The following is a 102,282-nucleotide window of genomic DNA, read 5'->3' on the forward strand; positions in this document are numbered from 1 at the left end:
GAGATGGCGGAGCACAACGAACACCGCGCCGAGCTGCTTAAAAAATTGCCAGCAGCGGTGCGCAAGCGGTACCAGATGTTGCTTGACCGGCGGGCTGGTTTGGCGGTCGTCGCCGCCAGTGCCGGGGCCTGTCTCGGGTGTAACATGAAGTTGCCCCCCCAGTTGTTCAACAGCCTTTTTTTGCTTCAGTCGATTGAGTCGTGCCCACACTGCAACCGGCTTATTTACGTCAATCAGGATAGCTGAGATCACGCGTGGTCGGAGAAGAACGGATGGTCGCCGCCCGCCGTCGCCTTGGCGCAGGCGGGGGGAGGAAAGTCCGGGCTCCACAGGACAGGATGGTCCCTAACGGGGACCGGGGGTGACCCCAGGGAAAGTGCCACAGAGAGAAGACCGCCCGCCGTCGCCTTGGCGTCGGCAGGTAAGGGTGAAAGGGTGAGGTAAGAGCTCACCGGTTCCGGCGGTGACGACGGAAGCCAGGTAAACCCCATCCGGAGCAAGGCCAAATAGGGGAGCGTTTGAGGACGGTCCGTCCAAGGCTCCCGGGTCAGGCCGCTTGAGGTCGTCGGCAACGGCGATCCTAGATGAATGACCATCACTTCGTCGCAGGTGACTGCGGCGGGGGACAGAACCCGGCTTACGGGCTTCTTCGACCACTTATACTTGATGCGCAACGCCGACGGCGCGACCCTGGTCGCGCCGTCGGCGTTGCGCCGCTAGTACCCTCGCCCCGTTTATTATGAAGGATAAATCGATGGAGCTTCATTTTGATCGTCATAACGCGGTTGTCGATGAGTTGATCGATCAACTGATGAAAAGCGCTGAAGTGCATCAACCCCGGATCATCCGTGAGATGATTCTGAGTGCGCTGAAGGCCGGTCAGGAAAGCGATTACCTGGCTGATCTCAAACTGATGCGCACCACCATGAAGGAGATGCGCTACACCAACAAGATCTTCGGCCCTTACCGCAATCGGCGCAAGGTGACGATCTTCGGTTCGGCGCGCACCGCTCCGGACGAGGCGATCTATCAAAAATGTGTGACTTTTGCCCGCTTGATGGCGGAGCGCAACTGGATGACGATCACCGGCGGCGGTGGCGGCATCATGCAGGCGGGGAACGAAGGAGCCGGTGCTGACAACTCCTTTGCGGTCAATATTCATCTGCCGTTCGAACAGGAAACCAATCCTTTTATGTCGGCGAGCGACAAGGTTATCGTCTACCGCTATTTTTTCAATCGCAAGGTGGCGTTTCTCAAGGAAGCCCAGGCGGTGGCACTCTTCCCAGGTGGATTCGGTACCCTCGACGAAGCGATGGAGACGATGACGCTGATGCAGACCGGGAAAAATCCGCCGCTGCCGTTGGTCATGATCGATGACGAAACTGGCGACTACTGGGAAGAATGGTTTGAGTTTATCAAAAAGACCCTGTTGCGGCGCGGCCTGATTTCCGGCGAGGATTTTGGTCTCTTCTCGATGACCCGCGATCCCGTCGAAGCGGTGCAGATCATCGACGATTTTTATCGGGTCTTCCATTCGAGTCGTTTTGTCGGCGACACGCTGGTGATCCGCCTCAACAAATGGCTCGACAACGAACAGGTCGCCATTCTGGAAAGTGAATTCAGCGAAATTCTCAAGCCCGGCACCCGGTTGCGCATGACCAGTGCTTTCGAACGGGAAAAAGATCAGCCCGACCTGATCCATCTGCCGCGCCTGGCGCTGGAATTCAATCAGCGCAGCAACGGTCTGCTGCAAGCATTTATCCGCCAGTTGAACCAGCTGTAACACCACCCTGCGTTTTTTGCCACCTGCGTGCCGACAGAAACGGTGACTTATCGATGAGTCCTTCGATCCCCGATCGCAAACATTTTTACCGCTGGCTACGGCGCCGCGGTACCGCCGTCCTGAGTCGCTTCCGGATCAGTGAAGTAACCTTCATGACGGTGCTGGCTGCGGCGATCGGTGCGCTTGCCGGACTCGGCAACTTCAGTTTTCGCAAGGCGATCGATTTTTTTCATTGGCTGGTCGTTGAACAGGGGATGGCGCGGTTCGACATTTCCATGACGGAGTGGAGTTTTTCACGGCTGGTGACGATCTTTTTCCCCGCTGTCGGCGGGATTTTGTTGCTGCCGTTGGGGCTCTGGTTTGCCCGTGATCTCCATTTCGGGTTTCCTTCCTTTCTGGAGACCGTCAATCTGCGCGGCGCGAAGTTGCCGCTCAGGACGATCTTTACCCGTGGCATGGCCAGTGCCATTACCCTCGGTACCGGGGGCTCGGCGGGGCAGGAGGGGCCGATTGCGCAGATCGGCGGGGCGATCGGCAGTCAGTTCGGTCAGGCGTTCAAGATGGGGGGGGATCGACTCAAGGTGCTGGTCGCCTGCGGCGTTGCCGGCGGGGTTGCCGCGACCTTCAATGCCCCGATTGCGGGAGTTTTTTTCGCACAGGAGATTGTTCTGCTGGCGTCTTTTGAATTTTCCAGTTTTACGCCGATCGTCATCGCCAGCGGGATGGGGACCGTCGTGTCACGCGCCCTGCTTGGCAATCAGCCGGAATTTGTGCTGCCGCCGTACGTCATGAACAGCCCCTTCGAGCTGTTGTTCTACATTATCCTCGGCTGTCTGGTTGGTGTCTTCGCTGCCGGATTTATCGATCTCCACTTCCGCATCAAAGACCGACTGAGCCGTTGGGCGTTGCACCCGCTGGTCAAACCGATCGTCGGTGGTTTGCTCGTTGGCCTCATCGGCCTGTTCTTTCCGCAAATTCTCGGCAACGGTTACGCTTTTATTGACGGCATGTTGCATGGCAATGAGGGGTGGTATCTCCTCGCCGCACTGGTGGTCATCAAAGCGATTGCCACCTCGGTCACCCTTGGTTCCGGCTTGCAGGGGGGGCTCTTCGCTCCAGCCCTCTACCTCGGTGCTGCCACCGGTGGTGCTTTCGGCAAGCTGTTGCAGATCTTTTTCCCGCAGCTGACCATTTCTCCCGGCGCGTATGCCCTGGTCGGGATGGGCGCGTTTCTTTCCGCCGCCACCCATGCCCCGATGACCGCAATTTTTCTGCTCTTTGAAATGACCGCCTCCTATCAGGTTATCATTCCGATCATGCTCAGCTGCGTGATCGGTACCGCCATCAGCCGCTGGTTGCGCCAGGACAGTCTCGACACGGTTGAGCTGACCCGCGTCGGAATCGATCTGGAGGCCGGCAAAGAGCGCAATATTATGAAATCGTTGTGGGTGGCTGACGTAATGACGCGCGACCTGGAAACGATTCCCGAAAATATGACCCTGCGCCAGTTTCGTGATTTCATCGCCAGCACCCGTCATACCAACTTTCCGCTGCTCGATGCTCAGGGCGCGATGACCGGCATTATTTCGGTGCAGGATTTCATGGGGGTCGTTTTTGAGCGGGAACTGATGGATCTGGTGGTGGTCAAGGAACTGGCGACTGTCGAGGTGATCACGGTGATGGCGGAGGAAAATCTGGATACCGCCATGCGCCGCATCGGTTATCGGAATATCGAACAACTGCCGGTTGTCGAGAGTGCCGGGAGCAATCGCCTGGTCGGCATCATCTCCCGCCGCGACATGGTGTCTGCGTATAATCGGGCGTTGATGAAACGGACTCTGAAAGATGACACTGATGGTTGATTTACTGGCACAACTGAACCCGCCGCAACGTGCTGCGGTGCAATATGGTGACGGCCCGTTGTTAATTCTTGCCGGTGCCGGATCGGGGAAAACACGCACCTTGATCCACCGCATTGCCTGGCTGATTCATCACCGGCAGGTTGCTCCGCATGAGATCCTCGCGGTCACCTTTACCAACAAGGCCGCCAACGAGATGCGCGAGCGCTTGTCCCGCCTGCTCGGGACGATTGACGGTCTGTGGGTAGCGACCTTCCACGCCGCCTGTGTGCGTATCCTGCGGCGTGACATCAGCGCCCTCGGCTACTCCGCCGACTTTACCATCTACGACGATCAGGATCAGGAACGGCTGCTCAAGGAGGTCTGCAAAGATTTTCAGATCAGCGACAAGGACCTGAAACCGCGTGCCGCAGCGGCCGCCATCGACGCGGCCAAAAACCGCGGGACGTTGCCCGCCGACTTCGCAGCAGACGATTATCGGCAGCAGATCATTGCACGGATTTACAGCGAATATCAGCTGCGCTTGAAACGCAACAATGCCCTCGATTTCGGCGATCTGCTGCTGCTGACCGCCCAGCTCCTTACGCAGCACCCCGCTGTTCTGGCACGCTATCGGGCGCGGTTTCGCCATCTGCTGATCGACGAATTTCAGGACACCAACGCGATTCAGTATCAGCTGGTGCGGTTGTTGACCCCGGCGCACAACAATCTCTGTGTGGTCGGGGACGACGATCAGTCGATCTATGCCTGGCGGGGAGCGGAAATCAGTAATATCCTCGGCTTTGAACGGGATTTCCCCGCGGTCCGGGTGATTCGGCTGGAGCAGAACTACCGCTCGTCGGCGACCATCCTTGCTGCTGCCGGAGCGGTGGTGGCGCAGAACGCCGCACGTAAAGGGAAAACGCTCTGGACCGAAAATCCGGGGGGAGAAGCAGTGACGGTGGCGACTCTCGACGATGATCGAGCCGAGGCGCTTTACGTCGCCGAACAGATTGAGGCGCAACGGCATGGCGGTCGCCATCTGCGCGATATGGCCGTTTTCTATCGCACCAACGCCCAGTCGCGACAGCTTGAAGAGGCGTTACGGAGCAGTAACCTGCCCTATGTGATGTTCGGCGGACTCAAGTTTTATTCGCGCATGGAGGTCAAGGATATCCTTGCCTATTTGCGAGCCCTGGCGAATCCGGCCGATTCACTGGCCGCGAAACGCATCATTAATGTCCCGTCGCGTGGCATCGGCGCCGTCACCGTGGACAAAATTTCCGCTTATGAGGCCACCTCCGGGGGCTTTCTGCCGGCCTGTCGCGCCATTCTCCACAACCAAGAACTGGGGCGGGCGGCGGCCACCAAGGTACAGGCATTTGTTGCCTTGATGGACGATTTCGCGGCGCGCTTGACGGGCACCCCCTTCCCGCAGCTGACCGCCGCATTGATCGAAGCAACCGGCTACGCCGCGATCCTCAAAGCGGAACGCACCGATGAGGCGCGTGGACGGCTTGAAAACCTCGATCAGTTGCTGGCCGGGATGGAAGATGCCGCTGCAACGCTGAGCCTGGGGGATTATCTGGAGCAGGTTGCGCTGATCACCGATCTCGACTCCTACGACAGCAGTCTCGACCGGGTCACGCTGATGACCCTCCACGCGGCGAAAGGGCTGGAGTTTCCGGTCGTGCTCATGACCGGCATGGAGGAGGGGCTCTTCCCCCATTCGCGGACCACTGCCAGCGACGCCGCGGTCGAGGAGGAACGTCGCCTCTGCTATGTCGGCATGACCCGGGCGATGGATAAACTCTATCTGACGCGCGCCCGGCGGCGCCGCGTCTTCGGTGAGTATCAGTTCAATCTGCCCAGCCGTTTTCTGGAAGAGATCCCCGCGCATTTGCTCGAACAACCCGCCACCCCGCCATTGCACCATGCCCAGGGGCACAATCTGGCCTCGGTTTTCGCGCAAGTGCCGGGCGCAGAGGCGCAGGTGGACGACGATTTTGGTAACGATATTGAGGTGATTCCGGAGGCTGAAGAGGGTTTGCGGATTGGTCTGCGGGTACGTCATGCCAAGTTCGGGGTCGGTTTCATCCGGCGGATTGAAGGGCAGGGAGAAAATCAGAAAGTGATCGTCTATTTCAAAACCGTTGGACCCAAAAAATTACTGCTCAAATTTGCCGGGCTCGAACCAGCCTGAGATGAATGTGCAAAAGACCTTTCGCGGCTGAAAGCCGCTCCCACAGGGGGTGGACTACGATGATGATATTATTGTTGCAGGAGCGACATCCATGGTAGATGGAAGATCCATGCGTGCCTGCAAGCAACTTCTGCAGGGAATTCCTGTGAGGAATAACCTGCCCCCCTGATGGTGGAGCGAAGTGCATAGGCAAAGAGAAAACGGCCCGCCGGGAAAATCAGCGGGCCGTTGCTGTTTTAAATGGCGGACTATTTTCAGAAGCGGGCTTCGAAGCCGATCCGCGCCCCTTCATCAATATTTCTGGTGCTGACCTTTTCAAAGCTGGCACGGATCACTTGATAGCCGAGTAACACGCGTACCTTGGGGGTGATGGCGTAGAAAATATCCGCGCCGCCTTCCAGCAGGCGCTCCGCATCAAGTCCCGAGAGAATCTTCGGTGCATAGAAGGCTTTGCCCTTGATCCCGAAGCCTTGCAGGAGCGGCGGCGTAAAGATTGCGCGGACACCGATCCCCAGCGTCAGCAGGTCGAGGCTGCGGTCGGTTTTGGCACTGTAAATCTGCGCTCCCACGCCGACTTCCAGCCCCGACACGTTGCCGAGACGCCCCATGAAGTCAAACCCCGCAGAACCAAGTTTGGTCGATTCTTCGTCGTTGTAAAGTCCCCTGACGGTGAGGATCGACGTGCCGTAGCTGTCTTCGTTCAAGGTCAGGCCTGCCTGCGCCTGAACACTGTCGTCATTCAGGGTCACTTCGAGCGAAGTGGCCTGGGCGCTGAAGGTGATCAGGCAGGTAAGTATGCCGCTGATAAATATTTTTCTCATGAATCGGATCCTCCTGTGGATAGGGTCCAGGAGGCTGTCCGACAATGAGATCCCGGCGGCTGCAAACCCAGCTGTTTGGCCCAAATTTCAGCTTTTTTTTGCCCCATAGCTACGGCTATAAGGCTGCAAACGAGCTAACATCTGGCCTCAAACTTCTGGCCTTTCGCTTCGGCCTCTATTGTCGGACAGCCCCCCAGGGTGACGGCGGAAGTATGCCATAAGGCACCCGCGGTAGCAAGCAGAAGTCGCACGCAAAGAAAAGCCCGCAAAAAGCGGGCGATCGATAAGCTTTGCGGACTTTTTACGACGTCATTACAGGTCGATCAGCCGGTTGAGCACACTGGCCTCGATCTTGCGACCGTTATCCATGCTGTGAATCAGCACTTGTCCGCCATAGACCGCATTCTTGCGCACCAGATTGTCCGCTTTTTTGCCATCGTGCGATTTAAACGCGGCAATAATTTTGTGGTGTTCCTGCACCGAAAGTTCCATGCGCCCCGGCAGCGCCAGCGACGCCATGCGCAGCCGATTGAACTTCATCATCAGCTGAGTGATGATCTCGAACAATTTGTCGTTGCCCGACGCGCGGATAAACAACTCGTGAAATTCGTTGTGAACGCGGAAGAACGTTTTTACATCGCCTTCGGCGGCGAGTTCCGCCAGTCTGGTATTGATCGCCTCCAGGCGTTCGATGTCCTTGCCCTGCAAACGTTCCGAGGCGATTTGCGCCGCGTACCCTTCGAGAATGCTTTTGATAGCGTAGAACTCTTCGATATCGCGTTCCGAAAGGGAGGCGACCACCGCGCCCCGGCGGGGGATGACGGTCAGGTAGCCTTCCGACTCAAGTTGGCGGAAAGCTTCACGAATCGGTGTACGGCTGATGCCGAAGCGTTCCGCAAGCTCCGGTTCGGCGACTTTTTCACCAGGTTTCATGCTCCCCTTGAGGATTGCGTCGCGAATCGTTTCAAGGATTTTTTCGCGCAAGGTCTGGTGATGCTCAATCGGTTTTTTCTTCACAGTAACGCTCCATTAACAGCATGCCGACAAATTTTGCAAATTGTATACAGTATACAATCTCTGTCAACTGTTTTTTTGCCGGTGTTGAACAAGGAAGCGGACTGCAAAGGCAGAATGTGCTGTCTGGATACGCGGCGCGACTCAGTCGCGGCGCCAGCCGGTCCACAGCGGGAAGCCATCGCGATTGCGCAGCAGCAGCGTGTTGCGCCCTTTGGTGAGCGAACTGGCGATCAGGTAGCCCGCCGTGTCGTGCGTGACCCGGGCACCGCGAACCGTGACCGTGTCTCCCGCATTCAAGGCCAGATCCTGACGCTCCAGGAACCACAGCGGACCGACGTGAACCGTTTCAACGACGCGGCGATGCTGCATCTTCAGCCGTATCCCGTCGGCCATGTCGAGTTCTTCACTGAAACGTTCGATGCTGAGAATGGTGCCGCTGATTTTTTCAACCCGGGACGGATCAAAGCGCTGCTGGTAAGGAAGCCCCGCGCCCCAGCCGCCACTGCCGCGCCAGACAATATCGTTTTTTGCGGCGTACGCGGTTGCGGTCAGGGTGATGGACAGTAACAGGATGGTAAGGCAATAACGATGCATGGTCCCCTCCATTAATCGGTGCCGCTGTCCGGGATTGGACAGGCGGTTTGTATCTTTTTTTACGCTAAAAGGTTAGCTGCTGTCAATCCTGTCGTGCTTTACTGACAAAAATTGTTACCCGCGCTACGCACTAAGGCCGGGTTTGCCGCACTGCAAGGGGGGGGGCGTGAGGTTTGCTAACGGCTGTCGATCGATCTTTGCGCGCTATTTTAATCAGCGTGCAAGCGCTTTGCATACCGATCCAATGCCGGTTTGTGGTCGTTTGCCATTGATTGGCGCTGCCAACGTTTGTGTCGTGGTTGATTTTTTGCAATAAACGTTGATGCACTTTTGCCGCTGCGGTTGGTTGTAAAAAACGCATTCTGGTTATGCACTTGACTCAAGTTGTGTTTTAACCTGCCCTGTAAGCTTATCGGACGCTGATAAACGCTGAAAGAGCGGATTTAAGGGCTTGAAGAACTTTCTTTACAGGGATGAAGGGGATGACAGGGATAACGGCTAAAATCAAAAAACTATTTTTTGGTTTAACCCAAAAGAACCTTTTTAAGATTTCATCCCCTGTGTCCCTTCATCCCTGTTAAATTGCTTTGGCTTTGTTTTGATCAGCGTTCATCATGAAAATCAGCGTCCCATTATTAAGGTTTCTGGTTACGCACTTGACTCAAGTTGTGTTTTAACATGCCCCGATAGGAGCAGCTTTAGCCGCGAATGGGTCGTGTCTGAAGGCAACCCCTAGAGGAAATTCCGATGAGGAATAACCTGGCCTTCTGATGATCGCCTATCGCTGGAGAAAAGTGCATAAGCAGAAAACTCATATTTATTTTGTCCATAATTATATATAAATTTAGCATAAAAGCTTGTATTTAAGGTCATTTTGTGTTAATAGGATTCAAATTATTCGTGTATTCATCCTTTGTCCAGGAGGCTTTTCATGCGTCATACGATTCTTGCAGCGGTGTTGATTCTGTTTTTTTGCGGGGGGGCCTTCGCTGCCCAGTTCGGGCCGCCGGTGGCGGCGACCGAAGGTTTTGGTGATTTTTCTATTACCGCGGGATATACGCGTCTGTCCTCGACCTGGGGGGAAGATTCAACAGTCTTTGACGGGATCGATATCGATCAGCATATTTACTACCTGCAGGGGACAATGGGGCTTGCCCAGGGGTGGGATATTTACCTGCGCAGTGGTGCCAGCTCACTAAGCGCCGATGGTATCTACGTCATCAGCGGCGTTCCAACCAGCGACGAAGAATTCGAAAATGGACCGATCCTGTTTGCCTCGATCGGTTTCAATGGCCGGGTTTATCAAGGGGAAATTTTTAGTTTCGGTCTCTTCGGTCAAGCCAGTTATTTTGATACGTTTGAAGATACGGCAAAGAGCACCGGTGCGATTCAGTCCAGTACGACAACCGGTATCATCTGGACGCTGGACAGGGCGACGGCGTCGTTTGACGAAATGTGGATGGTCGATGTCGGGATTGCCGCGCAAGCGAAGATCGAAGGGGTCGACCTGTATTTCGGCCCGTTGTTCTATTACGGGCGGACCGAGACAAAGTCATTCGTATACGGAGTTCAGACAACGTCTTCGGTGACGCCGGGAGCGCCGGTCAGCGCCGTTGCTTACGAGCCGGAGCTGGAAGAAAATGGCAATATCGGATTGCTGATCGGTGCGCGTTGGCCGTTCAAGAACAATTACAGTCTGGATGTCGAATTTCAAAAACGCAGTAATTTCAATACGAGCCTTGCGCTGACCTACAGTTTTTAGGCAGAGCCGGGATGCATAACTCAAGAGCACAGTCCAGTTCCTCGTCGGGGAGGCAGTTTATGAAACGGTTGGGATATCTCCTTTTACTTTTGTTGGTTCTCATCTTCGCCGGTTGTGGTGGCGGTGGTAGTGATTCCGGTGGGACAGCTACCGATCTGTCTCCGGGAGGTGGTGCCGGGGGCGGTGGGGATCCGACTGCGGTGACCGTTGATTCAATCGTTATCAAGGATTTCTTTAACGGGAAGCTGATTGCCACCGGAGCTGATCCGGGGGGGACACGTTCATCAGGGCTGATTCGGGCGACGGTGAAGGACACGGCTGGTGAACTGTTGGCCAATCAAACAATCACTTTTAATGCCACGGCCGGGGGCTTCACCCCGTCGGCAACGGTGACCACTGGTGATGATGGGGTTGCCCAGGTTTTTTATGTTGCACCGGCAACGCTGGCAGAACCGACAATCTCCGCTGTTGGTGGCGGGGTCTTGTCCAATATCTTGTCAGTCAACATCACCAACGGTCCGGCGGCGACCCTGAAGCTGTCTTCTTCAAGCCTTTCTCTCGGGCCAGGGGGCAGCGCGACGTTGTCGGTTTTGGCCCAGGACGCCCTGGGCTTTCCGGTGCCCGCCGAATTTGTTGTTTTTGAATTTGTAACGGAGGGCTCCGGGAAATCGGTGCTTGGGAAGATATCTGGTACCACCGATAGTTCGGGGTCTACTTCTGTCGCCTACGAGGCAGGCAGTCTGCCTGCGCTGACAACCACTGTTACTGACCAGCTGCGCGCGCGCGCCGGGACCGTCATTTCCAACACACTTGACATCACCATTACCGAGGCCGCGACCTTTTTGAGATCTTTTGCGCTTCAGTCTGCACGAAAAGTGCAACAGGTTGATGACGGTTTTATCCCCAACGCCATTACGGCGGTGCTGAAGGACAGCTCGAACGCAGCGCCGACCACGCCGATTCCGGTCACCTTTATAACCTCATTGGGAATACTGAAAGATGCCGCCGGAAACACCGGCCAGCAGCTTACCATCAACAGCGACACAAATACCGGGTTCGCCACCCTCAATTTGCTGACCGAGACCGTCACCGGGCAGGCCCAGGTGGTAGCCTTTGCCGGTGGTTTTTCAGATGACGAGGAAATCAGTTTTGTCGCTGGTCCGGTCTTTAAGGTGACCCCTGTCGCCACCCCGAACAGGGTCGCGGCGGCTGGCTCGTCAATCCTTCAAGCCTACGCCGAAGACAAGTATGGAAACCGGAGTGCCAAGACGACACTCAATTTTTTTCTTGATGATAACGATGTCGGGGGGTCACTGGACAGCTATGAGCTAGTGACCGACGACAACGGGCGGGTGACAACAACCTATCGCGCCGGGAATATCCCTGGCGTGTACAACACGGTGGTGATTGCGCCCAATGCGGTCAGCGCGTCCAAGTTGATTACCGTCGATGCCAATCTGAGTGTCGGCAGCCTGACTCTCGACGCCCCGAGTCCGGTCGTTGGTGGCACCTACAACAGTACCACCGTTACCGCAACCGCTCTCGACGCCGCAGGACTGCCCCTTAGCGGAGTCAACCTTGCCGTCGTCACCACCGACACCGGCACGGTCAGCAACAGCATCACCCTGTACAAGGGTGACACTGCCAGTGGCAGCATCTACAACAGCCTCACCGACGTCACCGACAGCAATGGTCAGGTCGTTTTAACCGTTAAAGACACCGAAGCTGAAAACGTCACCCTGAGTGTCAGCGCCGGGGGCAAGGTCGTGGCCACACAGCTGTACTTTGGCGCGACTCTGTCAATCATACCGAACAGCATCACCGCCACCGGTTCCACCACCCTGACTGCGCTGCTCAAAGACGCCACCAACAAACCGTTGTCCGGTCAGGAGATCAGCTTCGCAGTGTACAACAGCGCCACCCCGGCCACCGACACCACCATTTCGGTCATCAACACCCAGACCCTGCCTGACGGCACCGCCAAAGTCGAGGTCGTTGACACCGCAGCCGACGGCGGCACCGCCAAACTCGAAGCCACCGTCGGTCGCTTGACCGCCACCCCGGCCACCGTCAACTTCCAGGCTGACTACAGTGGTTTGACCCTGACCGCCACCCCGACCAGTCGTGTTGCGACAAACACCGCTGGCAGTAATGCCATCACGATCAATGTCAAAGCCACCGACGCTGCCGGACTACCGTTTGAAGGCGTCGCCGTGACCTACAACAGCACGGGTAGCCCCACCCTGACACCGGCCAGCGCCACCACTGGCACCACCGGGGCTACTTCCTTCACCGTCACCAATGACACCGCCGAAAACGTCGTCGTCACCGTCGCCTCCGGCACCACCAGCGTCGATGTGCCGCTTTACTTTGGTGCCCGGCTGACCCTGACCCCGAGCACCGCCCTTGGCGTTGCCGACGGCGTCACGCCGGTTGAACTGACCGCCACCGTCAAAGATGCCGGCAACGCGGTCATTGATGGCGTAGACGTCTACTTCAAAGTCACCGCCGGCTATAACTCCACCCTCAGTGTTCCTAACGCTGCCACCGATGTGGCCGGTCAGGCCAAAGTAAAAGTGATTGATCGCGTTCTGGAGACAACAACCATTGAGGCCCAGGCCGGTCAACTTCCGGCGGTCACCAGCAACGTTAACTTTGCCCCCTCCGATCCGCGCAGTATGACCCTGGAAACCACCTCAACCGCACTGTCCCTTGGTGGGGTGGCCACGATTACCGCCACCGTCACCGATATTCTCGGCAACAACGTCGCCGACGGCACCCAGGTCACCTTCAGCAGCTCAACGGTCGGCACCATTACCAGCTATAACTCCACTACCGCCGGGAAAGCCACAGTTCAGTTTAACGCCGGCACCACCGCCGGCCAGACCGTCATTACCGCCACCGCCGGTACGGTCAGTAAAGCCGTCAATATCTCGGTATTGCCTGCCGCCGCCGGTGTCGTCACCGTCGAAAGCATCACGCCCGAGACCATTCATATCCTCGGCACCACCGGGGTGCAAAATGCCACGATCACCTTCCGGGTCACCGATGGCTCCGGCAACAATGTGGCCGAAGGAACACCGATCAGCTTCGCCCTCGACAGCTCGGCTGTCGGTGGCGAGACCCTGTATAATTCGGCCAGCGGCACCTTTGGCGGCAGCGCACAGGCCACCACCACCAACGGCCTGGCGTCGGTTACCCTGCGTAGCGGCATTATCGCCGGGCCAGTCGATGTGATCGCCTCCGTCACCGGCACCGGAGCCAGCTCTTTGGCACGGGTCATTGTGGTGGGCGCCCTTCCTGATTCGATGCACATGGATATGTCGTCTTCATGGCTCAACCTTTCCAGCTATGTGATCAATAATCTCGAAGCCGAGGTGATGGTTAATATCGGCGACCGTTTTGGCAATGTACCGATTGATGGTACGCCAGTCAGTTTTTACGTCGAGCCGGGGTGTGGTACCATCGGTACCAGCGCCGGATTTACTGCGTCAACTGAATCAGGTGTGGCACGAGCCACCTTCCGCGGCATCATAACGCCCGATGACAATACTCTGAGAGGCCACACTTACAATTCAGCGATTGCACAAAAGGGCCTGTGTACCCTGCTGGCAACAACCACCGGTGCCGAGTTTTTCTACGACAATAACGGCGACGGGATCTACAATGCGGGCGATACCTGCTCTGGTGATCAGGGTGAACCCTACGTCGATGCCAACGACAACGGCAGTTACGATCCCGACGAGTTTTATGTCGACATCAATAATAACGGGTCATACGATGTTGCGGACGGTATCTGCCAGGCCAATACCACCGTCTGGACCGAAGGTAAAATATTGCTGAGCAGCTGGTTCTCGGGTTTTAACCCCAGCGCTACGGTCGGAAACTTTGCTTCGACCGGACTGGCGGTGGGAGAGGGACAGACCTTCACCTTCGATTTTGAAGATCTGCAGGGGAACTCGCTGGTTGCGGGGTCGTCGTTTACCGTTGAGGCCGACGGCGGCAAGTTGTATGGCAATGTTTCAAAAGACCAGGGGGACACCACGGCAACTGGTGGGCCTTATTCGGTGACGCTGTACAGCGACAGTGAGGCCGATGCCAAGCCGAAGCTGGTGGAAATAAAGTGGACGTACACCGAAGCCGGTAATGCGGATTCCCCCGGCAGTAACCCTGCCAGTCTTGAGTACAGCTTGGTCGGCTGGATTAATATTGCCACCAGTGCTTACCCGATCGACAGCGTCGAGGTATCAACCGGCGCTGAGACGTTGATCGCCAACGGGACGAATAAAACCTTGTTGCGCGCAACAGTGACCGATAGCAGCGGAGCTGCAGTTTACAACTCTGTCGTGGACTTTGCGGTCAGTAATGGCACCGTGAAAGATGCGTCCGGGCCATGGGCTTCAACAGGTCAAGCAACTACCGATACTTTCGGGAATGCAACAATCACCTATAACAGTAGCACAACACCGGGCACGGTTGATTTTTCAGCCAGCATCGGTGGAGTTAGTGGCACTGGCAGTTTTAAATTGGTTACTGGGCCAGCGGCGAGCATCAGCGTTGATGCCGCACCCAAAACCCTGCTGCCGGGAGCAGAGACAACCGTTTCCGCCATTGTGCGGGACGCGACCCTTAATCCGATTAAGGATGCTACGGTCTTCTTCTCCATCCAGACAAACAATTCTGATGGTGCATTCAACGTTACCGGTGCCAAGACCGATGAGTTCGGTGTCGCTACGGCAACTTATACGGCCGGGACGACCTTGTTTGCCGCTTCGGTTACCGATACCCTGCAGGCGGCATCAGGTGGACTCGTCCCCGTCACGGTTGATGTGACGGTCAGCACTGCCGGGTCGCAGATTGATACCGTTGAACTCAGTGCCGGTGCCAGCAGCCTGCGTGCCGACGGTGCGTCGACGACCAGTATCTATGCCACGGTTAAGGATGCGAATGGAAATCCGGTACCGTTTGTTGATGTCAGTTTCGCATCACAAACCAGTGAGTTCAAAAGTCTGATCACTGCCAGCAGACTGACTGATGCCGCAGGAGTAGCGACCGTTACTTATACCGCCGGGGATACCACTGGAACCGATACTGTGACGGCTACGGTTGGCGGGGTGAGTGCCCAACTTGACATCACTCTGGTGCCGGGAGCAGCAACAGGGCTGACTCTCACCCCGTCTGATGCCGGGCCGGTCGATCCGCGTGCAACGGTCACCTACACGGCAGCAGTGAAGGACGCTAATAATAATCCGGTGCCGAATCAGGTGGTGCTCTTTAGTATTACCACGAATAATTCATCAGCGGCACTCAGTGCTGCATCGGCTACCACCGATGCCAACGGTCTGGCGACGGTAATTTACACTGCCGGAACGAAAACCGATGCCGGGACTGCGGATGATACTGTCACTGCAACCCTTGGCGCCTTGAACACAAATCATACCCTGACCGTCACCAACGGCAATACGGTCGTCAATGAGGTTGGCGTCACTGCGGCATCTGCCACTATCGTGTCGGATAATACAACGTCGACCGCAGTCAGAGCCCTGCTGCTGGACACGAATGGGTACACGGTTCCGTCAGGGATCAGTGTGACTTTCAGTACGAGCGTCGGACAAATCAGCGCTGATAATGCAACCTGGGGGACGGCGGCGGTACCTGTGACTACCAACGTCGCTGGCATTGCCACGGTTTATATTAAAGGACCGAATCCGATCGCTCTCGGAACGACAGTTGTTTCAGCCACTGCCACTGTCGACGGAGTGGCGGGATCGACAACGGTTGACTTTGTCGCCGGATCGCCCGATTCGGTCACGCTCGGTCTTTCGGCTACGTCGGTAATTCCCGGTGAGAGCGTGACGTTGACGGCAACCGTTCAGGACAGCAACAGTCTGGTGATTAAAGATGAGACCGTTACCTTTATCTATAATACGATTAAAAGTACAGGGACACTGACCAGCACGACCGCCGTGACCGACAGTAGCGGTTTGGCGACCGTAACATTTGTCGCCGGAAGCGCCGCCGGAACGGATGGCTTTAAGGCCAGCGCAGCAGCGGTGACCAGCTCAGAAACGACTTTGACCGTCGATCCGACACTTACCCCGATCGGTGGACTGACGCTGACTGCCGCAAATGATGCGATTACTGCCGATGGCGTTACGGAGACCCTGTTAAGGGCGAACGTTGTCGATAGAAACGGCACAGCTATTCAGGATGTGGATGTTGCATTCAGTACTAATATCGGCGGGTTGTACAACTCGGCAACAACAAGTTACAATTCGGCGATTGCTGCCGTAACAACCAACAGTACGGGGGACGCTGAAATTTTACTCCGCAGTGAAACTTCTCCGGGAATCGCGCTGGTCACCGCAAGTATCGGCGGATTCAATGCGCAGACAACGGTTACCTTTGTGCCTGGTGGACCAGTGCTTGCCAATTCTTACATCACTGCATCTCCGTCGACAATCCCCGCTGATGGAATATCTACATCTGAAATCACGGTATTTCTTGCAGATACTAACGGTAATCCGGTGTCAGACGACACGGAAGTCACGCTGATATACACACGCGGTACGCTAATTTCAGAAAACCCCGCTAAAACGATATCCGGGCGTGCCGTGTTTACACTTCAGGCGCCTTCGACCCCCGGTGCTGCGATTACTTTGTCGATAGTTGAACTTTCAGGTAAGACAGGTACGTTGAATGTCGGTGCGGCGGCTGGCTCCGGCTCGCCGGAACCGGCTAATATGCTGCTGTCGGTCGGCAAATCGAATATCTCCGTCGCCGGGGTGGGGAAGAGTGACAGCACGACCTTGACGATCGAAATCTTTAAGGACAATGGTGCGTATATTAATGAAGATGATTTTGACCTTGATACCTTGCGGGTTCAATTTGTGACCAATCCGGGGGGTGGGGAGTATATTTCCGGTGTAAATTACAACAGTGTCGTTCAGACGCTGGATGACAGCGTTACGTCGATCGATGTTGTTTCCACCGACGGGATTGCGACGCTAAATTTCTTTGCGGGAAATCTTCCCGGTGTCATTGAAGTGTTGGTGACCGCGCTTGATACTGCCGGAAATCCAACGACAATCGTTGCCGCTTTGCCGCAATTGACAATCTCGTCCGGGCCGCCACATACCATCGTGCTGACACAGGAATCAAATTCAATCACCAATCTGGGAGGCGGGGTTTATCGGCGAAGTGGTACCGCCATTGTCACCGATCGTTACGGTAATTCCGTTCCGGACGACACCGCTCTCAGCTTGGGGCTGGTCGATTCGTTGATTGCCTATTACAATTTGACAGGGGTGGTAACCATCACGAATTCAGCAATCCTGGCGGACACCAGCGGTGTTGACTTTACCACGGCGTCGATCATAAGAAACGGTCTGCGCAAAATCCAGAATAATGATCGGGTGTTGCTCCTTAATGCGCCGACTGAAGACCGGAGTCGGTTTGTCGACAGTGTCGAATCGGCGACAACGTTGCGCGTCCGGAAGGATTACCAGAACGACAGTCCGGGCGGTAACTATCATTATCTGGTTGGCTCGTCACTGTTGGGCGGGTTTATCTCCGGTGAAGATGCTGACGCTAATATCGTGACCGGTCAGGCTACGACCAAGGACGGTCTGGCCAGATTCTACGTGACCTATCCAGTGACCAACATCTTTGTCGGATGTCAGGGCTATTCCGGCGATGGGCCGGAGTCTTACCCGACGACAGATACACGCTTTGATGACCCGCAGTCTGCGCAGGTTTACGTGGTGGCTGCCGCCAGTGACAACAGTGCGGCGACGATTAATCGTGGTGAGTTCTGTTACGCTGGGGTTCGACCGGTGACAATTACCGTTGCTCCAAAGACATTGTCAGGCGATGATAGCGTAGATATTCAGGTTGAAGACGCTAATGGTGTCAGATTACCATTTGTCCCGCTGAAATCATCGGTGGTGGTGACGAACCGGGAAGAAACCTTTGCCTGTACTAACGCATCCTTTACTGATGAAGCGACATGTACCGCTGCCGGGACATGTAGTGATGGCACGTCGACCAGAAAGGCAGCTTGTGAAGCGGTTCCTGCTGATTGGACCGCAGAAATGTGGCAATCGACCGGCTTTAGTGATTTTGGTGTTACCGTTAATATCAACAGCACCGCTCTAGCCACGGATGATTTCACCGACGCAGGGGGCTTGGCGACGGCAGATATTACCGTTACCGGCGCCAATACTCAGTCTGGGGATGCGGCAACAATTACAATCTATTCTCCTGCGCTGAATGCTTCGGAAGTCATTGACATTACCTTGCCATAATTTCATTCCACTTAAGGATCCAGCCCCTTCGTCGTCAGTCGAGGGGGCTGGATTTCAGCGATGAAACAAAAAACCCTCTACACCTGCCAGCAATGCGGCCATCAATCCCCCCGCTGGCTGGGCAAATGCCCCGACTGCAACCAGTGGAACACGCTGGTGGAAGAAACGGTTACGCTCAGCAAGCGCGGTCGGGGGTTATCCGCGCCAGCCCCGGCCACTCCATTGAAGCTCACCGAAATCAGCTCCAGCGAAGAAGACCGCATTGCGTGCGGCATCGGTGAACTCGACCGGGTGCTTGGTGGCGGGGTGGTGCCGGGTTCGTTGACGTTGATTGGTGGTGATCCGGGGATCGGCAAATCGACATTGATCTTGCAGGCGATAGACCGGCTGGCGCACAGCGGCAAGGCGCTCTATGTGACCGGCGAAGAATCGGTGCGCCAGGTGAAGCTGCGTGGCAGTCGCCTGGGGGTGGGCGCCAGTAATCTCTACCTGCTGGCGGAAACCGCGCTGGAATCGATCCTTGACCAGGTGCAGAAGATCCAACCGGCGTTTCTGGTGGTCGATTCGATCCAGACCGTCTGTTCCGCTGCACTGGAATCCGCCCCCGGCAGTGTCAGTCAGGTGCGCGAGTGCGCCGGGCGGCTGATGCAGGTCGCCAAGGGGGAGGGTATTCCGACCTTTATTATCGGTCACGTCACCAAGGACGGATCGATTGCCGGACCGCGCGTGCTCGAACACATGGTCGACACGGTGCTTTATTTTGAAGGGGACGGCGGGCATCCTTACCGGGTGCTGCGCGCGGTCAAAAACCGCTTTGGCTCGACCAACGAAATCGGCGTCTTCGAGATGTGCGAGGCGGGGCTGCGCGAAGTGGCGAATCCCTCGGAACTCTTCCTTGCCGAGCGGCCGGTCAATGAGGCTGGCAGTGCGGTCATTCCAACTCTCGAAGGAACCCGACCGATCCTCGTTGAAGTGCAGGCGCTGGTCTCATCGAGTGCCTTTGGCACCCCGCGCCGCACCTCCATGGGGCTTGATCCCAACCGCGTCGCGCTGCTGGTGGCGGTGCTGGAGAAGAAAGCCGGGCTGATGATGCCGGGACAGGACATCTTTGTTAATGTTGTTGGCGGCGTGCGGATCGCCGAACCGGCGGTCGACCTGGCCACCCTGGCGGCGCTGGCGTCGAGTCACCTGAATCGCCCGATCCCGCAGAAAACCCTGCTTTTCGGTGAAGTGGGCTTGTCCGGTGAAGTTCGCGCGGTGTCCCGTCCCGAGCTGCGTCTCAAGGAAGCCGCGCGCCTTGGTTTTGAGCATTGTCTGTTGCCCCAGGGTAATCTTAAAAACCTCGATCGCCCCGCTGGCATGACGTTGCACGGCATTCGCAACGTCAGTGAGGTGTTGGATTGTGTTTTTGAGTAACTGTTCAGGATGATGGAAAAAACCGAAACAAAAGCCATTTAACAGGGATCCAAGGGATACAAGGGATACAAGGGGATAAAACATAAAGGTCTATGTGGTTTACAACCAAACACTGCCGCCCTGACTTTGCCGTTATCCCTTTAATCCCCTTTATCCCTGTTAAAAGTTTTTGTAACTATTCAGCACCTGCGAAAAGGGTGTCATTCCCGAGGGGGTAATCGGGAATCCAGCTTTTAAAGCCATGGATCCCCGACAACAGCATTCGGGGATGACAGAATCTCTAATGACCGACAATAGTACTGAATAGTTAAAAGTTTTTTCACGGTGTGCTGAATCGTTACGTTTTTGATACGCTATAATGGCACCACGCGAAGGGGAACGAAAGGGAGCAGATGAATCAATTGACCCATTTTGACGACCAAGGGCGAGCGGTGATGGTTGAAGTCGGGGGCAAGCCGGAAACCGAGCGGCTCGCGGTGGCACGCGGCGAGGTGCAGATGCACCCTGCGACCTTGAGCCGGATCCTTGATCGCGCTATCGAAAAGGGGGATGTGCTCGGGGTGGCGCGACTGGCCGGCATCATGGCGGCGAAAAAAACGGCGGAGATCATCCCGCTCTGTCATCCCCTGCTCCTGACTGCCGTGGCGCTCGACTTTACCCCTGACCCGGAACGCGGTATCATTACCATCGAAGCGCGGGTTAAAGTGTGCGGCAAAACCGGCGTCGAAATGGAAGCGCTGCATGCGGTTTCTGTCGCCGCGCTGACGATCTACGATATGTGCAAGGCAATTGATCGGGGCATGACGATTCGCACCATCGGTTTGCAGGAAAAGCACGGCGGCAAAAGTGGCAGCTTCGTGCGGAGTGATGACCAACATGAGTGAAAATATCCAGACTTACGTTATTCGCCGCACTTTTCTGTTTCCGCTGGGATTGCTGTTCCTGCTCACCGTGGCGTTGGGGGTGATCGGCCTGTTGCAAGGCCAACCGCGTGGCAAGCTGATTATCCTGCTGATCATCGTCGCCCCGGTGGCGGTGTTGCTGCTCGAAAGTCTGTTCCGGCGCGTGGAGATCGGCGCTACTCAGGTGCGGGTGATCAAATTACTGCGGCGGCGCGCATTGGACTTTGCGGCGTTGACCGCAGTTGAAACCGTGCAGGTACGCAAAAGAGTCTTTCTGACAATTTGTGCGGATGATGAATTTATCATTATTTCAAATGCTTACGGTGACTTCCCGCAACTGTTGCAGGCCTTGCTGGCGCGGGTCCCTGAGCACATTGTCAGCGAAGAAACCAGGGCATTGGCGGCGACGGTGCCGATGAAGAGTTCCGATGTTGTCTCTTGCTGGCTGGCGGTCGCCCTGCTGCTGGTCATTCTCTGGGCGCAGTTCGGTGCCTGAGCGGGGGATGGTCGCAGTTCAAGCTTCTTGACAGCCGCGTAAAATTCAGTTAACTTGTCCGAATTTAACGGAGAAATGAGATGGACGCGGAGAATCTGGAAGAATTTCGGAATATACTGCAGGAGCAAATGGATCAGTTGCTGCGCGATGCCGGAAAAACGGTGTCGGAGATGACGGACGAAAAAGCCAATTTTCCCGATCCGACTGATCGTGCTTCGCTGGAATCAGATCGTAACTTTGAATTACGTATTCGTGATCGCGAACGGCGCCTGTTGAACAAGATTCGTGAGGCACTGGAGCGGATCGACGCGGGTGAGTTTGGGATTTGCGAAGAGTGTGGCGAGAAGATCGGTGCCGCGCGTCTGCGTGCCCGCCCGGTGACCACCTTCTGTATCGAATGTAAAACCGAGCAGGAGCGCAAGGAACGCATCGGCTAGGGTTTTTCGTCACGTCACCTTGAGTCCAATTGAGCCCGTTTGTCGGCTTGCCAGATTCGGGGCTGTAGCTCAGTCGGGAGAGCGATGCGTTCGCAACGCATAGGCCAGCGGTTCGATCCCGCTCAGCTCCACCAGTCAAACCAGGAGGTCAGGTGTTTATTGCCTGCCCTCCTTTTTTTATGAAGTCGGCGGTCAGGAATAACCCGTTGATTTATATAATACTCGTGGCTATGATTGCACCAGTGCGACCGCAATGGTGGTTGGAAACCCCTTCGCGGCTGCAAGCCGCTCCCACAGGGGCCGGGCTTGTTGCAGGAGCGACATCCCTGTCGCGAATCTTTTGGCGGTGGTTGGAAACCCCTTCGCGGCTGCAAGCCGCTCCCACAAGGGCCGGGCTTGTTGCAGGAGCGACATCGCTGTCGCGAATCTTTTGGCGATAGTTGGAAGCCGCTCCCACAGGGGCCGGGCTTGTTGCAGGAGCGACATCCCTGTCGCGAATGGGTCGTGCTTGTATCGCGCTGTTACCTTTTTTTGTTGTCCGTTGACCGAAAGTTGATTGAGCATGTCTTCACTGCGCAGTGTTCTACTCATTGATGCTGATTGTCCGGAACGGGAGACCGTTGCCGCGGCAATCAGGCATAAAATCGGTTGCGTTGTTTTCGACACCGGAAGCGTCACCGATGCCCTTGCCTTGCTCGACAAACAGGACGTTTGTCTGGTGATCTTCGCTGCCGCGTCACTGCCCTGCGACGGTCTCAGCCTGATGCACAAAATCCGTGGGCTCAATCCCGAAACTGCCGTGGTCATGGCGATCAGCAAAGAGCAGGAGGCGCTGGCGGTGGAAGCGTTGCGTCAGGGGGCTTTTTTCCATATCAAAAAACCGTATAATCACGATGAAGCGGTGATCATTACGGCGCGTGCGCTGGAACGGCATGATTATTCGGTGCATGATGAACGACGCAGCCCCAAGGTGCGCAAGAGCGACGGCTTTCAGGGGATTGTCGGTGACGCACCGAATATGCAGCGGCTCTACCGGATGATCGAACGGATTGCCGATGACGAAAGCAGCACGATTCTGATTCAGGGCGAAAGTGGCACCGGCAAGGAGTTGGTGGCGCGGGCGATCCACACCCTGAGCAGCCGTCATGCCAAAAATTTTGTTCCTGTCAATTGCGCCGCGATTCCGAGTGAACTGCTCGAAAGTGAACTCTTTGGTTATGTCAAGGGCGCTTTCACCGGGGCCAATCAGGCAAAGATCGGTCGTTTTGAATATGCCAACGGCGGCATCTTGTTCCTTGATGAAATTGGCGATATGCACCCGGCGTTGCAGACCAAAATGCTCCGCGTGTTACAGGAGCGGGAGTTTGATCCGGTGGGATCCGTCAATTCGGTTGCGGTTGATGTGCGTGTCGTTGCTGCAACCCACCGGAATCTTGAACAGGCGGTTGCCGCCGGGGAGTTCCGCGAAGATCTGTATTACCGGCTCAGCGTGGTTCCGGTCGATCTGCCGCCATTACGCGAACGCGCCGGTGACGTTCAGGTGTTGATCAGCACGTTTGTCACGGTCTTTAATCGGGGGCGCAAGGTGCCTTCCCCTGGCTTCAGTGACGAGGCGGTAGCGGCGTTGGCCGGTTACCCCTGGCCGGGGAATGTGCGCGAACTGGAAAATCTGGTGCAGCGCATGATCATCATGAACGGTGGGGCGCGCGTGGAGGTGGCTGATCTGCCAAAAAAATACGTTTGTGCCACGCCGGGTAGTGCTGAAGCGCAGGAACTGTCGCTGGAGCTGGGGACTGTGCTGGATGCGCGGCAGTGGGATTTCAATACGATTGTTGCCGAATTTGAGGGGCGGCTGATCAATGAAGCGTTGCGCCGTACCGAGGGGAACAAAAAAGAGGCCGCTCAACTGCTCAACCTGAAACGAACGACGCTGATTGAAAAACTCAAGAAAAGAAATCTCCTCTGACCCTGGCGGCGTTGCGCGTCAGTTTCCCCCGGTCTGCGCCGTTTTGCGACGCAATCGTTCGATAATTGCGGGCGCGATCTCATCGATCGACAGCAAGGTTTCTGTCGCACCCAGTTCGTGAGCCATCTTCGGCATGCCGAAAACCACGCAAGTTCGCTCATCCTGTCCGAGCGTCCGCGCCCCCGCGTCACGCATCGCCTTGAGCCCCAATGCCCCGTCCGCGCCCATGCCGGTGAGCAGCACGCCGATGGCGTTGGCACCGACATGTTTGGCGGCGGAATGCATCAGTACATTCACTGACGGGCAATGGCCATTGACACGTTCCTCGCCGGCGCAGGCGACCCGGTAAATCCCCCCCGAACGGACAATCTGCATCTGTACCCCCCCCGGAGCAACCAGCGCCACCCCGGGCATGATGCGATCGCCATCGGCGGCCTCATGCACCTGCATGGCGCTGAGCTGGTTGAGGCGCTGTGCAAACATGGTCGTGAATCCGGGGGGCATGTGCTGCACAATCACCACTCCCGGCATCCCTGCGGGGAAGTGGGTAATCACCCGGCGAATCGCCTCGGTCCCGCCGGTGGAAGCGCCGATCACAATCACCTTGTCGGTTGATTCCGCCAACGCGCGCGTCGCCGGGGCGGCGGCCAGACGGCGGACCAGTTCGCCGCGCTGCATCTTCCAGTGGGAGACGTTGGCGGTGGAGGCAATTTTTATTTTGGTACACAGTTCGACAATCATCCCGTGCAGACCGGAGGCGACGTTCACCGAGGGTTTGGAGACAAAATCGACCGCCCCGGCATCGAGCGCCTCAATCGTGATTTGCTTTCCGTGCTGGGTCAGGGCGCTGACCATCACCACCGGCAGGGGGTGTTGCGGCATCAGGCGGCGCAGGAACTCGACGCCATCCATGCGCGGCATCTCGACATCCAGGGTCAAAACGTCGGGCTCGGTTGCAATGATCAGGTCGCGGGCGTGATAAGGATCGGTCGCGGTGCCGACGACTTCAATCCCCGGATCGGAGGCCAGCCCCTGGGCGAGAATGTTGCGTACCAGTGCCGAATCGTCGATGATCAGTACGCGGATTTTTCTGCTCATCAGTAGCCCATGCGTTGGTAAAGTGCCGGTTGCAGGTAGTGGTACAGGGTCTGGCTGCGCCCGAGCGATTCGGAATGGCCGACAAAAAGATAGCCATCCGGTTCTGTCAGTTGATGGAATTTACGAATCAGCGTTTCTCGGGTGGGCTGATCAAAGTAGATCATGACATTGCGGCAGAAAATAATCTGAAACCTTTTCTTGAATGGAAATTCGGGGTTCATCAGGTTGAAACGGCGAAAGGTGGCATCTTTGCGCAGAGCCTCTTTGACCTGCCAGTTGCCGTCGGCTTGCCGGGTAAAGTATTTTTTGCATAATTCCCCCGGCAGTGTTTCGATCCGCTCCGGAGGGTAGCTACCGGCTTTGGCGACCTGCAGTGCCTTGTCAGAGATATCTGTGGCGAGGATTCCGGCGCTCCACTGGGCATAACGGTCGCCAAAGTATTCATGCAGCAGCATCAGCAGCATGTACGGCTCTTCACCGGTAGAGCAGCCCGCGCACCAGATGCGCAGATCATAATCGCTGCGGGCTGTGAGGCGCGCCGCAATTTCGGGGAGGGCCGTTTCGATAAAAAAGTCGAAATGAGCTTTCTCGCGATTAAAAAAAGTATGGTTGGTGGAAATACGATCGATCAGGTGACTCAGCGATGTTTCCGTTGTGTCAGCAAGGAGATGGTCGTAGTAGTCCCCGAAGTTGGTAAACCCCTGGGAACGGATCAGCTTCTGGAGGCGGCCAACCAGCAGTGAACGCTTTTGATCAGTGAGATTGATCCCGAAGCGCGTATAGATTAACGCCCGCATCGCTTCGAACTCCTGATCCGAGATCGACATCAGAAAACCGCCCCCTATGGTGAGCGACGCACCCCGGGCGTTGTCGCCAACGCTTTTCTTTTCTGTCATCGGGTTCTGCCTTGTGGTCAGGCGGTCAGTGTTGACTGAGCTATTTTTACATAGCCGTGGGTTTCGACCAGGTGCCCGACATCGAGGATCAGGCAGACCTCACCGTCACCGAGGATGGTGCAGCCGGTGACCCAGCGGGCGTTTTCGAACTGTTCTGACAGCCCCTTGATCACCGTTTGCTGCTGGCCGAGAAGTTCGTCCACAAACAGCGCAATGGTTGTCCCCTGATGCTCCAGAGTCAATAAAATCCCGCTACTGAGTTCGGTAAATTCCGGACTATTGGCGAGGATCTGGTGCAGACGCACGACCGGGTAGAAACGTTCGCGGACGCGCACCAGCTCAAGTCCGTCAGGGGTGACAGTGATCATCGCCGGGGTCGGTCTGAAGGCCTGGTTGATCGCCAGTGTCGGGATGATACATTTGGCACTGCCCACGCGCAGAAGCATACCGTCAATAATGCCGAGGGTCAGCGGGATCCGCAGGGTAAAGCGGGTGCCCTGATTGGGGGTACTGGTCAGTTCGACCTTGCCTTTGATCTTTTCAATATTCTTTTTGACGACATCCATGCCCACCCCGCGTCCGGAGATGTCGGTGACCTGTTCCGCGGTTGAAAATCCCGGCAGAAAGATCATGTTCCAGACTTCCCGGTCCGACATCTCCTCGGCGCTCTTGTTGAGCAGCCCTTTGGCCGCTGCGCGGGCAACGATTTTTTCTCGGTTGAGGCCGCGTCCGTCATCTTCGAGGACGATCCAGATTTCCCCTTCTTCGTGGCGGGCGGAGAGTTGCAGCGTGCCTGTGTCCGGCTTGCCGCTGGTTTTGCGCTCGGCGGGAGGTTCGATACCGTGGTCGAGCGCGTTGCGAATCAGATGGACCAACGGGTCAGTCATCAGTTCGGCGACCGTCTTGTCGACTTCGGTGTCTGCTCCGGTGAGCGTCAGGTCAACTTTTTTCCCTGACTTGATCGACAGATCGTGGACCAGGCGCAACAACCTGCGAAAGAGTCCGGAGATCGGAACCATGCGGATCGTCATCGCAACCTCCTGCAGGTCGCGCACAATTTTATTCATCTGCCGACTGGCACGATGGAACTGTTCCAGCTCCAGCCCCGCCAGTTCCGGGCTGTGAACGAGCATGTTTTCGGCAATCACCAGCTCCCCGATGAGGTTGATCAACTGGTCGAGCTTGGAAAGATCAACCCGAATGTCCTGACGTTTGATCGTTCTGGACTGCTCCGTGTCAGTCGCGCCGGCTGTCGCAAGACGCAGTGGCGCGGCGTTCGGGGCGTCTGCGTCAATCCGTTCGAGCAGGTCAAGCAGGGTCATCAGGTGAACTTCGAGGTCCGCAACGTGACCGGACCCCTGTTGGGCGATGTCAGCGAGGGCGGCGCGCATGATGTCAAGGGAGCCAAGGAGGATGTTTGCGGCTTTAAACTCACTCAGGTCGCGACCGCTTTTGGCGATTTCCAGCACTGCTTCCATCTGGTGAGAAAGTTTTTCCAGATCGCTGAAACCGAGGAAACCGCTGTTCCCCTTAAAACTGTGAATATCACGGAAGAGCGCTCCCAGGTTTTCCTCATCCTCCGGGGAGGTCTCCCAGCGGAGCAGACCCAGTTCGGCATTTTGCAACAGCTCATCCCCTTCGCCGACAAATTTTTCGACCAGCTCCGGCGTATTGAACGGGTTGAAATTGGCGTTCACTGCCGCTGCGGTGGGGATCCCCGCAGGGAGCTCTTCCTCCAGGGTGATGGCGGCGTTAAGTGCGCTGCGCAGGGTTTCGGCGGCACCTTCGAGGGGCTGATCGTCGCCGCTTGCAGCAATGGTAGCAAAGGCGTCAGTAAAGAAGGTGAAGGCGCGGCGAAAAAGCTTTAAGCGGGCGCTGCTTGCTGCTTCTTTGCCGGTGCGGAGCCGATCAACCAGCAGATCGGCAGCTTCGGCAACGATGGCCAGTTGTTTTAATTCCAGAAAACGCGCCCCGAGTTTGATTGCATGAGTCGTTTGCTGGATGCTGCGCAGGTCGGTTTCTTTGGCCTGGTAATTTTTTTTGGCGAAGGATTTAAGAACATCCTGCGTCGCAACGATAAATTCACGGCTTTCCTGCAAAAAATCGCCGATCATTTGCTGACGTTCAATCGAAAGATCACTACTCATAAAGGGCATCCTGATCAGAGTCATTATCCTGGCTGGTCCGGTTATGACAATACTGCGACATTATTCAACTTTCTGGCCGAATTTCCAAGGATAAACTGCTTGCTGGCGAAAGATTGGTCGCGCACATCAATCATTCGGCGGACAGATCCTGGTGCACGCTTCCGGCGGCGGTCACCGCCTGATGCTCGGCATGGTAGGAAGAACGGACCAGTGGCCCGGCCTCCACATGGCGAAAGCCAAGGTGCAAGGCGGTCGCGCGCAGCGCGGCAAATTCTTCCGGCGGGAGATAGCGTTCGACGGGCAGGTGGTGGCGGGTGGGGGCCAGGTATTGACCGAGGGTCAGGCGGTCGCAACCGGCGGTCAGCAGATCGGCAAAGACCCCCTTCAGTTCATCTGCGGTTTCACCCATTCCCAGCATCAACCCGGATTTGGTCGGCAGCTGCGGGGCGCTTGCCGTGACCGCCGTCAGCAGGTTAAGCGAACGGCTGTACGCGGCTCCCTGGCGGGCGCGGGGATAGAGCCGGGGCACGGTTTCCAGATTGTGTCCGAGGATGTCCGGGGCGGCATGCAGAATTGTTGCGAGGGCGGCGTGATCGCCACCGAGATCGGAAATCAACAGCTCGACAGTACAGCCTGACGCATGGTGGCGAATGGCGCGGACCACCGCCGCAAAGTGCGTCGCTCCGCCGTCGTTGAGATCATCGCGGGTCACCGCCGTGATCACGGCATGGCGCAGCGCCAATTCGGCGATGGCCGTGGCGACCTTTTCCGGTTCGTGCGGGTCGGGTGGGGCGGGGGTGCCGCCGACGACATTGCAAAACGCACAGTTGCGGGTGCAGCGGTCGCCGAGAATCATGAACGTGGCGGTCCCCGCGCTCCAGCATTCCCCCTGATTGGGACAGGCGGCACTGCGGCAGACCGAGTGCAACCCCTGCTCCCGGTGGTAGCGGTCGATACGGGTGTAGTTCGGCCCAGTCGGGAAACGGACCTTGAGCCAGTCCGGCTTGCGTTGCGTCATGCTGGTGCGCTTTTCATGTCGGGTTGTTCCGGAATGGTTGTGGGACAGGTTTTACGTTGGGCCGACCCCTGGGCGGGGCCGGCCCAACGTAGTTCAGATTTCTTCGAAGTTACTCTTGTCTGCGCCGCACAGCGGGCAAACCCAGTCATCGGGGAGGTCGGCAAACGCCGTGCCGGGAGCAATGCCGCCGGTTGAATCCCCTTCTTCCGGGTCGTAAATGTAGTCGCAAATAACACACCGGTACTTTGCCATAGTCGGTTCTCCTTTGTTTAAAGCAGGTTGATCAGCGCCCGCACCGTTTTTTCGATGCCGTCCGCTGCTTCACTGATCCGGCCCGCGAGCATGTAGGCCGGGGTCGAGACGATTTTGTGTTCCCTGTCGATGACGAATTCACGTACCGGGCAGTTAACGTGTCTGCCCCCCATGGTGTCGATTGCGCTGCCGGTATCGGCGTCGGTGCCGATCGTCAGCTGGGTCTGGTCGCCGACAATCCGGGCGATCAGCGCCGGAGCAATACAGACTGCCGCGAGCGGTTTGCGGGCGGCAAGCGTCGCCTTGACCAGTCGTTCGACTTCCGGGTTCACGGTGCAGTCGGTACCGTTGACGGCGAAGTCACAGAGATTCTTCGCTGCGCCGAAACCACCGGGGAAGATGAGTGCATCAAAATCGTTGATCGTGACATCGGCCATGTTTTTGATCTTGCCGCGCGCAATCCGTGCGGATTCGACCAGAACATTGCGGCTTTCCCCCGCGACCGGTTCGCCGCTGAGGTGATTGACGACGTGCAGCTGCGCGATATCAGGGGCCATGCAGACCGCCTCTGCTCCGGCCCGGTCGATTGCCAGCAGGGTGATGACCGCTTCGTGGATTTCACTGCCGTCGTAAACCCCGCAACCGGAAAGGACAACACCTATCTTTGCCATGGAGAACCTCCTCTCAATATTCAAAGCGGTACAGATTGTACACTGGGACACGGTTGGCAAGCATGTGTCATCAGCTTAAAAACTTCGTGGTGAATGTCAAGTATGCATCAAATTTCAACGCGAGTAAAGTACCGCCACCGCCCGCGGTCGCGTCGGTCCCTTAACAACGTAACCGTGGGGTTCGGTTGAATCGTAATACACCGAGTCACCTGGACCCATCATCATGGTTTGATCACCGTAGCGCAGCTCAATCTCCCCTTCGAGGACAAAGAGGAATTCCTCGCCTTCGTGGCTGACCAGCAATTCGTCATCCCATTCCTGAACTTCGAATTCAACCAGAAACGGTTCCATGTGGCGATGCATCTTGCCATAGGCGAGGGAGTGGTAGCTGTACGGTGGTGGCGCGGCAGCGTTGACCAGCCGCCGGTTTTTTTTGCGCCGTTCCTCAGCCCGCACCAGAATACATTTTTGGGTTACGTCGGCTTCCTGAAAGAATGTTTGCAACGGCACGTTAAACGCTTTGGCGATGCGCAGCAGCGTCGCCAGCGGGGGGATGACCTGTTCATTTTCGATCTGCGACAGCAACGGTTTGGAGAGCCCGGAGGCCTCGGCCATGTCCTGCAAGGTCATCCGCCGCTCCTGACGCATACCTCGAACCTTGAAGCCAATCCCCAGCTCCTTGACTTCATCGCGGATGTTGTTCATCTGCTCTACCTCTTGAGTGGTTGTGAAAAACTTTGATGGCGTCGCAAAAAGTGCGGCCAACCGCGTTACGCTGGTTTTTCAGGACCTCGACCTGCCTGATGCAGGCCTTCGCCGCTGAAAAACCACCAAGCCCTGGAGGACGAATTTTTGCTTAGCCAGCTCATTCTTTTTTGCAAGTGCATCAAATTTTAATCTGTTGCGCGTTCATGTCCAGCGCCGCGTCGCGTCTCCCGACGGGGAGTTCTCACTGGCGGGTCAGCTGGCGGTATTTGATCCGGTGGGGACGCTCTGCCTCTGCCCCGAGACGCTTTTTGCGATCCTCTTCGTATGCGCTCCAGTTCCCCTCGAAAAAGACCACCTTGCTGTCCCCCTCAAAGGCCAGAATGTGGGTGGCGATGCGGTCAAGAAACCAGCGGTCGTGGCTGATGACGACGGCGCAGCCGCCGAAATTTTCGAGTGCTTCTTCGAGCGCCCGCATGGTGTTGATATCGAGGTCGTTGGTCGGCTCATCAAGGAGGATGACGTTGGCTCCTTCCTTGAGCATCTTGGCCAGATGGACGCGGTTGCGCTGTCCGCCGGAGAGGACTCCGACCTTGCGCTGCTGGTCGGCTCCGGAGAAGTTGAAACGGCCGACGTAGGCGCGTGAGTTGACCAGCTGGCCACCGAAGTCGAGCTGGTCGTTGCCGCCGCTGATCTCTTCCCAGATGGTCTTGTCGGGATCAAGCGCCCGGCTCTGGTCAACGTAGGCCAGCTTGACCGTATCGCCAATTTTAAAGGTGCCGGCATCCGCCTGCTCCTCGCCGACGATCATTTTGAAGAGGGTCGATTTCCCCGCGCCGTTGGGGCCGATAACCCCGACCAGCCCGCCCGGTGGCAGGGAAAAGTTCATCCCCTCGACCAGCAGTTTGTCGCCAAAGGCCTTGCTGACCTGATCAGCTTCGATGACGACATTGCCGAGCCGCGGCCCCGCCGGGATGAAGAGCTCCAGATCTTTTTCCCGCTGGCGGGCGTCCTGCTCCAGCAACTTTTCGTAGGCGGTGATCCGCGCCTGACTTTTGGCGTGGCGCCCCTTCGGGGACATGCGAATCCATTCCAGCTCACGTTCCAGTGTCTTCTGCCGACCGCTTTCAGCTTTATCCTCTTTGCGCATCCGGTCTTGCTTTTGTTCCAGCCAGCTCGAATAGTTTCCTTTCCAGGGGATCCCTTCGCCACGATCAAGCTCCAGAATCCACCCCGCGACATTGTCGAGAAAATAGCGGTCGTGAGTCACGGCGATGATCGTCCCCGCGTAGCGTTGCAGGTGTTGTTCGAGCCAGGCGACCGACTCGGCATCGAGGTGATTGGTCGGTTCGTCGAGGAGGAGAATGTCCGGTTTTTGCAACAGCAGCCGACACAACGCCACGCGGCGTTTCTCCCCCCCGGAGAGGATTGTGACCTGGGCGTCGCCGGGGGGGCAGCGCAGGGCGTCCATGGCCAGCTCCAGGCGGGAATCGAGTTCCCAGGCGTCAAGTGCGTCGAGTCTGTCCTGCACTTTGGCCTGGCGGTCGCACAGCTTTTCCATATCCGCGTCCGGCTCGGCGAAGGCGGCGTTGATGTCTTCAAACTCCTTGAGCAGGTCGACCGTTTCCTGCACCCCTTCCTCGACCACTTCACGCACCGTTTTGTTACAGTCAAGCAGTGGTTCCTGTTCCAGATAGCCGACGCTGTAACCGGGGGAAAGCACCGCTTCGCCGTTGAATTCCTTGTCAATCCCGGCCATGATACGCAGCAGCGAACTCTTGCCCGAGCCGTTGAGTCCCAGCACGCCGATTTTCGCGCCGTAAAAATAGGAGAGCGAGATGTCCTTGATGACCGGTTTTTTGTCGTAGCTCTTGCTCACCCGCATCATCGAATAAATGATTTTCTTGTCGTCCGCCATGGTCTTTCCTCTTTGATGAATGCGTTCAATAACGCAGATAGTGTCATTGGATTGCACGGTTTTACCGTTGCCGACGGGACATGTCAAGCCGGGAGAGGGGGGACGGCGATTATCGGGCAGGAATTTCAGCAACAAGTTTTATTCTCGCTAAATATTTTTGTCTGGGCTAGAATTCCCGCATGAGTACCCTGGCTTTCATTTTGATTCTGTCCTCCGCCCTGATGCACGCCCTCTGGAATCTGCTGGTCAAGTGCAGCCGTGACAAGACCGTTTTTATCTGGTGGATGTTTATCGCTTCCGGCGGCATGTTGAATCTTCTGGTTTGGAGCCTGCCTGCGCCGTTTCCGCCACTGACCCCGCAGATTCTCGTCCTGAGTGCCGGGGGGGGTGGTTGTTTTGTGCTTTATCATCTGCTTACCGGGCGGGCCTACCGTGATGGCGATCTGTCGATGACCTATCCGCTGGCCCAGACGGCGACCGCCTACGTGCCGATGTGGGGGGTGTTGCTGCTGGGTGAGGAGCTGTCCGTTGTTGGTCTTGGCGGGATCTTCCTGATTCTCGTCGGTGTCTACAGTGTTCAGTTGCGACGCCCGTCTCTCGATGATGCGCTGCGTCCATTGCGTAATCTGCGCAACCCCACGGTGCAAGCGGCGCTGGCCGCTGGTTTTGTCTACTCGATCGGTGCCGTTTTTGACAAGCGCGGGGTGCTTTCGTACCCCCCTTTTTATTTTACTTATCTGCTCGTGATGGCGATGCTCCTGTTTATGTCCCTCAATCTGCTGCGTTCGCGCTATCGGGGGCGTGTGCTGGCGGAGTGGCAGTGCAGTCGCCCGCTCATCCTCCTCTCCGGACCGGTGATGATGGGGTCTTTTCTGACCTTTCGCTATGCCCTGACGATCACCCCGCTCAGCTATGCCGTTCCGGCAAGGCAGGTCAGTTTGCTCTTCGGCATCCTGCTCGGTGTCTATTTTCTTGGCGAATCGTTCGGTCGTATTCGCTTTATCGCCGGTCTGCTGGTTTTGGCAGGGGTTTTTCTGCTGCGCCTGGGGTAATGTCTGTACGGTGCTGGCGATACGCATTAAGGGAAACGCCATTTTATTCTTCAGTCAGATTAAATATTTTTTCATTGACACGTCAATCATCTGTCGTTATATAGTTATGGTCAGACCAATTTAACGGTCTTTTTTTATTCTCTGACCCAAAAAGCAATGTGGCGGTAAGATGACAGAACTTGTGCTTATATTGATCAGCGCGATTTTCGTTAACAACTTTGTCCTTGCCCGTTTTCTCGGTATTTGCCCGTTCATGGGGGTGTCGAAGAAGGTTGAGACGGCGGTTGGCATGGGGATGGCGGTTGCTTTCGTCATGACTGTTGCGACGGTGGTGACCTGGTTTCTGCACTATTTTATTCTCCAGCCGCTCGGTATTGAATATTTGCAGACCATCGTTTTTATTCTGGTGATTGCCGCGCTGGTGCAGCTGGTCGAAATGGTGATTCAGAAAGTCAGTCCGGTCCTCTACCAGTCTCTTGGTATTTTCCTGCCGTTAATTACCACCAACTGTGCGGTGCTCGGCCTGGCCGTGTTGAATATTCAAAAAGAGTACACCTTTCTTGAAGGGGTTTTTTTTGCCATCGGCGCGGCGGCCGGGTTTACTTTGGCGATGGTTCTCTTTGCCGGACTGCGCGAGCGGATTGATCTGTGCCCGGTGCCGCGTAGCTTTCGGGGGACGGCGATTGCCATGGTGACCGCAGGGTTGCTGTCACTGGCGTTCATGGGGTTTGCCGGCATGGTGAAGGGATAAATTGCCGGTGAAGAGTGTGATTAACGATGCTTGAAGCGATTTTAAGTCTGGGTGGTGTCGGCTTTTTCGCGGCGCTTGCCCTGGGTTTTGCAGCGCGGAAATTTGCTGTCGAAGTCGATGCGCGTGAGGCCGCGATTCTTGAAGTACTGCCCGGCGCCAACTGCGGCGCCTGCGGTTTTCCCGGCTGTGGTGGTTACGCCAGGGCGGTTGCCTCCGGAGCTGTCGCCCCGGAGTTGTGCCCCCCCGGCGGGCCCGAGACGGTGGCCAGAATTGCCAGAATTATCGGCGTCGCGGCGATTGCGGTTGATCCGCAGGTGGCCGTGGTGATTTGTCAGGGGGATCAGCAGCGGGCGACCGAAAAATACCGTTACCTCGGTATCAGCGATTGCCGCGCCGCGCAGAAGCTTGCCGACGGGCCGAAGACCTGCCCCGGCGGCTGCCTGGGGCTGGGGACCTGCGCGGCGATCTGCCCCTTCGGGGCGATTACCATGACCGATCAGCACCTGGCGGTGATTGATCGCGACAAGTGCGTCGGTTGTCGTAAATGCGTTGAGCCCTGTCCGCGACAGGTGATCAAGATGACGCCCCGCTCAGTCTCCGTGCACGTGCTTTGCAACAGCCATGACAAAGGCGCGCTGGTGCGTCAGTATTGTCAGGTGGGGTGTATCGCTTGTCAGCTGTGTAAAAAAGTGGCACCGGAAGCTTACGTGATCGAAGATTTTCTGGCCCGTGTCGATTATCGCCATGCGGTCAAGCCGACCGCCGGTGTCGAAGTGGCCATTGAAAAGTGTCCGACCCATTGTATCCGCGATGACAATCCGCCGCCAGCCCCCGTGCCCGACGAGAAACCTGCTCCGCAGGCGGCCTGAAGTGCTCTCGAGATGAAACTGAAGAGATGAAGATAAAACGTTTTTCGGGCGGGCTGCATCCGCCGGAACATAAATCGACTGCTGCCAGGGCGATTGAACAGTGTTCACTGCCGGACGAGCTGGTCATCCCGCTGGCGCAACATATCGGTGCCCCTGCCGAGCCGTGCGTGGTGATCGGTGACACGGTGGCCAAGGGGCAGCTCATCGCGCAGCCCCGCGGATTCGTTTCGGTGCCGATTCACGCGTCAAGTTCCGGGGTGGTGACGGCGGTCGAGCCGCGTCTGCACCCCATGGGACGTCCGTTGCTGGCGATTGTGATCAAACCGGATGGCCGTGACGCCTGGCCCGACGGTCTTGAGGGCGGGATGAATCCGTTGCTGGTCAATCCGTTAACGCTGCCGCCGAGTCGCTTGCGCGATATGGTATGCAATGCCGGAGTAGTCGGTCTGGGGGGAGCGACTTTTCCCACGCATGTTAAATTGTCGCCGCCGGGCGGGAAAAAAATCGACACCCTGATTCTCAACGGCGTTGAATGCGAACCGTACCTCACCGCTGATCACCGTCTGATGCTTGAGGAGACGGGCCGGGTTCTTGCCGGGATCGATATTCTGCGGCGGATTCTCGGGGTCGAACGGGTCTGTATCGGCATCGAGGAAAACAAGCCGGACGCGATTGCGGTGATGCGCGACGCCTGCGTGCGGCGCGACATTGAGGTGATTGCGCTCAAGGTGATGTATCCGCAGGGGGCGGAAAAGCAATTGATCCTTGCGGTAACCGGGCGTCAGACGCCTTCCGGCGGTTTGCCGATGGATGTCGGGGTGGTGGTACAGAATGTCGGCACTGCGGCGGCGGTGGCCGATGCCATTATTCACGGTCGCCCGCTGGTTGAGCGGATCGCGACGATTACTGGTCCGGCGCTGGTTGAACCGAAGAATCTGCGCATCCGCATCGGTACTTCGTTACGTCATCTGGTCGCCGAGTGTGGTGGACTGCGTGAAGAGGTGGTCAAGGTGATTATGGGAGGGCCGATGATGGGGCAGACCCAGTTGTCTCTTGATGTACCCGCCATCCGGGGGACCTCCGGGCTGTTGCTGCTCGGCAAAAATGCGGTAGCGACGCGGTCGGAAGGCCCCTGTATCCGTTGCGCACGCTGTGTAAGTGTCTGCCCGGCACGCTTGCTGCCGACGACGATCTCGGCCTACGCACGCCGCGACATGATTGCCGAGGCGGAACGGTTCAACGCCCTTGACTGCATCGAATGTGGCTGCTGTGCCTATAGTTGTCCTGCCCGCATCCCGCTGGTGCAGTCGATTCGTCAGGTCAAAGGGGCGATTCTGGCCAAACGGAGATTGTCCTGACATGACAGAACAATACTATCTCTCCTCCTCGCCCCATATGCATTCCGGCGCAACTACCGACAAGGTGATGCGCGACGTGATTTACGCATTGCTCCCTGCCTGTCTGACGGCGGTGTGGTTTTTCGGGCTTGCCGCATTGACCACCTTGCTGCTGTGCGTTGCTTCCTGTCTGGTTGCCGAAGCGGCGTGTCTCAAATTGCAGGGGCGGGCGCAGACCCCCCTGGCTGACGGCAGTGCGGTGTTGACCGGTCTTTTGCTGGCGCTTAATCTGCCCGCCGCTGCACCCTGGTGGCTGGCAGTGCTCGGCGGCGGGGTGGCCATTGTTATCGGCAAGCAGGTTTACGGCGGTCTCGGGTACAACCTGTTCAACCCGGCATTGGTGGCGCGGGTGGTGCTGCTGATCTCTTTTCCGATCCAGATGACCAGCTGGACCGCTCCGCTGAGTTCGGCTTCGGGGGTGGACGCGGTGACCATGGCAACGCCCCTTGGCGAATGGAAAACCGCCGTGATGCTCACCGGTAAGCTGCCTGCTGTGCAGTCGGCAGACTATCTCAACTATCTGACCGGCAACATGGCCGGGTGTCTTGGCGAGGTTTCCGCCGTCGCCGTACTGATTGGCGCGGCTTATCTCTTCTGGCGGCGTATCATCACCTGGCATATCCCCCTGACTTTTGTTGTTACGGTGGCGGTGCTGACCGGCATCTTCTGGCTCGTCGATCCGACGCGTTATCCCGATCCGTTGCTGCATTTGTTGACCGGCGGCTTGCTGCTCGGTGCCTTTTTCATGGCAACCGACATGGTGACTTCGCCGGTATCCTCTACGGGGATGATCATCTTCGGGTTCGGCTGCGGGTTGATCACGGTCCTGATCCGACTCTTCGGTGGCTATCCGGAAGGTGTGTCGTTCGCGATTCTGCTGATGAATGCGGCGACGCCGTTGATTGATCGCTACACGCCACCGCGCAAGTTTGGTGCGGTCGGGGAGGGGGGGCGATGAGAGAAATTCTCCGGCTGGTCTGCACCTTGACCCTGATTGCATGCATTGCCGGTGCCGTATTGTCGTTGGTCGAGGTGGCAACGCGCGAACCGATCGCGGCACAGCGGCGTCTGGTGATGTTGCGTGCGCTACAGGCGGTGTTACCCGCATTCGATAACCAACCTGATAACGACACCGTGGTCCTTGGCCGTGGTCGTGACAAGCGTGGACGGGAACTCAGGCAAACCTTCTTCCGCGCGCGCAACGGCGGCAAGCTGGTCGGCATCGCCTGCAGTGTAACCGCCCCCGATGGCTATAGCGGCAATATCGACATCATGGTCGGGATCACCCCGGACGGAACGGTTCAGGGCATCGAGATCCTCTCCCATATGGAAACTCCGGGATTGGGCGACAAGATCACCCAGCAACCGTTCAAACAGCAATTTCATGACAAGTCGCTCGACAATGCTGATTGGCGGGTGAAAAAGGACGGCGGGGCGTTTGATCAGATTACCGGTGCGACAATTTCCCCCCGGGCGGTCGTCGGTGCGGTGCGCAAGGCGCTGGAATTTTATCACCGGAACAGCGCCGCGATCACGGTGCCAGAACCACCGGAAACTCCGCCGACAGGAGGGGGAGAATGAGTGTGCTGCAAGAGTTCAGCAAAGGGTTGTGGCGAGAAAATGCGGTATTCAAGCTGCTCCTCGGTCTGTGTCCGACTCTGGCGGTCACCACCAGTGCCGAGAATGGCCTCGGTATGGGGCTGGCGACGACATTTGTGTTGCTCTGCTCCAACAGCGTCGTTTCGCTGTTGCGCAAGGTGATCCCGCCGCAAGTCCGGATTCCGGCTTTCATTGTCATTATCGCGTCGTTTGTAACCGTCGTCCAGTTGTGTATGGAAGCCTATCTTTACAGCCTGTATCAGGCGCTGGGCATCTTTATTCCGCTGATCGTGGTCAATTGCCTGATCCTTGGCCGGGCAGAAGCCTTTGCGTCGAAAAACACCTTCCGTAGGGCTTTTTTTGACGGCCTCGGGATGGGCACAGGTTTTACTCTGGCCCTGTTTTTGCTTGGCGCAGTGCGAGAAATTTTTGGTTCCGGCACGTTGCTCGGTGTCGCCCTTTTCGGGGAGGGTTATCAGCCCCTGTTGTTAATGATCCTGCCACCTGGCGCTTTTATCACCCTGGGTCTGTTGCTGGCCGCGATGAATCGCTTTGAGTCACGACAAAAATAACCTGCCCACCTGCCGCTTCAGCGCCTTTCCCGGTTCTTCTGTTGCGCACCTATAGCTGACTTTCTTTGTCCCCTATTTTGATGAATAACTACCTGTTAACAATTAGTTAGAACTGAAAAAATTGCATACTGTATACTGTATTTTTTCCTTGACAAGGGGCTTAATTTGTCTTAACTTGCACCGCCGAACGAGCACAAGAGAGCTCGTCAGATAATGTCAGACGAAACATCCTATATGAACTGCCGAGAGGAGCTTTTTCCATGCTTGAAAGTTACCTGCCGATACTCTTTCTGATCCTGGTCGCGATAGGCTTCGGGGTTATCGTCGTTGTTCTTTCACGACTGATTGGGCAGAAGAAGCCGACCGCCATCAAGCTGGCTCCGTACGAGTGCGGGATGCCACCGGTCGGAAGCGCACGTGAACGGTTTTCCATCAAGTTTTACATCATCGCCATGCTCTTCATTCTGTTCGATATTGAGGCGGTCTTTCTCTACCCCTGGGCGGTCATGTTCAAGCGGTTGGGTCTCTTCGGTTTCGTAGAGATGGGCGTCTTCATCGCGATTTTGCTGGTCGGTTATATTTACGTCTGGAAAAAAGGAGCACTGGAATGGGAATAGAGGAGACTCTGGGCAACAACGTCATCACGACGTCGCTGGATAAGCTGGTCAACTGGTCGCGCTCTCGTTCGCTGTGGCCGATGACCTTCGGTCTGGCCTGTTGTGCCATCGAAATGATGGCCACCGGCGCCGCCCGTTTTGACCTTGACCGTTTTGGTATCCTGTTCCGCGCCTCGCCGCGGCAATCGGACCTGATTGTGATCGCCGGGACGGTTACCAAGAAGATGCTGCCGGTTATTCAGACGGTGTACGAGCAGATGCCGGAACCCCGTTATGTTATCGCGATGGGCGCCTGTGCCTGTTCGGGAGGAATTTTCGACACTTACAGTACAGTCCAGGGGATTGATGAGGGATTGCCGGTCGATGTTTATATCCCCGGTTGCCCGCCGCGCCCCGAGGGTTTGCTCTACGGCTTTATGAAGCTGCAAGAGAAGATCATGGCGGAACGGAATTCGTTCGGTGCGGTGATCGGTATTGGTGACCGGATCGACGGCGTCTAATCAGGAATACGACGGGGTTAATCGATATGAGTGAACATGTAGCAGTTGCCAAACTGCAAGGTAAATTCTCCACCGAAGTGCTGGAGGTCAAAGAGTTTCGCGGTGAAACGACGGTGACTGTCAAGAAAGAGGACATCGTTGCGATCTGTGCGTTTCTGAAGAGCGAGCTTGGCTACAATCTGCTGTCCGACCTGTGTGGAGTTGATTACCTTGGCCAGACACCGCGCTTTCAGGTTGTTTACAATATGTACAACATCTCCACCAAGGATCGGCTGCGAATTAAGGCACCGGTCGAGGAGGGCGATGCGACCATCGACACCGTGAGCGGAGTCTGGAGCACCGCAAACTGGCTTGAGCGTGAGTGTTGGGACCTGATGGGGATTGGTTTTAATAACCACCCTGATCTGCGTCGCATTCTGCTGCCGGACGACTGGGAAGGGCACCCGTTGCGCAAGGATTATCCCGTGCAGGGGCCCGATCGTGAACCGTATCAGGGCCGGGTTTCGTGAGTTTCGGTTCCGACAATTATCGTTTCCGATAGAAGAGGCAGACAATGGCAAACACCGAAACTATGACTATCAATATGGGGCCGCAGCACCCGTCAACACACGGGGTTCTGCGCCTGGTTCTTGAACTGGACGGCGAAACTGTCGTTAAAGCAGTTCCGCACATCGGTTTCCTTCACCGGGGGATTGAGAAGCTGTCCGAGCATCGCACCTATCATCAGGTGCTGCCGCTGACCGATCGTCTCGACTATCTGGCGCCGATGCATAACAATCTGGGCTATGTCCTGGCCGTTGAAAAGCTGCTGGGGATTACGGAACAGATCCCCGAACGTGCCAATGTGGTCCGCGTCATCATGGCCGAACTGACCCGGATCAAGAGTCACCTGGTCTGGCTGGCTTGTCACGCCCTCGACATCGGTGCAATGACGGTGTTCATCTATTGCTTCCGCGAGCGGGAGCATATTATGGATATCTATGAGAAGCTCTCCGGAGCGCGGATGACGTCCAACTATTTTCGCGTCGGCGGACTCTCCGCCGATCTCCCCGATGGGCTGGAACAGGAAATACGTGATTTTGTCGATTCCATGCCGGGACATATCGCTACCTATGAAGGGCTGTTGACCGGGAACCGGATTTGGCAAAAACGGATTCAGGGCGTCGGTGTGATCAGTGCCGAGGATGCCATTGATCTCGGTGTCACCGGGCCGTCATTGCGCGGCTCCGGCGTTGACTGGGATCTGCGTCGCGACAACCCTTACAGCGGTTACGAAGGCTACGATTTTAATGTCATTGTGGACGATGGTTGCGACACATGGGCACGCTACCATGTGCGCCTCAAAGAGATGCGCGAATCGTGCAAGATCATTCTGCAGGGGCTTGACAAACTGAAGCCCGGGCCGATTCTGGCCGATTGCCCGAAGATCTGTCTGCCGCCGAAAAAAGACGTGGTGAACTCCATTGAAGGGCTGATTCACCATTTCAAGATTATTAGTGAGGGATTTAAGCCGGAAGTCGGTGAAATCTATCAGGGGGTTGAAAATCCTAAGGGTGAAGTTGGTTTTTACCTGGTCTCTGACGGCAGCCCCCGCCCCTACCGGATGAAAATTCGTCCGGCCTCATTTATCAATTTGCAGGCGTTACCGAAGATGTGTGAAGGATCATTGATCGCTGACGTTGTCGCCGTTATCGGTACGCTCGACATCGTTCTCGGCGAGATAGATCGTTAACCGCTGACGGAATGGAAGAGGTATCTTCATGACTGAAGCCGCTGAACAAGTAAAAGAGCAGGTTGTCGATCTGACCGGTGCAAATGCGATTCTCGACAAGTACGTCGATATGCATGGTGCGTTGATGCCCGCCTTACAGGAAATTCAGGAATTTTACGGCTATATTCCCGAACCGACCGTACATTTAACTGCTGAGCGATTGAATGTTTACTCCAGCCAGATTTACGGTGTGTTGACGTTTTACGCCCAGTTTCATCTGCAGCCGCGAGGTAAATATATTATCCGCGTCTGTATGGGGACGGCGTGCCACGTTAAGGGCGCAGCGCGGATTGCAGATACGGTCAAGGATCGCCTCGGCGTGGTTCATGCCGAGACCACCGAAGACCTCAAATTTACCGCAGAATACGTGGCCTGCATAGGCGCCTGTGGGATGGCACCGGTAATCATGGTGAACGACGCGACCTACGGTTCATTGACGGTCCAGAAGGTGGACGAAGTCATTGAAAAGTATCAGGCAATGGGATAGTTCAACTGTTACGAAGTAACCCAAGACGACTCGGGGATTTGTTCATATGGCCGAACAAGCTGAAAAAATCAAAGTTCTGATCTGTCAGGGTACCGGTGGCCTCGCTTCCGGTGCGGCGGCGGTTGCCGATGCCTTTGAGGCGGAATTTGCCAAGCAGGGTGTCGAAGCCAAGGTTGGCAAACGTTGCGAAGTTGTCGGCACCGGTTGCCGGGGGCTGTGCGCCAACGATGTGCTGGTTGATATTGTGATGCCGGGTGCAGAGGGCGTGACCTACGATTTTGTGACACCCGAACTTGTGCCGCAAATCGTTGCCGAGCATGTCATTGCGAATTCGCCGGTTGAAAAAAGTGTCGCAGGACCCTATTACGCCAGTTTTCTTGAAAAGCAACAGCGCATTATCTTCTCACGCTGTGGAACAATCAATGCCGAGAGTCTGGATGACTTTATTGCGCACCGCGGGTTCACCGGCATCAGAAAAGCCGTGACGATGGCCCCGTCTGAGGTCATTGAAGAAGTTAAGCGCTCCGGCCTGCGTGGTCGAGGGGGGGGTGGTTTCCCTACCGGCGTCAAATGGTCATTCTGCAAGGCTACGCCGGGTGAAGAAAAATACCTGATTTGCAACGCCGACGAAGGGGATCCAGGCGCGTTTATGGATCGATCGGTCCTTGAAGGTGACCCCTATGGTCTGATCGAAGGGATGATGATCGGTGCCTATGCCATCGGCTGCAAATTTGCCTATGTCTATGTGCGTGCCGAGTATCCGCTGGCGATCAAACGATTGCAGATGGCGATCGATACCTGTTATGAGAAAGGCTACCTCGGCAAGAATTGCATGGGGCTTGGATTCGATCTTGATATGCGGATCAAGGCGGGTGCCGGTGCTTTCGTGTGTGGTGAAGAGACGGCGTTGATGGCTTCAATCGAAGGTCATCGTGGCATGTCCCGTCCCCGTCCACCATTCCCGGCAGTCAAGGGGTTGTGGGGTAAACCGACCAATATCAACAACGTTGAGACGTTTGCCAACGTTTCCTACATCTTTTACAACGGCGCGGACTGGTACAGCTCGATCGGCACCGAAGGGACCAAGGGAACCAAGATCTTCGCCTTGACCGGCAAGGTTAAACATACCGGTCTGGTAGAGGTTCCGGCCGGGACGACGATGAAACAAGTTATCTATGACGTCTGCGGCGGTATTCTCAATAACCGTAAATTCAAGGCGGTACAGGCGGGCGGTCCATCAGGTGGGTGCCTTCCGACCGAGGCGTTGGGTGCAGAGGTTGACTACGACTCCTTGATCAAAGCCGGCGCAATGATGGGTTCCGGTGGTCTGGTTGTGATGGACGAAACCACCTGCATGGTCGATATTGCACGTTTCTTCCTCAACTTTACCCGGGCTGAATCGTGCGGAAAATGTATTCCCTGCCGGATTGGACTGAAGATCATGCTCGAAATTCTGGAGCGGATCACTCAGGGCAGAGGACGCGAGGGCGATCTTGAACTTCTTGAGGATATGGCATACGACATCAAGAAGAGTTCACTCTGTGGTCTTGGCCAGACGGCACCGAATCCGGTTTTGTCAACATTGCGCTATTTCCGAAACGAGTATGAGACGCACATCAGGGACAAAGAGTGTCCCTCCCATTCGTGCAGACATCTGCTTCACTTCAGGGTTGTTGAAGAGAAGTGCAAAAAGTGCGGAGTTTGCCCGAAGGTTTGTCCGGTGAATGCCATTAGATGGGAAAAGGGTCAGGCTGCGTATATCGATGCCGACAAGTGTACGGAATGTACGTCCTGTTATGACGCCTGTCGTTTCATGGCAATCGAATAACTTACCAAGTTACGACTGATTGAGATAAGAGGTCACAATGGTCACACTTACGATTGACGGCAAGCAGGTCACGGTAGCCAGGACGGCAACGATTTACGATGCCGCCAAAGAGGCTGGCATTAACATCCCGGTGCTCTGCTACGCTAAGAAACTTTTACCTTACGGTGCTTGTCGGGTTTGTCTGGTCGAAGTTGAGCAGATGAAGGGACGCTTGATTCCTTCTTGTACAACGCCTGTCACTGAAGGCATGGTTGTTACGACCAACTCCGCCGAAATTCGCAAAGTGCGCAAGACCGTACTGGAGTTCCTGCTGGTTAATCACGTTATTGAATGCCCGGTCTGTGATAAAGCCGGTGAATGTGATTTGCAGGATCTGACCTACGAATACGAAGTCGTCACTAATCGCTTCCAGGGTGAAAAGTTTGATCTGCCGACTGATGAGGTTAATCCGTTAATTGAACGCAACATGAATCGCTGTGTGTTGTGCGGCAAGTGTGTGCGAGTGTGTGACGAGATCGTCGGATTCGGTTCCTATTCGTTCGTCAATCGCGGTTTTGAAACAAAGATTGCAACGGCCTTTGACCGTGGTCTTGACTGCGAGTTTTGCGGGCAGTGCGTTTCCATGTGTCCGGTCGGTGCGATCCTGCCGCGACCATTTAAATTCAAAGCCCGTCCCTGGCAGATCAAGGAAGTCAATACGGTCTGTGGATATTGTGGCAACGGCTGTACGGTGACCTTAGGTGTTAAAGCCAACAAAGTTGAAACCATTCGCTTTAACGACAAGACCGGTGTTAACGATGGCAACCTGTGTATCCGTGGTCGTTTTGGTTATTCCTACGTGAACAGTACGGAGCGACTGACGACGCCACTGATTCGTAAAGATGGGCAATTGGTCAAGGCAGGTTGGGACGAAGCGCTGGCTGCTGTCAGTCAGGGATTTAAGGCTGCGGGGAAGACTCTGGGAATGATCTCCGGCGCACGCTTGACGAATGAAGAATTTTATTTGTTTAAGAAAGTGGCGGCGACCGTCGGAACGGCCAACCTCGATCATTCCGGTGGAGAGTGTTACAAGGGGGTGACCGAAGGGCTTAAGCAGACACTCGGGGTGAGTGCTTCTACGGCCACTTTTCCGCAGGTTGAGAAGGCTGACGCGATTCTTGTGATTCGCTCCGATTTTTATGAAACCCATCCGGTTTTCGGTATGGTGGTCAATCAGGCGGTCAAACGCAACCATGCCAAGCTGTCGATTGTTGCGGATAAACGCGGCAAGTTTGGCAAATTGCCGGATGCCAGGTCGCTGGTTACCAAACCCGGACTGGAATTGAATGTGCTGAATGGCATTGCCCGGGTGTTGCTGGACGAGGGGCTGGCAGTGACTGACGGTGTCGCTGGACTGGACGAACTCAAAAAAGCATTGGCCGGGTTTGCCCCTGAGCAGGTTGCGGCGGCGACCGGGGTGACCGCAGACGCTTTACAGCAGACCGCGCGTGAACTGGCCGCAGCAAAAAACAGTGCGATCCTACTGGCCTACGGCTTGCCGTACACGGCTTACAGTAAAGAACTGGCGATCGCTGCTGCCAATATTGCGATTTTGACAGGAAATGCCGGACGCGAGGGGAGCGGGCTGTACCTTTGCGGTGAAAAAGCCAACAGTCAGGGCGCGATTGATCTCACTGTTTTGCCCGGCGACCAGGGGCTGGGGGCTCAAGCTATGTTGGCTGCTGCGGCAGCAGGTCAGGTTCGATCCCTCTATATAGTCAATGAAGATCCGCTGGTTTCCTACCCGGATCAAGATAAAGTCAAGGCGGCGCTTGCCGGAGCGGAATTTGTGGTCGTCCAGGATCTGTTTCTGACCGAGACCGCGAAGCAGGCCGATGTGGTTCTTCCCGCAGCGAGTTTTGCCGAGAAGGAGGGCACCTTCACCAATGCCGAACGGCGCTTGCAGCGCCTGCATCCGGGGATTACCAGCCCTGGCTTGGCAAAGACCGATCAGGCGATTTTTCAGGCACTGTTGGTGAGCCTCGGGGACAATGTTGTTTACACCGGCACCGAAGCGATCTTTGATGCGTTGAAAGTTGGCACGGTCTATGCCGGGATCGGCTACGCCGATATCGGGTTGCAGGGTGCAGTCTGGGGCGGCGATCATTTGACGGTGTCGAAACAACTCGTACCGGTTGGGGGCGGGGTGACCGTTGATGCCCCGTTTCAGTTGGTCACCGGCAGTGCCCTGTATCATAGTGGCACAACGTCAACACACGCCTTGGGTCCGAATGCGGTGATCTCTGCCCCGTATGTTGAGTTTGGACGCGAAGATGCTGCAGCATTGCAGCTTGTCGATGGGGACATGGTTAAGGTTAAGGGCTCCGGCTGTGAACTGCAACTTCAAGCCAAGGTGGATAACCGGTTGCCACAAGGGGTTCTGTTTGCCCCCTATCATTTTGCCAGCGCCGGGCTGAATCGCCTCTACAAGGGTGAAGCTTCAGTTGCAGTTGAAATTTCGAAATAAGAACAGAAACTGACGGTCCCGGTTAATTAAATATCCAGGAAAGAGGATTGATCATGACGCCAGAAGTTGAGGTATTGAGCCTGTCGAGTCACCCACTGCTGTTCCTTGCAGCGATGCTGGTTAAAATCGGCGTGGTCTTTGGTGTAGTCTTGTTTATTGTTGCCTACGCCACATGGGTGGAGCGGAAGGTCATCGGTCATATGCAGACGCGCCTCGGTCCGATGCGGACTTTCTGGCACGGTTTGTTACAACCGATTGCTGACGGGATGAAATTGTTTTTCAAAGAAGACATTGTTCCTTCACAGGCCGACAAGGTTTCTTACATTCTGGCGCCGATGATGATTCTGGTTCCGTCGTTGATTACCGTTGCAATCATTCCGTTTGGAGCAGATCTGCAAATCGGTAATTATAGCATTCCGTTGCAGGTTGCCGAGTTGAATATCGGGGTGCTCTACATCCTTGCCATGGCGGGCCTCGGGGTTTACGGGACAGTCCTGGCTGGCTGGAGTTCAAACAGCAAGTACTCTTTGATCGGCGGGGTACGGGCATCGGCGCAGATGGTGTCGTACGAACTGTCTGCCGGCCTGGCTATCGTCGCGGTTTTCATGTTGTCGGAAACACTAAGCACGCGCGGTATCGTCGATGCTCAGTCGGCATCTGTCCTTCACTGGTATGTTTTCAAGCAACCGCTGGCCTTCTGCCTCTTCGTTGTTTGTGGTCTGGCGGAGATCAATCGTACTCCGTTTGATATGCCGGAAGCAGAGTCGGAGTTGGTCTCTGGATTTTGCACAGAGTATTCGTCCATGAAGTATGCACTCTTCTTCATGGCAGAATACGCCAACATGATCGTCATCTCCGCGATTGCTGCGACGCTCTTTCTTGGCGGCTGGTCCGGTCCGACCCCTTTTGGCGCGGTTAACCTGCTCGGCAAGGTTTTTGCCTTCATGTTTTTCTTTATCTGGTTACGCGCAACATTTCCGCGGGTACGTTACGACCAGTTGATGTATCTCGGCTGGAAGATCGCCCTGCCGCTGGCGCTGGCCAATATTGTTATCACCGGATTCGTGGTGGTGCTGGTCAACTGAACCGGTAACGATTAACCGATAGACGTCATAAAGAGGATTCGCTCATGTTCAAAGAATTCATTCAAGGTCTGAGCATTACGTTCAAACATCTGCTGCCGGGACATTCAACGACCGTACAATATCCCGATGAGCGGCTCACGCCCTCACCACGTTTTCGCGGGCTGCATCGACTGGTGCCGACACAGGATCGGGAGAAATGTGTTGCTTGCTACCTTTGTCCGACAGTTTGTCCGGCCAAGTGCATCACCGTCGAAGCGGCCGAGAACGAAAAGGGTGAAAAGTATCCGCAGGTGTATGAGATTGATTTGCTGCGCTGTATTTTCTGTGGCTATTGCGTCGAAGCCTGTCCGGTTGAGGCGCTGGAAATGACAGCAGAGTATGAACTCGCCAATTTCCGCCGCGAAGATTTCAAGTTCAACAAAAAGCGCCTTCTTAAGTAAGCGTATAGGAGTTCATACCCATGGAATTACTCGAATTGCTCTTTTTCTATCTGGTTGCCTTCGTGGCGGTCCTGTCCGGGGTGCTTGTCGTCAGTTGCAAGAGTCCGGTACATAGTGCGCTTGCCTTGGTCAATACGTTTTTTTGCCTGGCGGTCTTTTATGTCATGCTCTCCGCACCATTTATGGCGGCGATTCAGGTCATGGTTTACGCCGGGGCGATTATGGTGCTGATTATCTTTGTCATTATGCTCCTGAATCTGGGCGCTGACGCCCACCGCAAGTATACCCATGGCGTGGTCTGGGGAGCGATTTGTGGCATATTGACCCTGCTTGTCACCGGTTTTTTTGTCAAACGTGGCAGCATCACCGGGATGCAGGGGAACGTCACAACGGAGCTGATTCAGGATTTCGGCCACACTGAGCTGATCGGCAAGGCACTCTTTACCGATTTCCTCCTGCCGTTTGAGATCACATCAATCTTGTTGCTGGTGGCGATTGTCGGTGCCGTGATACTGGCTAAAAAAGAAGTCTGAATAAAAGAAAACGGACAGGAGACCGATAATGATTACCGTATACCACTACATGGCTGTGAGCGCGATTCTCTTCTCGCTGGGAACCTTCGGTGTTCTCACCAGAAAGAATGCCATCGTGATTTTCATGTGTATCGAACTTATGCTTAATTCGGTGAATCTTACATTTATTGCGTTGTCACGACATCTCGGCAGTATGGACGGTCAGGTTTTTGTGTTCTTCATCATGACGGTTGCCGCCGCTGAAGCGGCTGTCGGTTTGGCATTGATGATATCCTTCTACCGTAATCGGGAATCGATCGACGTTGAGGATATGAACCTGCTTAAATGGTAACGGCGATCAGATTGATCGAGCGGTTTAATCTAATTCGGATAGAGGAGACATAGATGTACGACAAGTTGTGGCTTATTCCGTTCTTCCCGCTGGTGGGGTTCATTTTTAATGGACTTTTCGGCAAGAAGATCAAGAACGAGAAGGTGATCGGCGGGATCTCCACCGTGGCCATCGCACTCTCCTTCGTAGTTTCCTGCAAATATTTTTTCCAACTTCTCGGCGATTCCGGGAAAGTGCATGAAATTGCCCTGTTCGGCCCCTTGGGGAGTGGAACTTGGATAAATGTCGGTCAGCTGAGCATCGACTGGGGGTTCCTTCTTGATCCTCTGTCCGCGCTGATGATCATGGTCGTTACCGGGGTGGGTTCGTTGATTCACCTCTATTCTATCGGGTACATGCACGGTGAAGAGGGATTCTATCGCTTTTTCTCTTACCTGAATCTTTTTTGTTTCTCAATGCTTATGCTCGTCTTGGGTAACAATGCGCTGGTTATGTTTATCGGCTGGGAAGGTGTGGGGCTTTGCTCCTACCTGCTGATTGGTTACTACTTTGAGAAGAAGAGCGCTAGCGATGCCGCCAAGAAAGCTTTTGTTGTCAACAGGATTGGCGATTTTGGATTTCTTCTTGGTCTTTTCCTGCTCTTCTGGACTCTCGGAAGCAAGGGCGTCTGGACAATTCAATTTACTGAAATTGCTGCAAACGCTCATTTGCTTGAATCGGGCGGCGTAATTGTAACGATCATTACATTGTGCTTTTTCCTGGGTGCTTGCGGTAAATCAGCACAAATCCCTTTATATACCTGGTTGCCCGATGCGATGGAAGGTCCGACACCGGTTTCGGCCCTCATCCATGCCGCAACAATGGTTACAGCGGGTGTGTACATGATCGGGCGGATGTGTGGACTCTTTGCGATGGCACCGACGACAATGATGGTCGTTGCCACCGTTGGTGCAGCGACTGCACTTTTTGCGGCGACCATCGGTTTGGCACAAAATGACATCAAGCGGGTCCTGGCTTATTCGACCGTATCCCAGCTTGGATATATGTTTTTGGCGATGGGTGTCGGTGCATTCAGCGCCGGTATCTTCCACCTGATGACTCATGCATTTTTTAAAGCTTGTCTCTTCCTCGGCTCCGGCTCAGTTATTCATGGAATGCATCATGGTTATCATCATGCGCACCTGCATGATGATCCGCAGGATATGCGCAACATGGGTGGTCTGCGCAAGAAGATGCCAATCACTTTCATTACCTTTCTTGTCTCAACGATTGCAATTTCAGGCATTCCGTTTTTTTCCGGATTCTTTTCCAAGGATGAAATTCTCTGGTGGGCATTCGGCTCCAATCGCGGACATTGGTCGCTTTGGCTGCTTGGTGCAATCGCCGCTGGTATGACCGCTTTCTACATGTTCCGCTTGGTGTTTATGACCTTTTTCGGTGAGCAGCGTACTGACGCTCGCGCCAAAGATCATATCCCCGAGTCGCCGCTGACCATCACTCTTCCGTTGATGATCTTAGGACTCCTCGCGGTGATTGGTGGTTATGTTGGTGTTCCAGCGATTCTTGGTGGTGCCAATCATATTCATCACTACTTTGAGCCGGTCTTTGGCGAAGCCATTAAGCTTAACAACATCACTGCGCATGGAACACACGCCACCGAGTACGCGTTAATGGCAATTTCAGTCGGTATCGCGGTCTTCGGGATTTTCCTTGCCTGGACAATGTATATTAAAAACCCGGCGCTCCCCGGCCAGTTTGTTGCGAAGTTTACAGGGATCCATCGGGTGATCTTCAATAAATGGTACGTCGATGAAATTTACGACGCATTGTTTGTCAATCCGATCAAGCGGCTTGGCACCTTTCTCTGGAAAGGGATTGATGTGCGGGTTGTTGACGGAATCGTGAACGGTGTTGGCAAACTGGTTAACGTCAGTTCGATGTTGCTGCGCTATACGCAGTCCGGTTATGTTCACAACTATGCCTTCATGATGGTTGTCGGCATGTTGTTCATCGTTGGGTTCTACATCCTCCGCTGAGAATACTGCACTAGTTTGATATAAGGAGCGATTTACAATGACTGAACATCTTCTGAGCTTGCTGACCTTCCTTCCGCTGGTGGGTATGATTGTCGTACTTTTCCTTCCCCGCGACAACGGTCCGCTGCTGAAGGGCTGCACGCTGGTCGTGACGCTCATCGTTTTTCTGGCCAGTTTGCCGCTGGCTTTCAATGACATTTTCAAGACATCTGCCGAGATGCAGTACGTTGAATTCGTCAACTGGATCAATATCGGCGATTTTTTCCGGATGAACTATTTTGTCGGTATCGATGGTATCAGTTTGTGGCTGGTGATGCTGACGACGTTTATTATGCCGATTACGGTTCTTTCGACATGGAATGCGGTTGAGAATAACATCAAGGGCTTCATGGCCTTGATGTTATTGCTGGAAACTGCATTGCTCGGTGCGTTTATCGCTCTTGATCTCTTCCTGTTTTACATTTTTTGGGAATTGATGCTGATTCCTATGTACTTCATGATCGGCATATGGGGGGGTAAAAACCGTATTTATGCCGCCATCAAGTTCTTTATTTACACCGCGGTTGGCTCGTTGTTGATGTTGGTCGCGATTATGTACATTTACTACTACGCGGTTCAGTCGGGAATCAATATCGACGGTTTCAGCATCCTTGACTTCTACAATATGTCGATGGAGCCGGAACTCCAGACATTACTCTTTCTCGCTTTTGGCCTCAGTTTCGCGATCAAGGTGCCGATGTTCCCGGTTCATACCTGGTTGGCCGATGCCCATACCGAAGCACCAACTGCCGGTTCAGTCATATTGGCCGCAATTATGTTGAAGATGGGAACCTACGGTTATGTTCGTTTTGCGATCCCGCTTTTCCCCGAGGCCACTCAGCAGTTCCTGCCATACTTGGCGCTATTGGCTGTTATTGGTATCATTTATGGCGCATTGGTAGCGATGATGCAGGAAGACGTTAAAAAGCTCGTTGCGTACTCTTCCGTTTCTCACTTGGGCTTCGTCATGCTCGGAATCTTTGCCCTGAATATCCAGGGCCTGGCCGGTGGCATGTTACAGATGATCAATCATGGTATTTCAACCGGTGCGCTTTTCCTTATTGTTGGATTTATTTATGAGCGCCGCCACACTCGCGCGATTGCTGACTTTGGTGGCCTCGCGAAAGTGATGCCGGTTTTTGCGACAGTTTTTATGATTATCACTCTTTCGTCGATTGGTGTTCCTGGCACTAACGGTTTTGTCGGGGAGTTTCTGATTCTTATCGGTGCCTTTGCAAGTGAATTGCGCTGGTTCGCCGTTATCGCCACGACCGGGGTAATCTTTGCAGCTGTTTACATGCTCTGGATGTTCCAGCGAGTTATATTCGGCAAGGTCACCAACCCGGCGAACGAGAAGCTTGCCGACCTTTCAGTGCGCGAGATGGTGCTGATGCTGCCGTTGCTCCTGTTTGTGTTTTGGATTGGCATTTATCCGAATGTCTTTCTCGAGAAGATGAACCCATCGCTCGAAAATCTGATTAATCAGGTCAAGAGCAAGCAGCATGTCGCGGTTGTTGAAGTTGAACAACCGAACCTGCTGACGCTGAATAAGTAAAGATCTTATATATCTGGCTTCTGGAGGAGCATTCATGGACACTTCGTTGGTGCAACAAGCCATAGACAATGTAAATTTTGCGGCAATTATGCCTGCGTTGATCTTGTGCGTGGTCGGTATGGTCGCACTTTTGATCGGTGTTTTTTCAAAACGCGGAAGAACGTTCCACATCTCACTGATCTGCCTTTTCGGTTTAGTGGCAGCGGGCGTAGCGACGGCAAGTGGCTGGAATCAGCCATATCAATTCGGGTTTAGCGGCCATGTGGCGCTGGATAATTTTGCCCGCTTCTTCAATATGACCTTTATATTCGGGTCGATATTGACGATTTTGATGTCAGATGACTACTTGAAGCGTGAAGGTTATCCGATCGCGGAATATTATCCGCTGATCCTTTTCACCACCGCAGGTGCCATGTTGATGGCCTCGGGCACCGACATGATGACAATTTTTCTCGGTCTCGAAGTCCTCTCGATATCTCTTTATGTATTGTCAGGTCTCTTTCGCGGACAGGTTCGTTCCAACGAGGCTGGCCTTAAATATTTCCTGCTAGGATCATTTTCGACCGGTTTCCTCCTCTACGGGATTGCCCTGATCTACGGTGTCTCCGGGACCACGAACTTGACTGATATTGGCAACTACTTTGTTTACCATCCGGCGCTTCTTACCGACCCGATGACAATTGCGGGAATGTTGTTGCTGAGTGTTGGCCTCCTCTTCAAGATTGCTGTGGCACCATTTCACATGTGGGCGCCGGATGTTTATCAAGGGGCTCCGACGCCGATTACCGCATTCATGAGCGCCGGACCCAAGGCTGCCGCATTTGCTGCGTTTCTACGTATTCTGCTTCTGGCACTTGGTGGCCTTGAAAATGAATGGACGTCGTTGCTGTGGGTTCTTGCCGTGGCCACGATGACGATCGGGAACGTGATCGCAATCAGCCAGACCGACATAAAACGGATGCTTGCCTACTCATCGATTGCTCACGCTGGATACGCGCTGGTCGGAATTGTCGCTGCAAATGCGATAGGTATCTCGGGTATTATGTTCTACATGCTCGCCTATACCTTTATGAACATTGGTGCTTTTGCCGTTCTCACGTTAGCGGGCAAAAAAGGCGAAAACAATCTGACGCTTGACGGTTTTGCCGGATTTGGTTTCAAGCAACCGTTTCTCGGTGTCGCAATGGCAATTTTCTTGTTTTCGCTGATGGGGATTCCGCCGACGGCCGGTTTTGTTGGTAAATTTTACATTTTCTCCGGTGCGGTCGAGGCAGGATATATTTGGCTGGCGGTGATTGGAGTCCTGAACTCCGCAGTTTCTCTTTACTACTACCTCCGGGTGCTGGTTTATATGTATTTCCGCGATCCCAATGAAGAATTTGAATGGGTTGCGCTTAAAACTGGCGCGCTCATTTCAATTATTCTGGCGATTGTCGGGGTTTTGTATCTGGGGATCCTGCCGGGTGGTGTGATGGAAATGGCAAAGCTCGGTCTTTTCTGACTTGTTTGTAATGCATGTAAAAAGCCCCGGTTCTTCCGGGGCTTTTTACGTTGTGGAGAAAATGCCTGACAGTCATGTTCAAATTGACTAAGATGTGCCTATGAATATCCCGCGCAGATATGAATCGTTGCAAGATTTTATTGCACTCCTTGAACAGCATGGGGAGCTGCACCGGGTCAGGACGATGGTCAGCGCAGATCAGGAAATCGCGGCACTTACTGATCGGGTCGCCAAGCGCAAGGGGGGTGGCCCCGGCCTGCTTTTCGAACAGGTTGATAAATATAACTGGCCCAGCGCAACGAACCTTTACGGCTCTTTGCAGCGTTGTGCCTGGGCTGCTGGTGTTGAGCGACTTGCAGCGCTGAGTCAACGGCTTGAAATCGATTTACGCGGCAGTGCCGGAAAGACAGCAGCACAACGTTTGGAGCGCCTGGTCAATGTTCCCGGATTTCAGCCAGTAATAGCCAAGGCGCCGACATGTCGCGAAGCCGTTGCTGCGCATATCGACCTGACAACGATCCCGCTGTTGCGCAACTTCCCGGATGATGGCGGAAGTTATCTGACTTTGGCTCAGGTTTTTACCGATAATCCGGTTACCCGACGTAACAACTGCGGTATCTACCGTGTCCAGCTGGTTGATCCCACCCATCTTGCGATACACTGGCATGACGGTTCTGATGGCGCGAACAATTTCCGCGCTTATTCAGACAGCGGCAAAAAGATGCCGATTGCAATCGCACTGGGTGGAGATCCGGCGCTCCTTTTCAGCGCCGCGATGAAACTTCCTGAGACCGTCGATGAAGTGGCTTTTGCAAGTTACCTGCGTGCGGCACCGCTGGGGATGACACCATGTTTATCCCATCAGCTCCGCGTTCCGGCATCCGCAGAAGTTGTGCTGGAAGGTGAGGTCGTAACGGGCGAAGGTTTTATTGAAGGCCCCTATGGCAATCACACCGGCAACTACCAACCGGAGCACCGGTGTCCGCTGATCCACATTACCCACCTGAGTCATCGTCACCGACCGATTATCCCGGCCACCATTATCGGTCGTCCGCCAACCGAAAACTGTTATCTTGGCAAAGTGATTGAGCGGTTGATTCTCCCTCTGCTGAAAATTGATCATCCCGCACTGCATGACCTCTGTATGCCGCTCGAAGCGATTTTCCATGGTTGTGCCTTGGTATCGATCAATGCATCCTCCTCTGTTTCGGTGCAGTCTCTGGCTCGTGATATCCTTGACGGACCCTGGTTACGTGGCGTGCGGTTACTGGTTGTGTTCGATCAGGAAGTGAAAGTCCATGATCTGTCGATGTGTTTCTGGCAGGCAATCAACCACCTGGATATCAATGACGATAATGAAAAAATCGGCGCTGCACGTATCTTTGATGCGACGCGTAAAGCGACCGACGGTGCGCCCTGCAAACGTTCGCCAGCCATTGAACAACTGGTGACACGACGCCTTGAAGAATATGGTTTGCGCGAGACAATGGAGTGAAAATCTTGCTTCTTCCGCTGTCTCCCGCTATCATATCGCCTCATTAACGAGCTTGTGAAGGGTGACGCTGTGAGTCTGTCTGTTGTTATTGAAAAAATTGTAATTTTGCTGGAAATGATCAAGTTTTCCCATACCGTTTTCGCCTTTCCTTTTGCGCTGATGGGTGTGGTTCTGGCTTCGCTGGCGAGCGCGACAACGCCGACAATTATGCAGATTGTCTGGATTTGTCTGGCGATGATTGGCGCGCGCAGTGCGGCGATGGCGCTTAATCGCATACTTGATGCCAGGATCGATGCGGAGAACCCGCGTACTTCCGGGCGTCATATTCCGGCAGGGAAAGTAGCGCCGAGCGAGGCGTGGTTGTTCGTGATCATCTCTGCCGGGGTGTTGCTCTTTGCCGCCTGGATGCTCAATCCCCTCTGTTTTTTCCTGGCGCCGATCGTTCTTGCGCTTTTTGTCCTCTATGCCTATTGTAAACGCTTTACCCTGCTGGCTCATGTGGTTCTGGGGGTGTGTCTGGCAGGCGCGCCGGTTGGAGCTTGGATCGCGTTGCGCGGTGACGTTCAATGGCCAGTCGTCGCGTTGGGGCTGGCGGTCCTCTTCTGGGTCGCAGGGTTCGACATCTTCTACGCATTGCAGGATATTGCGTTTGACCGGGATCATGGTCTGCATTCTATCCCGGCCAGGCTCGGGGTCGAACGTTCCTTGCTGCTGGTGAAACTCTTCCATGTCATCATGGCGTTGTTGCTGCTCAGTCTGCTTGCGGTCGAGGGGTTGGGCATTATTTATCTGCTTGGCGTGATCGTCGTTTGCGGTTTGCTTGTCTATGAACATCAGCTGGTCAAGGCGAACGATTTATCAAAACTGGACGCGGCCTTCTTTAATATGAATGGCTATATCAGTGTGACAATCTTTGTATTTACTCTGGCTGATGCGCTGATTTAAATTCGATCTGGAATATTATGAAAAATATTGTCGTCGCGATAACCGGAGCCTCCGGCACAATTTACGGCCTCAGACTGGCCGAGGAATTATTACGCAGCAAGTGTTGTGTCGGACTAATCCTCACTAACGCCGGGCGTGAAGTTCTCAACTACGAAACCGGTCTGAACTGGCCAATGCCATTTGAGCAACTCAAAGCGGCAGTCAATGACCACTTCGCGGCCTCTGAACAGTTGGCCATCTACGCCGAAAACGACCTTTTCTCGCCACTGGCAAGCGGTTCTTCGTGCGCCGATGCCATGGTAGTGATTCCTTGTTCGATGGGAACACTGGGACGGATTGCCGGGGGGCTGAGTAACAATCTGATCGAACGAAGCGCAGACGTGATGCTCAAGGAACGAGGCGATTTGCTTCTGGTCCCTCGCGAGACCCCCTTCAACCACATCCATCTGGAGAATTTACTCAGATTGAGTCGTGCCGGGGCACAGATCATTCCTGCCATGCCCGGTTTTTATCATCGACCGCAGACTATCGATGATCTGGTCAACTTTGTGGTCGGTAAAGTCCTCGATGCGCTGGGTGTCGAACATCAACTTTTTCTGCGCTGGGGGGCTGCAAAATAGTGGACACGATGACCAGCTTGCTGGATACGGTACGAATCAAAATAGACGCAGGTGCGCGGATTTCCGACGCTGAAGCGCTGGCACTCTTTGCGTGCAACGACCTGCTGGCAATCGGAACGTTGGCGGCGCAGGCAAATCGGCGCAAGAATGGCGACAAGGTTTATTTTAACGTCAATCGTCACATCAATTACACCAACCTGTGCGTCAATCGCTGCACCTTTTGTGCATTCAGCAAGGAGGTCGATGACGAGGGGTGTTACACCTTGACCTTAACCGACATCCTTGCCAAAGCTGCCGAGGCGCAAAGGGCGGGGGCGACCGAGTTACATATGGTCGGCGGTTTGCATCCGGCGTTGCCCTTCGATTTTTATCTGGAAATGCTGGCGGCGATCAAGGCCGACAACCCGGGCCTGCACCTCAAGGCGTTTACCGCCGTAGAAATTGACTACTTTGCTCAATTGACCGGGCAGCCATTGGAACAAGTGATTCTGGAGCTGAAAGAAGCCGGAATGGAATCGCTGCCCGGGGGTGGGGCGGAGATTTTTGCGCCGCAGGTGCGGAATAAAATCTGTCCGGAAAAGATCAGTGGTGCGCGCTGGCTTGAAGTGATCGAAACCGTGCATCGCTGCGGGCTGAAAACCAATGCCACGATGCTTTTCGGTCATCTCGAAACCCCTGCCGACCGGGTTGATCATCTCGCCCGATTGCGTCAGTTGCAGGATCTCAGCGGCGGATTTCAGGCGTTTATCCCGCTGGCTTTTCAGCCGGACAATACCCGCGTGCCCGGTGCCACGGGAGTCGGCGGGATCGATGCCCTGAAAACCCTGGCAATCAGTCGCATCTACCTCGACAACTTTCAGCATATCAAGGCCTACTGGGTGATGCTCGGTCTGAAGATTGCGCAAGTGTCGCTGTGCTTCGGTGTTAACGATCTGGACGGCACGGTGGTCGAGGAGAAAATCGGCCACGACGCCGGAGCCGATTCGCCGCAGCAACTCGACAAAGAACAACTGTGCGCCCTGATCCGCAAGGCGGGCAAGGTTCCGGTGGAGCGGGATACGTTGTATCGGGAAATACAGGAGTATTGATATGAATAATTTAGATGATGCCTTGGGCATGGTGCCTTTTCCGCTGATTTTTCCAGAAGTCGAAGAAAAAATGTTAGGGATTTCACTGCTCCGAAAAGTCGGCAAACTGAAAGCGGGAGAATATCACTTCATCGAGGCCTATTGTGTTGAGGAGGGTTGTGATTGCCGCCGAACAGCGATTTTTGTCTGCAACGCCAAGGGAAAAATTGTCGCCACGATCGACTTTGGATTCGATCCCGACCACCCGTTGTCCGGGCCGTTTCTCAATGAGAATCAGAAACAACTGGCCGGGGCCAAGGAGTTGCTGGAAATCTTCGTTGCCGAGATCAACAACAACCCCGATTGGCTGAAGAGGATGTATAAACGGTATAAACAGGTACGCAAGGAAGTTGATGGTAAAACGTATCGCGGCAAAGCCTTTCCGAAACCGGGACTGGTGCCGCGTTCGCATACACTCCCCCCTGCCGACGAAGACCTTTTTGCGAATTTTAAACTGCTGCTTGAGGCTGCGGTGAAATCCCCGCCAATTTCCAATAAACAATTGAAGAGGAATAAAGGGGCGCGGGGTCAACGGCTCACCGAACCCCGCCCTGCTGCGAAAAATATGACGGAATGGGTTGATTTTTTCCTGCAGAATCAGCAGGATTCGTTCAGCGGGTATGATTTCAGAAAGGCAGAGCTGCAACGTTTTTTGCTTGCCTACGACCGGGCTGAGGATGAACTGGCCAAACTTATCGTTGAGCTGTACATGCGCGAAGATGACGCACGACTGGATGAGGCGCTGGCTGTCTTAACCGATGTGTGTGATATCCTGCGCACGGATCTGGAACGACGTCGTCCCGATGCAATGCGCCGGATTGAAACCTGGCAGGCGGCTCTTGCTCGACATGTCTATGCCGAGAGTGTCGACATGGAACTGGGAGCCATGGTCACTCAGGTGTTGCTGGATACCCGGATCGAAATTTTGCCGCTGTTGCACCAGGCCAACAGCGAGCGAATGCTGGTAAAAATTGACCATGATCCGGAATTCGTAGCGGACCCCGAGCTGGGCATGCGTGAGTTGCTCAGTGCGCTTGAAGAGCACGAAAGCGGCAGTCCTTTTGAACTGCTCGACGCTGTGCTGCAAATGATGCTGGTTGGTGACAGCGATGTGCAGGTGATACTGTGCCGGCATATGCTTGAAGTAGAACATCCGGTGATTCGGGAAATGGCGGCCTTGATGCTGTTTCATCCTGTCGCCGAGGTGCGGAGCGGCGTGGCCCGACAGTTGGCGGAGGTTGAGGGGCGCTTCCTGACCCCGGAAACTTTGCGCCGCCTGATTGTCGCTCGCAACTGGTTCCCCGAGGAGCTGCGCAAGCAGATTGACCAGACCGTGACCAATGCCCGCCGCGCGCGCGTGGAGTGTGCGCCGCTGCCGCCACGGCGCGGCACGGTTGTCTATGCGTCCGGTGTCGATGGCGCCATGGCACAGACCTTTCAGGTGATGATTCCCGAAGGAAAGGGCTTTCTGTGCTGTGCAATCATGCCCAAACGGGGTGCCGGGGTCGCCGATGCCTTTTTTATCCCTTTGGCAAACAAACGTGAGCGCAACAATTTTATTGAGATGCTGAAGGCAGAAACCGGAGCCCACGAATCGACGTCAGACTATCTTGACAGACGGATCTGTCAGGCGTTGGCCGATGGTGCCGAACATGGAAAGGTTCCCAGCCACTGGCTGGCTGCGATCGCCGAACAACTCGGCTGTGCCCAGTGGAAAGCGGTGCCGCTCGACGTGATGGCTGAATTGAAAAGTTTACGCAACGCGCTGGAAAGTTGCGGGGCGCGTTATGTGACCGAGCGTTACCGGGAACAGGCGTTCATTGCCTCGGCATCCTGGCTTGTGCAACAAACGTTTGCCTATTCCTGGTTTGAGGACGATGTTGACGTTGACAAGATTGTGCAAAAGACGCAAGGCAGGAAGAGGCAAATCGACCCGGAGCGGTGTATTGACGCGATCTTGTTTAAAATTCTTCAGCCGCGTCGCAAGCAATGGCTGGAACGTCTGGTGCTGACAACCCGGTGGTTAAAGTCGATCAAAAAGCCGCCGGTTCCCTGGGAGCAGATGTTTCTCGTGACCGAGGCGCTGGCCGATGAGACGGTGGCTATCGAAGACATTCCGCTGATGGATGTCATCGCCGCCGAGAGCTTTGCAGCGTATCTCGGTCGGCGGGAGGAGGGGCGATAAGCATGCTGCGACTGAGAGAGCTGGAAAAACAAGAGATTATCCGTTATTTGGATTCGAATAAAGAATTTCCGGAAAAGTACCGCTTTTTACTCTTCGACGACAAGCGCGAGGTGGAGCTGGTCTGGAACGGCAAGCGCGAGATCATCCGCCTTCGCTCCAAAGGAGCTTCGGCGGACGAGTCCGGTGAGGATATTGACGGAGAATGGCAGGAGCAGTGGACCGGCGATTACGTCTTCGAGAACGAGTGGCAATCCTTCCGCACCAAGAAGGACCGTTCTCTGGAGCTGATCAGCGTCGCCCACGAATGCCCGCCGGGCCGGCGCAAGATCGCGGTGAAGGTGGTCGATATCTTCGGCAACGACACTATGACCATTGTCGAGGTTTCGGTATGACAAACGAAACTTACCTGTCTGTATTTGAAGTTGTTGGTAGCCATTTGTGCTTTTCTTCCGCCGATGGACAGAAAGTTTATGATCGCCTTGTTGCAGGAGTGAGGACCGGCCGGAGGGTCGTGCTATCCTTCTGCAAAATTTCGACGCTCACGCCTGCTTTCTTGAATGCGGCGATTGGTCAGCTGTATGGGGAGTTCAGCGAAGAAAAAATTTGTTCCGCGCTGAAATTTGTAGATATAGATCGCATCGATCTGGAGCTGGTGAAGCACGTAACTGAAAATGCCAAGCAGTATTTTGCCATCACAAGGGGGCTCTGATGGGAAAAGGCCAAAAAATTGAAGTGCTGGCAACGGAAATTAATATCGTTTCGATCAATGAGCAGGATTACATTTCGCTGACCGATATGCTCAAGGCCAAAGACGGGGATTTTTTCATCTCCGATTGGCTACGCAATCGTAACACCGTTGAGTTTCTTGGTATTTGGGAGTCGGTCCACAATCCGGGTTTTAATTATGGCGAATTCGCCACAATTAAAAGTCAGGCCGGTCTTAACAGCTACAAAATCAGCGTCAAGGAATGGGTTGCCAAAACCAATGCGATTGGTCTGATAGCCAAAGCCGGCCGTTATGGCGGCACATATGCCCACAAAGACTTGGCTTTCGAATTCGGGATGTGGATTAGTCCGGAATTCAAGATTTACCTGATTAAAGAATTTCAGCGACTCAAAGAAATTGAGCAGGCGCAACTCGGATGGGACATCCGGCGCAATCTGACCAAGATCAACTACCGCATTCATACCGACGCCATCCAGACCAACCTGATCCCGCCCGAGCTGGACGTCAAACAGGTGAGCCTGATTTACGCCAGCGAAGCGGACGTCCTCAACATGGCCCTCTTTGGCATGACCGCCCGGCAGTGGCGTGATGCCAATCCCGACGAAAAGGCGAACATCCGCGATTTTGCCAACGCAGCGCAACTGGTCTGCCTGGCCAACCTGGAGACTTTGAATGCGTTATTCCTCCACGAGGGGTTGGATCAATCGACACGTATGGCCAAGCTGAATCGCATCGCCATCCAACAAATGAAATTGCTGACCGAAGAGCGTGGCGTCAAGCGCATGGAGAAAAAATAAACCATGGCCCTGCATCCGGATTTTCCCGATTCCCCGCACGCGATTCTCAATCCCGAGGTCCGCTGGTTCCCGGCCGACGAGGCGCTACGTGAAACCGGCATGGACAAGCTGATGCCGCCGCTGGTCTCGCAGCTGCGGCGCAAGGTGAAGGAGTTTCGCGACGGGGGGTACGTCGGTGCGACCGAGACCAGTAAATGCCTGCTCAACTGGTGGTTCAAGGAGCCTCATTTGCAGGAGTGGTTTGATGGCACGATGATCGAGATCAAGGGGGAGGTGGACGACGAGGGTTTCAAAAAATACGGCCCCAAAAACTTTCGTCAGGTTTTGGAAGGATTCAAGGCATACCAGGAATGATACTGACCGATTTGCAAAAAAAAGTTGAAGAGGGAGGCATTCTCAGCCGCGCCGAGGCGCTCTGGCTGTTGACCGAAGCTGATCTGCTTCAGGTTGGTAAATTGGCCGACGCGATCCGCCGCAAGAAACATCCGCATAACCGGGTGACGTTTGTGGTCGATCGCAATGTCAATTACACCAACGTTTGTGAGTCGCAGTGTAAATTTTGTGCGTTCTATCGCGACGCCGCTGCTGCGGATGCCTATGTGCTGTCATACGAAGAAATTTTTCACAAAATTCAGGAACTGGTTGATCATGGCGGCACCCAACTGTTGATGCAGGGAGGGCTGCATCCCGAGCTGAAAATCGGTTGGTTCGAGGCGTTGTTTCGCGAGATTCGACAGCGCTTTCCGCAGGTGCAGATTCATTCCCTTTCGCCCGCCGAGGTGATTCATGTCGCCCGTCTGTCGGAGCTGTCGATGCCGGAGTGCCTGCGGCGCTTGCAGGTTGCCGGCCTTGCTTCGGTGCCGGGGGGTGGTGCGGAGGTGTTGGTCGATGCGGTGCGCAAGGAGATTTCACCGAACAAGATTGGCTGGCGCGACTGGGCTGCGGTGATGGAGGAAGCGCACCGCTTGGGGATGCGTACCACCGCGACGATGATGTTCGGTTCTAAAGAGCAGCCAGAGGATATTGTCGAACATCTCTTCCGGGTGCGCGAGATTCAGGAAAAGACCGGCGGCTTTACCGCTTTTATTCCGTGGACTTTTCAGCCGGATAATACTGAACTGGGGGGCGAAACGGCGAGCGGGGTGGACTATCTCAAGGTGCTGGCATTGTCACGGATCGTGCTCGATAATATCGATAATATTCAGGCGAGTTGGGTGACACAAGGGGCGATGATGGCGCAGGTAGCGCTCTTTTTTGGCGCCAACGACCTGGGGGGGACGATGCTCGAAGAAAACGTCGTTGCCGCCGCCGGGGTGAAGTTTCGCATGACGCAAGACGAGGTCGTCGAACTGGCGCGAGGAGCGGGGTTTACCCCGGCGAAAAGGAATACTGCTTACGCGATCCTGGAAGAGTATTAACTTTCATTTTACTCTGTGCTCGCCGGTTCGCCGGAGACCACAGGGATGAGGCTCGCTTCGTGTCCTTCGCGGTGAAAAATGACGCTTTACCCACCGAAACGCTTCAGCACCTCCGCCGGGGCAGGCGCGAAATGAGAAAACTCCATGGTGAATGTGCCTCGACCTTGAGTGGCGCTGCGCAGTTCGGTCATGAAACCGAACATCTCCGCCAGCGGTGCCTGGGCACGGATGATTTCACTGCCGCTGTGCGCAGACATCCCTTCAACCAGTCCCCGCTTACGTTGAATCGTGCCAAGAACCTTTCCCGCGTGATCGCCTGGAATCGTTAATTCAAGCTCCATCAGTGGTTCGAGTAACGTTGGTTTGCCGATCTCTGCGGCGTGGCGTATCACTCGCTGGGCAGCCGCCCGTAAACCAAAGGCGTTGAACTCCCCCGATCGGTAAGGACATGCAACAACGGTGATTTCAAGATCGGTGACCGGGTAACCGAAACGAACCCCTCCCTGAAGCGCCTGTTTGAGTGTGCTCGCCAGCACTTCGCGTAAATTCTCAGGCAACGCTTCAGCGTCTGACGCGGTCGGCAGGACGATCTGCAACCCGCTACCGTTGGCGGTTGGCGTCAAGCGTAATGCAAGCTCCACCCGTTGCAGTTTCCCTTCAATCTCCTGTTCAACAGATTCCTGCCGCTCGACGGCAACGGTTAAAGCTTCACGATAGATCACCCGGGGGTTTCCGGTGCGCACGGCGACACCGAATTCGTGTTCCAGCCGATGGACAATGATTTCCAGGTGCAACTCCCCCATCCCGGTCAAGACTGTTTGCCCGGTCTCTTCATCCTCAATCGCCCGGAACGTAGGGTCTTCCCACTGAAGCTTGTCCAGCGCCAGGGGGAGCTTCTCGCGATCCTCGATGCGCATTGCCTCCACCGCAACCGACACCATCGGTTCGGGGGCGGTCAGGCCAGGGAGGAGGAGAGGGGTTTCAATGGTGCTGAGGGTGTCTCCGGTCAGCACATGTTTCAACCCGGCCACCGCGACGACGTCACCGGCAATGGCGTCGTCAAGGCGTTCTCGCTTGTGAGCATGCATGCGAAAGAGCCGGGCAGCTTTTTCGTTGCTGGTGCGATTGACATTGTAGACACTGTCGCCGGCGCGGAGGGTGCCGGAATAGATGCGCAGATAGGTCAGTTTGCGCCCTTCATCTGCCTGCACTTTGAACGCCAGACCGCAGAACGGCGCTTGCGGGTCGGCTTCAAGCACCGTCTTTATGGTGCCGTCGGGAGATTGAGCGGTGATCGCCGGGAGATCGGTCGGTGCGGGAAGGTAATCGATGACGGCATCAAGGAGCGGCTGGATGCCTTTGTTGCGCAGCGCGGAACCGAGTAAGGTCGGAAATATGCGGCAGGCGAGGGTCCCGCGACGCAGTGCTGCTTTCAGTTGATCAGCTGCAATCTCTTCGCCAGCGAGGTAGCTGCAGAGCAGCTGGTCGTCAAAATCCGCTGCTATTTCAACCAGCTGGTCACGGGCAACATCGACGGCGGCGACCAGCTCCGCAGGAACATTGGTGGCGGTGACCGTCGCCCCCAGATCGTCCGCAAAGAACCGGACGAGACGCTTTTCAATCACGTCAATGACCCCGGAGAACGCGTTTTCTTCACCGTAGGGGAGTTGCAGCAGCGCCGGACGCGCCGCGAGTTGATCTTCTATTTCCGCTAATGTGTGGCAATGATCCGCACCGAGACGATCCATCTTGTTGATCAGGCAAATGCGCGGAACCTGATACCGATCCGCTTGGCGCCAGACCGATTCGCTTTGTGGCTGCACCCCCTCGACGGCGCTGAAGATCATCACCGCACCGTCGAGCACCCGCAGTGAACGCTCGACCTCGATGGTGAAATCAATATGTCCCGGTGTGTCGATGATATTGATCGTCACATCACGCCAGTGGCAGGCGGTTGCGGTCGCAGTGATGGTGATCCCCCGCTCCTGCTCCTGTTCCATCCAGTCCATCGTCGCCGCGCCGTCGTGGACTTCACCGAGCTGATGAATTTCTCCGCTATAGAAGAGACAGCGCTCCGAGACGGTGGTTTTACCGGCGTCGATGTGGGAAATAATCCCGATGTTGCGGATTTTATTGCGGGGCGGATGATTCATGACATCGTCGCTGTTTGCGCATGGAACTGTCAGCCCTGATCGGTGTTCAGCCCTTTGCGGATTTGATAAAGCTCGTTGAGGTCAAGATTGTTAAGCTCGAAATACTCACGTTCAAGTTCCTCAACATAGAAGCGATCGAGGCCGCTGTTTTCGAGAAAATCCTCGCGCAGGGCGATGTCTCGCTCGGCAACGATGCGGGGGAGTAAATTGTGCAGGTAGATCGCTTCCTTCTTGATGTTGACAACAACATCGTTGAAAAGAGAGTAGGGAATGTCCTCGTTGATCAGGTTCTTGTTGCGCAATTCCTCGGTGATCTCGGCAAGGAGGTCTTCCTGCTCCTTGCGGGTCGTGTAGCGGGAATAGAAGTTACGAATGCGTTCCTTGACATGAGTGAGCAACAGTTCGTAGAGATTTTCTTCCGACTCGATCGATTGCAGGTGGGTGATCAGCCCCTGCACGGTGTTGCGGCTGTCGGCTATTTCATCAAGGCCCTTGAGCAGCGTCTTGAGCTTCTTTTTACCGTATTTACCGATATATTTATTGTCAAAAATGCTGTCGAAAAAAAGTCTGCCGAACAAGGTGTCATCCAGTTCGTTGAAGGCGGTGCGGTTGCCGAGCAGGCTGCGAATGATCTCCTCGCTGAAGCGGCTGTTCTCCATGAACGCCAGTTTGTTGATATGCGCCGAGGTGTTGTCGTAGCGGTCGAAATAGGTGATGACGTAGGAAAAATTTTCAAGCAGCGAAATATCGGCCCCGTCGCGGATCATCTCGTCACACGCCTTGCCGGTTTCGAGCAGGATCTGCTCAAAGGTGTGATCGCGATTTTCACTCGCCTGGCGCTTGGCTTCGAGCAGGCGGAGCATGTCTTCGTGGACAATGCCGGGGCCGAGCTGGTGTTCGGTGAAGAAAATGCCGGCCAAAATCTCGCGAGTCTCGGAGATATAACCCTGTTCCTCAACCTCAACCATTTTGTCATGCTTGAGCATTGAGTCGAGCGTATAGAAAAGCGGCGTTGGAATTTTGTGCCGGACTGCGAGGGTTTTCAGACGCGTCAGCCGGGCGTTTTCAAGTTTGCTGATCCGCTCCTTACGGCCACACTCAATCAGGATGTTTTTGTATTCATCAACGATCCGCCGATTTTCCTCATGCTTGTACATGACGTCGATGCGAATTCGCTCCTGCTGATACTTGTCGATGCCAAGACGGTCGGCAAGTTGCTGCAACTCCGTCATTTTCTCGTCGGGGATGGTTTTGTACTCAAAGTAAAGCTCACGGAAATGATCGTGATAAAGCCGGTGGCGGCGGTGCAGCAACTTAACCACATAGAGTGAACTTTTGTGGCCGAGCAGACTGGAGATTTCCTCGATGAGAGGGTAGTCGTCATCGACGCCGACATAGGTACTGCGCTTGAGCAGCTTGCCGAGCAGGCGCAAAATATCTTCCTGTTGCTCGCGGGTAGAACCGGAGACCGAGCCGGTAAGAAAGAAAAAATGGTTATAAACGGCATTTCCTTCAAGGAAGATGCGCTCGTAGCTGAGGGTGCCGTCGGTTTGATCGCTGAAAATGAGTTGGCCGCCCGTCTGGTAGGTACCGCCATAGAGCACCAGGCGGTTACGAACATCACTTTTAGCCAGATCGGAGAGGGGTTGATCGACACCGAACATATATTCGCAAAAGGTGCCGCCGTTGCCGTAGTGCGAAATCTCGTTCTCGTCGAGGACCAGTTCGTTGCCGGGAGAAAAAAGACGCAACGAATCGCCCGTTGCTTCGTAAAAATAACCACGGAAGGCATCCCATGCCGACGCCGTGGCAAAATACTCAATCGTGTCGTTAATCTGGCCGTGCAGTCTGATTTCCTGGCGCATCAAGTGGATCCGTTCAAATAGCCGCTGTCAGGGGTAATTCCAGACGTAACCCGTCATAGGCAAACTCAATTCCGGCCGGTAATTCTGCCGTGTGTTTTGCGTGATCAATGTCGTGGGTCAAGTGAGTCAACAAGGTTCGTCGGGCGCCAATTATTTGTGCCATGTCAATTGCCTGGGTGATGTTGAAGTGGCTGGCATGGGGACGAAAACGCAGCCCGTCGAGAATCAAAACATCCAGGTTTGCAAGTCGTGTCAGCGTTTCCGCGGGGATTGCGCTACAATCAGCTAAATAAGCAAAGTTTCCGATGCGGTAACCCAGTGAGGATTCGTGCCCGTGACGCAACGGCAATGGCTCAACCGGAAAACCGCAGATCGTTACCGGTGCATCGATCAGCCGGGGCGCTAGTCGGGGGCGATAGCCCATCGCTGCATCATCGCTGAAGATATAGGCAAACGTGCGTCGAATCACCGCGAGGGTTGACGCGGCGGCATAAATGGGCAACGTCCCCCCACCGGCAGGATTGAAAGCGCGCAAATCATCAATTCCGTGCGTATGGTCAGCGTGGGCGTGGGTATAAAGAACGGCATCAATTTGTGTTATCTGTTCGCGCAAGGCTTGCTGGCGCAAATCTGTTGCAGTGTCGATCAAAATATTACGCTCGCGCAGTCCAACAAGGACGCTGCAACGCGTACGCCGGTTGCGCTGGTCAGTCGAGGTGCATACCGGGCAGGAACAGCCGATCATCGGAACGCCACTGCTGGTTCCCGAACCGAGGATGGTCACGTGGAGAAGATCAGCTATCATGTCTTGAAGGCGCCGACCTCGTCTTCCAGCGTCGCTGTCTGATTGAGCAAGATTTCCACCACGCGGTCCAGATCCTCAGTCCGTGTCGCATTCTTTTCGGCGATGCCACTGACCTTGGCAATTGCTTCGACCATTTCCCGGCTGCGTTTGGTTTGCTCGCGAGTTGCTTCGTCGATACGCTCAATCATCGAGCGAACGCGTTCCATATTGTTGTTGATCTGCCGACTCCCCTTGGCCTGCTCACCGGTACTGAGTTTGACCTGCGAAGCAATTTCCTTCATCGCCTCAGCAGCTTGTGCCAGTTGGCGAGCTCCTTCGTTTTGCTGGCGAATGGCGGTGGCGATCTGGCCGAGCATCGACGCCACCTGATTGATCGAGCCGGTAATCTGCCGACTGCCGCGCGACTGTTCCTGGGTGGCACGGACAATGCCGCGTGTCTGCTCGGCGGCTTTCAGTGTACTGGTATAGATTTTTTCCAATGCCTCGCCAGCTGCGTGGGAGCGCTTGACTTCTTCGTGAACCCTTGCGCTGCCGGTATTCATGGCACTGACTGCTTCCTTGGTACCGCTCTGGAGGTTGCCGATGATTGCTCCGATTTCTCGCGTCGAAACCGCAGTGCGTTCCGCCAACTCGCGAATTTCAACAGCCACAACGGCGAAACCGCGCCCATGTTCACCCGCCTGGGCAGCGATGATTGCGGCATTCAGGGCCAGCAGGCTGGTCTGGTCAGCAACATCATCGATAACTGTCAGGATCTTGCCGATGGCTGAAGACTGATTCCCCAGTTCCTGGATTGCATTGCTGGCATGATCCACGGTTTCACGAATGGCATTGATCCCGCTGATCGTTTCATCGACGGCGATTTTACCCTTCAGGGCATCCTCTGCGGCTTCTTCAGAGAGTTTGTTGGTGTTTTCGGCGCTCTCCTCAATCTCTTTAATTGAGGCGTCCATCTGCGTCACTGACGAAGCGGTTACTTCGGTCGAGGATGAAAGAATTTCAACATTTTCAGAAACTTCCTGACTGGCGACGGACATCTCGTTGATTGAGCTTGAGACCTGATCAACGGTGATAAAGAGTCGTTCCATCTGTGACGCGATCTCTTCAATCGTGGCCCCGAGTTCAAGCGTCGCCGACGAGCTTTCCTCGACGGCGATGACCAGTGAGCCGGTACTTTCGGCGATCCCTGAAGTCGAGGCGTCGATCCCCTGCGTTGCCCGTGCCGACTCATCAAGCGCGGTCGATTGCTGAATGGCCCCTTCGGTGACACCACGTGACGAAACACGAATTTGTTCGGTTGCGTCGATCAAACCGATGGACACATTGCGGGTACGTTCGACCATGTCGCGTAAACGGGTAAGGAACAGGTTGAAACTTTCTGCCAGCTCGCCGATTTCGTCATGGGAGATGATTTTCAGGGTTCGGGTCAGATCCCCTTCTCCTTCGGCAATCTCCTTGAGATTGTCAACGACCCGTCGCAGCGGGGTGACGATATTGCGACTGATGGCAAAACCAACCAACGTGGCGACGATTGTGGCGATCAGCAGAATTGCAACGACTGTTGTCGCCAGGCGGCTGTTCGCCTTTTCCACTTCGGTGCGGTCAATTGCCAGCAGCACACCGCTATGTGCTCCGCCAAGCGCATTGGCGGTCAGGGTATAGGTATTGTTGTTCAGGGTAACGTTTGTTCCTTTGGCGTCGCGGATATCTTCAGCACCGAGCGATTTGAGACCGTCCAGGGTCGCCGCAAAAACGCCTTTTTCGTCAAAAATCCCGACTTCCGCTCCACTGAAATCCTTGATCGATGCAGCGAATTTGCCGTTAAGGTAGTTGACTCCGGCAAGATGGCCGATGATCTGGTCCTGCAGTTTGATCGGGGCGACGGCAACGATGGCCAGATGTCCATCAAAGATTTTGATATCGACCCGATCCTTGGTTTCGACCTGCCGCTGCGACGTGCTGCTGGCAGTGTTGGCGTCGAGAGGTTGTTCGCCTTCAGTCGTTGATTCCAATAATAGCGCTCCGTTTTGGTCGACAACCTCCATGTGATCAAAATTGAAAGTTTTTTGGGAATCCTTGATCGCGTCAGCAAGCTGGAGGGTGTCGCCGCTGAGCACGGCGTAATAGACTGCATTGACCAGCCCCGAATCACGTGCCAGCAGTTGTACATAGTTCAATCGTACGGTTTGCAGGTAGCCCGTGTTGCTGCGAATAAAATCTTCAGTCTGGGCGGTGCGCTGAGTCATCCCCTCTTCAATTTGCTTGCCAGTCATCTGAAAAAGAATGAAGAGTGCAACCACCAGCGGAACCACTGAAAGTCCGATGAGGGCAAGGAGGATTTTGGTTCTTAACTTTATTAATGTAAACATAGCAGTCCCTGTCAAATGTAAGCCAAAGGCTTCAACGCGCGACGTTTACCTGGTCTTCGGTCGTCGCTTGTTTTAGGAAATCCTGATACTAGTACCCTGTAACCCATAATCTTTCGCATCTTGCTTGTTCTTTGCCGCATCAGCTACGTTCCGATTGCAGCTGTTTAGCTACGGCTAGACAACAGAAATCGCGCCTTGCTGACACGTCAAAGCCCTGCGCAATCCCTCGAAATCCTCTGGGTTACAGGGTACTAGTGTCGCAAGTTTCGGCTGCCAGGCATTGGCGCCGCACCGGCTTCCACGGGGAAAAATTTTTCAGCAATAATCTGTTGTCCTTCATGGCTTGCAGCCAGATCAATGAATTCTTTAATCGCCTCTCCCGGTGACGTTTTTGTGACCAGCAAAAGCGGTTTGACCAACGTGTATTTTCCTGTAGCAATGCTCTGCGCCGAGGGTATGACGTTGTCGACACGCACGACCTTGACCGTTGAAAGATCGACCATGCTGGCGCTGAGAATGCTGATGGCGGTCGGAAATTGAGCAACCAGCCAGTCGGCGTCATGCACGATCGGAGAGATGACCTCTTGTTCGGTAATCGCTGCCGACAGCAAAACCTTTTCACGGACATTGGCACGCATTCCCGATCCGCGCGGGCTGGAGATCACCATGATCGGTCGCTCTGCGCCACCCACATCCTGCCAGTTTTGAATTTGTCCAGAGAATATACCCTGTAATTGTTGTCGTGACAAAGTTTCAATCGGGTTGTCCCGATGAACAATGACGTACAGCGCATCCCAGCCGATCAGGTACTCAACCAGTCCGGCCGATTTTTCTTTTGCAGTGAGAAAGCGCCCGGCGCCGGAAATGTCAATTGTTCCCTCGATTAATGCCTGGATCCCCGGCCCGGTGTTTCCACCGTTGATGGTGAATTCGATCCCGTTACGATTTTTGAAGAGCTTGGCAGCTTGGGGCATGAAATGCAGCTGAAGGGTTGTTGCTCCGGCATAGTTTAGCTGCTGGATGAGTGCAAGGGTGTTCGGAACCGGTAGTGTCAACAAGAAAACGAGCAGCATGAACAATTTGCGTCCCGATAAAATTACGAAAGATTGACGCACGTTTTCTCTCTCCGTAGATAAAAAACTGATTGACAGCAGGAGCAACGAGTAAAACTATCATTTTTCATCGGTGCTGGCAATAGCTTATGCGCTTGAAACAGCGCGCATTTGTGCTATTTTACTGTCTCTGTGATCGACAGGGGGAGAAAATCACGTTGACAAAAGTCCTCCGGACAGGGTATCAATTGATCTATAACTTCAACAGTTAGAATTGGGGATTCGATCGTGGTCATAACGCGCGCAACAGAATATGCTATTCGGGCTGTTTTGCATCTGGCAAAGCAGCCAAAAGGGGAGATTGTCTACAAGCGGGATATTTGCGAAGAGCAGGGAATTACCCCCGCGTTTCTCACGAAAATTCTGCAACCGTTGATTCGTGCCGGAATCGTTGGTTCTCAACGCGGAGTTGGTGGCGGTTTTCTGTTACTTAAAGATCCTGCGGAAGTGACCATGTTTGACATTGTCAAGGCTGAAGAAGGCCCCCTTTACCTCAACCATTGTCTTGTCGCGCCGCAGACCTGTACCCGCGATCTTTTCTGCCCGGTGCATGGGGCGTGGCGAGAAATCCGCGAAGAGATGATGGCGTCGCTGCAGCGCTACACGTTTGCCGAACTGGTTGCACGCGAAAATGTGAACAACAAGTAACTGTTCTCACGGCTGATTTTTCCAACACAAAAAAATAACACGCTGCCCATGTCGTTGCAACATGGGCAGCGTTTTTTTTTGGAAACATGCAATTATCAACTTATTGCATGAGATTGTTATGGTATAAAGTACATAAAAAAGCTAAAGAACTTTGAAAAAATATTGTTGACTAATTTGTTGTTATTATATAATTATGATCACAGATACTTTTGCTGGAGTGGTGTTGCTGCGCGGCATTACGTTGCCACTGCGGAAGGAAAGCGACGATGGAACATTTTATTGACAATGATGATTCTTCACTGTCACTCGAAAGTATGGCAGTCAAAATAATCACAGAGGGGTTGTCCCGTGCGCAAGGAAACGTCCAGTTGGCCTGTTCATTCGGGGTTGAGGATCTTGTGCTGATCGATCTGATCTCACGTTTTGCCCTTGAAATTGGCGTTTTTGCTATTGATACCGGGCGCTTGCCGGAAGAGACCTATACCGTTGCCGAGGCAGTCAGGGAGCGCTATGCGCTCGCAATTCACTGGTTTTTCCCTGATCGCGGCGCCGTGGAGTCGCTGCTCAGCGAAAAAGGTTCTTTTTCCTTTCAACAAAGTCTTGAAAAGCGTCAGGAGTGCTGTTTTATCCGCAAAGTTGAGCCGTTGCACCGGGCGCTGGCACCGCTGGCCGGATGGGTTACCGGTATGCGGCGTGAACAGAGTGTGACGCGCGCTACCCTGGCCGCGATTGAAATTGATCAGGCGCATGATGATCGGTTGAAGATCAATCCGCTGATCGACTGGACCGAAAAGCAGATCTGGGTGTATGCTGATCAGCGGCGATTGCCCGTGAATCGCCTGCACCGTCAAGGGTATCCGTCGATCGGTTGCGCACCCTGCACACGGGCGATTCTGCCGGGGGAGGATCCGCGCGCCGGTCGCTGGTGGTGGGAAAATCCCGAACACAAGGAATGCGGTTTGCATCGGCGCCCCGTTGATGATGCCACCCCCTGAAACAACGGCACAGCAGGTGCAGAAAATTGCTTGCACCACGATTGATGCACTCGCAAAAAAGAATGAGATGGCTAAGCAAAAATTTCGTCCTCCAAGGCTTGGTGTTTTTTCAGGGGCGAAGGCCTACATCAGGTAGGTCGAGGTCCTGAAAAACCCGCGTAACGCTGTAGGGCGGACTTTTTGCGACGCCATCACGATTGAACGGACGAAAAATAATGGACATCGATTATCAACAATTGCGACTCGACGGGATTTACAGACAGGACCAGGCCGGGCGGTTGATGTTACGGATCAAAGCTCCGGCGGGGGTTTTGTCAAGCATCCAGGTTGAGCAGCTTTGTACCCTTGCCGAGGACTTTGCGCAGGGTTCGTTACACCTGACGAGCCGTTGCAGCATTGAATTGCACGGATTAGCCCGCACCGACCTGAAGCCGATTTTTCCGCGCCTGGACGCGGTTGGTCTGACCTCACGCGGTGCCTGTGGTGGCGCGGTACGCGGCATCTCGTGCAGTACTACCCTGGGTGCACACTTTGATGTTGCCCAGCTCCTTGCCCGGCGTTTGCAACAACACTTTGCTGGTAATCCTTACTTTGAAGGGCTGCCGAAAAAATTCAAGATCAGTGTTGACGGCGATTATTCCCGCTCCCGTCATCTGATTCAGGATGTTGGCCTGGTTTACGTCGGTGACGATGATGGTGTGGAGTGTTTCGATCTCTGGTGTGCCGGAGGCCTGGGGCGTGCACCGCAAGCCGGGTTCCTGTTCGAAAAGGCGGTGGCGAGCAACCGGGTGATCCCGTTGACAGAGAGTATCGTGCGCGTCTATGCCGCTCACACGCCAGCAGGTAAGCGCTTGAAAAGCTTGCTTAATGATATCGGTGAAGAGCGGTTTCGGACGTTGGTGGACACCGACGGCGCCGCGCACAGTGTCCCGTCGTTACGGCCAACAGTCGTTGGCGCAGCGCTGCCGAGCAAGCACGCCATTATTGAAGTGGGGATCTTTGCCGGCGAGATCAACGCCGCACGCTTTAGCGCTCTGGCGCAATTGGCCAACAGCTATTGCGACGGTTTTCTGGCGCTTACTGCGGATCAGAATATTGCCCTGCCCCTTGTTCAGGCGGATCAGCGGGACGCGGCGCAGCAGGCGCTCGCCGCCGCAGGGTTCAGCGGTGAGACGCCCGCCGAACAGGTGACCTTTCGCGTCTGTCCGGGGAATCATCAATGCCGCATGGGCTTGTCGGCGACCCGCGACGTTGCCGCACACGTTATCCACGCACTCGATGCAGCGGGGCGTCAGCACTCCTGGGCAATCTCCGGATGTGCCAACTCCTGTTCACAGCCACAGTTGGCTGATTTCGGTATCATCACCAGTAATAGGGAAAAAAACGATGCTGGAACGCGTACCCCGCGTTTCGATCTTTACCGCCGCAGCAGCGCTGGTTTAGGGCGCGTGGTGGCAGAAAATCTTGATCTTGATGAGCTCTTGCGGCTGGTAAATACCTTGCCAGCAGTTAAACTGTAAGTCGTTGCTCAAAAAAAAATCATGGGGTGGCCAGGAAAAAATTTCGTCGTGCAACGCCGTAACGCTTTTTGCGCCGCCATCAAATTCCATACCCGTCAACGCAGCATCAAAACACGAGAAGGAGATCGACATGAGTCAGATATTCAGTGATAATTCACTCTCGATTGGCCGCACCCCGCTGATCAAACTGAACCGCATTACCCCCGGCGGAGCGGTGGTCCTCGGTAAAGTTGAAGGGCGTAACCCCGCTTATTCCGTCAAGTGCCGGATAGGTGCCGCGATGATCAGGGATGCCGAGGAAAAAGGGCTGCTCGGTTCTGGCCGGGAGATTGTTGAGCCGACCAGCGGCAACACCGGGATCGCGCTGGCATTCGTCGCCGCCGCCCGCGGTATCCCGATCACTCTGACGATGCCCGAAACGATGAGTCTTGAACGGCGCAAGGTTCTTCAGGCCTTCGGGGCCAAGCTGATTTTGACCCCCGGAGCCAAGGGGATGGGGGGGGCGATAGCCGCCGCTGAGGAACTTGCGCAGAGCGAACCCGAACGTTACCTGCTGTTGCATCAATTTAAAAATCCGGCGAATCCGTTGATTCACGAGCAGACCACGGGGCCGGAAATCTGGACCGATACGGAGGGTAACATTGACGTGCTGATTTCCGGTGTCGGTACCGGCGGTACCATCACCGGTATCTCGCGTTACATCAAGCACACGCGGGGGAAATCAATTTTGTCGGTTGCGGTTGAGCCGAGCGAAAGCCCGGTGATCACCCAGCATCTGGCCGGGGATCCGCTTACGCCGGGACCGCACAAGATTCAGGGGATTGGTGCCGGATTTATTCCCGAGACCCTTGATCTGTCGGTCGTTGATCGTGTCGAGCAGGTCAGCAGTGAGGAATCCCTCACTTTTGCCCGCAGACTGGCGAAAGAAGAAGGGCTGCTTTCCGGAATTTCCTGTGGAGCGGCAACCGCAGTGGCGGCCCGCCTCGCAAAACAACCGGAATTTTCCGGCAAAACGATCGTCGTGATCCTCCCCGATTCTGGCGAGCGGTACCTGTCGAGCGTGCTGTTTGAGGATCTTGCCTGAGCCTTGATGCAGTAAATGTCGGCGCGTACGTTCGGCGCAGTTTTTGGCGGAAAGTGCTTCAGTTTCAAGCGATTTTCAGATGTCACCATCCCCGGCCATGAGGAGTGAGCATGGAAGAGCGCGAACGTTTATGGCATGTCGAACAGCAAGCGGAGCGGTTGGCTGAACTTGGTTGCGCGGATCGGGATAACAAGGAGTTGCCGTTACGGCGTGACGTTCGTTCTCTAGGCCGCCTCCTCGGTACGGTTATCCGTGAGCAGGCGGGGGAGGATGTTTATGCGGCAGAAGAAGAACTGCGGCACTTGGCCCTTCGCCACCGCGAACAGGAAAACAGCTCCCGCGCTGACGAGGCACGTGATCATGGGGCTGGTCGGGAACTGCTTAATGAAATGAGTGCCCTGATCGGCAACATGTCGCTTGACCAGGCGTATCGGATCGTCAAGGCGTTTGCCGCATTTTTTGAGCTGGTCAATCTGGCCGAAGCCAACCACCGGCGGCGCCGCAACCGGGCGGCCCTGCTCGCCAATCAGCACGAAAAACCGGGATTACTGCGCGCTACCCTGCGGCGGATAAAGAATGCCGGTATCTCGTCGCAGCAGGCCCTTGAATGGCTGCGGCAGGTTGAAGTGGTGCCGGTTTTCACCGCCCATCCGACCGAGGTAGCACGGCGGGTGATGCGCTTCAAGCGGCAGCGTATTGCGCGCTTGCTTGAGCGGTTTGATCATTTGCCCCTTGCCGATGCTGAAGTTGACGCGTTGCAGGATGCCATTCTGGCGGAAATTACCGCGCTGTGGCAATCCGACGAAGTGCGCCGCAACAAACCGAAGGTCGAAGATGAAATTGCCATGGGCCTCGATCTTTATCGCACCTCGTTATTGCCGCCGCTCGCCAAACTTTACGCTGGTATTGCTGCTGATTTCCGTGACGTTTACGCGACAGAGATCCCCCTCGATGCGTTACCGACAGTCGTGCGTTTCGGTTCATGGATCGGTGGAGACCGGGACGGCAACCCGTTTGTTACCCCTGAAGCAACCCGGATTGCACTCCTCCGTTCCCGTGAACTGATCCTCACCCTTTATTTCGAACAGCTCGAACAGTTGCGGCGCATAATCACCACCTCGACCGCCATGACCGGGATCGATTCCCGGCTCAGCTCTCACCTTGATCAATTGGTCAAAAACTACCCCAACGCGGCACTTGAAGTCGACGTCCTGCCCCACGGGGAGCTGTGTCGTCGCCTGGTCGGTTTCATGCGCTTCCGCCTGGGGCGTGCGCTTGACAACCGTGCTGATGCAGAAGCTTATCCTGACGCTGCGGCATTTCTTGCTGATCTTGATGTTTTGCAAGGAGCCCTGCGGCGCCAGGCGGGAGAGCGTCTGGCGAATAGCTATATCGCTCCGTTGCAGCGTCTGGTGGCGACCTGCGGATTTCATTTGCATACGCTCGATCTGCGTCAGCACGCCAAGGTTCACTCCCTGGCGATAACCGAGCTGGCGGCAGGGCAGAGCGAACAGCTGGTTGCAGCACCGTCGCAACAAACGATCGAACTGCTGGAAACGTTACGCAGTGTCGCCGACCTGAAAAAGGAATATCCGGCTGAGATCGTCAAAAGTTACGTCATCAGCGGCGCGACAGGTTGCCAGGATATCCTTTCGTTGATCTGGCTGATGGAATTGTGCGGGATTGAGCCGCAGGCGCATGCCGAGCGCAACGATCCCGGTTTGATGCCGGTGCCGCTTTTCGAATCGATCGAGGATTTGCGCAACGCCCCGGACATTTGCCGTCGTTTGTGGCAGAACCCTGACTATGCACCCTATCTCGACAGCTGGGGGCGCTGGCAGGAAATCATGCTTGGCTATTCCGATTCAAACAAGGACGGGGGGATGCTGACCAGCTCCTGGGAGATTTACAAGACTCACCGTGCCTTGCACGAAGTGGCGGCGGACTGCAACGTCAAGCTGCGTCTTTTTCATGGTCGTGGCGGTACGGTTGGACGCGGTGGCGGGCCGACCCATCGCGCGATCATCGCCCAACCTCCCGGTGCGTTCGGCGGTGCGTTCAAGCTCACCGAACAGGGCGAAGTGATCAACTTCAAGTATGCTGACGAGGATTTGTCGCTGCGCAACCTCGAATTGATGGTTGCGGCGGCGCTCGAAGCGCTGACCTGTTGCGGGTTGGTTGAGAAGACTGTCGATCCGCTTTGGGAAGATGCTCTGGAGCTGATGTCGCAGCGCGCCTTTGCCTTTTACCGCGAACATATTTATGACAATCCCGATATTCCGGTTTATTTTGAGCAGGCAACACCGGTGCGTGAATTTGAATTGGCCAAGATCGGTTCCCGACCAGCAAAACGTAAACAAGGGGATTCACTTGACGACCTGCGTGCCATTCCCTGGGGGTTTGGCTGGATCCAGAGCCGTCTGCTGGTCCCGGCCTGGTTTGGTGTCGGGACGGCGTTTCAGGAGTTTGTTGCTGCCGACGAGCACAACATTGAGCTGTTGCGCAGCATGATGAAACAGTTCCCGTTTTTTTTCGACATGGTGCGCAATGTTGAAATGGCGTTGGCCAAAGTCGATCTTCCCCTGGCACAGCGTTATGCCGCTCTGATCGATGACCAAGCCCTGCGTGAGCGCGTTTTCACTCTTTTGACCAAGGAGTATTTGCGTACCAAACGCATGATTTTGGCGGTCACCGGACAGCAGGAATTGTTGGCAACCAATCCCGATCTGGCGTTGTCGCTGCGGTTGCGTAATCCCTATGTTGACCCGATGAGTCTGATTCAGATTGAGCTGATGCAACGCAAATACCGTGGGGAAGGGTCGGATGAACTTGATTATGTGCTGGCGACCACCGTCAGCGGAATCGCCGCAGGATTGCGCAACACCGGTTGAAATTGAATAACAAACAGCTCGTTGCCTTCAACGCACAGCTTGCGGAGAATTTTTCTCTGCAATAGGAGCTGCGCACGGTGTTTGTATCCTATGTCAAAGTTTACAAAAACATGTTGACAGTCTGAGAATATTTCTTTATTTTATTAGTCAACAACTAAAACTTAATAGACCGGCAAGTACGCGTCTTTATCAAGAGTGGTTAAGGGACAGGCCCGATGACACCACAGCAACCGATTCGCAGTAGCGAATGTCAGGTGCTAATTCCTGCCTCGCGGTTAAATTTCAGCGAGGAAAAGATGAGGATGGCGCTTCGCGATATGGCTAGCCATCCCTCCACGAAGCCCTTTCTCGCATCCCGAGAAGGGGCTTTTTGTATTCTTGCCGGAAACAACCGCGAAGAAAAGGAGAACGATGATGGCAAAACAGGCATTAACGGCGGAGAGTCGCCTGGTCCAGCTTGGGGTCGGACGGGACGAGCGTACCGGCGCGATCAGCGTGCCGATCCACCCCAGCGCAACCTTTCGGCACCCCGGCGTCGGCGAATCAACCGGTTACGATTACACCCGTTCCGGCAATCCGACGCGGGATATTCTCGAAGCGGGGTTGGCGGAACTGGAAGGGGGCAGTCGCGGACTGGCGTTTTCTTCCGGCATGGCGGCACTGACCACCCTCTTTCTGCATTTTGCCAAAGGCGACCATCTGATCGTCTCCGAGGATCTCTACGGCGGCACCTACCGGGTGCTGGAGCAGATCTTTGCCGACTTTGGCCTGAGTGCCAGCTACGTCGACAGCCGCGATCTGGAGCAGGTGGCGGCGGCGATCAGACCCGCCACCCGCGCGATGCTGATCGAAACCCCCGGCAATCCGCTCCTCGGCATCGCCGATCTGCGCGGGCTGGCGGCGCTCTGTCGTCAACACCAGCTGCTGCTGGTGGTCGACAACACCTTCTTGACGCCGGTGCTGCAACGCCCCCTGGAACTCGGTGCCGACATCGTCGTCCACTCGGCGACCAAATATCTCGCCGGACACAACGATCTCTGTGCCGGGGCGCTGGTCGCCAAAGATCCAGCTCTGGGGGAGCGGCTCTACTTTTTGCAGAACTCCACCGGCGCGATCCTCTCCCCGCAGGACTGCTGGCTGCTGATTCGCAGCCTCAAAACCCTCAACCTGCGTCTCGAACGCCAGTGCGCCAGCGCGCAAAAAGTGGCCGAGTGGCTGCTGCGACATCCCAAGGTCACGGCGGTCTACTATCCCGGCCTGCCAACCCATCCCGGCCACGCCTTGCAACGGTCGCAAGCCGACGGTTTTGGTGGTATGCTCTCCTTTCGGGTGACTGATCAGGCCACCGCCCACCGGCTGCTGAAACGGCTACAGTTGATTTCCTTCGCTGAAAGTCTCGGCGGAGTCGAATCGCTGATGACGTTGCCGGCGGAACAGACCCACGGCGATATTCCGGAGCCGGAGCGCCAGCGTCTCGGCATCTGTGCCGCGCTGCTGCGGCTGTCGGTGGGGATCGAGACAGTTGAGGATATCATTGCCGATCTGGAGCAGGCCCTTAGAGACTGAAATTATTTATTCACCACAGAGGACACGAAGAGCACGAAGCGAACCTTGACAACAAGATCAAAACCGACTTTGTGACTGAAATAGCGTTCACACCAGCCGCATAATCTGCGGTCAAAAAACTTCGTGAGCTTCGTGCTCTGCGTGGTGAGAATATAAAGGACAAACAAACCATGACGACAAAAAAATACGCCGCCGCCACCCTCCTCGTCCATCAGGGGCGCGACCGAGACCCGGCCACCGGTGCGTCAGCAATTCCGATCTATCAGGCGTCGACCTACCATCATACCGATGGTGTGCCGGGCGAATACGATTATTCGCGCTGCGGCAACCCGAGCCGTGATCAGGTCGAAGAGGCGATCGCCCTGCTCGAAGGCGGGGTGCGCGGTTTTGCCTGCGCCTCAGGAATGGCGGCGATCGGCAGCGCCCTGTCGTTGCTCAAGGCGGGTGATCATCTGATCGCCCCCGAGGATCTTTACGGCGGCTCCTACCGCTACCTGACCCAGATCCTGCCGACCCAGGGGATCGAGGTGACCTTTGTCAACACGGCCGAACTGGCCCAGATCAAGGCGGCGCTGCGCTCCAACACCCGCGGCATTTTTCTGGAGACGCCGTCGAACCCGCTCTTCAATATCACCGACCTGCGCGCGGTGGCGGCGCTGGCGCGTGAGCGTAAGCTGCTGACCTTCCTTGACAATACCTTCATGACCCCGCTGCTGCAACGCACCCTCGATCTCGGTATCGATGTGGCGATTCACAGTGCGACCAAGTTTCTCGGCGGCCACAGCGATCTGCTCGCCGGGCTGGTGACCACCGCCGACGAAGGGCTGGCGCGACAGCTGAAAACCTTCCAGAATTCTTTCGGCGCCGTTCTCGGCCCCTTCGATTGTTTTTTGCTGGCGCGTGGCATCAAGACCCTCAAATTGCGCCTGGAGGCGGGGCAGCACAACGCCGATGTCCTCGCCGCACGGCTGGCGGAACATCCGGCGGTCAGCCGCGTCTACTATCCGGGGTTGGCCGATTTTCCCGGCCGCGAGCGGCACCTCTCCCAGGCCTGCGGCGCGGGGGCGGTGCTCTCTTTCGAACTGCGCGACGCCACCTGCGTCAAGCCGTTGCTGGCACGGGTCAAGTTGCCGATCATCGCCCCGAGCCTCGGTGGCGTTGAAACGATCCTCACCCACTGCTGGTCGATGTCGCACGCGGCGATGCCCGCCGAGCTTAAAACCCGCCTCGGTATCGGGCCGGGATTGTTGCGCATCTCCGCCGGGATCGAGGATGTCGAAGATCTCTGGGAAGATCTGGCGGCGGGGTTGGCGGCGGACTGATTAGCGTTTGAAGGGAACAAACGTCATGGATCTTTTTCGCAACACCCCCAGTCTGATCATCGGCTATCTCCTCTGGATTTTCGCTTCGGCCCTTATTCTCGGACAGGCTCCTTGAGGCTTGAGCCTAACGACGAAAATCACGCAGGAAACGCCAGATGCATTCCGTTGCATCGAAGTTTTTCAACCCGTCGTCATCGGTCAGTCCGGCGGTAAAGTACGGTGCTGGCCAGCGGTGCCCCCAATCCTTGAGCCGATAATATTCAACCCGTTGCCCGTCGCGGCAGGTGTCCCAAATGAACCCTGTTAGCGCACCGCTGGCTTCATCTTTAATCTGCGGTGGCTGTTCACAGCCGTCCGCTGTCCGCCAATACTCCATCGCCTCGGCGACCGGGCGATAAGAACGCCTCCCTCCGTTGAGCGGGCTGGGGCCGCCCGCTGGCGGAATATGTTCATCGCTTGTACCGTGAAAGGCGATTACCGGCAATGGCTGAATCGGCGGCGGGATCGTCCATGCAGGAGGTTCTTCCCCGCTGCTGCTGCCGATCGTCGCGGACACCACCGCAATTGCCGCCAGTTCATAGCCGCGCTCAGTGGCATAACGATAGGTCATCATCCCGCCATTCGACATCCCGACCAGATAGATGCGGCGCTGATCAACGGACACGCGACCGTTGACGACGGCAATCACTGCGGCGAGATAGCCAACGTCATCGATCTTGTCGGCGGCGGCTTTGCCGCAGCAGTGCCCGGCATTCCAGTGGTGCAATAATCCGAAGAGACCGATCCCCTCCGGGTAGGCGACGAAAAAATTCTCCCGATCAGCCAGTGCGCTGAATCCGGTTTCCGCTTCGGTTTGCAGCGCGGTGCTGAACGCCCCGTGCAATACCACCACCAACGGCAACGGTTCGTCCGGGGCGATTCCCGGCGGCACGTGGAGGAAAAAATTTCGCCGTGCCAGATTAAAGCGGATAGCGGTCGGCACGCGATAAGTGTCACTTGCCGGGTAGGGAGTGTCGGGGAGTGCCGGGGTGCATCCGCTCAGCACCGCAGTCAGAAACATGAAGATGATCAGTCGGAAAATATGCATGGTACCTGATTTGCCCTTAAGGGTTTGATCGTAAATTTTTGCGAGTGCATCAAGTTTAGCACGTTTTTTGTCACAAAAAAGAAATGGATGCCCAAGCCCCACCCTCAACCTCTGCCGAGTTTCCCCGCCCGCCACCTGAATATGGCATTTCCCGCAAATCAATTCACCAGACGGGTTGCACTCGACAAACTCTGTGTTACGCTCCGAATCAAGGGCCGGGGTTGGTTCGCAGTCACGCTAAAGACAGGAGAGATCAGATGACAAAAATTCTTGTTCTATACTACAGCATGTATGGTCACATTGAGACCATGGCACAAGAGATCGCTGCTGGCGCACGTTGCGTCGAGGGGGTTGAGGTTACCGTCAAGCGGGTGCCCGATCTCATGTCGGCAGAGGTGGCACGCAAGGCCGGGGCGAAGCTTGATCAGGTCGCCCCGCTCGCGACCGTGGACGAACTGCCGAACTATGATGCCATTATTTTTGGCACGCCGACACGTTTTGGCAACATGTGTGCGCAGATGCGTAACTTTCTTGATCAGACCGGCCCGTTGTGGGCTGGCGGAAAGCTGATCGGCAAGGTAGGGAGTGTGTTCATCTCCACGGCCACGCAGCACGGTGGCCAGGAAACCACCATCACCTCATTTCATACCACCTTGTTGCATCACGGCATGATCATTGTCGGGGTTCCCTACTCCTGCCAGGAGCTTGTGAATATGAGCGAAATCAGCGGCGGAACACCCTATGGGGCGAGTACCCTTGCCGCTGCCGACGGAAGTCGTCAGCCGACGGAAAATGAATTGAAAATTGCCCGTTTCCAGGGGCGCCACGTCGCCGAGGTGGCGAAGAAGCACTCCGCTTGACACCAGCCACGCGTTTGCAGGCGGGGAGCCCCTGGAAATATGGGAAATTGCGTATTTCAAGAGTCTCCCCGCCGCGCATGTCTTTGCTCTGTTCCTCCCCTGCCCGAGAGCTGGTGCCGATGTTCGGACCAGCTGGCTGCGATAAGGTGGAAAGCCTTTTTCAATAAGCCTTGCGGATCTTCCAAGGACCCTCTCTGACACACCTAATGGTACACTTTTGTGACAATGACACACTCTGCTGATCAAGGCAAAAGGTGCTTTTTGTGACGTTGTTGATGAAAAAGTGAGCTTTTGCGCTTTTTTTCTCATCATATTCAGGTTTTGTTGAATATAAAACATTGGCATGTTCTGTGATTGTATTTGTATCGCTGTAATCAGTTTGTTGCGAGAATCGAGAATGTACATATAGGCGGGTAGAAATGATTAGAGGGTCAAATGTGATTTTAGTTAATCGGAGGAATGAATGAAGAATCTGAAATTAAGCTCCAAAATTTTTGTTCTGTGCTTTGCCCTGGTGACGATCTTTGTCGTCTTTTTTGGCTGGTTTTATTTAAATGAAGAACAGAATTTGTTGTCGGCAAAAAAGGATGAAGTCAAGCACGTTGTCGAAACTGCGTGGGGGGTGGTTGCTTATTATTCAGAAATTTCCGCCAGCGGAGTGCTGTCAGAAGCAGAGGCACAACAGCAGGCGCTGGCAGCACTCAACGTGTTGCGTTTTGACGGGGAGAATTACTTCTGGATCAATGACCTCTCGCCCACCATGTTGATGCACCCCTATAGTAAAAAACTGGTTGGCCAGAGTCTGCAAGACTATGCCGATCCAAACGGCAAACGCTTGTTTGTGGAGATGAGTTCGGTTGCCCGGCAGCATGGCGAAGGGTTTGTCGACTATGTGTGGAATAAACCGGGGCAACAGAAGGCGAGTAACAAGATATCATTTGTCAAACTCTATCCGCAGTGGGGGTGGATTGTCGGTGCCGGGCTTTATCTTGACGATATCGAAGCCGAGCTTGCCAAAACATTGCGTCTGGCTCTGGGGTTGCTGGGGGTGGCGATTGGTATTGCAATTGTTTGCACGGTGCTGTTTTCCCGCAGTTTGACGCGCCCGATGAATGACGTTGTGGTCATGATGACCGCGTTGGGACAAGGTGATTTGGGCAAGCGGCTGGAGCTGCAACGGCGCGATGAAATCGGTGCGCTTGCCGTCGCCATCAACGGTTTTGCTGACAATATGCGCGATGAAGTGCTGGCGGCATTCAAAGCTTTGGCAGCGGGGGACTTTACCTTCAACGCGCAAGGCGTCATCAAGGAACCGCTGGCTCAGGCCAATGCTGCGCTGAATCAGTTGATGAGACAAATCAATTATGCCGCAGAGCAGATCGTCTCGGGGAGTGAACAGATTGCCGACGGCAGTCAGGCCCTCTCGCAAGGGGCTGCTGAGCAGGCAAGTTCCCTTGAAGAAGTCAGCAGTTCGATGACCGAAATGAGCAGTCAAACCAGGCAGAGTGCTGAAAATGCCGCACAGGCGAGTACGCTGTCAAGTGATACAAAAAATGCCGCCGAACGGGGCAATGCCCAAATGAAGCAGATGGTCGTGGCCATGAACGAAATCAATCAATCGGGACAGAATATCTCCCGGATCATCAAAACTATTGACGAAATTGCCTTTCAGACCAACCTGCTGGCGCTTAACGCCGCCGTTGAAGCTGCCCGCGCCGGGCAACATGGCAAAGGATTTGCCGTTGTTGCCGAAGAGGTGCGTAATCTTGCCGCGCGCAGTGCCGCCGCCGCTCGCGAAACGGCTGATTTAATTGAAGGGTCGGTGGCAAAAACCGCCAATGGGACTGAAATTGCCGAGCAGACCGCGGATGCGCTGGAAGAAATCCTGCGACGAGTGCTCAAGGTCACCGATCTGGTTGCCGAAATCGCCGCCGCCAGCAACGAGCAGGCGCAGGGGATCGCGCAAATTTCTCTGGGGCTGGGGCAGATCGATCAGGTCACCCAGCAGAATACCGCCAACGCTGAAGAGAGCGCCGCCGCTGCCGAAGAACTCTCCGGGCAGGCCGCTGAATTGCGGCAGATGCTGGCCGGTTTCAAACTTCATTTGCAGGGGCAAAATGCCGGTTCGGTGCAGCGCTCGGTCGCCGGGAGTCGGGGGGATGGACGTCCTGGTGGCTATGGTGGAAACTTCACCGGCGCGCCAGCGATGAGCAAGGGCAAGCCGACCATCGCACTCAATGATCGTGAGTTTGACAGGTACTAACAGGCGGACAAGAGTTGTTGTTTGAAACTCGCCGGGGCACGCACCGGCTTTTGCGCCCGAGCGTCGTAACAGACCATCACCGTTTTGGCGTGGGCGAAGGTTTTGCCGCTGCCATTGTGCAACGTGTAGTCGATATCGAAACTCGAATTACCCACCCGTACCACCTCCAGCGACACGATCAGGGTATCCCGCAGGTCGATCGGAAGTTTGTATTCACACTCGGCCTTGACCACCAGAAAGAGCAATGACTGATCCATGAATTCGATGAAGCGGTCGTGAAACAATTTGGTTCGTGCCGTCTCCAGAAACGTGAAATAGACGGCATTGTTGACATGACCGTAGGCATCAAGATCGGCAAAACGTAACTCGACCGGTACGGAATCGCAGGCAGACTCGTTCATATCAGTTGCCGGGCACCCCTTGCTGGAGAATTTTGATCGATTTTTTACCGCGGTAGATTGCTCGCAGTGTTGTCGGCAGGGTGAAGATAACGGCACACCGGCTCATGAATTCTGCTCCTTTAAAGAGGCTGATATGCGGGCACGGTAGTCGACAATGTCTTTACGCAGCGACGAAAGTTTCGATATTTTTTCATCGACTTTGTGGCTATGCAGATCGAGAATTTCGAGAAGTTTGCGGGTGATGGTGGTGAATTGAGACTGCTGGTTATCGAACACCTGATTATGGGTGTCGAAGTTTTCGGCCAGTTCCTGCATTTCCTTCAGGCCGATGCCGAGCTCCTTAAGTTTGAGGACGAACTTCAGCCGACGGATATCCTCGCGGTTGTAAAGTCTTGCACCGCTACCGACCCGTTTTGACAAACCCATCAGGCCGCTTACCGGGCCAGCGCCGGGCTGGCGTTTGCCAAAGAAGCGGCGATGGCCAAATTGTTGGCGTCGGAGACGGCGATGCAGGTGACGACCAAGGCGGTTCAGGTGTTCGGCGGCTACGGGTATACGCGCGACTTTCCGGTTGAGCGGATGATGCGCGATGCAAAAAGTACCGAATTGTACGAAGGTACCAGCGAGATTCAGCGGCTGGTGATCGGCGCAGCGATCTGTCGCTAACGGGAGGCGAGATGGAATTCACGCGCGAAATATACTGGAATGTTGGCAACTCGGCGGGCGTTCTGGTGCCGATGTATCTGCTGACATTGATCGCCTTCGCGGCGCTCGGTTACGGATTCTGGAAGCGCATCACGGTCTATCGTCAGGGGCAGGCACTGGATCGAACTGATCAGTTTGAACGGCGGATCGTTGCGGCGCTTCGCGATATTCTGCTCCAGCGGCAAGTGTTGCGGGTGACCGGGCCGGGCGTGGCCCATGCCTTCTTCTTCTGGGGCTTTTTACTCCTCTTTATCGGTACCTGCCTGATCGTGATCCAGGTTGACTTTAGCGATCCATTGTTCGGCGTTAAATTCCTTCGCGGGACTTTTTACAAGCTCTTTTCGATCACTCTTGATCTCGCCGGTCTGGTCGCGATGGTGATGCTCGGGGGACTCTTTGTCCGTTGCTACCTGGTGCGCCCGGAAGGGTTGGAAAACAAGTCTGACGACCTGTATATGCACACGATGTTGTTCGCGATTCTGCTGAGCGGGTTCGTCATCGAAGGGGCGCGGATGGCGGTGACCGAACTCGCTACCCCGTTGGCGATCTTAGCGTCTTTCTGGAACGGCTTCTCGGTCAGGGGCGGTTGAAGTTCAGCCATGCTGCGGCGTCGAACTGCACCTATCACGACTCCTGTTACCTTGGACGCTATAATGATATTTATACAGCACCCCGCGTGCTCCTTGGCGCGGCCGGGATCACGGTCACTGAAATGGCCAGGAATCAGGTCGAAAGCTTCTGTTGTGGTGCCGGGGGCGGGCGGATCATGGCGGAAGAGAAACTCGGTACCCGGATCAGTGCAACGCGGGTGAAGATGGCGGCGGCAACGAACGCTTCCACATTGATTTCGAACTGTTCCTTCTGTTGGACGATGTTTGAAGACGGCGTCAAGGGGGCCGATCTGGAAGGGCAGCTGGCACCGAAAGATATCGCTGAAGTTTTGGTGGAACAACTGAACAGCTGAGTTTTAATCACGGCGGAAGAAATTTAAGGTCAAAGGCAATCGGGCGCTGATCAAAGCGGATTTAAAATCGAGAGTTTTAAGACTCTCCGTGTTCTCCGCGACAGCTGTGGTCAGCGTTCCTGGTGATGAAAATTTGTGGTTCAACCCGCTAGAGTCGGAGGTTCATCATGAAAATTCTGGTGTGTATCAAACAAGTTCCGGATTTGGAATCGAAATTCCAGGTAAATGCCGCAGGGGTCTGGTACGACGAGACCGATCTGGCCTGGCGGATGAACGAGTATGATGAATACGCGGTGGAGCAGGCCGTGCAGCTGAAAACACAGATCGGCGAAGAGGCCGAGCTGAGCATACTGTCGATCGGTCCCGACCGGGTTAAAGAGACGATGAAGAAGGCGCTGGCGATGGGGTGTGATCGGGGGGTGCATATTCAGGATGCCGCCAGCTTCGAAAAAGGGCCGTTCGAAATCGCTGCGGTGATTGCCGAGTTCGCCAAAGATAAAGGGTTCGATGTGATCTTTACCGGGATGCAGTCGCAAGATCGCGGTTCGGCGCAAGTTGGCGTACTGGTCGCCGAAATGCTTGGCATAGCGGCGCTGACAACCGTCGTTGAATGTGTTTACGCGGACGCTACGATCACCGCCAAACGCGAGCTGGAGGGGGGCGTTCGGGCGCAGGTCAGGGTCGCGACTCCAGCGCTGATTACGTGTCAACTCGGACTCAACACTCCGCGCTATCCGACGCTGCCGAACATCATGAAAGCCAAAAAAAAGAGCTGCTCAGCGTTCCGGTCACCGAATTGCTGAACGTCGAAGGCCTGCTCAACACCGAGCAGTTTTACTTCCCCGAGAAGAAGGGGGGGGCTGGTGCTCGAAGGCGCGGTGCCCGATCTGGCCGATCAGTTGATCGCGATTCTCAAAGCGCAGACCACCGTCCTGTAAAGAACGGATGAGGGTAATTGCGCAGTCTTTGTCCAAAAGGAGATGCTTATGAAAGCACTGGTGATAGGTGAATATCGGGATGGCAAGCTGCTCGAAGCGACATACGAAAATGTAGCGTTCGCGGCTCAGCTTGGCGCCGAAAGTACAATGTTTCTGGTCGGCAACCCCGATCTCTTGCCGAGCTTTGACGGCAAGCTCTATCTGGCCGCTGCCGACCAATATAGTGAATTCAACCCGACCGCGCACAAACAGCTGATCCTGGAGGTGGTCGCCAAAGAACAGCCGGACGTGGTGGTCTTCAGTCATTCGTCCTACGGCTGGGATCTAGCACCACGGGTGGCGTTGGCACTCAAGGCGGCGCAGATTTCCGAGGTTGTCGCGGTGACGGACGGCGCCTATATTGTACCGGCATGCAACTCCAAGTTGCGGCGCAAGCTGCGTCCGCAAAGTGCCGTGACCGTCGTCACCCTGCAAGCCGGGGCATTCAACCCGGCAGCACCAGGGGGTACGCCGGATGTCGAACGCCTCACCAGCGTTGCCACCGGACCGGTCGAGTTTCTCGGTTACGAAGCGGCCGCGTTGAGCGGTGTCGATCTGACCAAAGCCGAGGTCATCGTCAGTGCCGGGCGCGGCATCGGCAAACCGGAAAATATCGAGATGATTGCGGCTTTGGCCAAGGCCCTGGGGGGAGAATACGCCGCCAGTCGGCCAGTGGTCGATGCCGGATGGACCGAGCATAACCGCCAGGTCGGTTCGACCGGGCAGAGTGTGACGCCGAAGCTCTATCTGGCCTGCGGTATTTCCGGGGCCATTCAGCACCTGGCGGGGATGAAGAAGTCAGAATTTGTCGTTGCCGTCAACACCGACAAAGACGCCCCGATCGGTGAGGTTGCTGACGTGTTGATCGTCGCCGATCTGAAGGAGTTTGTTCCGGCACTGACCGCCAGGCTTCAGGCGTCCTGATTGGACGGGGAGGGGAGGCCGCAACTTCAATAGTTATTGACCCTGCCAGCTTCTGGCAAGGGTTTGTAATCACGGAAGTAATCGCTCGTCTATCTTCAACTCGAAAGGAGGGTTTGCTTATCGTCAAGAAGGCCGTTTGTGAGGTAATGGCATATGCAAAACGTATCATCAACCACGTCATCGTGCTTTGGGAGCGCCACCTCCCTTCCGGGCTTAGCCCGCTGATGAGCTTGTGAAACCCAAGCGAAAAGGAAGCTGAGACACCATGTGCCCAACTTTTCAAGCAAGAAGAGTAAAAAAGTAGCACAACGCTAATAAGGATAGATGGCGCGAGGAACGAGCCGCGATCTTATCCTGTGGCTGGACAAGCCCGGCCATAAGGCCCTCTTAGGGGGAGTTTGACTAAATTGTCGTTTGTCAAAGTTGTTGACCTAACTGCTTGATATGTAATAGAGTACTTGGTCAAATGTGGTTTGAGGATGGCCACACGGGTAGTCAAGATATATCGTGGTACTATTGACCTTGGTTGCTTTTTATATACAGACATGGCTAGAAGACACACAAATAATCCTAAGCGTAGAATTGCACCTCAGGGCGAGTTAAATGAAGCGCAGAAGGAGAAATTGTGCGAGACTTTAAGGTATGTTGGAAGTGCACTGCACAAGCGAAATCCTGGGAATTATGGGTTTCATCCGCCCATCAACCCCCGGCCCCACAAGTCGCTTTGCGACGATATGCGTTTAATTTTATTGGAAGAGGCTCAATCGCTTTTTGAGGCTGGGATCAAAAAAGGCATGGTAAGCACTTATAGGCAAGATGGTGTGCCCAAATATGTCTGGAGTGTTGATGAATTTGGTGAGGTATACGAGTCTAAAATTGGCATCGATGGTTTCCATGGTTACCGGTTGAATGATGATAATGAAAGCTTGATGCGAAGCATAGTGTTGAGTGAATGGGCTTCGAGATGAACGAAGAACTAAACATATTTATGAGTTGGGAGAGGCTTGAAGAGGGTAGCCAAGCTGAAAAGTCCTGCTTCGGCCAGCTCAATATTGCTCATAGGAGTAGGTACCTTAGCGAAGGTATAGATGGTTATGTTAACCGTCTTCGGAATGGCCCGCTTGTTTCAGGTTACCATTTTGCACAATGGATAGCTTGGAACTGGTGGCGATTAGTGAGTGAACCTAAGCCACTAAAGTTGACTCCTGAATGGGGCTTTGCGCACTCTCTTTCATCAATCGGGGAGGGCTATATTTGGCCCAGGATTACAATTTTTTCAGACCGTGAGCGGACAGTCCTTCTTGCAAAGCCAACGCAGCCGGAAGTTTTTACACCATTTCGATTCACGGCAGATATGGTTACTGTTATTCCGACGAGTCAATTTGAAGCAGCAATTGATAAATACATTGCACAAATACTGGGTCAGTTGCGATCAGAAGGTGTTACAAATACATCTCTTGACAATATCTGGGAAGAGGTTTTGTTAGAGAGGAAGGAACCAGATACAGCATTGATAAGACGCTTAGAAGCGTTGTTGGGTGTTGAACCTGGTGAGCTTGATGATACTGGGACTAAGCAAATTTGGTTGGATGCATTTAGCCTCGGCCATGACGCTATCTTTGAAATTGCCGCTGGGCATAAAAATCACGGAGTCTTAACCTCTGAACAAATTGAGAATTTAGCTAAAACATACGGTCGTGATACTAAGCAAAGTGACTATGTCAGGCTTTCGCAATTTGATCATTCTCAGAGAGCAAGCATGCCTGCTTGGAAGTGTGGGGTTGACGCTGCTGCTTCGCTTAGAGAGCAGGAAAGGCTTGGGCAAGGACCGTTGTCCAATGATAAGCTGGCAGAAATGTGCGCCACGACCGTAACGGTGCTCAATGATGCAACTGATAATGTAGATTTTGCATTTAGCATGGATGATATAGCAGGCTCTGTGGGAAAGGTTGTTCTCCGTTCTAAATGGGAAGCAGGGCGTCGTTTTGAACTAGCACGATTATTAGGGGACAGGCTTACAAATTGCTTAGATGAGCGCTTGCTACCAGCGACACGTTCATATACTTATCGCCAAAAACTCCAACGAGCTTTTGCAGCAGAGCTTTTATGTCCATATGGGTCGCTAATTGAAAAGCTTGACGGTGATTTTTCTGGTGATGCAAGAGAAGACGCAGCGCATTATTTTAATGTTTCAGAAAGAACCGTTACGACATTGTTGGTCAATCATCGAGATTTAGATCAAGATTACCTAGAAGATATAGACGAAATTGCAATTTAAACTGATTGATATTTTAAAATAGCAAATTGGCACAGGGCGGGGAGACAAGCTTTTCTTTACGTCCGGGGAGAGCAAAAGCATGGAAGTCCGCGGTCGTCGCTTCTGGATATAGACCGCTCAAAGATTTTATTTTTTCAGGCACCAGCCTGCTGTTCATAGCGTTCAACCAGCTTCAGGTATTTTTCTTCCAGGTGCGGAATTTTTGCTTCTGCCTGGGCATAAGCCTCCAGCATCCGGTCGCGAACTGCTTGCGGCAGAATACGTTCCGCCAGCGGATAGAGGATATCGTCCTCTTTGTTAATGTGGCCACGCAACAACGCCGCATATCCATTGGCATTTTCAGCGATAACAGGCGCTTGTCCGGTCTCGCCGTTGAGAGCTTTTTGCGCCGCTTCTGCAATAGCCAGAACATGCGCACGCCCCTGGTCATGTTCGATGTGCATCGCCTCGATGGGAGACTGTTTTTCCGGCATGCCGTTTTTGATCAACTCAACAAAGAGCACATCCTCTTCCTTGGCATGGTGAAAACGGTCCGCATAATTGCGGATGAAATCTACCGCATCGAGATAAAACTGCCAGTTGCGGAACTTGCCGTGTTCAAGCAATTGCGTGTTCTTCTCAACCAGGGCAATCATGCGCAGGATCAGTTTATGCTCGTCAACCATCACCTGGGTCACGTTGGTTTTCATTGTTTACGCCTTTCTGGTGCCGTCAACACCGATCACCGCCACTTCGAGTGGTACATCCTTGCCGGACTGGGCAATCGCCTGCTGAGCCAATATCGCCAGGCCACGGCAGCAGGGGACGTCCATGATCGTCACGGTCACTGACTGAATATCGTTCCGGGCGATGATTGTCGCCAACTTTTCAACGTAGGGGCTGGTGTCATCCAGCTTCGGACAGGCATTGACCAGGACCCGCCCCTTGATGAAATCCCTGTGGAAGTCGGCGTAGGCAAAAGGAACACAGTCCGCAGCGATCAACAAATGTGCATTCTGCAAATAAGGGGCGTGCGGCGGCATTAGCTGCAACTGGGTCGGCCACTGGCGCAACTCGGAAGGCCTGCTCTCTGTATGGGTCGCTTCCACGGTTGCGTTTCTTTCGATGGTACGGACATGGGCACCTGGGCATCCACAGGCAAGTTGACTCATTTTATTCTCCTTCTTTGCTAGCGAGGTAGTCGTTGATTTCCTTTTCGATCTGCGCTTCGATCTCTTCGCCAAGAGCGTGGATCGCAACGACATCCTTGACCAGACAGATTCCGACACCGCAGGTTACGCAGCCGATATCGTATTTCTGTAAAATTTCACCGATCACGGGATGCTCTGCGATGGTTTTGTTGATCGCCTGCGCGCCGATTTCATTTTTTAAATGCATGTCTTAAAGCTCCTTTTTACCGTTGTGTTAAGCACAGAATAAACAAAAATCCGAAGCATGTTATTGATCCGGGTCAAATACCTGACAAATTTTGTCATCTTTGTTTGCAAATTCCGGTGAAGGTGGGGGGACAGGTCATCTTCTGCGGTGTCGAATGTCGCCGCTGAAAACCACTATTTTATCTTTTGCAACAGCAGCAGTTCCAGCGTTCCCAGATAATAGCGTTCGGAAAAATGGACTTCAAACCCGCATTCCTTCAGCAAACAACGTAACCCCTGCCGGTTGGGGAAGAGTTTGAGGCTGGTTGCAATATAGGCATGGACTTCGCTGTTTCGATGGAGCAGATACCCCCAGAGGCCACACCAGTGTCGCAACACCTGATACTGGGCGCGCTGAAAAAATTTATTGGCCGGTTTGGAAAAATCGAGGATCATCACGGTGCCGTCGGGGCGCAGGATGCGATGAATCTCGGTAAAGGCCTGCCTCAATTCCGGTGCGTTGCGCACCGCGTAACTGCCGGTGATGATATCGACAGATTGATCCGGCAAACCGGTGGCCGCCATGTCCGCTTGCAAAAATTCGACATGGTGAAAGGTGTTGCGTTGCCGGGCAAGATCGAGCATCGGCGCGGTCAGGTCGAGTCCGATGATCTTGCCGTGTGGATATTTGTTGGCCAGCATGAAGGTCACATCGCCGGTGCCGCAGGCCAGATCGAGACAAACGGGGTTTTCTCTTTGCGGCAACTTTGTGACCAGACGCTTTTTCCAGGCCAGATCCCGCCCCAGTGACATCATCCGGGTTGCAACGTCATAGCGGTGCGCCGCTTCACTGAAATGCCGCTCGTTATATTCGCGCTTCTTGTCAGGGGTGTTGATGTAGTCGTTGATCTTCAGATTGAATTTTTCCGGTGGTGACATTGTTGCGGCCTTTCTCAGGATAAATCGAGTCGATCGTCAGTCGGTCGAGTCCGTTTTATGCGGGTTGCGATATCGCCACATGCTGCCACTGTTCAGTGAGGCAAAAAGTTCGTCATAGACTGCCAGCGTTGCTTCCTGCCTGGCGGCATCGATGGTAACCGCTTTGGCGGCAAAATCGTGGCACCAGCGACAATCTTCACAATCGACATCGATACAGCTGTTATTTTTGAATCGTTCCATGAAGCCGTCCAGGGCACGATTGTCGATATATACCGGCAGATTGCCGTGCAGTGGACGGGTCATGCCGCGCAGTTCAGCCAGCCGTTTCAACGGCAGCATCCGGAACGGATTGGCGAGGCCGGGACGCAGCACAAAACGCAACAGCCAGCCGAGTCCGCGCCGATAATAACGGTGATCTTCTTTGATTCCCTTGAACCCGTACGCCTGAATCAGGTCGAGCAGGTTACCGTCATAGCGGCGTTCGCTGTATGCCTTGACCCGGCGCATCATCATTTCAGTCGGAATATCGCGTTCGGCAATCTTGAACAGGTCGTACCCCAGATCTTCATAGAGCGGGAGATCCTCCGGACGAATCCACTCCGAACGAATATAATGCACCGGGTCGCGCAGCTTCATCTCGGTGCATTTCAAAAAGCACCAGTCGATGAAAAATCCCTTGTTTGCGTGCCATGACTGACCGGTGTGGGCGAGAGCATTCATATGCATCGGCGACATGGCGCATCCGGTCAGGCAGTTATTATTCGCCATCAGCTCAATGTCGCATTTGACCGCCTTGCGGATTTTTGCCAGGGTTTCCAGCTCGCGATTAACCAGAATGCTGTCGAGAACGATGCAGTCGGCTCCCAACTCTTCCCACATCTGGGCTTTGCGTACCCGGTCGATGCCGCCGAAAACCGAAATTCGCACCTTCAGCTGCGGGTACCTGTCCTTGATCAACTGGAGCATGAAGGGGGAGGCAACGGTCACCGCCGTGACCCCGATAGTGCTGATCCAGTCGAGCAATTCGTTAATTTCCTGTTGTCCTTTGCGGGTGATTTCGCGGTTACCTTGACAGGAAGAATTGAGTAGATAATTGAAGGCGATACCGGCTTGGCGTGCATGGGCAACGTGTTTTGCCAGTTGTCGGCGCGACACTTTGGCTAACTGATAGGGCGCCCGTCCGCCGCCCACGGCATCGGTTTGCAACTTGCCGAACAGTTCAGTCACCGGATAATCGCGACACTGCTCAACCAGTTCCGGATCAAAGTTGGTGGCAACGCTCAATCTCATGCTGTATGACTCCCTAATATCCTTCTGGCGAGAACGGTTTGAGTAATTTTTCCTGTGCCGCGACATCGAAATTGAAGTTGTCGCGGATGATTTCCCTGATATTTTCCTTGACGTAATTCCCTGGTGATTGCCAGACAGAAAGTGTTTTCTGGCCGATCAGCTGCATTTGCCCGTACATTCCGGCAACCTGTGGGACGGACAGAGCAATTGCGCTCTGGTCAGCTCCGAGGATAAATTCTATGAGCAGAAATTGCCGCAGCTCATCTTTTGCTTCCCGTTGCCGGAAAAGAGACCAGCTCTTGTTCGTGGCCAGAAATAATTCGTTCCGATAACGCGTTGAATCAAAATAACCGTCACTTCCTTCAGGCCAGCGGTTCTGCTCTTTGGTGTCGATCACACCAACCACGCGTTTAAGGACCCGGCTGGCCAGCAAAGTTTGAACGACGAGCAAGGGGCCACGCCGAATCAGTCGCACTTCCCCCTGCGGTTTTTCAACCGCAGGGACGACGGTTCTTTCGAGAATCTGGTCATGACGCGCATTGAGCAGAGCGTCCAGCTGCTGATTTGCGGCAGCTTCATTTTTGCAGCATAAACAGAGTATCGCCAGCAACAGGATTCCTTTCACGCCCGGCTCCTTTGTCGCGGGGGGGTGCCGAGAACCAGGCAGGCGGGGAGAACCAGCAGATCACAAATCAACGCACCGATCATGGTGCCGCCGACCAGCAACGAAAAATAAATGGTCGGCTTGAAACTCCCCAGACAGCCGACCCAGAAGCCGAAAGCCAGCACCAGTGATGCACTGATCAGTGCGCGGCCAATACGGGTGGTCGTCAAGATAATCGCGCGGCGCACGTTGCCGTTAAAAACACGACGATAGTGAACCAGGTAGTGGATGGTGTCATCGACGGCCAGGCCAATGACAACCGCGCCGATCATCGCCGTGCCGGTGCTTAAATCAATCTTCGCGTACCCCATCAGCCCGGCTGTCCAGAGGATCGGGATGATATTCGGAATCAGCGACAGTAATGTCAGCCAGAGGGAACGCAACAGGAGCAGAATCGACAGGGTGACCAACGCCAGGGAGAGGGAAAAGCTTTTGATCAGATCAGACACCAGCCGGTTGGAATCATCGGTCATGCGGTAAAAGCTGCCCGTTGGTTGCAGTCGATAGTCGGCCCCGAAGATGCTCTTCCCTTGTTGCTGCAAGGTTGCGACCAGACTGGCGGCAGTCCGACTGCCCATATCGTGCAGCCTGAAAGTGACCCGTGCGGTTTTTCGGTCGGTGGTTAAAAATCGCCGGAGTGATGAGTGCTCACGGGCACTTTCCAGCAGTTCAAGTTCATAGCGCAAATCGTCATCGTTGTCGGGTAAAGAGAGTGTCGCGGCGGCACTCTCGGCACGATGCAGCGGGCGCAGCAGGGTCAGGACGGAGAGGCTTCCGGCAACCGCTTCATGGTGCAGCGCCAGCTTTTCAAATTTTTCGATCCGTTCATAATCGGCCATGCTTTCCAGCGGCAGGGCGTCGCTGCGCGTCACCATGAAATCGAGCAGGTTGACCCCGGCCAGGTGCTGGTCGATGTATGCTGTGTCGATCGCCAATGGCGTATCCGCCGCAAAAAAACTGATCAGGTTGGTATTATTCTGCAAGCGGGGCAGTCCCGACAACGCCACGCCCAGCAAGATCAGGGCCATCGCCATGATCGCACGGGGATGGTTAATCGTCAGGCGGGTGGCCCATTGCAGGGTGTGGCGCAAAACCCCTTTGCCGGTACGATAACTGCGTTCCGGCAGGGGCAGAAAACTTAATCCAATCGGCACCAGTGTCAGCGCCGCCAGAAATGAGAGCATCACACCAAGTGCGGCAAAAAGACCGAATTGTCGCACTGCCGGGACGCCACTGATGGTCAATGAGAGGAGGCCCAAGGCGGTTGTCAGCGCCGTGAAAAAACAGGGGATAAAAAGTTCTTCGACTTTCGCGGCGAGCAGGTTGATCCGTTCACCCTGCTCCCCTTGCAGTTGTCGCCAGCCACTATAAAGGTGAATACTGCCGGAAACGGCCAGAACCATGACCACCGGTGACAGCAGGGAGGTGATAGTGTTCAGTTCGAAGCCGCACAAAACGTAGCTGCCCAGCGTCCAGATCAGGCTGGCTCCGGTTGCCAGCAGAGGCAACAAAACGCCGGAGACACGCTGGAAAATAGTCGCCAGCATCACCATCAGCACGATCAGGATCAGCGGCAGAATAACTTTCTGGTCACGCTGAATGAAAGCAGCAACGTCAGATTGCTGCACGCCGATTCCGGTCAGGTGAAGTTCTGCCCGGTCAGCTGTGGCGGCCATCAGGTTGCGGATTTCATCGATTATCTGCCGTCGTGACCGGGTGGGTTGCAATGCAATGAGGAGCCCGGCCGTTTTGTGGTCAGCCGCAATCAGCAGCCCTTCATAGTGGGGATTAAACTGCAAGGCTGCGGCAACCGATTGTGTAAAGAGGGGGGCACTGAAAGGTGGCAGTAACGGACGCGTTTGCGCGCCGTACCGGTCGGCGACAAGTTGTTTGGCATTGCTCAGGCTGAGAACCGTGGTTACGCCGTCAATCGCTGCGATACGCCGGGTCAGGGTGTCAATCAGCGCAAGCGTGTCTCCGCTGAGCAACCGGGGGTGTGTTACACTGAGGAGCAGGTCTTCATCGTTGCCGAACGCCTCGCGAAAGTGCGCGTACGTCGCCACCTGTTCGGAATTTTGTGAAACCATCGAGCGGGTATCTTGCTCAACGCGTACCTGAACGGCAAAATATGCGGATATCGAGGTCAGGATCACCAGCAGGAATAACACCAGACCGCGTCCCTGGGTCAGCATCCAAAGAAAATATCGGTTGATCTTTGGCAAGAATCAGCATCCCTGGCTGGCGGCCACCGGAATGATGGCTGGCTCGTCGTGTTTGGTTTCGTTGTTGACGGCTCGTTGGGCCTCGAACAAAGCCATTTCTACGGTTAAACCGGGGCCGAACGCCATGGCGCAGACCTTTTCACGGCTGGAACCGGCTCGATTTTGCAAGATTTGTTGCAACACAAACAGGATGGTCGCGCTGCTCATGTTGCCATATTGGCGCAAAACATTGCGTGACGCCGCAATCTGTGACTCATCCAGCTCAAGGCTTTCAGCCACCTTGTCAATAATCGCTTTGCCGCCCGGATGAATTGCCCAGGTGTCAATAGCGTTAAGCCGACAGTGCCCTTCACCCAGTATCGGTTGGAGCACTTCGCGGATATTCGCGCCGATAATTTTCGGGACATAACTCGACAAGGCAATATCGAAACCGAGATCACCGATCGTCCAGGCCATGTCCGCCGCGCCGTCAGGGATCAGTGTTGAGTGGAAATCATCGAGTCGATAGCATGACTGGTCGGCCAGTGGCTGCCGGGTACTGATAATTGCCGCGCCCGCGCCGTCAGCGAAAAGCGAATTTGCCAACATCGAATCATCCCTGCCGTTCAGCTGAAGGTGGATCGAACACAGTTCCAGGCACATCACCAGCACCACCGCAGCGGGGTTTGCCTGGCAAAACTGGGTGGCCATCCGCAGTCCCGGAAAAAAAGCGTAGCAGCCCATAAAACCGAGGTTGTAGCGCTGGGTGGTAGAGGGGAGGCCCAACTCGCTGATGATCTGATAGTCCGGCCCGGGATTGTAGAATCCGGTGCAGGAGATAGTTATCACGTGGGTAATATCTCCAGGGGCGATCCCCGGTGACTCGGCAATGGTTTTGCGTGCCAGATCCACGGATAAATGGTGCGCTTCGCGACGATAGATCGCGTTGCGTTCAGCAGTCGTCCGTTCGCGGCGCAAGCCATCCGCCGTCAGTGGGAAAAAATCGTCGTCGCTGTTGTCGTCAAACGATTTGATGACACTGTAACGCTGCTCGATCCCCGACCTCTGATAGAGGATACGCACCATGCGTTTGAGTCGTTCGTCCGCTGTCCAGCCCTGCATTTTTTCACTGGCAAACGTTTGCGTGTAGGCCACTCCAGGGGTCATGGTAGCGATATTTTGTATCCAGACAGACATGATGGACTCCTCGTGTTTCTTTAGTCGATCGTTGGTGTCGGTTGCAGCACAACATCAACTTCAACCGCGACCTGATCAGCAACCCGGATGATCCCGATAACGCTTGGTGGTTCCAGCTGAAAGCTGGCCAGGGATAATGAAAATTTAAGGGTAAAGGAAGTTTTTTCCGCGCCGACATCGAGATTGTAAACATCCGCTTGCACACGCTGTACCTGACCCCTGATTTTCAACTCAAACGCCACTTTTCCGCTCTGGTCCGCAGCGGGTGTCATTATGCGCAACGCCTCTCTGGTATTCAGCTCACCCACTAACCCTTCAATAAAAGGGGAGTTTTTGCTGTCAAACATTTCGCGCATCGCCGCGTCGCGACTGGCGTTGGCGGTATCCATCGAATCGACCCGCACCATGATCGTCGCCGGGCGCAGGTGTTCGATCGCGGTCGAATCCTTTTCGCTGATCAGTGTGAACGGCTGACAAACGGCTTTGCCGTCAAAACCATGTAGAGTCGAATCGCCAGCAAAGCGGATCGAGCATTGCCCGTTGATCACCGCTGCTTCAGCAGTTAGTGCCACCAGCAACAGAACTGACAAGATTGCAAAAAAACGTGTAAACATGATATTTTCTCCTTGGTGCGGCTCTTCTCGGGTAACGCATGCAAGTGTTTGTGTGATGCTTTATGGTGCCGCAGTACAACGCTTCGTCGGTTCTTCCGCCCGCTGCCTGCGCTAATGAATATTATAACTGTTTTTGTCATAATAACCACTTTAAAGTCAATTTATTAAACAGCGGAGGCAGTCAGCGCTTCTTATTTTCTGCTTGACAGCAGGAATTTCCGATCATATAGTACGCCGTTCGTTACTAAGGTTTTAGTGAAAGTGAGGTGAATGCGGCATGTATGCGGTGATCAAGACCGGGGGGAAGCAGTATAAAGTTTCCGAAGGCGACCTGTTGAAGGTCGAAAAACTAGACGGCGTGGTGGGTGATTCCATCGAGCTGAATGAAGTCCTCATGGTCGGCGGAGAAGAGGTAAAGATCGGGACGCCTCTATTGCCAAGCGCGAAAGTCACAGCCCGTATTGTGGAACAGGGCAAGGATAAAAAAATCCGGGTGTTCCATTCCAAACGGCGCAAAGGCTATCGCAAGACCTATGGACATCGTCAGCCCATTACCCGTCTCAAAATTATTGGTATCGAGGCTTAGGAGGTTTAGTCATGGCTCATAAAAAAGCCGCGGGAAGTTCCCGTAACGGCCGCGATAGCGCCGGCCAACGCCTCGGAGTCAAACGCTTCGGAGGCCAGGAAGTGACTGCCGGTTCGATTCTGGTGCGTCAGCATGGTACGACTTTCCACCCCGGCACCAATGTCGGTTGCGGCAAGGACTACACACTGTTCGCGCTGGTCGATGGCGTGGTCAAGTTCGAACGTAAAGACAAGGTTCGTCAGAAAATCAGTGTCTACCCGGCCTGATTTTATCGGCGCTGTTGTCGAAGTATCGCTGCAAGCCCGAGGTTCGGTTGAACTTCGGGCTTGTTCGTTTTTTGGCCGAATGCAAACGATGCAATTCATAAATCACTAGCGGGGGCTGTATCCCCGTGTAAACACGGAAACAGCAGAGTTAAAGCAATGCGTTTTGTCGATGAAGTCAAAATAAATGTCAAGGCAGGTGATGGTGGGCGTGGTTGTGTCTCCTTCCTGCGCGAAAAATATGTTCCGTTGGGTGGTCCTGATGGCGGCGATGGCGGCGATGGCGGCGATATTATTTTTCAGGTCGATACCGGGCTGAACACCCTCCTCGACTTTCGTTACAAAAATCGCTACCATGCTCCGAACGGCATGCCGGGGCTGGGCAAGGACAAACACGGCAAGGGAGGGGAGGACCTGCTCATTGACATCCCGCCGGGCACCTTGATCTACGATGCCGAGACCGACGAGTTGATTGTCGACATGACCACTGCCGGGCAGCGGATCGTACTGCTCAAGGGGGGCCGGGGAGGGCGTGGCAACGCACGGTTCATGACCAGTACCAACCGCGCCCCGCGCCATGCCCAACCGGGGTTACCCGGAGAAGAGCGCACCTTGCGGCTGGAGCTGAAGCTGCTCGCCGATGTCGGCCTGGTGGGGATGCCAAACGCCGGGAAATCGACCTTGATTTCAGTCATTTCAGCCGCTCGGCCGAAGATTGCTGATTATCCCTTTACGACGTTGGTGCCGAACCTCGGTGTCGTCAAATACGGTGGCTATAAAAGTTTTGTGGTGGCCGATATCCCTGGACTGATCGAAGGGGCGAGTGAAGGTTATGGTCTCGGTACCCGTTTTTTGCGTCATGTCGAGCGGACCGACCTGTTCCTGCATCTGCTCGATATCGGCATTGAACCGGTAGCGACAGCGCTGACGAATTTCGACATGATTAATCGGGAACTGCGGCGCCACAATCCCGAACTGGCAGACAAGACCCAGATCGTTGTGCTGACCAAAATGGATATTACCGAGGTGCGTGAGCAGGCGCATGAGGCGGAACAGGCGCTGACGGCGCGCGGTTATCGCGTCGTGACGATCGCGGCGGTAACCGGCGACGGGGTTCAGGATCTGGTTGATCTGGTCAGTCGAGAGCTGGAGGCGATGCGTTCCTTGACCGCCACCGCTGCGGACGTTACTTTCTAAAAACCGGGTAATCTCAGGTAATTATTATGAATGATGGCGTCGCAAAAAGTCCGCCCTACTGCGTTACGCCGGTTTTTCAGGACCTCGACCTACCTGATGTAGGCCTTCGCCCCTGAAAAACCACCAGGCCTTGTAGGACGAAATTTTTGCTTAGCCAT

General features: G+C 54.9%; 89 protein-coding genes, 1 tRNA gene, 1 other RNA gene, 1 pseudogene and 1 riboswitch (1 of these 93 cut by a window edge). Of the genes and pseudogenes, 63 read left to right on the forward strand and 29 right to left on the reverse strand.

Annotation, left to right across the window (positions count from 1 at the left end; genetic code table 11):
- From K0A93_00290 to K0A93_00310, 5 genes are all read left to right on the forward strand, one after another.
- Positions 1 to 246, forward strand: the end of a protein-coding gene (locus K0A93_00290; protein MBW6510540.1) for a hypothetical protein. 465 nt of this gene lie to the left of the window's left edge; only the last 246 of its 711 coding nucleotides appear in the window; its start codon lies beyond the left edge, outside the window; its stop codon occupies positions 244 to 246.
- Between the two features lie 14 nt (positions 247 to 260).
- Positions 261 to 655: RNase P RNA component class A (gene rnpB, locus K0A93_00295), an RNA gene on the forward strand.
- Positions 656 to 754: 99 nt separating this feature from the next.
- On the forward strand, positions 755 to 1,783 hold the full coding sequence (locus K0A93_00300; protein MBW6510541.1) for an LOG family protein: 1,029 nt from the start codon (positions 755 to 757) through the stop codon (positions 1,781 to 1,783).
- A gap of 152 nt (positions 1,784 to 1,935) precedes the next feature.
- Positions 1,936 to 3,645 (forward strand): chloride channel protein, encoded by a 1,710-nt coding sequence (locus K0A93_00305; protein MBW6510542.1) that lies wholly within the window; start codon positions 1,936 to 1,938, stop codon positions 3,643 to 3,645.
- Positions 3,638 to 5,824: a UvrD-helicase domain-containing protein gene (locus K0A93_00310; protein ID MBW6510543.1), complete on the forward strand. Its 2,187-nt coding sequence runs from the start codon at positions 3,638 to 3,640 to the stop codon at positions 5,822 to 5,824. Before K0A93_00305 ends, K0A93_00310 begins: the two co-directional genes overlap by 8 nt.
- Positions 5,825 to 6,078: 254 nt before the next feature.
- On the opposite strand, the gene K0A93_00315 is transcribed toward K0A93_00310, so the two are convergent.
- The 3 genes from K0A93_00315 to K0A93_00325 all read right to left on the reverse strand — a co-directional run bounded on the left by K0A93_00315 (position 6,079) and on the right by K0A93_00325 (position 8,256).
- Positions 6,079 to 6,645: a YfaZ family protein gene (locus K0A93_00315; protein ID MBW6510544.1), complete on the reverse strand. Its 567-nt coding sequence runs from the start codon at positions 6,643 to 6,645 to the stop codon at positions 6,079 to 6,081.
- 312 nt (positions 6,646 to 6,957) lie between these two features.
- Positions 6,958 to 7,662, reverse strand: a complete 705-nt coding sequence (locus K0A93_00320; protein ID MBW6510545.1) for a GntR family transcriptional regulator — start codon at positions 7,660 to 7,662, stop codon at positions 6,958 to 6,960.
- Between the two features lie 141 nt (positions 7,663 to 7,803).
- The gene (locus K0A93_00325) at positions 7,804 to 8,256 is read right to left on the reverse strand and encodes a DNA-binding protein (GenBank protein MBW6510546.1); all 453 of its coding nucleotides are present in this window, start codon (positions 8,254 to 8,256) and stop codon (positions 7,804 to 7,806) included.
- 931 nt (positions 8,257 to 9,187) lie between these two features.
- On the opposite strand from K0A93_00325, the gene K0A93_00330 reads away from it, so the two are divergent.
- The 7 genes from K0A93_00330 (at position 9,188) to K0A93_00360 (ending at position 21,709) form a co-directional block, all read left to right on the forward strand.
- Complete coding sequence (locus K0A93_00330; GenBank protein ID MBW6510547.1) at positions 9,188 to 10,018, forward strand: hypothetical protein; 831 nt, start codon at positions 9,188 to 9,190, stop codon at positions 10,016 to 10,018.
- Positions 10,019 to 10,077: 59 nt separating this feature from the next.
- Positions 10,078 to 18,324, forward strand: a complete 8,247-nt coding sequence (locus K0A93_00335; GenBank protein MBW6510548.1) for an Ig-like domain-containing protein — start codon at positions 10,078 to 10,080, stop codon at positions 18,322 to 18,324.
- Positions 18,325 to 18,384: 60 nt separating this feature from the next.
- Positions 18,385 to 19,740 carry a DNA repair protein RadA gene (gene radA / locus K0A93_00340; GenBank protein MBW6510549.1) on the forward strand — a complete coding sequence of 452 codons (1,356 nt, stop codon included), beginning with the start codon at positions 18,385 to 18,387 and terminating at the stop codon, positions 19,738 to 19,740.
- A 392-nt stretch (positions 19,741 to 20,132) separates the two neighbouring features.
- A complete protein-coding gene (moaC, locus tag K0A93_00345; protein ID MBW6510550.1) occupies positions 20,133 to 20,624 on the forward strand; it encodes a cyclic pyranopterin monophosphate synthase MoaC in 492 nt (163 codons plus the stop codon).
- Positions 20,617 to 21,138, forward strand: coding sequence for a hypothetical protein (locus K0A93_00350; GenBank protein ID MBW6510551.1), 522 nt, complete (start codon positions 20,617 to 20,619; stop codon positions 21,136 to 21,138). Before moaC ends, K0A93_00350 begins: the two co-directional genes overlap by 8 nt.
- 80 nt (positions 21,139 to 21,218) lie before the next feature.
- The gene (dksA, locus tag K0A93_00355) at positions 21,219 to 21,575 is read left to right on the forward strand and encodes an RNA polymerase-binding protein DksA (GenBank protein ID MBW6510552.1); all 357 of its coding nucleotides are present in this window, start codon (positions 21,219 to 21,221) and stop codon (positions 21,573 to 21,575) included.
- Positions 21,576 to 21,633: 58 nt separating this feature from the next.
- Positions 21,634 to 21,709 (forward strand) — tRNA-Ala (locus K0A93_00360).
- A gap of 94 nt (positions 21,710 to 21,803) precedes the next feature.
- Here K0A93_00360 and K0A93_00365 read toward each other — a convergent pair.
- The gene (locus tag K0A93_00365) at positions 21,804 to 22,139 is read right to left on the reverse strand and encodes a hypothetical protein (protein ID MBW6510553.1); all 336 of its coding nucleotides are present in this window, start codon (positions 22,137 to 22,139) and stop codon (positions 21,804 to 21,806) included.
- Here K0A93_00365 and K0A93_00370 point away from each other — a divergent pair.
- Positions 22,138 to 23,541, forward strand: coding sequence for a sigma-54 dependent transcriptional regulator (locus K0A93_00370; protein ID MBW6510554.1), 1,404 nt, complete (start codon positions 22,138 to 22,140; stop codon positions 23,539 to 23,541). The two genes, K0A93_00365 and K0A93_00370, sit on opposite strands and share 2 nt — an antisense overlap.
- A gap of 18 nt (positions 23,542 to 23,559) precedes the next feature.
- Here the strand turns inward: K0A93_00370 and K0A93_00375 are convergent, their stop codons facing one another.
- The 8 genes from K0A93_00375 to ettA form a co-directional block, all read right to left on the reverse strand.
- A complete protein-coding gene (locus K0A93_00375) occupies positions 23,560 to 24,639 on the reverse strand; it encodes a chemotaxis response regulator protein-glutamate methylesterase (protein ID MBW6510555.1) in 1,080 nt (359 codons plus the stop codon).
- Positions 24,639 to 25,535, reverse strand: a complete 897-nt coding sequence (locus K0A93_00380) for a protein-glutamate O-methyltransferase CheR (protein ID MBW6510556.1) — start codon at positions 25,533 to 25,535, stop codon at positions 24,639 to 24,641. The genes K0A93_00375 and K0A93_00380 overlap by 1 nt, the downstream gene beginning before the upstream one ends.
- 17 nt (positions 25,536 to 25,552) lie before the next feature.
- Positions 25,553 to 27,706, reverse strand: a complete 2,154-nt coding sequence (locus K0A93_00385) for a chemotaxis protein CheA (GenBank protein ID MBW6510557.1) — start codon at positions 27,704 to 27,706, stop codon at positions 25,553 to 25,555.
- Between the two features lie 106 nt (positions 27,707 to 27,812).
- Complete coding sequence (gene lipA / locus K0A93_00390; GenBank protein ID MBW6510558.1) at positions 27,813 to 28,700, reverse strand: lipoyl synthase; 888 nt, start codon at positions 28,698 to 28,700, stop codon at positions 27,813 to 27,815.
- A 93-nt stretch (positions 28,701 to 28,793) separates the two neighbouring features.
- Complete coding sequence (locus K0A93_00395) at positions 28,794 to 28,952, reverse strand: rubredoxin (protein ID MBW6510559.1); 159 nt, start codon at positions 28,950 to 28,952, stop codon at positions 28,794 to 28,796.
- 17 nt (positions 28,953 to 28,969) lie between these two features.
- On the reverse strand, positions 28,970 to 29,623 hold the full coding sequence (gene elbB / locus K0A93_00400) for an isoprenoid biosynthesis glyoxalase ElbB (GenBank protein MBW6510560.1): 654 nt from the start codon (positions 29,621 to 29,623) through the stop codon (positions 28,970 to 28,972).
- A gap of 114 nt (positions 29,624 to 29,737) precedes the next feature.
- On the reverse strand, positions 29,738 to 30,328 hold the full coding sequence (locus K0A93_00405; GenBank protein MBW6510561.1) for a cupin domain-containing protein: 591 nt from the start codon (positions 30,326 to 30,328) through the stop codon (positions 29,738 to 29,740).
- A gap of 244 nt (positions 30,329 to 30,572) precedes the next feature.
- The gene (ettA, locus tag K0A93_00410) at positions 30,573 to 32,246 is read right to left on the reverse strand and encodes an energy-dependent translational throttle protein EttA (protein ID MBW6510562.1); all 1,674 of its coding nucleotides are present in this window, start codon (positions 32,244 to 32,246) and stop codon (positions 30,573 to 30,575) included.
- Between the two features lie 179 nt (positions 32,247 to 32,425).
- On the opposite strand from ettA, the gene K0A93_00415 reads away from it, so the two are divergent.
- The 31 genes from K0A93_00415 to mqnC all read left to right on the forward strand — a co-directional run bounded on the left by K0A93_00415 (position 32,426) and on the right by mqnC (position 63,029).
- On the forward strand, positions 32,426 to 33,298 hold the full coding sequence (locus K0A93_00415; protein MBW6510563.1) for an EamA family transporter: 873 nt from the start codon (positions 32,426 to 32,428) through the stop codon (positions 33,296 to 33,298).
- Positions 33,299 to 33,467: 169 nt separating this feature from the next.
- Positions 33,468 to 34,049: an electron transport complex subunit RsxA gene (gene rsxA, locus K0A93_00420; protein MBW6510564.1), complete on the forward strand. Its 582-nt coding sequence runs from the start codon at positions 33,468 to 33,470 to the stop codon at positions 34,047 to 34,049.
- 26 nt (positions 34,050 to 34,075) lie between these two features.
- The gene (locus K0A93_00425) at positions 34,076 to 34,918 is read left to right on the forward strand and encodes an RnfABCDGE type electron transport complex subunit B (protein ID MBW6510565.1); all 843 of its coding nucleotides are present in this window, start codon (positions 34,076 to 34,078) and stop codon (positions 34,916 to 34,918) included.
- A gap of 26 nt (positions 34,919 to 34,944) precedes the next feature.
- On the forward strand, positions 34,945 to 36,276 hold the full coding sequence (gene rsxC, locus K0A93_00430) for an electron transport complex subunit RsxC (GenBank protein MBW6510566.1): 1,332 nt from the start codon (positions 34,945 to 34,947) through the stop codon (positions 36,274 to 36,276).
- Position 36,277: 1 nt separating this feature from the next.
- Positions 36,278 to 37,273: an RnfABCDGE type electron transport complex subunit D gene (locus K0A93_00435; GenBank protein MBW6510567.1), complete on the forward strand. Its 996-nt coding sequence runs from the start codon at positions 36,278 to 36,280 to the stop codon at positions 37,271 to 37,273.
- A complete protein-coding gene (locus tag K0A93_00440) occupies positions 37,270 to 37,896 on the forward strand; it encodes an RnfABCDGE type electron transport complex subunit G (protein MBW6510568.1) in 627 nt (208 codons plus the stop codon). Before K0A93_00435 ends, K0A93_00440 begins: the two co-directional genes overlap by 4 nt.
- The gene (locus K0A93_00445; GenBank protein ID MBW6510569.1) at positions 37,893 to 38,486 is read left to right on the forward strand and encodes an electron transport complex subunit E; all 594 of its coding nucleotides are present in this window, start codon (positions 37,893 to 37,895) and stop codon (positions 38,484 to 38,486) included. Before K0A93_00440 ends, K0A93_00445 begins: the two co-directional genes overlap by 4 nt.
- 260 nt (positions 38,487 to 38,746) lie before the next feature.
- Positions 38,747 to 39,103 carry an NADH-quinone oxidoreductase subunit A gene (ndhC, locus tag K0A93_00450; protein ID MBW6510570.1) on the forward strand — a complete coding sequence of 119 codons (357 nt, stop codon included), beginning with the start codon at positions 38,747 to 38,749 and terminating at the stop codon, positions 39,101 to 39,103.
- Positions 39,094 to 39,603 (forward strand): NADH-quinone oxidoreductase subunit B, encoded by a 510-nt coding sequence (locus K0A93_00455; GenBank protein MBW6510571.1) that lies wholly within the window; start codon positions 39,094 to 39,096, stop codon positions 39,601 to 39,603. Before ndhC ends, K0A93_00455 begins: the two co-directional genes overlap by 10 nt.
- Before the next feature lie 26 nt (positions 39,604 to 39,629).
- A complete protein-coding gene (locus K0A93_00460) occupies positions 39,630 to 40,112 on the forward strand; it encodes an NADH-quinone oxidoreductase subunit C (protein MBW6510572.1) in 483 nt (160 codons plus the stop codon).
- A gap of 44 nt (positions 40,113 to 40,156) precedes the next feature.
- On the forward strand, positions 40,157 to 41,335 hold the full coding sequence (gene nuoD / locus K0A93_00465) for an NADH dehydrogenase (quinone) subunit D (GenBank protein ID MBW6510573.1): 1,179 nt from the start codon (positions 40,157 to 40,159) through the stop codon (positions 41,333 to 41,335).
- Positions 41,336 to 41,363: 28 nt separating this feature from the next.
- Positions 41,364 to 41,861, forward strand: a complete 498-nt coding sequence (gene nuoE, locus K0A93_00470) for an NADH-quinone oxidoreductase subunit NuoE (protein ID MBW6510574.1) — start codon at positions 41,364 to 41,366, stop codon at positions 41,859 to 41,861.
- Positions 41,862 to 41,907: 46 nt separating this feature from the next.
- Positions 41,908 to 43,689 carry an NADH-quinone oxidoreductase subunit NuoF gene (gene nuoF, locus K0A93_00475; GenBank protein MBW6510575.1) on the forward strand — a complete coding sequence of 594 codons (1,782 nt, stop codon included), beginning with the start codon at positions 41,908 to 41,910 and terminating at the stop codon, positions 43,687 to 43,689.
- 37 nt (positions 43,690 to 43,726) lie between these two features.
- Positions 43,727 to 46,195 carry an NADH-quinone oxidoreductase subunit NuoG gene (gene nuoG / locus K0A93_00480; protein ID MBW6510576.1) on the forward strand — a complete coding sequence of 823 codons (2,469 nt, stop codon included), beginning with the start codon at positions 43,727 to 43,729 and terminating at the stop codon, positions 46,193 to 46,195.
- Between the two features lie 53 nt (positions 46,196 to 46,248).
- Positions 46,249 to 47,280, forward strand: coding sequence for an NADH-quinone oxidoreductase subunit NuoH (gene nuoH / locus K0A93_00485; protein MBW6510577.1), 1,032 nt, complete (start codon positions 46,249 to 46,251; stop codon positions 47,278 to 47,280).
- A 44-nt stretch (positions 47,281 to 47,324) separates the two neighbouring features.
- Positions 47,325 to 47,720: an NADH-quinone oxidoreductase subunit I gene (locus tag K0A93_00490; GenBank protein ID MBW6510578.1), complete on the forward strand. Its 396-nt coding sequence runs from the start codon at positions 47,325 to 47,327 to the stop codon at positions 47,718 to 47,720.
- 20 nt (positions 47,721 to 47,740) lie between these two features.
- Complete coding sequence (locus K0A93_00495) at positions 47,741 to 48,253, forward strand: NADH-quinone oxidoreductase subunit J (GenBank protein ID MBW6510579.1); 513 nt, start codon at positions 47,741 to 47,743, stop codon at positions 48,251 to 48,253.
- A gap of 28 nt (positions 48,254 to 48,281) precedes the next feature.
- Positions 48,282 to 48,584 (forward strand): NADH-quinone oxidoreductase subunit NuoK, encoded by a 303-nt coding sequence (gene nuoK / locus K0A93_00500; protein ID MBW6510580.1) that lies wholly within the window; start codon positions 48,282 to 48,284, stop codon positions 48,582 to 48,584.
- Positions 48,585 to 48,637: 53 nt separating this feature from the next.
- A complete protein-coding gene (gene nuoL / locus K0A93_00505) occupies positions 48,638 to 50,620 on the forward strand; it encodes an NADH-quinone oxidoreductase subunit L (protein MBW6510581.1) in 1,983 nt (660 codons plus the stop codon).
- 37 nt (positions 50,621 to 50,657) lie between these two features.
- Entirely contained in the window at positions 50,658 to 52,214 is a 1,557-nt protein-coding gene (locus K0A93_00510) for an NADH-quinone oxidoreductase subunit M (GenBank protein MBW6510582.1), read from the forward strand.
- Between the two features lie 34 nt (positions 52,215 to 52,248).
- Positions 52,249 to 53,715, forward strand: coding sequence for an NADH-quinone oxidoreductase subunit N (locus K0A93_00515; protein ID MBW6510583.1), 1,467 nt, complete (start codon positions 52,249 to 52,251; stop codon positions 53,713 to 53,715).
- Positions 53,716 to 53,815: 100 nt separating this feature from the next.
- Positions 53,816 to 55,210, forward strand: a complete 1,395-nt coding sequence (locus tag K0A93_00520) for a UbiD family decarboxylase (protein MBW6510584.1) — start codon at positions 53,816 to 53,818, stop codon at positions 55,208 to 55,210.
- Between the two features lie 114 nt (positions 55,211 to 55,324).
- Complete coding sequence (gene ubiA, locus K0A93_00525) at positions 55,325 to 56,155, forward strand: putative 4-hydroxybenzoate polyprenyltransferase (protein MBW6510585.1); 831 nt, start codon at positions 55,325 to 55,327, stop codon at positions 56,153 to 56,155.
- A 17-nt stretch (positions 56,156 to 56,172) separates the two neighbouring features.
- The gene (locus tag K0A93_00530; GenBank protein MBW6510586.1) at positions 56,173 to 56,775 is read left to right on the forward strand and encodes a UbiX family flavin prenyltransferase; all 603 of its coding nucleotides are present in this window, start codon (positions 56,173 to 56,175) and stop codon (positions 56,773 to 56,775) included.
- Between the two features lie 8 nt (positions 56,776 to 56,783).
- A complete protein-coding gene (gene mqnE / locus K0A93_00535) occupies positions 56,784 to 57,863 on the forward strand; it encodes an aminofutalosine synthase MqnE (GenBank protein MBW6510587.1) in 1,080 nt (359 codons plus the stop codon).
- Position 57,864: 1 nt separating this feature from the next.
- Entirely contained in the window at positions 57,865 to 60,087 is a 2,223-nt protein-coding gene (locus K0A93_00540) for a hypothetical protein (protein MBW6510588.1), read from the forward strand.
- A gap of 2 nt (positions 60,088 to 60,089) precedes the next feature.
- The gene (locus K0A93_00545; GenBank protein MBW6510589.1) at positions 60,090 to 60,479 is read left to right on the forward strand and encodes a hypothetical protein; all 390 of its coding nucleotides are present in this window, start codon (positions 60,090 to 60,092) and stop codon (positions 60,477 to 60,479) included.
- Positions 60,476 to 60,796, forward strand: coding sequence for an STAS-like domain-containing protein (locus K0A93_00550; GenBank protein ID MBW6510590.1), 321 nt, complete (start codon positions 60,476 to 60,478; stop codon positions 60,794 to 60,796). The genes K0A93_00545 and K0A93_00550 overlap by 4 nt, the downstream gene beginning before the upstream one ends.
- On the forward strand, positions 60,796 to 61,611 hold the full coding sequence (locus K0A93_00555) for a KilA-N domain-containing protein (GenBank protein ID MBW6510591.1): 816 nt from the start codon (positions 60,796 to 60,798) through the stop codon (positions 61,609 to 61,611). Before K0A93_00550 ends, K0A93_00555 begins: the two co-directional genes overlap by 1 nt.
- A 3-nt stretch (positions 61,612 to 61,614) precedes the next feature.
- Positions 61,615 to 61,965, forward strand: a complete 351-nt coding sequence (locus tag K0A93_00560) for a hypothetical protein (protein ID MBW6510592.1) — start codon at positions 61,615 to 61,617, stop codon at positions 61,963 to 61,965.
- Positions 61,962 to 63,029: a dehypoxanthine futalosine cyclase gene (gene mqnC, locus K0A93_00565; GenBank protein ID MBW6510593.1), complete on the forward strand. Its 1,068-nt coding sequence runs from the start codon at positions 61,962 to 61,964 to the stop codon at positions 63,027 to 63,029. The genes K0A93_00560 and mqnC overlap by 4 nt, the downstream gene beginning before the upstream one ends.
- Before the next feature lie 86 nt (positions 63,030 to 63,115).
- On the opposite strand, the gene fusA is transcribed toward mqnC, so the two are convergent.
- The 5 genes from fusA to K0A93_00590 all read right to left on the reverse strand — a co-directional run bounded on the left by fusA (position 63,116) and on the right by K0A93_00590 (position 71,294).
- The gene (fusA, locus tag K0A93_00570; protein ID MBW6510594.1) at positions 63,116 to 65,182 is read right to left on the reverse strand and encodes an elongation factor G; all 2,067 of its coding nucleotides are present in this window, start codon (positions 65,180 to 65,182) and stop codon (positions 63,116 to 63,118) included.
- A gap of 29 nt (positions 65,183 to 65,211) precedes the next feature.
- Entirely contained in the window at positions 65,212 to 67,047 is a 1,836-nt protein-coding gene (locus K0A93_00575) for a TIGR04442 family protein (protein ID MBW6510595.1), read from the reverse strand.
- Between the two features lie 13 nt (positions 67,048 to 67,060).
- Positions 67,061 to 67,852 (reverse strand): GPMC system MBL fold metallohydrolase, encoded by a 792-nt coding sequence (locus K0A93_00580; GenBank protein ID MBW6510596.1) that lies wholly within the window; start codon positions 67,850 to 67,852, stop codon positions 67,061 to 67,063.
- Positions 67,849 to 70,221: a HAMP domain-containing protein gene (locus K0A93_00585; GenBank protein MBW6510597.1), complete on the reverse strand. Its 2,373-nt coding sequence runs from the start codon at positions 70,219 to 70,221 to the stop codon at positions 67,849 to 67,851. The genes K0A93_00580 and K0A93_00585 overlap by 4 nt, the downstream gene beginning before the upstream one ends.
- Before the next feature lie 251 nt (positions 70,222 to 70,472).
- Positions 70,473 to 71,294, reverse strand: a complete 822-nt coding sequence (locus K0A93_00590) for a phosphate ABC transporter substrate-binding protein (GenBank protein MBW6510598.1) — start codon at positions 71,292 to 71,294, stop codon at positions 70,473 to 70,475.
- A 267-nt stretch (positions 71,295 to 71,561) separates the two neighbouring features.
- Here K0A93_00590 and K0A93_00595 point away from each other — a divergent pair, with 267 nt between their 5' ends.
- The 7 genes from K0A93_00595 (at position 71,562) to K0A93_00625 (ending at position 81,359) form a co-directional block, all read left to right on the forward strand.
- The gene (locus K0A93_00595) at positions 71,562 to 71,981 is read left to right on the forward strand and encodes an Rrf2 family transcriptional regulator (protein MBW6510599.1); all 420 of its coding nucleotides are present in this window, start codon (positions 71,562 to 71,564) and stop codon (positions 71,979 to 71,981) included.
- 266 nt (positions 71,982 to 72,247) lie between these two features.
- Positions 72,248 to 72,976: a phosphoadenylyl-sulfate reductase gene (locus tag K0A93_00600; protein ID MBW6510600.1), complete on the forward strand. Its 729-nt coding sequence runs from the start codon at positions 72,248 to 72,250 to the stop codon at positions 72,974 to 72,976.
- A 215-nt stretch (positions 72,977 to 73,191) separates the two neighbouring features.
- Positions 73,192 to 74,496, forward strand: a complete 1,305-nt coding sequence (locus K0A93_00605) for a nitrite/sulfite reductase (GenBank protein MBW6510601.1) — start codon at positions 73,192 to 73,194, stop codon at positions 74,494 to 74,496.
- A gap of 130 nt (positions 74,497 to 74,626) precedes the next feature.
- On the forward strand, positions 74,627 to 75,580 hold the full coding sequence (cysK, locus tag K0A93_00610) for a cysteine synthase A (protein MBW6510602.1): 954 nt from the start codon (positions 74,627 to 74,629) through the stop codon (positions 75,578 to 75,580).
- Between the two features lie 110 nt (positions 75,581 to 75,690).
- On the forward strand, positions 75,691 to 78,471 hold the full coding sequence (locus K0A93_00615; protein MBW6510603.1) for a phosphoenolpyruvate carboxylase: 2,781 nt from the start codon (positions 75,691 to 75,693) through the stop codon (positions 78,469 to 78,471).
- 183 nt (positions 78,472 to 78,654) lie between these two features.
- Positions 78,655 to 78,774: riboswitch (SAM riboswitch) on the forward strand.
- 108 nt (positions 78,775 to 78,882) lie between these two features.
- On the forward strand, positions 78,883 to 80,037 hold the full coding sequence (locus tag K0A93_00620; GenBank protein ID MBW6510604.1) for a PLP-dependent aspartate aminotransferase family protein: 1,155 nt from the start codon (positions 78,883 to 78,885) through the stop codon (positions 80,035 to 80,037).
- 170 nt (positions 80,038 to 80,207) lie between these two features.
- The gene (locus tag K0A93_00625; GenBank protein MBW6510605.1) at positions 80,208 to 81,359 is read left to right on the forward strand and encodes a PLP-dependent aspartate aminotransferase family protein; all 1,152 of its coding nucleotides are present in this window, start codon (positions 80,208 to 80,210) and stop codon (positions 81,357 to 81,359) included.
- 124 nt (positions 81,360 to 81,483) lie between these two features.
- Here the strand turns inward: K0A93_00625 and K0A93_00630 are convergent, their stop codons facing one another.
- Complete coding sequence (locus K0A93_00630) at positions 81,484 to 82,446, reverse strand: hypothetical protein (GenBank protein MBW6510606.1); 963 nt, start codon at positions 82,444 to 82,446, stop codon at positions 81,484 to 81,486.
- A 257-nt stretch (positions 82,447 to 82,703) separates the two neighbouring features.
- On the opposite strand from K0A93_00630, the gene wrbA reads away from it, so the two are divergent.
- Positions 82,704 to 83,306 carry an NAD(P)H:quinone oxidoreductase gene (wrbA, locus tag K0A93_00635; GenBank protein ID MBW6510607.1) on the forward strand — a complete coding sequence of 201 codons (603 nt, stop codon included), beginning with the start codon at positions 82,704 to 82,706 and terminating at the stop codon, positions 83,304 to 83,306.
- Between the two features lie 463 nt (positions 83,307 to 83,769).
- Positions 83,770 to 85,569 carry a cache domain-containing protein gene (locus tag K0A93_00640; GenBank protein MBW6510608.1) on the forward strand — a complete coding sequence of 600 codons (1,800 nt, stop codon included), beginning with the start codon at positions 83,770 to 83,772 and terminating at the stop codon, positions 85,567 to 85,569.
- Here K0A93_00640 and K0A93_00645 read toward each other — a convergent pair.
- Together K0A93_00645 and K0A93_00650 are read right to left on the reverse strand one after the other, a co-directional pair.
- Positions 85,566 to 85,970, reverse strand: coding sequence for an acyl-CoA thioesterase (locus K0A93_00645; GenBank protein ID MBW6510609.1), 405 nt, complete (start codon positions 85,968 to 85,970; stop codon positions 85,566 to 85,568). The genes K0A93_00640 and K0A93_00645 overlap by 4 nt on opposite strands.
- A 102-nt stretch (positions 85,971 to 86,072) precedes the next feature.
- Positions 86,073 to 86,396 carry a MerR family transcriptional regulator gene (locus K0A93_00650; GenBank protein MBW6510610.1) on the reverse strand — a complete coding sequence of 108 codons (324 nt, stop codon included), beginning with the start codon at positions 86,394 to 86,396 and terminating at the stop codon, positions 86,073 to 86,075.
- Positions 86,397 to 86,423: 27 nt separating this feature from the next.
- Here K0A93_00650 and K0A93_00655 point away from each other — a divergent pair, with 27 nt between their 5' ends.
- The 7 genes and pseudogenes from K0A93_00655 to K0A93_00685 all read left to right on the forward strand — a co-directional run bounded on the left by K0A93_00655 (position 86,424) and on the right by K0A93_00685 (position 91,818).
- Positions 86,424 to 86,636, forward strand: coding sequence for a hypothetical protein (locus tag K0A93_00655; protein MBW6510611.1), 213 nt, complete (start codon positions 86,424 to 86,426; stop codon positions 86,634 to 86,636).
- Positions 86,637 to 86,647: 11 nt separating this feature from the next.
- Positions 86,648 to 87,265 (forward strand): hypothetical protein, encoded by a 618-nt coding sequence (locus K0A93_00660; GenBank protein ID MBW6510612.1) that lies wholly within the window; start codon positions 86,648 to 86,650, stop codon positions 87,263 to 87,265.
- The gene (locus K0A93_00665) at positions 87,235 to 87,639 is read left to right on the forward strand and encodes a (Fe-S)-binding protein (protein MBW6510613.1); all 405 of its coding nucleotides are present in this window, start codon (positions 87,235 to 87,237) and stop codon (positions 87,637 to 87,639) included. The genes K0A93_00660 and K0A93_00665 overlap by 31 nt, the downstream gene beginning before the upstream one ends.
- A gap of 167 nt (positions 87,640 to 87,806) precedes the next feature.
- Positions 87,807 to 88,577, forward strand: a pseudogene (locus K0A93_00670) (electron transfer flavoprotein subunit beta/FixA family protein).
- A 48-nt stretch (positions 88,578 to 88,625) separates the two neighbouring features.
- Positions 88,626 to 89,540: an electron transfer flavoprotein subunit alpha/FixB family protein gene (locus tag K0A93_00675; GenBank protein MBW6510614.1), complete on the forward strand. Its 915-nt coding sequence runs from the start codon at positions 88,626 to 88,628 to the stop codon at positions 89,538 to 89,540.
- 479 nt (positions 89,541 to 90,019) lie between these two features.
- On the forward strand, positions 90,020 to 90,508 hold the full coding sequence (locus K0A93_00680; GenBank protein ID MBW6510615.1) for a hypothetical protein: 489 nt from the start codon (positions 90,020 to 90,022) through the stop codon (positions 90,506 to 90,508).
- Positions 90,505 to 91,818, forward strand: a complete 1,314-nt coding sequence (locus K0A93_00685) for a hypothetical protein (protein ID MBW6510616.1) — start codon at positions 90,505 to 90,507, stop codon at positions 91,816 to 91,818. Before K0A93_00680 ends, K0A93_00685 begins: the two co-directional genes overlap by 4 nt.
- 134 nt (positions 91,819 to 91,952) lie before the next feature.
- Here the strand turns inward: K0A93_00685 and K0A93_00690 are convergent, their stop codons facing one another.
- The 9 genes from K0A93_00690 to K0A93_00730 all read right to left on the reverse strand — a co-directional run bounded on the left by K0A93_00690 (position 91,953) and on the right by K0A93_00730 (position 100,078).
- A complete protein-coding gene (locus tag K0A93_00690; GenBank protein MBW6510617.1) occupies positions 91,953 to 92,507 on the reverse strand; it encodes a hemerythrin domain-containing protein in 555 nt (184 codons plus the stop codon).
- Between the two features lie 3 nt (positions 92,508 to 92,510).
- Positions 92,511 to 92,969 (reverse strand): iron-sulfur cluster-binding oxidoreductase, encoded by a 459-nt coding sequence (locus tag K0A93_00695; protein ID MBW6510618.1) that lies wholly within the window; start codon positions 92,967 to 92,969, stop codon positions 92,511 to 92,513.
- Position 92,970: 1 nt separating this feature from the next.
- Positions 92,971 to 93,195 (reverse strand): hypothetical protein, encoded by a 225-nt coding sequence (locus tag K0A93_00700; protein MBW6510619.1) that lies wholly within the window; start codon positions 93,193 to 93,195, stop codon positions 92,971 to 92,973.
- 173 nt (positions 93,196 to 93,368) lie between these two features.
- Positions 93,369 to 94,112: a ubiquinone/menaquinone biosynthesis methyltransferase gene (locus K0A93_00705; GenBank protein ID MBW6510620.1), complete on the reverse strand. Its 744-nt coding sequence runs from the start codon at positions 94,110 to 94,112 to the stop codon at positions 93,369 to 93,371.
- 36 nt (positions 94,113 to 94,148) lie between these two features.
- Positions 94,149 to 95,402 (reverse strand): U32 family peptidase, encoded by a 1,254-nt coding sequence (locus K0A93_00710; GenBank protein ID MBW6510621.1) that lies wholly within the window; start codon positions 95,400 to 95,402, stop codon positions 94,149 to 94,151.
- Positions 95,403 to 95,415: 13 nt separating this feature from the next.
- The gene (locus K0A93_00715; GenBank protein ID MBW6510622.1) at positions 95,416 to 96,027 is read right to left on the reverse strand and encodes a hypothetical protein; all 612 of its coding nucleotides are present in this window, start codon (positions 96,025 to 96,027) and stop codon (positions 95,416 to 95,418) included.
- Positions 96,024 to 98,288 carry an MMPL family transporter gene (locus tag K0A93_00720; GenBank protein ID MBW6510623.1) on the reverse strand — a complete coding sequence of 755 codons (2,265 nt, stop codon included), beginning with the start codon at positions 98,286 to 98,288 and terminating at the stop codon, positions 96,024 to 96,026. The genes K0A93_00715 and K0A93_00720 overlap by 4 nt, the downstream gene beginning before the upstream one ends.
- Before the next feature lie 3 nt (positions 98,289 to 98,291).
- Positions 98,292 to 99,464 (reverse strand): type III polyketide synthase, encoded by a 1,173-nt coding sequence (locus K0A93_00725; GenBank protein MBW6510624.1) that lies wholly within the window; start codon positions 99,462 to 99,464, stop codon positions 98,292 to 98,294.
- A gap of 20 nt (positions 99,465 to 99,484) precedes the next feature.
- On the reverse strand, positions 99,485 to 100,078 hold the full coding sequence (locus K0A93_00730) for a YceI family protein (protein MBW6510625.1): 594 nt from the start codon (positions 100,076 to 100,078) through the stop codon (positions 99,485 to 99,487).
- A gap of 277 nt (positions 100,079 to 100,355) precedes the next feature.
- On the opposite strand from K0A93_00730, the gene rplU reads away from it, so the two are divergent.
- The 3 genes from rplU (at position 100,356) to obgE (ending at position 102,124) form a co-directional block, all read left to right on the forward strand.
- Positions 100,356 to 100,664 (forward strand): 50S ribosomal protein L21, encoded by a 309-nt coding sequence (gene rplU / locus K0A93_00735; protein ID MBW6510626.1) that lies wholly within the window; start codon positions 100,356 to 100,358, stop codon positions 100,662 to 100,664.
- 11 nt (positions 100,665 to 100,675) lie between these two features.
- A complete protein-coding gene (gene rpmA / locus K0A93_00740) occupies positions 100,676 to 100,930 on the forward strand; it encodes a 50S ribosomal protein L27 (GenBank protein MBW6510627.1) in 255 nt (84 codons plus the stop codon).
- A gap of 156 nt (positions 100,931 to 101,086) precedes the next feature.
- Positions 101,087 to 102,124: a GTPase ObgE gene (gene obgE / locus K0A93_00745; GenBank protein MBW6510628.1), complete on the forward strand. Its 1,038-nt coding sequence runs from the start codon at positions 101,087 to 101,089 to the stop codon at positions 102,122 to 102,124.
- Positions 102,125 to 102,282: the final 158 nt, after the last annotated feature.

It is taken from the genome of Desulfuromonadaceae bacterium, from assembly GCA_019429445.1.
In the GTDB taxonomy this organism is placed as follows: Bacteria; Desulfobacterota; Desulfuromonadia; order Desulfuromonadales; family JAHYIW01; genus JAHYIW01.

Bases quoted from the DNA above. Each gene is read 5' to 3' on its own strand.
- K0A93_00550 (MBW6510590.1), top strand. From the start codon at position 60,476: ATGACAAACGAAACTTACCTGTCTGTATTTGAAGTTGTTGGTAGCCAT.
- obgE (MBW6510628.1), top strand. From the start codon at position 101,087: ATGCGTTTTGTCGATGAAGTCAAAATAAATGTCAAGGCAGGTGATGGT.
- K0A93_00425 (MBW6510565.1), top strand. From the start codon at position 34,076: ATGCTTGAAGCGATTTTAAGTCTGGGTGGTGTCGGCTTTTTCGCGGCG.
- K0A93_00520 (MBW6510584.1), top strand. From the start codon at position 53,816: ATGAATATCCCGCGCAGATATGAATCGTTGCAAGATTTTATTGCACTC.
- K0A93_00545 (MBW6510589.1), top strand. From the start codon at position 60,090: ATGCTGCGACTGAGAGAGCTGGAAAAACAAGAGATTATCCGTTATTTG.
- rpmA (MBW6510627.1), top strand. From the start codon at position 100,676: ATGGCTCATAAAAAAGCCGCGGGAAGTTCCCGTAACGGCCGCGATAGC.
- K0A93_00455 (MBW6510571.1), top strand. From the start codon at position 39,094: ATGGGAATAGAGGAGACTCTGGGCAACAACGTCATCACGACGTCGCTG.
- K0A93_00645 (MBW6510609.1), bottom strand. From the start codon at position 85,970: ATGAACGAGTCTGCCTGCGATTCCGTACCGGTCGAGTTACGTTTTGCC.
- K0A93_00330 (MBW6510547.1), top strand. From the start codon at position 9,188: ATGCGTCATACGATTCTTGCAGCGGTGTTGATTCTGTTTTTTTGCGGG.
- moaC (MBW6510550.1), top strand. From the start codon at position 20,133: ATGAATCAATTGACCCATTTTGACGACCAAGGGCGAGCGGTGATGGTT.
- nuoG (MBW6510576.1), top strand. From the start codon at position 43,727: ATGGTCACACTTACGATTGACGGCAAGCAGGTCACGGTAGCCAGGACG.
- mqnE (MBW6510587.1), top strand. From the start codon at position 56,784: ATGACCAGCTTGCTGGATACGGTACGAATCAAAATAGACGCAGGTGCG.
- K0A93_00495 (MBW6510579.1), top strand. From the start codon at position 47,741: ATGGAATTACTCGAATTGCTCTTTTTCTATCTGGTTGCCTTCGTGGCG.
- K0A93_00350 (MBW6510551.1), top strand. From the start codon at position 20,617: ATGAGTGAAAATATCCAGACTTACGTTATTCGCCGCACTTTTCTGTTT.
- radA (MBW6510549.1), top strand. From the start codon at position 18,385: ATGAAACAAAAAACCCTCTACACCTGCCAGCAATGCGGCCATCAATCC.
- K0A93_00730 (MBW6510625.1), bottom strand. From the start codon at position 100,078: ATGTTTACACGTTTTTTTGCAATCTTGTCAGTTCTGTTGCTGGTGGCA.
- K0A93_00710 (MBW6510621.1), bottom strand. From the start codon at position 95,402: ATGAGATTGAGCGTTGCCACCAACTTTGATCCGGAACTGGTTGAGCAG.
- wrbA (MBW6510607.1), top strand. From the start codon at position 82,704: ATGACAAAAATTCTTGTTCTATACTACAGCATGTATGGTCACATTGAG.
- ubiA (MBW6510585.1), top strand. From the start codon at position 55,325: ATGATCAAGTTTTCCCATACCGTTTTCGCCTTTCCTTTTGCGCTGATG.
- K0A93_00600 (MBW6510600.1), top strand. From the start codon at position 72,248: ATGGAACATTTTATTGACAATGATGATTCTTCACTGTCACTCGAAAGT.
- K0A93_00385 (MBW6510557.1), bottom strand. From the start codon at position 27,706: ATGACTCTGATCAGGATGCCCTTTATGAGTAGTGATCTTTCGATTGAA.
- nuoD (MBW6510573.1), top strand. From the start codon at position 40,157: ATGGCAAACACCGAAACTATGACTATCAATATGGGGCCGCAGCACCCG.
- lipA (MBW6510558.1), bottom strand. From the start codon at position 28,700: ATGACGCAACGCAAGCCGGACTGGCTCAAGGTCCGTTTCCCGACTGGG.
- K0A93_00305 (MBW6510542.1), top strand. From the start codon at position 1,936: ATGACGGTGCTGGCTGCGGCGATCGGTGCGCTTGCCGGACTCGGCAAC.
- K0A93_00325 (MBW6510546.1), bottom strand. From the start codon at position 8,256: ATGCATCGTTATTGCCTTACCATCCTGTTACTGTCCATCACCCTGACC.
- K0A93_00585 (MBW6510597.1), bottom strand. From the start codon at position 70,221: ATGTTTACATTAATAAAGTTAAGAACCAAAATCCTCCTTGCCCTCATC.
- K0A93_00415 (MBW6510563.1), top strand. From the start codon at position 32,426: ATGAGTACCCTGGCTTTCATTTTGATTCTGTCCTCCGCCCTGATGCAC.
- K0A93_00440 (MBW6510568.1), top strand. From the start codon at position 37,270: ATGAGAGAAATTCTCCGGCTGGTCTGCACCTTGACCCTGATTGCATGC.
- K0A93_00365 (MBW6510553.1), bottom strand. From the start codon at position 22,139: ATGCTCAATCAACTTTCGGTCAACGGACAACAAAAAAAGGTAACAGCG.
- K0A93_00640 (MBW6510608.1), top strand. From the start codon at position 83,770: ATGAAGAATCTGAAATTAAGCTCCAAAATTTTTGTTCTGTGCTTTGCC.
- K0A93_00590 (MBW6510598.1), bottom strand. From the start codon at position 71,294: ATGCTGCTCGTTTTCTTGTTGACACTACCGGTTCCGAACACCCTTGCA.
- K0A93_00315 (MBW6510544.1), bottom strand. From the start codon at position 6,645: ATGAGAAAAATATTTATCAGCGGCATACTTACCTGCCTGATCACCTTC.
- K0A93_00620 (MBW6510604.1), top strand. From the start codon at position 78,883: ATGATGGCAAAACAGGCATTAACGGCGGAGAGTCGCCTGGTCCAGCTT.
- K0A93_00510 (MBW6510582.1), top strand. From the start codon at position 50,658: ATGACTGAACATCTTCTGAGCTTGCTGACCTTCCTTCCGCTGGTGGGT.
- K0A93_00405 (MBW6510561.1), bottom strand. From the start codon at position 30,328: ATGAACAACATCCGCGATGAAGTCAAGGAGCTGGGGATTGGCTTCAAG.
- K0A93_00685 (MBW6510616.1), top strand. From the start codon at position 90,505: ATGAACGAAGAACTAAACATATTTATGAGTTGGGAGAGGCTTGAAGAG.
- K0A93_00555 (MBW6510591.1), top strand. From the start codon at position 60,796: ATGGGAAAAGGCCAAAAAATTGAAGTGCTGGCAACGGAAATTAATATC.
- fusA (MBW6510594.1), bottom strand. From the start codon at position 65,182: ATGAATCATCCGCCCCGCAATAAAATCCGCAACATCGGGATTATTTCC.
- rplU (MBW6510626.1), top strand. From the start codon at position 100,356: ATGTATGCGGTGATCAAGACCGGGGGGAAGCAGTATAAAGTTTCCGAA.
- K0A93_00310 (MBW6510543.1), top strand. From the start codon at position 3,638: ATGGTTGATTTACTGGCACAACTGAACCCGCCGCAACGTGCTGCGGTG.
- K0A93_00375 (MBW6510555.1), bottom strand. From the start codon at position 24,639: ATGAGCAGAAAAATCCGCGTACTGATCATCGACGATTCGGCACTGGTA.
- K0A93_00695 (MBW6510618.1), bottom strand. From the start codon at position 92,969: ATGAGTCAACTTGCCTGTGGATGCCCAGGTGCCCATGTCCGTACCATC.
- K0A93_00575 (MBW6510595.1), bottom strand. From the start codon at position 67,047: ATGCGCCAGGAAATCAGACTGCACGGCCAGATTAACGACACGATTGAG.
- nuoF (MBW6510575.1), top strand. From the start codon at position 41,908: ATGGCCGAACAAGCTGAAAAAATCAAAGTTCTGATCTGTCAGGGTACC.
- K0A93_00395 (MBW6510559.1), bottom strand. From the start codon at position 28,952: ATGGCAAAGTACCGGTGTGTTATTTGCGACTACATTTACGACCCGGAA.
- rsxC (MBW6510566.1), top strand. From the start codon at position 34,945: ATGAAGATAAAACGTTTTTCGGGCGGGCTGCATCCGCCGGAACATAAA.
- nuoE (MBW6510574.1), top strand. From the start codon at position 41,364: ATGACTGAAGCCGCTGAACAAGTAAAAGAGCAGGTTGTCGATCTGACC.
- nuoK (MBW6510580.1), top strand. From the start codon at position 48,282: ATGATTACCGTATACCACTACATGGCTGTGAGCGCGATTCTCTTCTCG.
- K0A93_00490 (MBW6510578.1), top strand. From the start codon at position 47,325: ATGTTCAAAGAATTCATTCAAGGTCTGAGCATTACGTTCAAACATCTG.
- K0A93_00370 (MBW6510554.1), top strand. From the start codon at position 22,138: ATGTCTTCACTGCGCAGTGTTCTACTCATTGATGCTGATTGTCCGGAA.
- K0A93_00680 (MBW6510615.1), top strand. From the start codon at position 90,020: ATGGCCACACGGGTAGTCAAGATATATCGTGGTACTATTGACCTTGGT.
- nuoH (MBW6510577.1), top strand. From the start codon at position 46,249: ATGACGCCAGAAGTTGAGGTATTGAGCCTGTCGAGTCACCCACTGCTG.
- K0A93_00615 (MBW6510603.1), top strand. From the start codon at position 75,691: ATGGAAGAGCGCGAACGTTTATGGCATGTCGAACAGCAAGCGGAGCGG.
- K0A93_00460 (MBW6510572.1), top strand. From the start codon at position 39,630: ATGAGTGAACATGTAGCAGTTGCCAAACTGCAAGGTAAATTCTCCACC.
- mqnC (MBW6510593.1), top strand. From the start codon at position 61,962: ATGATACTGACCGATTTGCAAAAAAAAGTTGAAGAGGGAGGCATTCTC.
- K0A93_00530 (MBW6510586.1), top strand. From the start codon at position 56,173: ATGAAAAATATTGTCGTCGCGATAACCGGAGCCTCCGGCACAATTTAC.
- K0A93_00700 (MBW6510619.1), bottom strand. From the start codon at position 93,195: ATGCATTTAAAAAATGAAATCGGCGCGCAGGCGATCAACAAAACCATC.
- K0A93_00445 (MBW6510569.1), top strand. From the start codon at position 37,893: ATGAGTGTGCTGCAAGAGTTCAGCAAAGGGTTGTGGCGAGAAAATGCG.
- K0A93_00650 (MBW6510610.1), bottom strand. From the start codon at position 86,396: ATGGGTTTGTCAAAACGGGTCGGTAGCGGTGCAAGACTTTACAACCGC.
- ettA (MBW6510562.1), bottom strand. From the start codon at position 32,246: ATGGCGGACGACAAGAAAATCATTTATTCGATGATGCGGGTGAGCAAG.
- dksA (MBW6510552.1), top strand. From the start codon at position 21,219: ATGGACGCGGAGAATCTGGAAGAATTTCGGAATATACTGCAGGAGCAA.
- nuoL (MBW6510581.1), top strand. From the start codon at position 48,638: ATGTACGACAAGTTGTGGCTTATTCCGTTCTTCCCGCTGGTGGGGTTC.
- K0A93_00515 (MBW6510583.1), top strand. From the start codon at position 52,249: ATGGACACTTCGTTGGTGCAACAAGCCATAGACAATGTAAATTTTGCG.
- K0A93_00675 (MBW6510614.1), top strand. From the start codon at position 88,626: ATGAAAGCACTGGTGATAGGTGAATATCGGGATGGCAAGCTGCTCGAA.
- K0A93_00580 (MBW6510596.1), bottom strand. From the start codon at position 67,852: ATGATAGCTGATCTTCTCCACGTGACCATCCTCGGTTCGGGAACCAGC.
- ndhC (MBW6510570.1), top strand. From the start codon at position 38,747: ATGCTTGAAAGTTACCTGCCGATACTCTTTCTGATCCTGGTCGCGATA.
- K0A93_00540 (MBW6510588.1), top strand. From the start codon at position 57,865: ATGAATAATTTAGATGATGCCTTGGGCATGGTGCCTTTTCCGCTGATT.
- cysK (MBW6510602.1), top strand. From the start codon at position 74,627: ATGAGTCAGATATTCAGTGATAATTCACTCTCGATTGGCCGCACCCCG.
- elbB (MBW6510560.1), bottom strand. From the start codon at position 29,623: ATGGCAAAGATAGGTGTTGTCCTTTCCGGTTGCGGGGTTTACGACGGC.
- K0A93_00660 (MBW6510612.1), top strand. From the start codon at position 86,648: ATGGAATTCACGCGCGAAATATACTGGAATGTTGGCAACTCGGCGGGC.
- K0A93_00625 (MBW6510605.1), top strand. From the start codon at position 80,208: ATGACGACAAAAAAATACGCCGCCGCCACCCTCCTCGTCCATCAGGGG.
- K0A93_00380 (MBW6510556.1), bottom strand. From the start codon at position 25,535: ATGACAGAAAAGAAAAGCGTTGGCGACAACGCCCGGGGTGCGTCGCTC.
- K0A93_00630 (MBW6510606.1), bottom strand. From the start codon at position 82,446: ATGCATATTTTCCGACTGATCATCTTCATGTTTCTGACTGCGGTGCTG.
- K0A93_00560 (MBW6510592.1), top strand. From the start codon at position 61,615: ATGGCCCTGCATCCGGATTTTCCCGATTCCCCGCACGCGATTCTCAAT.
- K0A93_00300 (MBW6510541.1), top strand. From the start codon at position 755: ATGGAGCTTCATTTTGATCGTCATAACGCGGTTGTCGATGAGTTGATC.
- K0A93_00725 (MBW6510624.1), bottom strand. From the start codon at position 99,464: ATGTCTGTCTGGATACAAAATATCGCTACCATGACCCCTGGAGTGGCC.
- rsxA (MBW6510564.1), top strand. From the start codon at position 33,468: ATGACAGAACTTGTGCTTATATTGATCAGCGCGATTTTCGTTAACAAC.
- K0A93_00705 (MBW6510620.1), bottom strand. From the start codon at position 94,112: ATGTCACCACCGGAAAAATTCAATCTGAAGATCAACGACTACATCAAC.
- K0A93_00690 (MBW6510617.1), bottom strand. From the start codon at position 92,507: ATGAAAACCAACGTGACCCAGGTGATGGTTGACGAGCATAAACTGATC.
- K0A93_00335 (MBW6510548.1), top strand. From the start codon at position 10,078: ATGAAACGGTTGGGATATCTCCTTTTACTTTTGTTGGTTCTCATCTTC.
- K0A93_00605 (MBW6510601.1), top strand. From the start codon at position 73,192: ATGGACATCGATTATCAACAATTGCGACTCGACGGGATTTACAGACAG.
- K0A93_00435 (MBW6510567.1), top strand. From the start codon at position 36,278: ATGACAGAACAATACTATCTCTCCTCCTCGCCCCATATGCATTCCGGC.